This is a genomic window from Streptomyces herbicida, from assembly GCF_032656585.1.
Classification (GTDB): Bacteria; Actinomycetota; Actinomycetes; order Streptomycetales; family Streptomycetaceae; genus Streptomyces; species Streptomyces herbicida.
Genome location: NZ_JAUYWJ010000022.1, coordinates 56,392 through 166,892, shown reverse-complemented (window position 1 = coordinate 166,892; position 110,501 = coordinate 56,392). Strand labels below are relative to the sequence as shown.

General features: G+C 69.3%; 109 protein-coding genes and 13 pseudogenes (2 of these 122 only partly in view). 46 read left to right on the top strand and 76 right to left on the bottom strand.

Annotation, left to right across the window (positions count from 1 at the left end):
• The 3 genes from Q8A52_RS37000 to Q8A52_RS36990 all read left to right on the top strand — a co-directional run.
• Positions 1-837 carry the end of a PEP/pyruvate-binding domain-containing protein gene (locus tag Q8A52_RS37000; RefSeq protein WP_316759726.1) on the top strand. 1,176 nt of this gene lie to the left of the window's left edge, so the window shows 837 of its 2,013 coding nt (coding positions 1,177-2,013); its start codon lies off the left edge, out of view; its stop codon occupies positions 835-837.
• Between the two features lie 8 nt (positions 838-845).
• Positions 846-2,207 (top strand): MFS transporter, encoded by a 1,362-nt coding sequence (locus Q8A52_RS36995; protein ID WP_316759724.1) that lies wholly within the window; start codon positions 846-848, stop codon positions 2,205-2,207.
• Between the two features lie 634 nt (positions 2,208-2,841).
• Positions 2,842-3,081: an SMI1/KNR4 family protein gene (locus Q8A52_RS36990; RefSeq protein WP_316759721.1), complete on the top strand. Its 240-nt coding sequence runs from the start codon at positions 2,842-2,844 to the stop codon at positions 3,079-3,081.
• A 267-nt stretch (positions 3,082-3,348) separates the two neighbouring features.
• Here Q8A52_RS36990 and Q8A52_RS36985 read toward each other — a convergent pair whose 3' ends face one another.
• Positions 3,349-3,603 (bottom strand): hypothetical protein, encoded by a 255-nt coding sequence (locus Q8A52_RS36985; RefSeq protein ID WP_316759718.1) that lies wholly within the window; start codon positions 3,601-3,603, stop codon positions 3,349-3,351.
• Positions 3,604-3,688: 85 nt separating this feature from the next.
• On the opposite strand from Q8A52_RS36985, the gene Q8A52_RS36980 reads away from it, so the two are divergent.
• Positions 3,689-4,000, top strand: a complete 312-nt coding sequence (locus tag Q8A52_RS36980; RefSeq protein WP_316759802.1) for an undecaprenyl-diphosphate phosphatase — start codon at positions 3,689-3,691, stop codon at positions 3,998-4,000.
• A gap of 20 nt (positions 4,001-4,020) precedes the next feature.
• On the opposite strand, the gene Q8A52_RS36975 is transcribed toward Q8A52_RS36980, so the two are convergent.
• From Q8A52_RS36975 to Q8A52_RS36940, 8 genes are all read right to left on the bottom strand, one after another.
• The gene (locus tag Q8A52_RS36975) at positions 4,021-5,427 is read right to left on the bottom strand and encodes a sensor histidine kinase (RefSeq protein ID WP_316759714.1); all 1,407 of its coding nucleotides are present in this window, start codon (positions 5,425-5,427) and stop codon (positions 4,021-4,023) included.
• Entirely contained in the window at positions 5,424-6,149 is a 726-nt protein-coding gene (locus Q8A52_RS36970; RefSeq protein ID WP_316759711.1) for a response regulator transcription factor, read from the bottom strand. Before Q8A52_RS36970 ends, Q8A52_RS36975 begins: the two co-directional genes overlap by 4 nt.
• A gap of 174 nt (positions 6,150-6,323) precedes the next feature.
• Positions 6,324-6,611, bottom strand: a complete 288-nt coding sequence (locus Q8A52_RS36965) for a hypothetical protein (RefSeq protein WP_316759708.1) — start codon at positions 6,609-6,611, stop codon at positions 6,324-6,326.
• 351 nt (positions 6,612-6,962) lie between these two features.
• Positions 6,963-7,382: a peptidase gene (locus Q8A52_RS36960; protein WP_316759706.1), complete on the bottom strand. Its 420-nt coding sequence runs from the start codon at positions 7,380-7,382 to the stop codon at positions 6,963-6,965.
• Positions 7,383-7,635: 253 nt separating this feature from the next.
• Positions 7,636-7,764 (bottom strand): hypothetical protein, encoded by a 129-nt coding sequence (locus Q8A52_RS49255; protein WP_408649315.1) that lies wholly within the window; start codon positions 7,762-7,764, stop codon positions 7,636-7,638.
• 478 nt (positions 7,765-8,242) lie between these two features.
• Positions 8,243-8,413 (bottom strand): hypothetical protein, encoded by a 171-nt coding sequence (locus Q8A52_RS36950; RefSeq protein ID WP_316759703.1) that lies wholly within the window; start codon positions 8,411-8,413, stop codon positions 8,243-8,245.
• A gap of 26 nt (positions 8,414-8,439) precedes the next feature.
• The gene (locus Q8A52_RS36945) at positions 8,440-8,700 is read right to left on the bottom strand and encodes a hypothetical protein (protein ID WP_316759700.1); all 261 of its coding nucleotides are present in this window, start codon (positions 8,698-8,700) and stop codon (positions 8,440-8,442) included.
• A 32-nt stretch (positions 8,701-8,732) separates the two neighbouring features.
• On the bottom strand, positions 8,733-9,251 hold the full coding sequence (locus tag Q8A52_RS36940) for a nuclear transport factor 2 family protein (RefSeq protein WP_316759697.1): 519 nt from the start codon (positions 9,249-9,251) through the stop codon (positions 8,733-8,735).
• 425 nt (positions 9,252-9,676) lie between these two features.
• On the opposite strand from Q8A52_RS36940, the pseudogene Q8A52_RS36935 reads away from it, so the two are divergent.
• Positions 9,677-9,852, top strand: a pseudogene (locus tag Q8A52_RS36935) (IS5/IS1182 family transposase); the annotation flags it as partial.
• Between the two features lie 41 nt (positions 9,853-9,893).
• A complete protein-coding gene (locus Q8A52_RS36930) occupies positions 9,894-10,487 on the top strand; it encodes a DUF4291 domain-containing protein (RefSeq protein ID WP_316759695.1) in 594 nt (197 codons plus the stop codon).
• Between the two features lie 742 nt (positions 10,488-11,229).
• Here Q8A52_RS36930 and Q8A52_RS36925 read toward each other — a convergent pair.
• From Q8A52_RS36925 to Q8A52_RS36895, 7 genes are all read right to left on the bottom strand, one after another.
• The gene (locus tag Q8A52_RS36925; protein ID WP_316759693.1) at positions 11,230-11,919 is read right to left on the bottom strand and encodes a hypothetical protein; all 690 of its coding nucleotides are present in this window, start codon (positions 11,917-11,919) and stop codon (positions 11,230-11,232) included.
• 8 nt (positions 11,920-11,927) lie between these two features.
• Positions 11,928-14,207: a fibronectin type III domain-containing protein gene (locus Q8A52_RS36920; RefSeq protein WP_316759690.1), complete on the bottom strand. Its 2,280-nt coding sequence runs from the start codon at positions 14,205-14,207 to the stop codon at positions 11,928-11,930.
• A 480-nt stretch (positions 14,208-14,687) separates the two neighbouring features.
• On the bottom strand, positions 14,688-15,014 hold the full coding sequence (locus Q8A52_RS36915) for a hypothetical protein (RefSeq protein WP_316759687.1): 327 nt from the start codon (positions 15,012-15,014) through the stop codon (positions 14,688-14,690).
• Positions 15,015-15,272: 258 nt separating this feature from the next.
• On the bottom strand, positions 15,273-15,665 hold the full coding sequence (locus Q8A52_RS36910; RefSeq protein WP_316759684.1) for a hypothetical protein: 393 nt from the start codon (positions 15,663-15,665) through the stop codon (positions 15,273-15,275).
• 59 nt (positions 15,666-15,724) lie between these two features.
• Positions 15,725-15,967 carry a hypothetical protein gene (locus Q8A52_RS36905; protein WP_316759682.1) on the bottom strand — a complete coding sequence of 81 codons (243 nt, stop codon included), beginning with the start codon at positions 15,965-15,967 and terminating at the stop codon, positions 15,725-15,727.
• A gap of 513 nt (positions 15,968-16,480) precedes the next feature.
• On the bottom strand, positions 16,481-16,768 hold the full coding sequence (locus tag Q8A52_RS36900; protein WP_408649318.1) for a helix-turn-helix transcriptional regulator: 288 nt from the start codon (positions 16,766-16,768) through the stop codon (positions 16,481-16,483).
• A gap of 211 nt (positions 16,769-16,979) precedes the next feature.
• Entirely contained in the window at positions 16,980-17,210 is a 231-nt protein-coding gene (locus tag Q8A52_RS36895; RefSeq protein WP_316759676.1) for a hypothetical protein, read from the bottom strand.
• A gap of 251 nt (positions 17,211-17,461) precedes the next feature.
• Between Q8A52_RS36895 and Q8A52_RS36890 the strand changes: the two genes are divergently transcribed.
• The 5 genes and pseudogenes from Q8A52_RS36890 to Q8A52_RS36870 all read left to right on the top strand — a co-directional run bounded on the left by Q8A52_RS36890 (position 17,462) and on the right by Q8A52_RS36870 (position 21,015).
• On the top strand, positions 17,462-18,124 hold the full coding sequence (locus tag Q8A52_RS36890; protein WP_316759675.1) for a GAF and ANTAR domain-containing protein: 663 nt from the start codon (positions 17,462-17,464) through the stop codon (positions 18,122-18,124).
• Between the two features lie 258 nt (positions 18,125-18,382).
• On the top strand, positions 18,383-18,820 hold the full coding sequence (locus Q8A52_RS36885; protein WP_316759671.1) for a hypothetical protein: 438 nt from the start codon (positions 18,383-18,385) through the stop codon (positions 18,818-18,820).
• Between the two features lie 265 nt (positions 18,821-19,085).
• A pseudogene (locus Q8A52_RS49250) lies at positions 19,086-19,190 on the top strand (DUF6766 family protein); the annotation flags it as partial.
• Between the two features lie 204 nt (positions 19,191-19,394).
• The gene (locus tag Q8A52_RS36875; RefSeq protein WP_316759666.1) at positions 19,395-20,351 is read left to right on the top strand and encodes an LLM class F420-dependent oxidoreductase; all 957 of its coding nucleotides are present in this window, start codon (positions 19,395-19,397) and stop codon (positions 20,349-20,351) included.
• A gap of 25 nt (positions 20,352-20,376) precedes the next feature.
• On the top strand, positions 20,377-21,015 hold the full coding sequence (locus Q8A52_RS36870; protein ID WP_408649314.1) for a cysteine hydrolase family protein: 639 nt from the start codon (positions 20,377-20,379) through the stop codon (positions 21,013-21,015).
• 1,063 nt (positions 21,016-22,078) lie between these two features.
• Here the strand turns inward: Q8A52_RS36870 and Q8A52_RS36865 are convergent.
• From Q8A52_RS36865 to Q8A52_RS36815, 12 genes and pseudogenes are all read right to left on the bottom strand, one after another.
• Positions 22,079-22,299 (bottom strand): annotated as a pseudogene (locus Q8A52_RS36865) (plasmid stabilization protein); the annotation flags it as partial.
• Positions 22,300-22,689: 390 nt separating this feature from the next.
• Complete coding sequence (locus Q8A52_RS36860) at positions 22,690-24,228, bottom strand: CYTH and CHAD domain-containing protein (RefSeq protein WP_316759798.1); 1,539 nt, start codon at positions 24,226-24,228, stop codon at positions 22,690-22,692.
• 226 nt (positions 24,229-24,454) lie between these two features.
• The gene (locus Q8A52_RS36855) at positions 24,455-25,138 is read right to left on the bottom strand and encodes a diguanylate cyclase (RefSeq protein ID WP_316759664.1); all 684 of its coding nucleotides are present in this window, start codon (positions 25,136-25,138) and stop codon (positions 24,455-24,457) included.
• A gap of 36 nt (positions 25,139-25,174) precedes the next feature.
• The gene (locus tag Q8A52_RS36850; protein ID WP_316759796.1) at positions 25,175-25,519 is read right to left on the bottom strand and encodes a plasmid stabilization protein; all 345 of its coding nucleotides are present in this window, start codon (positions 25,517-25,519) and stop codon (positions 25,175-25,177) included.
• A gap of 377 nt (positions 25,520-25,896) precedes the next feature.
• Positions 25,897-26,127, bottom strand: coding sequence for a hypothetical protein (locus Q8A52_RS36845; RefSeq protein WP_316759661.1), 231 nt, complete (start codon positions 26,125-26,127; stop codon positions 25,897-25,899).
• Between the two features lie 358 nt (positions 26,128-26,485).
• Positions 26,486-27,358, bottom strand: a complete 873-nt coding sequence (locus Q8A52_RS36840) for an SDR family oxidoreductase (protein WP_316759658.1) — start codon at positions 27,356-27,358, stop codon at positions 26,486-26,488.
• On the bottom strand, positions 27,355-28,359 hold the full coding sequence (locus tag Q8A52_RS36835; protein ID WP_316759655.1) for an iron-containing redox enzyme family protein: 1,005 nt from the start codon (positions 28,357-28,359) through the stop codon (positions 27,355-27,357). Before Q8A52_RS36835 ends, Q8A52_RS36840 begins: the two co-directional genes overlap by 4 nt.
• Positions 28,356-28,511, bottom strand: coding sequence for a CDGSH iron-sulfur domain-containing protein (locus Q8A52_RS36830; protein WP_408649313.1), 156 nt, complete (start codon positions 28,509-28,511; stop codon positions 28,356-28,358). Before Q8A52_RS36830 ends, Q8A52_RS36835 begins: the two co-directional genes overlap by 4 nt.
• Positions 28,512-28,554: 43 nt before the next feature.
• Positions 28,555-29,238, bottom strand: a complete 684-nt coding sequence (locus Q8A52_RS36825) for a HemK2/MTQ2 family protein methyltransferase (RefSeq protein ID WP_316759650.1) — start codon at positions 29,236-29,238, stop codon at positions 28,555-28,557.
• Between the two features lie 298 nt (positions 29,239-29,536).
• Positions 29,537-29,794: a DUF6766 family protein gene (locus Q8A52_RS49245; protein ID WP_408649312.1), complete on the bottom strand. Its 258-nt coding sequence runs from the start codon at positions 29,792-29,794 to the stop codon at positions 29,537-29,539.
• A 190-nt stretch (positions 29,795-29,984) separates the two neighbouring features.
• Positions 29,985-30,053, bottom strand: a pseudogene (locus Q8A52_RS49240) (hypothetical protein); the annotation flags it as partial.
• Positions 30,054-30,152: 99 nt separating this feature from the next.
• Positions 30,153-30,308, bottom strand: a complete 156-nt coding sequence (locus Q8A52_RS36815) for a hypothetical protein (RefSeq protein WP_316759647.1) — start codon at positions 30,306-30,308, stop codon at positions 30,153-30,155.
• Between the two features lie 872 nt (positions 30,309-31,180).
• Between Q8A52_RS36815 and Q8A52_RS36810 the strand changes: the two genes are divergently transcribed.
• Positions 31,181-31,348, top strand: coding sequence for a hypothetical protein (locus tag Q8A52_RS36810; protein WP_316759644.1), 168 nt, complete (start codon positions 31,181-31,183; stop codon positions 31,346-31,348).
• 237 nt (positions 31,349-31,585) lie between these two features.
• Here the strand turns inward: Q8A52_RS36810 and Q8A52_RS36805 are convergent.
• Positions 31,586-32,462 (bottom strand): annotated as a pseudogene (locus tag Q8A52_RS36805) (LysR family transcriptional regulator).
• A 263-nt stretch (positions 32,463-32,725) separates the two neighbouring features.
• Here Q8A52_RS36805 and Q8A52_RS36800 point away from each other — a divergent pair.
• The 3 genes from Q8A52_RS36800 (at position 32,726) to Q8A52_RS36790 (ending at position 34,854) form a co-directional block, all read left to right on the top strand.
• Positions 32,726-33,829: a M20/M25/M40 family metallo-hydrolase gene (locus Q8A52_RS36800; protein ID WP_316759793.1), complete on the top strand. Its 1,104-nt coding sequence runs from the start codon at positions 32,726-32,728 to the stop codon at positions 33,827-33,829.
• Positions 33,826-34,449 carry a hypothetical protein gene (locus Q8A52_RS36795; protein ID WP_316759641.1) on the top strand — a complete coding sequence of 208 codons (624 nt, stop codon included), beginning with the start codon at positions 33,826-33,828 and terminating at the stop codon, positions 34,447-34,449. Before Q8A52_RS36800 ends, Q8A52_RS36795 begins: the two co-directional genes overlap by 4 nt.
• 165 nt (positions 34,450-34,614) lie before the next feature.
• Positions 34,615-34,854: a hypothetical protein gene (locus Q8A52_RS36790; protein WP_316759640.1), complete on the top strand. Its 240-nt coding sequence runs from the start codon at positions 34,615-34,617 to the stop codon at positions 34,852-34,854.
• 65 nt (positions 34,855-34,919) lie between these two features.
• Here Q8A52_RS36790 and Q8A52_RS36785 read toward each other — a convergent pair whose 3' ends face one another.
• The 13 genes and pseudogenes from Q8A52_RS36785 to Q8A52_RS36725 all read right to left on the bottom strand — a co-directional run bounded on the left by Q8A52_RS36785 (position 34,920) and on the right by Q8A52_RS36725 (position 49,586).
• Positions 34,920-36,191, bottom strand: coding sequence for a PucR family transcriptional regulator (locus tag Q8A52_RS36785; RefSeq protein WP_316759638.1), 1,272 nt, complete (start codon positions 36,189-36,191; stop codon positions 34,920-34,922).
• The gene (locus Q8A52_RS36780; protein WP_316759636.1) at positions 36,188-37,603 is read right to left on the bottom strand and encodes a phytoene desaturase family protein; all 1,416 of its coding nucleotides are present in this window, start codon (positions 37,601-37,603) and stop codon (positions 36,188-36,190) included. The genes Q8A52_RS36785 and Q8A52_RS36780 overlap by 4 nt, the downstream gene beginning before the upstream one ends.
• Positions 37,596-39,347: a DUF3556 domain-containing protein gene (locus Q8A52_RS36775; RefSeq protein ID WP_316759634.1), complete on the bottom strand. Its 1,752-nt coding sequence runs from the start codon at positions 39,345-39,347 to the stop codon at positions 37,596-37,598. Before Q8A52_RS36775 ends, Q8A52_RS36780 begins: the two co-directional genes overlap by 8 nt.
• Before the next feature lie 19 nt (positions 39,348-39,366).
• Positions 39,367-40,836: a class I adenylate-forming enzyme family protein gene (locus Q8A52_RS36770; protein ID WP_316759632.1), complete on the bottom strand. Its 1,470-nt coding sequence runs from the start codon at positions 40,834-40,836 to the stop codon at positions 39,367-39,369.
• A 292-nt stretch (positions 40,837-41,128) separates the two neighbouring features.
• The gene (locus Q8A52_RS36765) at positions 41,129-42,340 is read right to left on the bottom strand and encodes an acyl-CoA dehydrogenase family protein (RefSeq protein WP_316759629.1); all 1,212 of its coding nucleotides are present in this window, start codon (positions 42,338-42,340) and stop codon (positions 41,129-41,131) included.
• The gene (locus Q8A52_RS36760) at positions 42,337-43,293 is read right to left on the bottom strand and encodes a 3-hydroxyacyl-CoA dehydrogenase NAD-binding domain-containing protein (RefSeq protein WP_316759626.1); all 957 of its coding nucleotides are present in this window, start codon (positions 43,291-43,293) and stop codon (positions 42,337-42,339) included. The genes Q8A52_RS36765 and Q8A52_RS36760 overlap by 4 nt, the downstream gene beginning before the upstream one ends.
• A 49-nt stretch (positions 43,294-43,342) precedes the next feature.
• Positions 43,343-44,098 carry an acetoacetate decarboxylase gene (locus Q8A52_RS36755; RefSeq protein WP_316759623.1) on the bottom strand — a complete coding sequence of 252 codons (756 nt, stop codon included), beginning with the start codon at positions 44,096-44,098 and terminating at the stop codon, positions 43,343-43,345.
• Between the two features lie 28 nt (positions 44,099-44,126).
• Positions 44,127-44,897 carry a crotonase/enoyl-CoA hydratase family protein gene (locus tag Q8A52_RS36750; RefSeq protein WP_316759621.1) on the bottom strand — a complete coding sequence of 257 codons (771 nt, stop codon included), beginning with the start codon at positions 44,895-44,897 and terminating at the stop codon, positions 44,127-44,129.
• A gap of 59 nt (positions 44,898-44,956) precedes the next feature.
• The gene (locus tag Q8A52_RS36745) at positions 44,957-46,126 is read right to left on the bottom strand and encodes a CaiB/BaiF CoA transferase family protein (protein WP_316759618.1); all 1,170 of its coding nucleotides are present in this window, start codon (positions 46,124-46,126) and stop codon (positions 44,957-44,959) included.
• Positions 46,127-46,290: 164 nt separating this feature from the next.
• Positions 46,291-47,196, bottom strand: a complete 906-nt coding sequence (locus Q8A52_RS36740; RefSeq protein WP_316759790.1) for a LysR family transcriptional regulator — start codon at positions 47,194-47,196, stop codon at positions 46,291-46,293.
• A 126-nt stretch (positions 47,197-47,322) separates the two neighbouring features.
• Positions 47,323-47,571, bottom strand: a pseudogene (tnpA, locus tag Q8A52_RS36735) (IS200/IS605 family transposase); the annotation flags it as partial.
• A 210-nt stretch (positions 47,572-47,781) separates the two neighbouring features.
• Positions 47,782-48,429: a hypothetical protein gene (locus Q8A52_RS36730; protein WP_316759616.1), complete on the bottom strand. Its 648-nt coding sequence runs from the start codon at positions 48,427-48,429 to the stop codon at positions 47,782-47,784.
• The gene (locus tag Q8A52_RS36725) at positions 48,429-49,586 is read right to left on the bottom strand and encodes a serpin family protein (protein ID WP_316759614.1); all 1,158 of its coding nucleotides are present in this window, start codon (positions 49,584-49,586) and stop codon (positions 48,429-48,431) included. Before Q8A52_RS36725 ends, Q8A52_RS36730 begins: the two co-directional genes overlap by 1 nt.
• Positions 49,587-49,802: 216 nt before the next feature.
• Here Q8A52_RS36725 and Q8A52_RS36720 point away from each other — a divergent pair, with 216 nt between their 5' ends.
• Positions 49,803-50,117 (top strand): LGFP repeat-containing protein, encoded by a 315-nt coding sequence (locus Q8A52_RS36720; RefSeq protein WP_316759611.1) that lies wholly within the window; start codon positions 49,803-49,805, stop codon positions 50,115-50,117.
• A 603-nt stretch (positions 50,118-50,720) separates the two neighbouring features.
• Here Q8A52_RS36720 and Q8A52_RS36715 read toward each other — a convergent pair.
• The 14 genes and pseudogenes from Q8A52_RS36715 to Q8A52_RS36650 all read right to left on the bottom strand — a co-directional run bounded on the left by Q8A52_RS36715 (position 50,721) and on the right by Q8A52_RS36650 (position 65,956).
• On the bottom strand, positions 50,721-52,241 hold the full coding sequence (locus Q8A52_RS36715; RefSeq protein ID WP_316759610.1) for a long-chain-fatty-acid--CoA ligase: 1,521 nt from the start codon (positions 52,239-52,241) through the stop codon (positions 50,721-50,723).
• Between the two features lie 209 nt (positions 52,242-52,450).
• Positions 52,451-52,732 (bottom strand): annotated as a pseudogene (locus Q8A52_RS36710) (acyl-CoA dehydrogenase family protein); the annotation flags it as partial.
• Between the two features lie 112 nt (positions 52,733-52,844).
• Complete coding sequence (locus tag Q8A52_RS36705; RefSeq protein ID WP_316759607.1) at positions 52,845-53,297, bottom strand: MaoC family dehydratase; 453 nt, start codon at positions 53,295-53,297, stop codon at positions 52,845-52,847.
• 26 nt (positions 53,298-53,323) lie between these two features.
• Entirely contained in the window at positions 53,324-54,082 is a 759-nt protein-coding gene (locus Q8A52_RS36700; protein WP_316759605.1) for an SDR family oxidoreductase, read from the bottom strand.
• A 28-nt stretch (positions 54,083-54,110) separates the two neighbouring features.
• Positions 54,111-54,785 (bottom strand): HAD family hydrolase, encoded by a 675-nt coding sequence (locus Q8A52_RS36695; RefSeq protein WP_316759600.1) that lies wholly within the window; start codon positions 54,783-54,785, stop codon positions 54,111-54,113.
• Positions 54,782-55,777, bottom strand: a complete 996-nt coding sequence (locus tag Q8A52_RS36690) for an NADPH:quinone oxidoreductase family protein (RefSeq protein ID WP_316759597.1) — start codon at positions 55,775-55,777, stop codon at positions 54,782-54,784. The genes Q8A52_RS36695 and Q8A52_RS36690 overlap by 4 nt, the downstream gene beginning before the upstream one ends.
• The gene (locus Q8A52_RS36685; protein ID WP_316759595.1) at positions 55,774-56,037 is read right to left on the bottom strand and encodes an SDR family NAD(P)-dependent oxidoreductase; all 264 of its coding nucleotides are present in this window, start codon (positions 56,035-56,037) and stop codon (positions 55,774-55,776) included. Before Q8A52_RS36685 ends, Q8A52_RS36690 begins: the two co-directional genes overlap by 4 nt.
• 13 nt (positions 56,038-56,050) lie before the next feature.
• Positions 56,051-57,268, bottom strand: a complete 1,218-nt coding sequence (locus Q8A52_RS36680) for an acetyl-CoA C-acetyltransferase (RefSeq protein ID WP_316759593.1) — start codon at positions 57,266-57,268, stop codon at positions 56,051-56,053.
• A gap of 652 nt (positions 57,269-57,920) precedes the next feature.
• The gene (locus Q8A52_RS36675; protein ID WP_316759590.1) at positions 57,921-60,341 is read right to left on the bottom strand and encodes a SpoIIE family protein phosphatase; all 2,421 of its coding nucleotides are present in this window, start codon (positions 60,339-60,341) and stop codon (positions 57,921-57,923) included.
• A 738-nt stretch (positions 60,342-61,079) separates the two neighbouring features.
• Positions 61,080-62,357 (bottom strand): ABC transporter substrate-binding protein, encoded by a 1,278-nt coding sequence (locus Q8A52_RS36670; protein ID WP_316759588.1) that lies wholly within the window; start codon positions 62,355-62,357, stop codon positions 61,080-61,082.
• A gap of 5 nt (positions 62,358-62,362) precedes the next feature.
• Positions 62,363-63,511, bottom strand: a complete 1,149-nt coding sequence (locus Q8A52_RS36665) for a branched-chain amino acid ABC transporter permease (protein ID WP_316759586.1) — start codon at positions 63,509-63,511, stop codon at positions 62,363-62,365.
• Positions 63,508-64,389, bottom strand: coding sequence for a branched-chain amino acid ABC transporter permease (locus Q8A52_RS36660; protein WP_316759584.1), 882 nt, complete (start codon positions 64,387-64,389; stop codon positions 63,508-63,510). The genes Q8A52_RS36665 and Q8A52_RS36660 overlap by 4 nt, the downstream gene beginning before the upstream one ends.
• A 5-nt stretch (positions 64,390-64,394) precedes the next feature.
• On the bottom strand, positions 64,395-65,201 hold the full coding sequence (locus Q8A52_RS36655; protein ID WP_316759582.1) for an ABC transporter ATP-binding protein: 807 nt from the start codon (positions 65,199-65,201) through the stop codon (positions 64,395-64,397).
• Positions 65,198-65,956: an ABC transporter ATP-binding protein gene (locus Q8A52_RS36650; RefSeq protein ID WP_316759579.1), complete on the bottom strand. Its 759-nt coding sequence runs from the start codon at positions 65,954-65,956 to the stop codon at positions 65,198-65,200. Before Q8A52_RS36650 ends, Q8A52_RS36655 begins: the two co-directional genes overlap by 4 nt.
• Before the next feature lie 188 nt (positions 65,957-66,144).
• On the opposite strand from Q8A52_RS36650, the gene Q8A52_RS36645 reads away from it, so the two are divergent.
• Both Q8A52_RS36645 and Q8A52_RS36640 read left to right on the top strand, forming a co-directional pair.
• A complete protein-coding gene (locus tag Q8A52_RS36645) occupies positions 66,145-67,440 on the top strand; it encodes a PucR family transcriptional regulator (RefSeq protein WP_316759577.1) in 1,296 nt (431 codons plus the stop codon).
• Between the two features lie 86 nt (positions 67,441-67,526).
• Entirely contained in the window at positions 67,527-68,102 is a 576-nt protein-coding gene (locus Q8A52_RS36640; protein ID WP_316759576.1) for a TetR/AcrR family transcriptional regulator, read from the top strand.
• Between the two features lie 167 nt (positions 68,103-68,269).
• Here Q8A52_RS36640 and Q8A52_RS36635 read toward each other — a convergent pair whose 3' ends face one another.
• Positions 68,270-68,809 carry a hypothetical protein gene (locus Q8A52_RS36635; protein ID WP_316759574.1) on the bottom strand — a complete coding sequence of 180 codons (540 nt, stop codon included), beginning with the start codon at positions 68,807-68,809 and terminating at the stop codon, positions 68,270-68,272.
• Between the two features lie 120 nt (positions 68,810-68,929).
• On the opposite strand from Q8A52_RS36635, the gene Q8A52_RS36630 reads away from it, so the two are divergent.
• Complete coding sequence (locus Q8A52_RS36630; protein ID WP_316759570.1) at positions 68,930-69,397, top strand: MarR family winged helix-turn-helix transcriptional regulator; 468 nt, start codon at positions 68,930-68,932, stop codon at positions 69,395-69,397.
• Positions 69,398-69,634: 237 nt separating this feature from the next.
• On the opposite strand, the gene Q8A52_RS36625 is transcribed toward Q8A52_RS36630, so the two are convergent.
• The gene (locus tag Q8A52_RS36625; protein ID WP_316759568.1) at positions 69,635-71,419 is read right to left on the bottom strand and encodes a sigma-54-dependent Fis family transcriptional regulator; all 1,785 of its coding nucleotides are present in this window, start codon (positions 71,417-71,419) and stop codon (positions 69,635-69,637) included.
• 182 nt (positions 71,420-71,601) lie between these two features.
• On the opposite strand from Q8A52_RS36625, the gene Q8A52_RS36620 reads away from it, so the two are divergent.
• The 8 genes and pseudogenes from Q8A52_RS36620 to Q8A52_RS49480 form a co-directional block, all read left to right on the top strand.
• On the top strand, positions 71,602-72,627 hold the full coding sequence (locus Q8A52_RS36620; RefSeq protein WP_316759565.1) for an NAD(P)-dependent alcohol dehydrogenase: 1,026 nt from the start codon (positions 71,602-71,604) through the stop codon (positions 72,625-72,627).
• An 18-nt stretch (positions 72,628-72,645) separates the two neighbouring features.
• Positions 72,646-74,247: an extracellular solute-binding protein gene (locus tag Q8A52_RS36615; protein ID WP_316759562.1), complete on the top strand. Its 1,602-nt coding sequence runs from the start codon at positions 72,646-72,648 to the stop codon at positions 74,245-74,247.
• A gap of 81 nt (positions 74,248-74,328) precedes the next feature.
• On the top strand, positions 74,329-75,207 hold the full coding sequence (locus Q8A52_RS36610) for a carbohydrate ABC transporter permease (RefSeq protein WP_316759559.1): 879 nt from the start codon (positions 74,329-74,331) through the stop codon (positions 75,205-75,207).
• A 32-nt stretch (positions 75,208-75,239) separates the two neighbouring features.
• The gene (locus Q8A52_RS36605; RefSeq protein ID WP_316759557.1) at positions 75,240-76,049 is read left to right on the top strand and encodes a carbohydrate ABC transporter permease; all 810 of its coding nucleotides are present in this window, start codon (positions 75,240-75,242) and stop codon (positions 76,047-76,049) included.
• A complete protein-coding gene (locus Q8A52_RS36600; RefSeq protein WP_316759555.1) occupies positions 76,046-77,134 on the top strand; it encodes an ABC transporter ATP-binding protein in 1,089 nt (362 codons plus the stop codon). Before Q8A52_RS36605 ends, Q8A52_RS36600 begins: the two co-directional genes overlap by 4 nt.
• A gap of 1 nt (position 77,135) precedes the next feature.
• The gene (locus Q8A52_RS36595; protein ID WP_316759553.1) at positions 77,136-78,215 is read left to right on the top strand and encodes an ABC transporter ATP-binding protein; all 1,080 of its coding nucleotides are present in this window, start codon (positions 77,136-77,138) and stop codon (positions 78,213-78,215) included.
• Between the two features lie 319 nt (positions 78,216-78,534).
• Entirely contained in the window at positions 78,535-78,867 is a 333-nt protein-coding gene (locus Q8A52_RS36590) for a putative quinol monooxygenase (RefSeq protein ID WP_316759550.1), read from the top strand.
• 379 nt (positions 78,868-79,246) lie between these two features.
• A pseudogene (locus tag Q8A52_RS49480) lies at positions 79,247-79,413 on the top strand (ATP-binding protein); the annotation flags it as partial.
• Positions 79,414-79,513: 100 nt separating this feature from the next.
• Here Q8A52_RS49480 and Q8A52_RS36585 read toward each other — a convergent pair.
• Together Q8A52_RS36585 and Q8A52_RS36580 are read right to left on the bottom strand one after the other, a co-directional pair.
• Positions 79,514-80,149, bottom strand: a pseudogene (locus Q8A52_RS36585) (LLM class flavin-dependent oxidoreductase); the annotation flags it as partial.
• Positions 80,150-80,234: 85 nt separating this feature from the next.
• Positions 80,235-81,050 carry a class I SAM-dependent methyltransferase gene (locus tag Q8A52_RS36580; RefSeq protein WP_316759788.1) on the bottom strand — a complete coding sequence of 272 codons (816 nt, stop codon included), beginning with the start codon at positions 81,048-81,050 and terminating at the stop codon, positions 80,235-80,237.
• 326 nt (positions 81,051-81,376) lie between these two features.
• Between Q8A52_RS36580 and Q8A52_RS36575 the strand changes: the two genes are divergently transcribed.
• Positions 81,377-81,664 (top strand): transposase family protein, encoded by a 288-nt coding sequence (locus tag Q8A52_RS36575; protein ID WP_316759548.1) that lies wholly within the window; start codon positions 81,377-81,379, stop codon positions 81,662-81,664.
• Positions 81,665-81,886: 222 nt separating this feature from the next.
• Here the strand turns inward: Q8A52_RS36575 and Q8A52_RS36570 are convergent, their stop codons facing one another.
• A complete protein-coding gene (locus Q8A52_RS36570) occupies positions 81,887-82,456 on the bottom strand; it encodes a carbonic anhydrase (RefSeq protein WP_316759545.1) in 570 nt (189 codons plus the stop codon).
• Between the two features lie 349 nt (positions 82,457-82,805).
• Here Q8A52_RS36570 and Q8A52_RS36565 point away from each other — a divergent pair, with 349 nt between their 5' ends.
• Entirely contained in the window at positions 82,806-82,955 is a 150-nt protein-coding gene (locus Q8A52_RS36565; RefSeq protein WP_316759543.1) for a hypothetical protein, read from the top strand.
• A 375-nt stretch (positions 82,956-83,330) separates the two neighbouring features.
• On the opposite strand, the gene Q8A52_RS36560 is transcribed toward Q8A52_RS36565, so the two are convergent.
• The 5 genes and pseudogenes from Q8A52_RS36560 to Q8A52_RS36540 all read right to left on the bottom strand — a co-directional run bounded on the left by Q8A52_RS36560 (position 83,331) and on the right by Q8A52_RS36540 (position 86,773).
• Positions 83,331-84,368, bottom strand: a complete 1,038-nt coding sequence (locus Q8A52_RS36560; RefSeq protein WP_316759540.1) for a glycoside hydrolase family 18 protein — start codon at positions 84,366-84,368, stop codon at positions 83,331-83,333.
• Between the two features lie 90 nt (positions 84,369-84,458).
• Positions 84,459-84,686: pseudogene (locus Q8A52_RS36555) on the bottom strand (M4 family metallopeptidase); the annotation flags it as partial.
• A 97-nt stretch (positions 84,687-84,783) separates the two neighbouring features.
• Positions 84,784-84,864 (bottom strand): annotated as a pseudogene (locus Q8A52_RS36550) (hypothetical protein); the annotation flags it as partial.
• 663 nt (positions 84,865-85,527) lie between these two features.
• Positions 85,528-85,746, bottom strand: a complete 219-nt coding sequence (locus Q8A52_RS36545) for a hypothetical protein (RefSeq protein WP_316759535.1) — start codon at positions 85,744-85,746, stop codon at positions 85,528-85,530.
• A 619-nt stretch (positions 85,747-86,365) separates the two neighbouring features.
• A complete protein-coding gene (locus tag Q8A52_RS36540; RefSeq protein ID WP_316759533.1) occupies positions 86,366-86,773 on the bottom strand; it encodes a hypothetical protein in 408 nt (135 codons plus the stop codon).
• A 216-nt stretch (positions 86,774-86,989) separates the two neighbouring features.
• Between Q8A52_RS36540 and Q8A52_RS36535 the strand changes: the two genes are divergently transcribed.
• The 4 genes from Q8A52_RS36535 (at position 86,990) to Q8A52_RS36520 (ending at position 88,573) form a co-directional block, all read left to right on the top strand.
• Positions 86,990-87,277 carry a hypothetical protein gene (locus Q8A52_RS36535; RefSeq protein WP_316759530.1) on the top strand — a complete coding sequence of 96 codons (288 nt, stop codon included), beginning with the start codon at positions 86,990-86,992 and terminating at the stop codon, positions 87,275-87,277.
• A gap of 52 nt (positions 87,278-87,329) precedes the next feature.
• Entirely contained in the window at positions 87,330-87,689 is a 360-nt protein-coding gene (locus Q8A52_RS36530; RefSeq protein WP_316759527.1) for a hypothetical protein, read from the top strand.
• 357 nt (positions 87,690-88,046) lie between these two features.
• On the top strand, positions 88,047-88,286 hold the full coding sequence (locus Q8A52_RS36525) for a hypothetical protein (RefSeq protein ID WP_316759525.1): 240 nt from the start codon (positions 88,047-88,049) through the stop codon (positions 88,284-88,286).
• Positions 88,287-88,339: 53 nt separating this feature from the next.
• Positions 88,340-88,573, top strand: coding sequence for a lysoplasmalogenase family protein (locus Q8A52_RS36520; RefSeq protein ID WP_316759522.1), 234 nt, complete (start codon positions 88,340-88,342; stop codon positions 88,571-88,573).
• Between the two features lie 23 nt (positions 88,574-88,596).
• Here the strand turns inward: Q8A52_RS36520 and Q8A52_RS36515 are convergent, their stop codons facing one another.
• Both Q8A52_RS36515 and Q8A52_RS36510 read right to left on the bottom strand, forming a co-directional pair.
• Positions 88,597-89,334: an amidase domain-containing protein gene (locus Q8A52_RS36515; protein ID WP_316759520.1), complete on the bottom strand. Its 738-nt coding sequence runs from the start codon at positions 89,332-89,334 to the stop codon at positions 88,597-88,599.
• Positions 89,335-89,511: 177 nt separating this feature from the next.
• Positions 89,512-89,655, bottom strand: a pseudogene (locus tag Q8A52_RS36510) (ATP-binding protein); the annotation flags it as partial.
• 93 nt (positions 89,656-89,748) lie between these two features.
• Between Q8A52_RS36510 and Q8A52_RS36505 the strand changes: the two are divergent.
• From Q8A52_RS36505 to Q8A52_RS36475, 7 genes are all read left to right on the top strand, one after another.
• Entirely contained in the window at positions 89,749-90,189 is a 441-nt protein-coding gene (locus tag Q8A52_RS36505) for a VOC family protein (RefSeq protein WP_316759518.1), read from the top strand.
• 18 nt (positions 90,190-90,207) lie between these two features.
• Positions 90,208-90,336, top strand: coding sequence for a hypothetical protein (locus Q8A52_RS36500; protein ID WP_316759515.1), 129 nt, complete (start codon positions 90,208-90,210; stop codon positions 90,334-90,336).
• 1,507 nt (positions 90,337-91,843) lie between these two features.
• Positions 91,844-92,029: a hypothetical protein gene (locus Q8A52_RS36495; protein WP_316759512.1), complete on the top strand. Its 186-nt coding sequence runs from the start codon at positions 91,844-91,846 to the stop codon at positions 92,027-92,029.
• 140 nt (positions 92,030-92,169) lie between these two features.
• Positions 92,170-92,751, top strand: a complete 582-nt coding sequence (locus Q8A52_RS36490) for a MauE/DoxX family redox-associated membrane protein (RefSeq protein WP_316759509.1) — start codon at positions 92,170-92,172, stop codon at positions 92,749-92,751.
• Between the two features lie 77 nt (positions 92,752-92,828).
• Entirely contained in the window at positions 92,829-93,383 is a 555-nt protein-coding gene (locus Q8A52_RS36485) for a thioredoxin domain-containing protein (RefSeq protein ID WP_316759507.1), read from the top strand.
• 109 nt (positions 93,384-93,492) lie between these two features.
• Positions 93,493-95,400, top strand: a complete 1,908-nt coding sequence (locus tag Q8A52_RS36480) for an ABC transporter ATP-binding protein (RefSeq protein WP_316759506.1) — start codon at positions 93,493-93,495, stop codon at positions 95,398-95,400.
• Positions 95,397-96,098: a S26 family signal peptidase gene (locus Q8A52_RS36475; protein WP_316759504.1), complete on the top strand. Its 702-nt coding sequence runs from the start codon at positions 95,397-95,399 to the stop codon at positions 96,096-96,098. The genes Q8A52_RS36480 and Q8A52_RS36475 overlap by 4 nt, the downstream gene beginning before the upstream one ends.
• Here Q8A52_RS36475 and Q8A52_RS36470 read toward each other — a convergent pair.
• The gene (locus Q8A52_RS36470) at positions 95,984-97,054 is read right to left on the bottom strand and encodes an RICIN domain-containing protein (RefSeq protein ID WP_316759501.1); all 1,071 of its coding nucleotides are present in this window, start codon (positions 97,052-97,054) and stop codon (positions 95,984-95,986) included. The two genes, Q8A52_RS36475 and Q8A52_RS36470, sit on opposite strands and share 115 nt — an antisense overlap.
• Before the next feature lie 995 nt (positions 97,055-98,049).
• Here Q8A52_RS36470 and Q8A52_RS49235 point away from each other — a divergent pair.
• Positions 98,050-98,171 (top strand): annotated as a pseudogene (locus tag Q8A52_RS49235) (IS701 family transposase); the annotation flags it as partial.
• Positions 98,172-98,221: 50 nt separating this feature from the next.
• Here Q8A52_RS49235 and Q8A52_RS36465 read toward each other — a convergent pair.
• Positions 98,222-98,878, bottom strand: coding sequence for an O-methyltransferase (locus Q8A52_RS36465; RefSeq protein WP_316759498.1), 657 nt, complete (start codon positions 98,876-98,878; stop codon positions 98,222-98,224).
• Positions 98,879-98,962: 84 nt separating this feature from the next.
• On the opposite strand from Q8A52_RS36465, the gene Q8A52_RS36460 reads away from it, so the two are divergent.
• The 3 genes from Q8A52_RS36460 (at position 98,963) to Q8A52_RS36450 (ending at position 102,052) form a co-directional block, all read left to right on the top strand.
• Positions 98,963-99,562: a TetR/AcrR family transcriptional regulator gene (locus tag Q8A52_RS36460; RefSeq protein WP_316759495.1), complete on the top strand. Its 600-nt coding sequence runs from the start codon at positions 98,963-98,965 to the stop codon at positions 99,560-99,562.
• A 608-nt stretch (positions 99,563-100,170) separates the two neighbouring features.
• Complete coding sequence (locus Q8A52_RS36455) at positions 100,171-100,902, top strand: dienelactone hydrolase family protein (protein ID WP_316759493.1); 732 nt, start codon at positions 100,171-100,173, stop codon at positions 100,900-100,902.
• Between the two features lie 613 nt (positions 100,903-101,515).
• Positions 101,516-102,052 carry a phosphate-starvation-inducible PsiE family protein gene (locus Q8A52_RS36450; protein WP_316759491.1) on the top strand — a complete coding sequence of 179 codons (537 nt, stop codon included), beginning with the start codon at positions 101,516-101,518 and terminating at the stop codon, positions 102,050-102,052.
• Here Q8A52_RS36450 and Q8A52_RS36445 read toward each other — a convergent pair.
• A complete protein-coding gene (locus Q8A52_RS36445; RefSeq protein ID WP_316759489.1) occupies positions 102,026-104,200 on the bottom strand; it encodes an FUSC family protein in 2,175 nt (724 codons plus the stop codon). The two genes, Q8A52_RS36450 and Q8A52_RS36445, sit on opposite strands and share 27 nt — an antisense overlap.
• Positions 104,201-104,981: 781 nt before the next feature.
• Here Q8A52_RS36445 and Q8A52_RS36440 point away from each other — a divergent pair.
• Both Q8A52_RS36440 and Q8A52_RS36435 read left to right on the top strand, forming a co-directional pair.
• Positions 104,982-105,431, top strand: coding sequence for a DUF1931 family protein (locus tag Q8A52_RS36440; RefSeq protein ID WP_316759486.1), 450 nt, complete (start codon positions 104,982-104,984; stop codon positions 105,429-105,431).
• 358 nt (positions 105,432-105,789) lie between these two features.
• Positions 105,790-106,983: a PP2C family protein-serine/threonine phosphatase gene (locus Q8A52_RS36435; protein ID WP_316759485.1), complete on the top strand. Its 1,194-nt coding sequence runs from the start codon at positions 105,790-105,792 to the stop codon at positions 106,981-106,983.
• 30 nt (positions 106,984-107,013) lie between these two features.
• On the opposite strand, the gene Q8A52_RS36430 is transcribed toward Q8A52_RS36435, so the two are convergent.
• The 5 genes in view from Q8A52_RS36430 to clpB are tightly spaced (at most 47 nt apart) and all read right to left on the bottom strand, a layout consistent with a single transcriptional unit that may run on beyond the window.
• On the bottom strand, positions 107,014-107,511 hold the full coding sequence (locus Q8A52_RS36430) for an Hsp20/alpha crystallin family protein (protein ID WP_316759785.1): 498 nt from the start codon (positions 107,509-107,511) through the stop codon (positions 107,014-107,016).
• A 47-nt stretch (positions 107,512-107,558) separates the two neighbouring features.
• Complete coding sequence (locus tag Q8A52_RS36425; RefSeq protein WP_316759483.1) at positions 107,559-109,340, bottom strand: FAD-dependent oxidoreductase; 1,782 nt, start codon at positions 109,338-109,340, stop codon at positions 107,559-107,561.
• Positions 109,340-109,603, bottom strand: a complete 264-nt coding sequence (locus Q8A52_RS36420; protein WP_313745997.1) for a UBP-type zinc finger domain-containing protein — start codon at positions 109,601-109,603, stop codon at positions 109,340-109,342. Before Q8A52_RS36420 ends, Q8A52_RS36425 begins: the two co-directional genes overlap by 1 nt.
• A gap of 5 nt (positions 109,604-109,608) precedes the next feature.
• Positions 109,609-110,055: a thioredoxin gene (gene trxA, locus Q8A52_RS36415; RefSeq protein ID WP_316759473.1), complete on the bottom strand. Its 447-nt coding sequence runs from the start codon at positions 110,053-110,055 to the stop codon at positions 109,609-109,611.
• Positions 110,052-110,501: the 3' end of an ATP-dependent chaperone ClpB gene (clpB, locus tag Q8A52_RS36410; RefSeq protein ID WP_316759470.1), read on the bottom strand. It continues 2,190 nt past the right edge of the window; 450 of the gene's 2,640 nt are visible here — the last part of the coding sequence; the start codon falls outside the window, past its right edge; its stop codon occupies positions 110,052-110,054. The genes trxA and clpB overlap by 4 nt, the downstream gene beginning before the upstream one ends.

Below are 110,501 nucleotides of genomic sequence, written 5' to 3'. Positions count from 1 at the left end.
GCCGAACGCGTCGCGGAGACGGTCCGGGCACCTGAGGGCGTAGCGCTGCCGTTCCGCCTGCACGATCTGTTCCTGACCTCGTCGCCGGCGCTGCAACAAGGCATCGGCAAGTTGAAAATGGCGCTCGAACTCGACGCACTCGACGTGATCGACTCGCTGTCCCTGGACCTCCAGCACCTGATGCACAGCACGCCGATGCCCGACGAGGTGGCCCGGGCCGTCACCGGCTCGGTGCCGGGACTGCTGGCCGACGCATCTCGACTGGTGGTGCGCTCCTCCTCCAACGCCGAGGATCTGCCGGGGTTCTCCGCGGCCGGGATCTACGACTCGGTGACGACTGTGCGTGGCCCGGAACAGCTGATGGACGCCGTACGGCAGGTGTGGGCATCGTTGCTGTCACCGCGGAGCGTGCGCCTGCGGCACCAGGTCGGCATTTCCCTGGACGACACCTACATGGGAGTGATCATCCAGAAGTATGTGCCGGCCGACCTCGGGGGTGTGCTGGTGACCTGCAATCCGACCCGTCGCGAGGACTTCCGCAACGTGTACCTCAACTGCTCGTCCGGCTCACCCGAGCACGTGGTCGACGGCACGGTGCTGCCGCACCAATACCTGTACAACACGGTCGAGGGCGGCGGGCGCACGGTGGCCGTCGGCTCGACGGGCGCGGACCTCCCGGCGGACACGCGCACGTCACTGGCGCGGCTGGCGCTGGTGGGGCGCCTGTTGCAGTCCCACTTCAGCGAGCGCGACCCCGATGACGCCCTGGACATCGAGTGGCTCATGACCGCGGGCGGGACGTTCCAGCTGGTCCAGGTCCGCCCCTACGCCCGGTGAGGCGCCGTATGCCCGTCCCGTGGCACCGCGCTCCCCGACCCGATCTGACCCCGACCGCACACCGCGTCATCCGCCTCAACAACGGGTTCCAGCTGTTGTTCAACCTGCTGTGGTGGATGCCGGTGTTCTACGCCTACCAGCGCGACGCGGGCCTGTCGGACGGCCAGATCTTCGGCATCCAGAGCATCTACTACATCGCCTTCTGTCTGTTCGAGATACCCACCGGCGTCGTCGCCGACCGCATCGGTGCCCGTAACTGCCTGCGCGCGGGCGCGATGGTCATGACAGCGGCGAACATGATGCCGGTGCTGGCCCCGTCGTACACGGGCTTCCTCGTCCACTTCCTCGCCATCGCCGCCGGACGCTCCCTCACGTCGGGCGCGGCGAGCGCCTGCCTGTACGACGGGCTGCACGCCGAAGGAGCAGACGACCACTACCTCAGGGCGGAGGGGACGGCGCGTGCCCTCGGGCTCGCCGCCAAGGTCGTGTGCTGGCCGCTCGTCGGACCGCTGATGTCCCTGGCCCCGCAGACCCCGTACGTGCTCAGCGCGGCCAGCGCGGCCGGCTCCCTCGGCTGCGCCCTCGCCCTACCGCGGCTCGCCACGCTCGACACGGACTCCGGGCCGCGCGCCCACGGCCGGCGCAGCGGCACTCCGCTGCGCGACACGGGCGCCGCGCTGCGCACCCTGCGCTCCTCACCGTGGCTGGTCCTGCTCATGGTGCAGGGCGTGGCGGTCTTCACTCTGTCGCGGATCTGCCAGGTCAACCTTTTCCAGCCGGTACTGCTGGAGCACGGCATAGGACAGAGCACCCACGGCGGCGTCCTCGCGGCGATGACGGTGGCCGAGGCGGTGGCCTCCGCGCGCCCGCAGTGGCTGAGCCCTCGGCTGTCGCCCACGGCATGGGTGTCCGCGCTGAGCCTCGCGCTCGCCGTCGCCCTCGCGGGCACCACCGTCGGCGGTCCCTGGGCCGTGGTCGGTTTGTTGTGCGCGTTCGCCTCGATCACCGGGTTCGCCTATCCCGTGCAGCGCAAGCTCATCAACGACGCCATCCCCAAATCCGCGCCCCGTGCCACTCTGCTGTCGGTGGAGAGCATCGTGGACCGCGCCGTGTGTGCGCTGGCCGCGGTGGCCGCAGGCGCGTATCTGGCTGCCGGCCGACTGGACGTACTGCTGTGGCAGTCCGCCGCGGTCACCTGCGTGCTGATACCGGTACTGCATCTGGTGCTGCACCGCATGAGCCGGGCGAGGGCCGCGCGCGGGGGACGTGGAACGCGTGGGCCCGACTCCGTCGCTCAGGAGGCAGGCGCACGACCGCAGGAGGAGCCCGTTGCGCTGCCCGTGGACGAGGGCGCGGCCCTCCGCCCCTGAGCCGCGGCGGGATCGATGGACCCGCATGCCTCGTTGCCACTGCTCTGACCGCACAGACACGTCACGTCGCTGTGCGGTCAAGCCGGTCGGCCTTGGTGAGCCGGGTCTTCGAACACTCTTCGCCAGGCAGGGAGAGAATCCCGGCACGGTGATGGCACGGCACTGTACTCCTCGTCGCCCATCGTGGACGGGCAACCGCTCCTTGCTGAGCCCAGCTTCTGGCCCGCGCACTTGGCCGACCTGTCAGAGGGCTTGCCGCCAGGGGCCTTCGGCTCGGACCCGGACGACGCGGACGCCATGCCGGACAAGCTCCAAAGCCCAGCGACATGGCCAGTGTTCACACTCTTCCACCACGGCCGTGGCCAGATGCTCGACCACATGCTCATCACACGCACTCTCCTGGCTCACCAGCGCGGCTCAGAAATCCACAACAACTCCTTCACGACGAATCCGTCGCCTTCGCCACGGACATCAAGTACCCCGAGTCCGACCACGCCCCCGTCGTCGCCACCTTCGACTTCGACCGACCCCACCGGCGATGAATGAGCTATAGCGAGCCCGGCATCTTCAGCCTCGGTCAGCACGCAGGCGGAGAGCTGGGCGACGGAACAGTCTGTCTCGCTACGCTGCCGCCATGACCGAGGAGATAGCGGCACGGCAAGTCACGGACGCATGGGGGCGGATCGAGGCGTGGCTTCGTGACCATGCGCCCGTGACGCATGCGGCTCTGGGTCCGGGCGCGAGCGCGGAGGAGATTGCTGCTGTGGAGGCGGCGTTGGGGCTCGCCGTTCCGGTGGAGCTGCGGACGCTGTGGGGGCTCGTCTCGGGCGACAACGTCAACGGCGGCGGTTCTGGCTCGCCAATCGCTCCCTGATGCGTCTGGGTGACGTTAGCACTGCCGCCGCACGGCAGCGAACCTAGCGATGCGTGACCCGCCCCACCAAGAGCCTCAGGAGAAGAACCGAAATAGGTCCGAATTCCCTTGCTGAGAACGGGAACTAGAGCATCACCGGGCCCGAAAGGCGGCAGTCACGGCGCCTCGGGGTCCGCAACAGCGCATCACAGCCAAACTCTCCACCCACGCGGACGAGGTGCGCTCCGGCGGACACCGGAACGCACCTCGGAGTGGACCGTAAAGAGATCAGTGCGGGATCGGCAGGGGCTTGGTGATGTGCGGTGCGGGGACGGTGGCCCCGCCGCGGGTGCGGGAGGCGGCGCTGCCGCCGGCGACGGCGAGGGGCCCGGCGGTGTAGAGGGCCTCGTCGAAGGCTTGCCCGTTGGCCGGAGTCCTGCCTACGGCGAACACGGAGACCGCCTTACCGCCGATGACGGAGGTGGACAGGTGGTCGCCGACCATACGGCCCTGCGTGGAGTCGGCGACCTGGGACAGGGACATGGGCCCGGAGACAGTGGTCGGCGTGCGTGCGTGACGTGATCAATTGCTGTTCATAGTCGGCTGGCGCGAGGTAGCCGAGGGCGGAGTGGCGGCGGCGCCGGATCATGATGCTTCAGGCCGGCCCCGGCCGGCGTTCCTCGCCATCCCTGCCGTGCTGGCCTCCGGTGGGCTGGAGCTGCTCAAGATCGGCGAAGGACCGGCACCCGCCGGGGGACCGACACTGCTGGCTACCGGCATCGCGTGCATGGTCGGGTACACGGCGGCGGCGTGGTTCCTCAGGTATATCTCCCGCAACAGCTTCATGCCGTTCGTCATCTACCGGGGGTTGCTGGGGATCGCCATCAACGGCCTGGTCACCATGGGCGCCCGCGCCCCGAGGGCGGGCGCCGTCGACTGACAGGCGCAGTTAGGGGCCGTTCATGGCGCCGGTGCAGTTACCGGTGTCGGTCGAGGCGACCCGCTTCCGCCGCGTGACCGTGCGCCAGTCACCGGTCGCAGGCGAACGGCGGCGTCCAGGCCGGTGTCTGGCCCCGGGTGCAGGGTGATCTCGCCGCCGGAGGCGTGGACGAGGTGCCGGACGATGGGCAGGCCGAGGCCGGTGCCGTCGTGGTGGGAGTCGGAGGCGCGCCAGAAGCGGTCGAAGGCGCGGGCGCGGTCGGTCTCGGACATACCGGGGCCCTGGTCGATGACGTGGAGTTCGGCGCCGGGTGCGCGGTGGAGCGTGATGGTCGTGCCGGGCGGGGAGACGCGCAGGGCGTTGGCGACCAGGTTGTCGATGACCTGTTCCAGCGCCCCGGGGATCGCCCACACTCGGCCGGCGGGGCGGCCGGTGACGGCGAGGACTACGCACTGTTCGGCGGCCAGCGACTCCCACATCGTGACGCGGTCGGTGATGACGGTGTCCAGGTCGACCGGTTCCGGCGTGGTGGCGGAGTTCTCGAGGCGGGCCAGGGCAAGCAGGCCCTGCACCATGCGGCTGAGGCGTTCGACCTCGCCGACGGATTCCTCGAGGCTGCCGTGGGCGCGTGGGTCGAGGTAGGGCTCGAAGTTCTCCAGGCGCAGGCGCAGTGCGGTCAGCGGGGTTTTCAGCTGGTGCGAGGCTTCGGAGGCGAACGCCTGCTGGGCCTTGAGGAGTTGTTGCAGCCGGGTCGCCGTGTGGGTGAAGGAGGCGGCGAGGCTGCGGAGTTCGGGCGGGCCGGTGGTGGCGTCCGGCGGGTTGGTGAGCCGGCCGTCGGCCAGCTGGGCAGTGGCGGCCTCCAGGGTGCGCAGGGGGCGGGTGATCCAGCGGGCGAGGGTGAAGGCGACGATGGCCACGGCGGCCAGGATGCAGACTCCGGCCAGGGCCAGGGCACCCCAGATGCGGTGCACGCGGGCGTTGACCTCGGCCATGGGATAGGTCAGGCGCAAGGTGCCCCGGACGGTGGTGCCGGAGGAGCCCGGCATGGTGGCCGACAACAGGTCGCCTCCGGTGGCCACGGTCGGCTGATTCCGCAAGGCGCGGGCGATGTCAGGCTGGGCGGCGATGTTGATGTTCGTGCGGCCGGACGGGTCGGAGTCGGCCAGGACGAGGCCTCGCCGGTCGGTAACGACGACGTGGCCGCCGGTGCGGGTGGCGTAGTCGCCGACGACATCGGGCAGTTCGTCGAGGTTGCCCTTCTCGATGTTCTCCTCGGTGACCTCGGCGAGCATCGAGGCGTCGCGTTCGACGCTCTGGGAGGCGCGGGAGATCTCTCCTCGGGCGTAGATCCAGCCGAGTGGTATCTCCAGCCCGGCCAGCACGAGGAGGGCCAGACCGAGGTAGCTGAGCAGCAGGCGGCGGGTCATCCGGCCACCTCGGATTCCGCGTCGTCGCCGGGGACGGTGAGGCGAAAGCCGACTCCGCGAGCCGTGGTGATCCAGGCCGGGTCGCCGAGCTTGCGGCGCAGCGCGGCGACGTGGGCGTCGAGGGTCTTGGTTGGGCCGAAGAAGTGCGGGTCCCACACCGAGTCCATGATCTGCTGTCGCGAGTGGACCGTGCCGGGGTCCTCGGCGAGATAGGTGAGCAGGTCGAACTCACGCGGCGTAAGGGGTACTTCGGCTCCGCCGAGGCGCACCTGGCGGGTGCGGCGGTTGATCTCCAGCGAGCCGAGCAGCTGCGGTCCGGGGGTGTCGGGCGCCGCCGGATGCGTCGGCGCAGGAAAGGGCAGCGCGCCGGTGGTGCGGCGGGTGACCGCGCGGATCCGGGCCACCAACTCCCGTACGCCGAAAGGCTTGGCGAGGTAGTCGTCGGCACCCAGCTCCAGGCCGACGATGCGGTCGGCCTCCTCTCCCCTCGCGGTGATCATGATGATCGGGACGGCGGAGCGGGCACGCAGGCTGCGGCAGACGTCGAGGCCGTCCATGTCGGGCAGGCCGAGGTCGAGCAGGACCAGGTCCGGGGATCCGTCGGTACCGGCGAGTCCGGCGGCGCCGGTACGGACGTGGTCAACGGTGAAGCCGTACCGCCCGAGCCCTTCGGTGAGCGGGCCGGCGATTCGGTCGTCGTCTTCGATGAGCAGGAGCCGCATGGCGCAAGGCTCGCACAGCTGTGCCACGAGAGTTGGGCTGTTCATGGGAAGCCGCCTGGACCTGGGAGTCGTACGGACGGTGAGCCGGCGCAGGTGCCGCCCGGCCGGTCGACACGCGGAGTGCGAGCGGCCGGGCAGCGGGAGCGGGGCGGTGACGACGCCGACCGTCGGGAGTCAGTCGTCGACGTGGTCGCCGTCCTCGCGTCCCTGCTCCTCCTCCCTGCGGTTGTCATCACCGCGGTCACCGGCGACGGGCGGCACGGCGGCAGGCGTCGGCGGGGTGGCCGCGCTCACGGCGCCACCGGGCGGTTCGGCGGAGACCGTCGCGTCCGGCGGGAGGGACTGGGCACCCGGCGACCTGGGAGGCGAGACCTGAGCGGTGCCGCCGGGGTTCCGGTGGGAGGTGACCGTGTAGCTGACCGTAGACAGCGCGAGGCCGAAGCCGCCGAGGAGGACGAGCATGGCGACGGCTGTCAGGGCCGACCGGTGCCGTACCGCCGTTTGCCGCCACCCGTTCTCGTCCCGAGCCCGGCTCCGTCGGCTCCCGCCGGCCTCGGCCCCCCGGCGCCGACTCGGCAACCGTAGCTTCGGCGGAGCCGGCCACGCTGTCATCGCAGGACCAGGCGTGGGACAGGGAAGGCGAGGCGTAGTCGAAGGCATCCTCTTCGAAGCGATTCCCATAGACTCCCCGCGCAGAGTCGGGGACCGGAGGCCCCAGGATCGCCGTCACCTCGGCGTCCGACAGTGGCGCGGTGGCGTTCTCGTACTCGCTCGGCACCTGTTTCTCCCTTCCGGCCGGTCGATCCGTGCGTCTCAGCCGTCGTTCTCGGTTTCCTCGGTGCCTTCCTGCTTGGTGCCGGTCACCTTGAAGGACTTGTCCAGGTACACCTCGACCGAGGTACCGTCCGCCTTCTTCACCTCCACCGCGTACATGCCGGGCTTCTCCGCGTCCTCCTCGGACTTGATCACCGTGCCTGGGTAGGCGGCGATCGCCGCCGCCTCGGCCTTCTGCTTGATGTCGCCGGTCAGCGGCGGTTCCTTCTTGTCGTCGGTGTCACCGGCGACGTCGCCCGCCGCGTCGGCACCGCCCGTGCCCTGGGCGGCCTGCTGGGTGTCCGACTTCGAACTGCCGGAGCCGGAGCCGGAGTCGGAACCGCCACCGCAGGCGGCGAGGGCGAACATCAGCACGGCGGCGGGAGCGGCAAGGAGGGCACGGCGGGGCAAGGCACGCATGAACTGTCTCCAGATTTCGGGGATGCAGTGATCCAGGAGCCGGACCACCGGGGGACCGCAACGACCCTAGGAAGACGCTGTCGAGAGCCGGCCCAGCAAACGGAGAGCGGAAGCCCAGCAAATGTCCAATGTTTCGCCATCGACGCCAGAAGACGGTGAACCACCTTGGCAGCTCACGGCGTTGACCACCCCACCGCTCCGCGCGCGCGAGGCAGCCTTACCTGGAAGACCGCGCCACCGCCTGGGGCATCGGTCAGGACAGGGTCCCGCCATAGTGCCGGACGACATCGCGGGCGATGGCCAGGCCCAGGCCCGCCCCACCCTCGTCGCGACTGCGGGCCTCGTCCAGCCGGACGAAACGCTTTTTTGGAGATGCGCTCACAGTGGGCCGGATCCACGCCCTGACCGTCGTCGGCCACAGCGCGAGAGCCAGCCGCCGCGCGATGCAGTGCGCTTGCGGTGCCTGTCGGTGCACACCGCCGCATCGGGTGCGCGGCATCGGATGCACTCAGTGGCCGACTTCTCGTCCGCGGTGCGGTCCGGGCTGCTGCGGGCGGCGCACCTGCTGGTCGCCCTCGCGCAGCGGGTGCGAGCCGCCGGTATCGTCCCGGTCGGCGTAGCGGTCCATAGTGGCGCGGGCCCGGTCGGCCGCCGCGGTGAAGGCACCCTGGAGGCGAAGCAGCCGCTCGGCAGCGAGATCGAGGGCTTACACGTCCGTGCGGGACTCCTTCAAGGCCCGCAGCACCGTCAGGTCGAGCGCCCACCCGGGGCTCGGTGCCCGGATCCAGGCGGTCGGGCTCGGAGTTGGCGCCGGTGTCCGGGAACGGGATGAGGAGTTGCAGCGCGTTGAGGATGGCGCGTCAGCTCGCCCCCGTGTTGTCGCAGAGCACCGAGGACAGCTTCATCCCGGTGTCCTCCAGTCCCTTCTCCAACCGCTGGGCCTCCTGCCCCCGCGCGGTGATTAGCTGGGTGCGGCGCCGAGTCAGGTCCCGCAACTCACGGATCTCCCGCTCGGGCACGAAGGAGCCCATCACCATTCCCGAGGCACCGGCCCGGGTCAGCAACGCTGCGTCGCTGGGGCGCTCTTGCGCCCCCGGGTGCCCTTGAAGTGGGCCGGGTTGACCAGCATCAGGTTCAGATACGGCTGCAGCGTGTAGTAGAGATGGCGCCAGTCGTCCGAGGTGGCCTCGGGCACCACCACCTCGACCCGGCGTTCAAGCAGCCAGGCCATCAGGCGCCGGATCTCGGCCGCGGTCGTCTCGACCCGCTCGGTCTCCAGAGTCCAAGTCCCCGGCCACTTCGCGCACGGGGTCCGCACACAGGCCTGCAGCTGCTGGTGTGCGCTACCCGTCAGAGGGCGGGCGGGGTCCAGTCGGCGGGCAGGCCGGACTGGGCAAGGACGCTGGCAAGGCTGTAAAGGTCCTGGTCGGAGGCGATCCGGCAGCGGTTCCCGTCGAGATCGAGGAGGGTGGTCATGGGCACGGCGAAGGGCTGAGGTGCGCCTTTGATGTGGCCGGAGTAGACGGCCACGACGATGATGCGACCGCCGTCGCGGTGGGCGGCGCCTACGGTGACGTGGACGTTGTCGATGGTGCTGTCGGCGCGAGCCTTCCACCCGGCGATCTCCTGGCGGCCGTGGAAGGTGATGCCCACGGCCTCGTCGGTGTAGGTGCCGTCGGCGGTGAACAGCGCGCCGAGCGCCCCAGGGTCGGTGCCGTTCCAGGCGCGGGCCCAGTCGGTGACGATCCTCGGCGGAAGCCACCCGGCGTCCTGTGCGGCGTAGGCAGTGGTGGCCGTGGTGGCGGTGGTGGCACAAAGGGCGGCGGCTGCGATCAGCACTGTCTTGGCACGGGGCGGGCGGGAGGTCATGGTGATGCTCCTTCGGGTGCGTGTACGGGTACCTGTTGCGGTACGGGTGCGGGACTTGTCCCGGCACGGGTACAGGTACGGGCGCGAGTGCGGCCGTGGCTGGCCGGCTCCGAGCTGCCCGCGGCAGGTGGCCCGGGGATGGTGTGGGTGTCAGGGTGTCAGGACGGCCTTGCCGACGACGGTGCCGGATTCGGCCGGAGGCGGGGCTCCGGTGGCCTGGTGAGCGGCAGGGCCACTCCCGACCGAGGGGATCGATGCGCTGCCTGGTTTGTCTGCGTGCGGGCAACGTTCATGGCGCACAGACTCCCGTCAGCCGGTGTCCATTTTCCAGGTCCGCCGGGGGCGGCGGCTGTCCAGTGCTGTCCGCACGTGTCCACCCGGTTCGGTCGATGCGCAATCGACTCGTTGAGCCTGCGAGCGATGAGTCCTCCGAGCGGCTGGGCCGTCTTCGATGGACCGTCAAGCGAACCGTGGACTGGTCTGCCCGTTGCCGCCGCTTGCACCGCCGCTACGAGCGCAAGGCCGCGCATTTCCTCGCCTTCGTCGGCATCGCCGCCGCCTCATCTGCCGCCGCAGGCTCGAGGGCCTCGCGCCGCGGTAATTCGATGGCGCCGGCGAAACGATGTGCGCACCCTGGTCCCCGTGGCAGAACCCAAATACCAGATTCGAGCCCAGCACACGGACTCCACAGTCACCGTCTACCAGGCGTACGCCCCGGAGATCGGCCTGCCGGCCGCCCGGGAGGGCCGCTTCCCGACGGTGTGGAAGCGGGACCGGATGACATGGATCAAGCCGTCGTTCCTATGGATGATGTACCGCTGCGGGTGGGGCACCAAGGAGGGACAGGAGACAGTCCTCGCCGTCGAGATTTCCCGTGAAGGCTTCGAGTGGGCCCTGGAGTACGCCTGCCTGTCCCACTACGAGCCTGGGCTCCACGCTGACCGCGCCACGTGGAAGCGCCAATTGAAGCAAGCTCCGGCCCGGGTGCAATGGGACCCCGAACGCGACCTGCACCTTCAGCCGCTTGCCCACCGGTCGCTCCAGGTCGGCCTGGCTGGTGAAGCCGCACGTCGCTACGCCGATGAGTGGACCGTCTCCATCACTGACATCACATCGCTCGCCCACACCATCCACGCGCACGCCCGGGACGGCGACCTGGACGCCGCACGGCAACTCCTGCCCCTTGAACGCCACTACCCCGTGAACGAAGGGGTCATGGCTCACCTGCACCAATGAGCCTGTCTGCCAATTGAGACGGTCTCTTTAAGTGAGGTGTGGGGACGGTTCGCCACCGTGGATGGAAGCCGTCCGGGCCGGCCGCCCGGATGCTCTTGAGTGCGGCGAGGCTGTCGCCGGTGCCTTTGCGGCGCCGGTTGACGTCCCAGACGCTGGCCGACGGCCTCGCCCGGCACACCTGCACACCTGCACACCTGCTGCTCCTGGACAACTGCCTGCCATCGGAACCCGAGACCAACCATCCGGTTACGCAGTGATGCACTCGGACCAGTCCCCCTTCGCGCAAAGCACCAGGCTGCGGGGGGTACCCCTTTAGGCCGCAGCCAGCCGATCTCCGGGAACGCGACATCGTCACTGGGAAGTCGACGGCGAAGCCACGGTCAAGTGAATCGCCATCGCGGACGCCGCGGCGGCCGGCACCGCCGTGTTGTGAGGAGCCGACCCGCGTTGCGCAGGCCGGGGGCGCCTCTGCGATCAGGCAGGGCGCGGAGCTCGCCGGTCCTTGCGCTGCGCCAGCTCCTCGCCCTCGCCAGAGACGTCAAGTACCCCGAGTCCAACCACGCCCCCGTCGTCGCCCCCTTCGACTTCGGCTGCCCCACCGGTGCCGGTGGCGACGTCGACGCCGCCAGGCCGACGTCGACCACCGCAGCAACCCAGGCCTGGATCCGCGGTCAGGTCGGGGTGTCTGTCCCCGGAAGAGTGTCGGGCTCGGCGCGGACATCGTCGGCATGCCTTCGACCCGTCACATGCCAAGCCTCGCGCGCGTGGCGGAGATGGCGTCGAGCAGTTCCTCGTGACTGTCGAAGCCTCGCCCGATGCAGGCCATGTCGACCCCGCACGCGCGCTGCCGCTCCCTGAGCAGTGGGTCCCCCACCAGGGATACGGGGAAGGCCGGGGAGTCGGGGGCGTCCTCGCCGACGCAGAGCCATCCGTTGCGGTCGTCGTGGCGGATCACGCCGGCCGCGATCCCGTTGGTCCACTCGGTGAACAGCGCGGCCAGACTGGTGGCCGCGCGGACCGCGTCCCAGGCGTCCGGGGCGATCTCGTAGCGCCAGATCTCCCCCTCGTGCTCACCGGCGAGGACGAAGGTGTAGATGAGGAACTCGAAGTGGAACAGCGGCATTTGATGCCGCCATGGAAACGGAGTGCCGATCGAGAGCGCCAGCGGGTCGAGCGCCTCGTCGCCGTCTTTCGGCCAGTCCAGAACCCAGCCGCCGTCGGGCAGGGGCCGTCCCGCGTGCCAGCCCTGGGACTGGAACCAGGTCAGTTGCTCGGCGACGTGGTTCACGCCGAACAACTGGTGCACCACCTCGGGCACTCGACCGCCGGGCGGCACGGCGATCGCCGCGGGCCAGGAAAGGCCCGCGGCGATCGCCGCCGCGCGGTAGTCGTTCACCGCGGTGCGCAGAGTGCGCAAGTCGTCCAGGGTCACAGAACCACCTAGGGAGTTGGCGTCATGCACATGCTCGCCCCGCCGGGGCTGACGTGGAACCCGAAGCTCGGCCCGTTCGCCTCCACCCAGGGTTTGATCGGCAGCACGATGAACCGGTCCGTGTCCTTGACTTTGCACTTGCTGTAGAAGGCGGATATGTCGCTGCCCTGCGGCAGCGACTCCGTGTTCGGTACCGGCTTGAGGTCCGCGACCAGGCCAGACAGGTCGACCGCCTGGTTCGTCGACCAGAAGGGGAACTCGTCGCAGGTCTTGCCGCGCTGGCGCCCCTGGCAGCTGTTCGGCTGGAACCGTACGTCCGTGTCGAACCAGTTGCGCCGGTAGCCCTTGCTCTGCGCGGCCTGGCCGCCCTGGCTGCGGGCAGGGTAGAACCACCGGGAGCGCGCCGGGGGCTGCGGATAGCTGCCGTTGCCCATGGCGGCCACGATATGGGTCCCGGTCTCCGGCATGGGCTTGAACTTGTAGTTCTGGCCTCCGGGGACGTAGACGGTGACGTTCTCGTCACACCCGGCGATGCCCTGGCTACCCCGCTGGGCCGTGCACGCCTGGTCGATGAGGCGCTTGAGCCTCGCGTCCTCGGTGTCGTCCCAGGCGAAGGGCAGGCCGTCCCGGCCGGCCACCTGCTGCGTCACTCGGATCACTTCGGCGTAGACCTTAAGGCTGTTGTACCAATCGCCGTCGTCGGCGCCCCAGTTGTCGAAGGTGTCGAAGTCGTCGTTGTAGTGGATCGGGTATTCCAGCAGACCCCCGATGGCTATCTCCCCGGGAAAGAGGATCTCCAGGAGTGCCCACAGCGCGATGCCGAGGCCGATGCCCTCGGCCGCGACGACGACCCATGCGGTGGTGGCGGTCGCGAGCTCGGCCGTCGCCACGACCTCCACTGTCTCCTCGACGGGTGCCAGCAGCGTCGTGCAGCCTCCCTCGATGCACCAGGCGACAGGTTCGATCACGGGGCTCGGCGCGAACGCTGCGCCGGTGCCGTCCTTCAGCCCGGAGATCACCGGCCCGCGGCCGGGCGGTGCCACGTCGTAGAGGAGCTTGGTGACGTCGTCCGCGCACTTGAGGATCTTCTCGCCGGACGGCGGCAGGAACGCGTCGATGCAACTGCTGTCCGGGGTGCGGTAGCAGCCCGGAAACAGCTGGGTGCTGCCGCCGGGGATCTTCACGACGGCCCGCGCGTCCGCCGCGACGTAGAAGTCGCCGCCTTGCACGGCGCATTGCGAGGCCTCGCTGGCCGACAGCTGCGTGGTCGCGGGATCCACCTCGGGATTGGCGACCGTCGTGGTGAAGTCGCCGGAGAAGCCGCGCGCCTGTTTCCCGTCGGCCCCCACCGCAACGACCTGGAAGGTGTACGGCGTGCCCTGTTCGAGCGGTTCGATCGGGTAGCTGATGACGCTCTTGGCGGTGCACGGGTCGGCCGGTTTGCCGTCGGCGTCCTGGCAGTACCGGTCCAGGTCGAACGAGTCGAGCTCGGTCCCGTCCAGGGTCACCTTGTATGTCACGTCCTGGGAGGGATCCGGATGCCAGGTGGCCGTGGCGCCGCCCTCCTCGGGCACGAAGGCCAGCTCAGCGTCCGGGTTGGGTGGCGGCGGCGGCGCCTTCGTACGGAACGACGCCGTGGCGGGCGACTTCGACGTGTTGCCCGCGAGGTCGACGGCGACCACGGAGACGGTGTGGTCGGTGGCGGGCTTGAGCCCGGTGATGGTGTACGTACGAGTTCCTGCGGTGGTCCGGTGCGGGGCACCTCCGTCGACGCGGACCTCATATCCGGCGAGACCGTAGTTGTCGGTCGCCGCGCCCCAGGTCACCTTGGCCGTGCTGTCCGTGACGGCGCCGACGGCCAAGCCCGAGACATCGCTCGGCGGGAGCAGATCGACGATGTCGACGGAGCGCAGCACCCTCGCAGTCCTCTTGGGGTCGCGCTCGGCCCGGGCGCACACCAGGTTCGGGCCGAGCTGCGCCGGACGCAGGCTCGCCTGCCACGACGACGCCCACGCCGCCACATCGTCCGGGGGCGGGCCGATGGTGAAGTCCTTCGTTGTCACGTGGCCGACCGAGACGTCGACCATCGTCGCCTTCTTGTGCAGGACGCCGCTGAGCGGGATCTTGCCGTGTTGGTCGACGGCGAGCTTCGCGTCGGTCGTCGACAGGTCGAGGCGGATGGAGGCGTGGTTCTCCTCCGCCGGCGCGGTCATGCCCGCGCAGGCTTCGGGCGGCAGCTGCATCTCGTCGGCAGCCGCGTGAGTGGCTGTCAGGCTGACCAGCCCCATGGGAAGAACGAACGAGACGACGAGTGCCGTCGTCCGTAAGGATCTGCCGAAGTACCGATGGCTCATGCGTTCCCACCCCCGGATGAGCGTTCGAGTCCTACGACTATACGGATGCCACAGGGGACCGTCAGCACCTCGGTTCCATCCTCCTGACCCGGCGGCCGAAGAACGCCACGTACGCCAACTGCCTTACTGATCAGAATTGTTGAAGGTCACAAGAGCTCTGCGGCGGCCAGGACGCTCCCGACCGAGCGTCACTTGCGTCTCGACTGGAAGGCCCTTGTGCAGCCCGCCCTGTGTCGTGTCGCCCGACCAGCCGAAGAGCCGTCCCGGAGCTGATCCGGCGTCATGCGTGACGAACTCTTCGAGCATCTCGTGCTGGTCGGCCAACGTGTCGGCGAGCGGCGTTCCGGAGCGCGCCTGCCGGATGGTGATAGCGGATGGTGATACACGTGGCAGTGAAGTCAGCGAGTTCGAGGATCAGGTCGAAGAACTCGCCCTCGGCCGAGGACCTCGCCAGGCGTGACAGCGCAGCACGTTCCGCTGCGGGTGCCACCGCGGCTGAAGCGCAAGCATCGTCGGCTCTTCATCCTGGATCTGCTGCTCTGCGGCGAACTCTGTGACGTCGGCGTGGCCTCCCGGGCTCTGCTGCTCTTGCGCGTCGAGCCACATCAGCATGCCGGACAGGGAAGCGCCGCTCTCGATCGCCTCCTCACCAGGCAACACACCACCAGTGGTGGAGGCTTCGACCTGGACCGGCACACGAGAGGGGCAATGCCGTGCGGTCCGTTCCAGACTCTTGTTCATGCCCTGGACCAGGTGCTCCGCCCACTTGTCAAGCTCACGCTGATTGATTCCGCCGTCGGTCCACGCTACCCCTCCTGTCACAAGCGCCTCAGCGCCGAAGGTACGGACGGAGTCTGACAACGGACCGTCCGTTTGCACGTGTGTGTGGTGGGCAGCGTCGGCCTGGACGAGGTGGACCCGGGGGCCCTTTGGAGCGGTCAGGCCGGGTCTGTGGTGCCGGACGCGGCGCGGGGCCGGTTGCGGACCCATTTCTTGAGGTCACCGACGCGATAGGAGTTCGGTACCGCGCTTGTCGACCGAGCCGGGGAAGTCCGGGTCGTTGGCGCATGCCCAGCGCAAGGCTGCGAGTGTGATGTCCGGCAGGTGGTCCCACTGTGCTCTGCGCAGTCCGGCCGCGGCATCGTCCGGATCGGCGGGCGCCGGTGCGGTGGCCGACGGCAGCTCGGGGACTTCGGTTGCGGCCGGGGGCGTTGCGCGCCAGGCATCGGCGAGGAAGTCGCCGGCGGCCGGAGTCGACTCGGGCGCGGCGTCGGGAAAGGCCGGCGGGCTGCTCCAGGCGTCGGTGCCGAAGGTAAACGACCCGACCGGCTCTGGTGCCACTGCAGGCACCCAGTTGATGCCGTCGAGGCGGTCTCCCAGCGGGACCGCCATCGAGCCGACCGGCTTGGTCAGGGTGTCGATCCGGCAGACCCGCCAGGGACCCCTCGGCCCTACCGCCCTCGGGCCTGCTCCAGGTTCGACCGGTGGAGGCCGAAGAGCCAGTCCGCATGCGGCCCCAGACGCGCGTCGACCGGTTCCCCTCCTCGCCGGAGCGCGTCGATGTACGCATGATCGGCGGCGAGGCGGGCCGCCACCTCGGGACCTTCGGCAACGGCGCCGTGGCCGGGGACCACGACATCGACGTGCCCGGCGGCCTCACCCAGCCGGTCGAGCGCGGCCTCGTAGGCTCCCACCTGATCGTCTTGACGAAAGTCGAAGAGCGGGGTCACCTGCGCGCGCCGAAGGCGGCCTGGTCCGTGGCACCGCATGGGGCACGCAGCATCGTCGGCAGCGCCCGCCGCCATGGCGCCGACGCCATCGTGAGGGTTGCCGCCATGACGATGGCGGTCGGTCGACTGGCCGCGCCCGCCGGCCAGCAGCTGCCTGTCGCCGAGTTCGCGCCGTCCAGGGCCCTTGCGCGGTTTGCTCGCGGTGATCGGTGGCCGCGGGCGAAGCGGCATCAGCTTTCAGGCTGTGCCTGTGCCGGCTGGGTCGTCACGGAAGAAGTGGGTTCCGCCCAGGCATCTCCCCGGCCCCCTCAACCCCGATGTCGCCGACACGCTCACGCTGCCTTGCTGAAGCACTCACCCAGGGCCGGCCCGGCGCCTCGTCGGACGTCTTGGCCCCGTGTGATCGCGCACCTCAACGCCGACATGCAATCGGGGGCCGAAGCGGACCCGCTCGACGATGCCGCCTCGGCGCTCGGCTTAGTCCTCGACCAGCATCGACAGGAGCGAGGCCACCGTCAGTCCGGCCTCCGCGGGGTGACGCAGGACCTTGCCCGGGTCGATCTCGTAGCTGTTGCCACGTCCGTGGCGGGTGTGGGAGAGATAGCCGTCCCGCTCCAAGTCCGAAATGATCTTCTGGACGGCGCGTTCGGTGAGCCGGCAGCGGGCCGCGACGTCGCGGATCCGCGCGCGGTGGTTGTCGGCGATGGTCGCCAGTACACGAGCGTGGCTGGTCAGGAAGGTCCACCCGGTGGGTGGCTGCGGCACTTCATCCGATCCAGGCACGCCCGAATCGTACGTCAGCTCATTCACGCCCACACAAGCACGAAAAAAGATTCGTGTACAAGTTGACGCATGATATCTGAGGGGCGACCCTGGAGAGGGATGCACGAGCACCCGACGAGAGGCAGTCATGTCCAAGCCTCTGTACCGAGCACCGTTCGCGACCAGGGACACACCCTGCCCGCCAACCTTCTCGTCACCGGAGGTCACGGCGGAGCCGGACGGCGACCGTTTCGGCGAGCGCCTCGCGGCGGACACACAGCAGCTCATTGAGCGTGGAGCAGTCCCAGAACGCCAGGCCGCTCAGCTCCAGGTCGACGCCCCTGGTCGCTTTGCCGAGGGCATCATGCAGCCAGTGCAGAAGACCGTCGCCGTCATCGCCGCCAGTCCCGTGCCGGAACGGCTGCTGGCCCTCACCGACACCCACGCTCTCTTCTCCCCCTCGCGGGGGGACACCGGAGTTTCCGTCACGGACCCGCTGTCGCCGCGCGAGGACCGTGAGGGCGGCCTGCGGTCCGAGGTCGTCCGGCTTCGACGGGCCCTGCGGACCCGTCCTGCATCCATCACCCCAATGCCCCTGCCGCCGGAGTTCTCCAAAACGCTGGGCATGAGGCGTGTGTCCAGAGCGGAATGAGAGGGCGGAGGTCGGTTGTGGACTGGGCTCGGTTCGCTGAGCAGATGGCGTCGATGGCGCGGGATCTCCTGGCGCAGGAATCGGTCACTGCCACGCTGGAGCGCATCACCGGCTCGGCCACCGAGCTGGTCGACGGCTGCGACGCGGCCGGCATCCTGGTGCTGCACGACCGGGCGGTGGAAACGCTCGCCCCCACCCACCAGCTGGTCACCGACAGCGACCAGCTGCAACAGCAGCTGGGCGAAGGGCCGTGCTTCGACGCCGCCCGCAGCTCGCAAGGAGAGCGGGTGTTCCGCATCGCCGACCTCACCGGCGAGCACCAGCGCTGGCCCTCCTACGCCCCCAAGGCCCGCGAACTCGGCATCGGCAGCGTGATGGGCTTCCTGCTGTTCACCGACCACGAAGACCTCGGCGCACTGAACCTCTACTCGCCAAAGCCCGGCGCGTTCACCGACGTCAGCGAGCTGGCCGGCTGGCTCCTGGCCTCCCACGCCGCCGTCGCCTTCTCCAGCGCACGCACCCACTCCCAGATGGAACAGGCCGTCGCCACCCGCCACACCATCGGCGAGGCCATGGGCATCCTCATGGGCAACCGCCACCTCACCCAACACGAGGCATTCGACGTCCTGCGCCGCTACTCACAGGAAAACAACATCAAACTCCGTGACGTCGCCCGCCTCCTCTGCAAACACGGCAGCCTCCCGTGACCCCGGGCGGGCGGCTCCCCCAGCACCTCGTCTGAACCAGAGAAGCCTAAGCCGGGCCAGCCCCATGGCCACTGAACCCCGGCCTACACACCAAGTCCCCTCCCCCACTGCCCCCACACCCCACAGGCGCCGAAAAAGCCGATCAGCGCCAGGTGCCTCCGAGCGGGCAAAGAACAGGTCACAGCCGTGCCTCGACCCACCTTTCCCAGGACGATCCATGGTCGCTTGGCGCACAGGCTCCTGGCCGAGCAGGGGCCCGTGACCGGACGCATAGCCCGAACGTTCCGCACTCGCCGGGCACACGGCGCGGCTGCGCCTGACGGCGCTCGTCTGTGCTGTCTGCCTGACCGGCTGCAGCACGCTCGGCGCACGGGAAGCGGCCGCGTCCCGGGCAGCCCTGCGAGGCGAGCATCCGGCAGAAAGACGCTGCACGCCGCCTGTGCAGCGCTGGCCCCGGACACCCGGCAGGAACTCGAACAGTCCGCCAAGGACCGGTGCGCCGAGGCCTTCCTCGAGGAGCAGCTGCCCCACGCGAGGGCAGTTCTCCGGGTCCAGGTCTACGGGCGGCAGGCACAGGCGGTCCTCACCACCGACACCCTGTTCCTGTCGGTCTTTCCCGCCGGGTGGAAGGTCACCGCGGCAGGCTGTGTGCCGTGCTCGCAGCAGCCCTACCAGTACTTGATCAAAGGGGGGTGAGCCAAGGATGCGCACCCCCTTCACGCTCCTGCTGCTGACGGTCGGCGCCGATCTCAGTTTCTTCACCGTGATCGGGCTGATGCACCGATGAGCAGCCGCCTGATGCGGTTCGTGAAGCACAACAGCCTGAACCCTGGCCTTCGGCACCGGCTTCCTGCTCACCCTCGCCGGCCTTCTCCGGCCACGCCGACTTCAACAACCAGCCCCTCACCGACGGGATCCAGCCGATCGGCTTCCTGGCGTACCCGACGACCTCGACTTCGCCGTGGACGTCACCGAGAACTGGCAGTCGGAATACCTCCAGTTCTTCCTCTACATCTTCGGCACCGTCTGGCTGCTGCGACGCGGCTCGCCCGAGTCCAAGGAACTCCACAAGGCAGGCGTGGAAAGCGACGCCGAGCAGAGGTCGACGACCACGCCGGCCCTGCCTCACCCCACTGGGCAATCCGCCTCCCCGAACCCTCCCTCACTCCCAGGAACTCCGTCCTTGTTAGCCCTTCCGGTCCACCGGGTACTCGGCAGCGCGTTCCCGGGAACGGAACCGCCACCACACGCTCCACCTGGGGGAGAGACGATGCCCGACTTCGGATACTTCCTGTCATGCGAGGAGCACAGCCCGGCAGAACTCGTCGATCAGGCCCGGATGGCCGAGCAGGCCGGGTTCGACTGTCTGTGGATCTCGGATCACTACCACCCGTGGAACGACCGCCAGGGCCAGAGTCCGTTTGTATGGACGGTGATCGGCGCCCTGTCGCAGGCCGTCTCGCTGCCCATCGAAACGGCGGTGACCTGCCCCCTCGTGCGCACTCATCCCGCCGTGATCGCCCAGGCGGCCGCCACCAGCGCCGCCCAACTGGGCGGCCGTTTCCGACTGGGGGTCGGCACCGGCGAGGCGCTCAACGAGCACATTCTGGGCACCGGCTGGCCTGAGGCATCGGTACGCCTGGAAATGCTGGAAGAGGCGCTCCAGATCATCCGGCAGTTGTTCACCGGCGAGCAGACGAGCCACCGCGGCAAGCACTACACAGTCGAGAACGCGCGCCTGTACACCCTGCCCGACGAGCCGGTTCCCATCGATGTCTCCGCCTTCGGCCCGTCGGCCGCGGAAGTCGCGGCACGCATCGGCGACGGTCTGATTACGATGATGGCCGACGCCGCCCTCGTCGAGCGTTTCCGCCGCAGCGGCGGCGGCAGCAAGCCGGTGTACGGCGGACTGAAGGTGTGCTGGGGCACAGACCGGCGGCAGGCGCTCCGCACCGCACACCACCTGTGGGCCAATGAGCAACTGCCAGGAGAGCTCCCGCAGATCCTGCCGACCCCACCCCATTTCGAACAGGCATCCGAGTTGGTCACCGAGGACCAGATAGCGGCCGCCGTACCGTGCGGTGACGATCCGGACGCGCACCTCAAGGCCTTGACCGCGTTCGTCGACGCGGGATTCGACAGCGTGTACGTCAACCAGATCGGCAAGGAACAGCAGGGCTTCTTCGACTTCTACCGAACGAAGATCCTGCCGCGACTGCGCGAGTGACAGCACCGGATGGGCGGCGGAAGCCGTGGACCAGCCCGTAGGCACGACGGGGCTCGCTCTCGTCGTGATCGACATGATCAACACTTACGACCACGAGGACGCCGAGCTGCTCGTGCCGTCCGTCCGACGTGTCGTGCCCGTCCTGGCGGAGCTGATCGGCCGAGCCCGCAGGGCGGGCGTGCCGGTGATCTACGCGAACGACAACTTCGGATCGTGGCGCTCCCACCACGGAGAACTCCTCGACACCGCACTGGCCCGACCGCACGCCGACCTGATCGAGCCCATAAGGCCCGACGACGAGTCGCTCTTCGTGGTGAAGGCCCGCCATTCCGCCTTCTACGAGACGCCTCTGTCCTACCTCCTGTGGCGATTGGGCGTCGGACATGTGGTGCTGAGCGGTCAGGTCACCGAGCAGTGCGTCCTCTACTCCGCTCTGGATGCACACATCCGCCACCTGGGGGTCACGGTGCCCAAGGACGCAGTCGCCTCCATCCACCCCCATCTGGAATCCGCCGCCCTGGAGATGATGGAGCGCAACATGGGCGCCCGGATCACCACCGCGAAGGAGATCGACTTCGCCCGCCCCTGCGCCGACACGGCCGATCCTCAGCCGCGGGACAAACAGTCCACAACCTCGCCCGCGCCTGCTCCGGCACACCCTTGAGCGCCGCACACCGCCCGCCGCCGCCTCGGCGCTCGCAATCGGCGGGGCTGAGGTTCCGCCGCCCCTGGCTGCGAGCCGGTCCGGACAACCGTCCGTTACGAACGACCACCACGTTCACCCGGTAAGCCACTCTGCGGTCCATACTTCGCCGTGCCGTGAGACTCCGGTACAGGCCCTGCATCTGCCGTAACGTTTCGTTCGGGCGCCCGCGGGGACTCGACGAGCAGATATCCCCGGATGGACGTAATGAACCGTCAAATACGGGTGCGCGTCAACCGTCGGCCCACCCCTTCCCGCGACCAGGACGTCGACCGCAGGACGCCCTCAGGACGGGTGCTGCCGTACTAAACACGTATGCGTGGGGGCGAGGCCTCCTCGCATCCTGCACAGCGTCAGCGACCAACTGATGCTGGAGACATGACCCCGACGGCCGACACCCGCCCTCGTCGGGTTATTGGCGCTTCGCGGATGTTTCCTGCCGTGGCGAGCAAGACGGTGGAGGATGTGCCGTTCTCCGGGCCCGATGCGCGAGTGGACACGTCAGCGGTGCCTCGGCGAAGTGGTGAGAGGCTGTTTCACCGGTCGACCGGGGGGGCGCCCGGACTGCCGCAAGCGGGCCAGTCGCATGCACAGCAACGCACCAACGCACCCTGGATACACGGCCGTTGAGCTCCACCAAGATGGCTGAGCAGGCACCTTGGTCCGACCGGGGATGTCCAGCTTGGTCGCTTGCTCGTACAGCTCGCCCTGCCGCTTCTCACCGACACTCAGGCCAGGGATGCCGCCGCCATGCCCGGAAGCTCCCGCACGGCAAGACGACTTCGGTGTGGTGGACGAGGCGGTCGCCGTCGGATGTGGGCCAAGATTCACGCGTCTCCGACGGCGGACGCGGACGGACGGGTGTCAGATCGTCGGGCTCGGTCCCTCGTGAGCGCGCTCGCCTGTGTCCGGCTGATCGGTCCCGCGAGCTGTCTTCACGGAGCCACGCTGCCCCGCTCGTGGCGCAACAGCGTAGGCAGCTGATCTGGAAGACGGAATGATCGGCGTCACAGCGTGCGCGTCCAGCGCCACTGTGCGAGCGCTGACCGCCGCTGGGACGCCGCCTTGAGCTCACGCGTGGAGGCCCTGCCGGCGCTCTTCGACTCGCCCGACCTGGCCCGCTCCTTGTTGACCGTCCGTGCGGCGATCTCCTTGGCCCGCTTGGTCGACTCGACCGCGGTCCTCGGCGCTCTTCTTGATGTGCTCGTACTGCCGCTCCCGCTTGGAGCTCGCTCCGGCCGGCATGGTGTCTCTCCTTTGCTGAGACCTGAGATCCCGCGTCCCGGTACCGCGACGACCGTTCAAATCCGGCTTCACGGATGGTCGGCCTGCTGACCCGGCGGCACGCCGCTACCCTCTCCCCCGCCCTTGCGGCCCTTGTCCGTGCCGTGAGGGTGCCCGTCCTCCCCTTCGGTGTGCCGCGCCTGGAGCTCGGCGCTCAGCTGGGGTGCGGCGCCGCCTTTGCGGGCGCCGCTGTTCGGGTTGGTGCGGGTTGGACATCTGCAGGCACTCCGGTCGTGTCGGCGTTCGTCCGAGACACACGAGTCCCCCACGCCGTCATCCCACGCACGCGGCAGGCACTCCAGGAGCCCGCCGACCACGAGCATCCAGGCATCAAGCCGGAGAACTCGATCTTCAGTGGACCAGCGCCTTGCGCAGCCTGGGTTTCGATGCATCGGCCCATGCGGCTGGCAGTTCACGTTCGCATTCTTGTGCCACGGATTGCTCCTGGCCGTACAACAGTCCCCAGGTGAAGCCGGCCTCTCCGGCCGCATGCGCCGCCCGGGCCAGGTTCTGCAGGACGTCGCGCGCAACCACGCTGTCCTGGTGTTCCCCGAGCACCTTCTGTACGGCCTTGATGCGCTTGCCGAGCCGCCTGGCGGGTTTGCCGAGCGAGGCGCGCGCCGGTTCGGTGGCGTACCGCGTCTTCTTGGCCGCCTTGCGGGTCTGGTGGAGGGCTGCGTCGCGTTCCGTCCCCGGCAGGAGCTCCAGCGCGTGTGCTGCCCGGTCAGCCAGCCGGGCGTACTCCTTGAGGATCGCCTTGGCCATCACTTTCTCCGGTTTGCGAGCGGCTTTGCGGCGCAGTGGCGGCTGCTCCGTGAGCGTGGCCAGGGAATTCAGCAGAGCCAGGTAACGGGGTGAGAGCAGGGCGTCGAGGGTGCGCTGCCGCGCCTTGGAGGCGCAGGCGACGTTCCACACCTGCAACCGGGCGTCGACGGGCCCGAGGATCAGCTCACGGGGCGCGGCCCCGACGCGCGAGCCGAGGCGTTCCATGAAGACCTCCTGGTCGCGTTCCGCGCCCAGTTCCCCGCCCAGCCACTTGAGCTCCGCGCGGATCGGATCGGTGACCTCGCGGTCCAGCACCGCCCGGTAGGAACGCAGGGTGCTGCGCAGTCGACGCGAGGCTACGCGCATCCTGTGTACCGAGTCGGGCAGGCCGCGGCGTACCGCTGGATCGAGGTCCACAAAGGTGTGTACCTGGTCGTCCACGTACCTGAGGACCTCTTCGCCCGCTGAGCCGGGTACGACGACCTCGGCACGCCCGTCCGGCAGGCGCGGCGCTGCTCTTCCTGTTTCTTCCAGTGCCCGGGTCAGCTTGGACGAATGACCGGCACGGTCGATGCCGTTCTTGCGCAGCGTCTTGTCGAGGACATCAAGCAGCAGGGGATCGGCATCCTCGGCGAGCTCGACCTCCATCTCGGTCCATGAGGCCCGTGTGGTCGTGGCGCCGAGGGACTCGGCGCGGACCCTGTCGAGGCTCAGATCTGCGAGGACCGCGCCTTCGGAATCGACGAGGTGCCGCGTGCTGCGGGTGGACCAGATACGGACTACTGGCCTCAGTTCTACCCCCCGGGTGCGGGAAAGGGCCAGGTCACGCAGGGTATCCGGAACCGTGTCGGACAACGGGGCCCGCACCTCGTCCCGACTGTCCCCGGACGCGGGCAGTTTCAGGTGCCAGCCCGCATCAGCCCCGCCGGTCCTCCGGCGGAGCGATGCCGAGCCGCCGACCAGGCGCAGGTCGACTGTGTCGTAGTACACGGCGTCCAGTTCGTCGAGGCCGTTCCCCACAACCGACACGATGCCGTCCACACCGGTGAGATCCGGCAGCCACGAGGCGTCCTCGGCCGACGGGGCTTCATACTTTCGCTCTGTCTCTCGCTTCAAAGGGGTCATACCAGGCGCGTGCACGCCGCAGCGCGGTTCAAACACAGATTGCAGCAGCAGCCGCACCGCTGCCGCAGGACACGGGGCTCGGTGGTGACCACGATCTTGGCGCGCGCCGACCACTGCTCTTCGGACAGGCCGACGCCTCCGGCCCCATCGCCCTCATCACTCAACTTCGCAGGCGTCATCTGTTGAAGGTCTGGCGGTCCCCCAGGTGTCGGGTACCGTCAGCAGATCAGTCCGACGCGCGAGACGGCAGTTGGTCATCCGACGGCCCTTCCGGGGCACGGCGGCGCGCCCGCATGCAGCGCAGCATCTCCTCGGCGTACGGCAGGATCACACCGGTACCGATCACAGCGCCGAGACCGATGAGGTAGCGCGCGGACAGCGGGTGCTGCTTGGGCAGGAGCTTCCATGCGCCGGGTTCTGGGCCGCCACGTAGCAAGGAGCGCACCTGATCGGGGTGCAGGCACGAGGTGAACGCCAGCGCCGACAGCGGCAGCACCTCCAGGAAACTGTGGATGTGCTGCTCGAGGGGCCTCACTTCCCGTTCCTGCACCGCCAGGCTCACGTCGTAGAGTGCGGTGGCGCCATGCACGGCCGCCGCAGCACCCATGACCGATAGCACCAGCGGATTGATCCGCGCCAGGATCCCCATGGCAACGGGAACGCCTGCCTCGGTCATCATCAGCGCGTGCACGGCGGACTCGCGCACGCCGCTCGTTTCCTCGATGCGGGTACGTTTGTGCATCCACCAGTCCGCGACCGCCGGCGCCACCCACAGTGGCAACAGGCCGAACAGCACGAACCGCCGGTTGGCAGCCTCGACGCTGGTGTCCTCCAGCGGGACACGCAGGTCCGCACCCCTACGCCAACGGCGCCACGAGGCGGCCGTACGCTGCAGCGCTCCCAGAGCCACGGACAGAACCTCCGATCATCAGCGGGCGCGGACCGGTCAACGGCCCAACGCCCTATACAGCTGCTGCTTGTTCATAAAGGAGCGCCCCTTGATGGCGAACTCCTTGACCTCTCCGTACATCTGGTCCTTGGTGGGACCCTCGGCACCCTGGTGGGGTCGTCGCTCAACGCCACGCTGGGACGCGGACTTTGAATCACAAGTCGAGGTGTTGCGTGAGGTGCGCGACTCAGCGGAGCGTGCCCGCTCCTTGTTCACCGCCCGTGCAGCGATCTTGGCCCCTGCCGCAGGATTCACCCGCTCCTCAGGGTTCCTATTGATGTGCACGTACTGCCTCTCCCGCTTGCGACTCCTGCCGTCTGCGTCGAATGGCGCCCCTCTCATGAGGCACCGCGGGCGTAGCAAGGTGATCATTCCCCCGGCGCGGACGGCCGTCCCTGCGCGGTCTTCTCGTTGGCCCGAGGGCTCGGGGTGATCGGGTCGCCGGAGCCCTGACGCGAGGGCGTACTCGTGTCGGTATCCTCCTTCCGGCCCTGTTCCTCGAGCTCCTTCAACGCCTCGTCGACTGCGGACGAAGCGGCCTCCTCATTCGGAAAACGCTCAGATGTCTTTCGCACGGCGGGCGAGTACCCGGTCCTGCTGTGATCACCCGGCACAGTCGGCGGACCTTCAGGAGCCCCGGCCGGTCACCCTCCGAGATCGTCCAGACTCTGCACGATGCCGACGGCGAAGTCCTGCTCCCACCGTCCACCCCCCGAGCGCTAATGCGGCACCCGCGCGGTCAGAGTGTCCACACCTCGGCCGCCTTCATGCCATTCGATGAGATCCGACTCGACGACATCCAGCTCGTCCCAGCCGGTCAGCCCGGCGTTCTGCAGGAACACAGTGAGGTCGTGGAGGCTGTAGGCAACCCCGAGGAGACGGTCATCGATGCCCACCCTGCGGCCACCGGCTTCGGACGGCGGGTAGACGATCACACGGCGCTCGGACACGCCACCAGCCTCACCGATGGGGAGCCGCCGCCGCACCCGGCCCGGGCTCACAGAACTCAGCCGGTCGGGTACGGATGGGTCATGACCGGAGTGCCGCCACGCCTCAGCACAGGCCGTGCAGGCCCGCCATTCCATGTCGGAGCGTCCCTGCTGTGCCCGCCCCAGTCGAGCCACGCCTCGCCCACGCACCTCCCGCTGCCCGGGTCACGCCTGCCGTCGCACACCCGGCTCGGCGTCGCGGCAGCCGCGCTGCGCGGACCGTGCTTCCCGTGGCGCCGGGAGGTCATTCGGGGACAGAAAGCAAGCACAACGGGGTGAAGGCACGAGGCAGCCCGTCCGGCACAAGAGCGTCTTCGCGTCAGGGCAAGGGGGTGCCGCCGGTGGCGTTGAGGATCTCGGCCGTGATGAAGCTGGCCTGGGGTGAGGCGAGGAAGACATAGGCCGGTGCCATCTCGGCGGGCTGGGCGGGCCTGCCGATCGGGGCCTGCTTGCCGAATTCGACCGTGTCGGGCAGCGTCGCCGGGATCAGCGGTGTCCACACCGGCCCCGGAGCCACGGCGTTGACGCGGATCCCGTCACCGATCACCATCTGCGCGAGCCCTTGCGTGAAGGTCACGATGGCTCCTTTGGTCATCGCGTAGTCCAGCAGGTGCGGGCTGGGCTTGTACGCCTGCACCGATGTGGAGTTGATGATGGAGCCGCCGGCGGGGATGTGCGGCAGGGACATCTTGCACAGCCAGAACATGCCGTAAAGATTCGTCCGTACGACACGGTCGAACTGCTCCGTCGAGATGGCTTCGATACCGTCCGGCTGCGACATCTGGTAGGCGGCGTTGTTGACCAGGATGTCGATGCGCCCGAACTCGTCGACGGCACGCTCCACCAGCCGTCGGCACTCGTCTTCCTCTCGGATGTCGCACGCCACAGCCACGGCCTTGCGCCCGGCGTCCTCGACAAGGCGTGCGGTCTCCCTGGCGTCCTGTTCCTCTTCCGGCAGGTGGGTGAAAATCACGTCGGCGCCTTCGCGGGCGTAGGCGAGCGCGACGGCCCGGCCGATCCCGGAGTCACCGCCGGTGATCACCGCCTTGCGGTCGCGGAGGAGTCCGCTGCCCCTGTAGGAGTCCTCGCCATGGTCGGGCGGCGGGTCCATGGGGCCGGTCCATCCCGGGTGCTCTTGTTCCTGGCCGGGAAAGTCGGGGCGGGGGTGTTTGCGCGTCGGGTCCTCGGTCATGGTTGCTTCCTTTCTGCGATGTCGGCCAGCGGAAGGCGCAGGGCGCTGTGCCGCTGCCGCCAGGCCTTCAGCAGGTGGGCACCGAGCCGGTCCTCGAGGAATCCCGTGGCCTGGACGCCGAAGCAGATGTCGGATTCCAGCTGGGGCTCCACCTCCAGGAGCCCGCCGACCACGTCGCGGCGCACGACCTGCTCGTGGACGGCATCCGCCTCGACGTGTTCGTCGTAGAACCGCTGCGCGGCCGCGCCCGCGCCGAGGCGGCGCAGTGCCGCCGCCAGTCTGCGGGAGCCCGGTGACGAGGTGGTCTCGACCGCCGCGAAGTGCCCGACGAGCGCGCCGCGCAAGGCCCGGTGCAGTCCGAACAGGGACATGAGGTTCACGGTGGCGAGTGCCTCGGCGGGTGCGGCTTCCAGGTAGTGGCCGTACGTCGTCTCCAGGCCCAGATCCCGCATCAGCTCGGCGAACAGCTGCGCGTGGATCTCGTCGGCGCGCCCGGCGCCGAACTCGTCGAACTCGATGGCCACCATCGCCGCTTTCGCCCGCCCGCGCAGTCGGGGGATGACCCAGGCATGCGGGTCGGCCTCCTTGAGGTGATACAGGGAGCGCACCGCCGCGTACTCCCGCAGCTGCCACAGTTCGCTGTCGCACTCCAGATGGCGGCTGACGCTGGATTCGCCGGGGTTGGCGGGCTCCACCAGCAGCGCTGCCAGAGTTTGATCGGCATCCGTGTCCGCCGGGACATCGAGGCGCAGTTCTTGGAGGAAACACTGCTCCAGAGCGCGGCGATGGGCCAGCAGTTCGGGATCCCATTCGCGCTCATCGGCCACGCCTTCAAAGCCCCGATAGTGGAGTTCGTAGAGGAGATAGAGGGCGAGCTGCAGGTCGTCCCCATACGGGTCATGTCCGTCCAGCGGCAGGGGCTCCGCCTCGCTGCCCAGGAGCGTGCCGAGCACGGCAGCCGACAACGCCCCGCGCGCGGTGGGCAGTTGCGGGCCGGTCACGTCGCCTCCTGGTCTCGTTTGGTGCGGCGGCGGTGGCTGGTGTCGCACCACGGATAGATACGGCTGCGTCGGCAGGTGCAGATCGCGACCTGGAAGCGCCGGGAACGAACGACCCTGCCGTCGGCGCAGACCACCTCGATGGGTCCTTCCACCAGCAGCGGTCCTCCGGGAACGACGGTGACACGGCGTGGGCGCTCAGGAGTGTTCGGCACGGATGACCACCAGTTCCTCTCGGCTCTCGCCCTCATGCACGAGGCCTTGCCGGACCAGCCACGGCCGCCGGGAGCGCAACACCGGGCCGTATGGCACCAAGGCGCGATCCGCAATGGAGACCCGCAGACCGGCGCGCCCGAGACGGCGCAGCGTGGCCCGGATTCCGCAGAGGCCGGAATGGACGATCAGAAGGACGCCGCCGGGGCGCAGGGCCGCAGGCGCGGCGTCGCAGATGCGGTCCACGAACACCCGTCCGTCCCGGCCCGCGTCCCAGGCCCGGGCCTGGCCACGACGTGGAAGCCGAGGCCCGGGCGAGGGCACGTAGGGCGGGTTGCTGACGACCAGGTCATAGGAGCGGCCCACGACCGCATCGGTGAGGTCGCCTCGGCGAACGCGGATGCGTTGCCCCGCCAGCAGGGCATTGACCCGCGCGGTCAGCACGGCCAGCCAGGAGATGTCCACGGCCGTCACCCGCCCACCCAGGCGCGCGGCCAGCACGGCGACGGCACCAGTGCCAGTCCCGAGATCCAGGACCTCGGTCCCCGGACCGATCTCCTCCCTGCACACGGCTCGCGTCAATAGCCCGGTGTCCCCCTGCGGGGCATACACGCCCGGCAGTATCAGCAGGTGCCCGGGCAGGAGGTGCTCCGGTGTCTGCAGCGTCATCGCGCACCTCCAGCCGGCGGACTCCCGCACGAAGGGGCGCCGCGCTTCCGTACTCCGCCTGCCCGATCTCGGTCAGCGGCCACGAGCCACGATGACGGTTTACGCCAGACAGTACGAAGACGCACCTTTCTCTATCGCAACACTGGGTGCCCCACGGGGCGGGGCCCACACATGTGCTTTCACAGAACACAGCTGGCCGGGTGCAACTGCACCGCGTCCTGACGCGGAGCAGGTCAGGCCCACCGGCGCATGGGCGCGAGCTCGGTGCGAGCATGCGGGCATGGACGGTGGAGCCACTTCACCCCTCGACTCCGGTGGAGGTGTGGGCGGCGCCGACGGGCTTGGATTCGGGGGATCCGCGCCGGCGCAGGTAGACCGAGAGGATGGCCGTCGAGGCGACGGCCAAAAGTTCGGACTGCCAGTTCTGCAGCGTGCGGTTCCAGAAGTCCGCGGATTCCAGGTACTGCGGCCAGGAGACGGGTGCCTGGAGCTGGCGCAGGTGTTGCTCGTTGTAGGCGGCGGCGCCGGTGATGGAGTGGGCCAGCCACGACCACACGAAGATGGCGGCCCACGGTGCCCAGGGAGCGCGAGTACAGCTTCTGCCGCCATCCTGTGTCGGCTGCCCAGCGGGGTGAGGCGGGGCCGGCGTGGTCGCCGACCTTCTGCTCGGCGTCGCTTTCCACGCCTGCCTTGTGCCCGTCGGTGACGAGCTGATTGTTGAAATCGGCGTGGCCGGAGACGGCCTGGCCGGCGAGAGTGAGCAGGAAGCCGGTACCGAAGGCCAGGGTCAGGCTGTCGTGCTTCACGAACCGCATCAAGCGGCTCATCGTTGCATCAGCCCGATCGCGGTGAAGTAGCTCAGACCGGCGCCGACCGTCAGCAGCAGGAGCGTGAAAAGGGTCCGTATCCTTTGGTCACCCGCCTTTGATCTGGCATTGATACGGCTGCTGCGAGCGCGGCACGCAGCCTGATGCGGTGACCTTCCACCCGGCGGGAAAGACCGACAGGAACAGGGTGTCGGCGTTGAGGACCACCCGCGCCCGCCGCCCGTAGACCTGGACCTCGCGCACCGAGCCCCCGTAGGGCAGTTGCTCCCCGGGGAGAGCTTGAGCGCACGGGCTGCTCCGAGCGCCAGGGCGGTGCGGGCTCCCGGCGGGGCGGGGCACCCGGATACCGAGGAGTACGCCCCCACCAGCGCAGCCGGGACGAGCAGACCGCAGACGACGATGACGACCATCCCCGCCACCGAGCCGACGGCAGCGTGGCGTGTTCATCGGCCCCTAGTAGCCGCCGCCGGGCATCGAATGCCAGGGGCGCAAAGGCGTGCCGCACGGGGTAGAGGCTGGGTCCCCCGCAAGCGTCACCACGAAGGAAACAGAGAGCTTCTTGTTGGTCATGCCGCTGAGCGCCGTGAGCGCCGTCCGGCTGCGGGCACCGAGCGACGCCCCGGCTGACCGCACCCTTGCATCAGGCCGCGTGAGCTACGGCAGGTGCGTTAGCTGTCGGGCCACCAAGTACGTGCGATGTCCTTGCGCACCTCGGGCCGTCCGGCAGGACGTTCATCGGTTTTCTCGCGGATCCGGCGGCTTTCCGTCTTCAGGGTCCTCTGCACGGTTGTGTGGCGCATGGCTGCCTCCTTCAGTGCCAACCGAGTTCCGCGGTCTCGCGGAGATAGACGCTTTCCGGCGAGAGTTCCTCATCAGTCCCGTATGTCAGCGGAGGGACGGCTGCCGACAAGTTGCCCTACCCGCTCACCATCAACCTCGCCGAGCAAACCGCCCCACCATCCTCCGCCAACCACACACCAGCCGGCCCGCCACCCCGGGGAAGAGGCAGCGGACCGGATGCGAGCAGACGGCACCGCCATGGTGAGCCTGGGTGCACCCCTAGCAGCAGAGCAGGGGCGCGCCACCTGTGCGGGTGCCGACCGGCGGCCAGGCCGGTGTCACCGGCCGATGGCACCCGCAATCTCGTCGGCGGCGGGCGTCGCGTGACGGTCGTCTCCACCGCCGTGACGGTCAACGCCGTCACGGCGATAGCCCCAGGACTCGTCGTCGACGAACCGGCCCCGCTCGTCGCGCAGCGTCGCGGTGTCGTGGTTGCTCTCTGATCACAGGCTGTCATGGTCTGGTCGCTGCGGAGTGTGTTTCCCTGTAACCGGGTCGCGTGCGCCTATGCTGCTCGATGCTCGCCTCCCAGGCGCTGCGGCGGTACTTCTCGTCCGTCGTAGCCGGTGAGGCGGTCCAGGTCGCCCATGGCGGCGCCGCCGCCCGCATCTCGCGGATGGACATCTCACGGAGCGGTGGCGAGAGTCGTTCTCAAGGCGAAGTTCGCCATGCGGAGGGGTTCAGCCGACGCCGTCGCGCAGCAGGTCCCGCAGTTTCAGTGCCGCCGGCAGTGGGGTGGCGGGCAGGGCCGCGTGGAGGGTGCGGCGCAGGGCGGGGTCGGCGAGGCGGCACAGGACGACTTCGTCGGGGACGGCCCAGGCGGCCAGGGAGGGAACCAGTGCCACGCCGAGTCCGGCGGCGACGTAGCCGAATTTCCCGGCCCACTCCGCGATCCGGATGATCTTCTTGGGGGTGAAGCCGGCCCGGGCGCAGGCGTCGGCGAGCATCGTCGGGCGGTCGCCATAGGCGCTCTGCACCCAGGGCTCGTCGCGTAGTTCGCACAGGTCGACCGTCTCGGCTTCGGCCAGGCGGTGCTCGCGCGGGAGGGCGACGAGCAGTTCGTCCTCGCCCAGTTCGGTCGTGGTGACACCGTCGGCCGACGGCAGCCCGGACGGGTAGTCGCTGACGACGGCGAGGTCCAGTGCCCCGTCCGTGAGGCGCCGCATCAGCGTGTCGGTCGGGCCCTCGATCGACACGACCTCGACGTCCGGCCTGGCCTCCTGGAGGGCACGCAGGGCGGTGGGCACCAGCTGGATGTTGGCGGTGGCGAACGCGCCCACGTGCAGCAGCCCGCCGTGGCCCGCGTGCCAGTTCCCGCTGCGCCCGCGCCAGCCGGTCGAGCACCTCCACCGCGTGCCGGTGCAGCGCCCGCCCGGCGGGATTGAGCCGTACGCCCCTCGGCAGCCGTTCGAACAGGGGCCCGCCCGCCTGCTGTTCCAGCGTGGCGATACGCCGGGACACCGCGGACTGCGTGTAGTTGAGCCGGATGGCGGCATGCGTGAACGAACCGGTCTCGGCCACCGTCACGAGCAGCCGCAGCGCATCGATCTCGTACACGTTCCTCCCGCCGCCAAGACCCTCGTCCGGCCATCGGCCATCTTGCCCGAACACATTCTTCTGGCGCATAGATCCCATGCAATCCAGTCGCTGGTGTCCTGCCTTGCCCGGTCCTAACGTCGGTCACGCGGCGGCGCACCGGAAGGGGAGTGCGCCGCTGCCCCAATCGCCCGTGAGATGTGAGGGGGAAGTGTGTTGTTGCGACGGGGTGTTGAGCAGGGGTGGGGTCGGTGAGCCGGGGGTCCGCGCTCGCCCTGCCGGCGATGCTGGCCGATCTGGAGGAGCTCGTCACGTGCGAGTCCTTCTCGGCCGACCACCCTTCGGTGACGCGCAGCGCCGAGGTGGTCGGCGCCCTCGGCGCGAGGCTGCTGGGGGCCGAGCCGGAGAGCATCGTCATCGATGGGGTGACCCATCTGCGGTGGGCCTTCGGCAGCCCGCGGGTGCTGCTGTTGGGGCACCACGACACGGTCTGGCCCATCGGCTCGCTCCGGACACATCCCTGGTCGGTGGCCGACGGGATCGCCCGGGGGCCCGGGGTCCTGGACATGAAGGCCGGCCTGGTGCAGATGTTCCACGCGCTGGCCTCGCTGCACTCCTTGGCCGGGGTGTGCGTACTGGTCACCGGGGACGAGGAGGTCGGCTCGCCGACCTCACGGAAGCTGATCGAGGAGGCGGCGCAGGCGTGCGCGGCCGCCCTCGTACTGGAGGCAGCCGCGGACGAGAAGGGCGCGCTCAAGACCGCCCGCAAGGGCACCTCGCGGTACGAGGTCGTGGTGCACGGCCACGCCGCGCACGCGGGTCAGGAACCGCACCGAGGGGTCAACGCCGCCGTCGAGGCCGCCCACCAGGTGCTGGCCGTCGCCGGCATCGGGGCCGCGATGGGCGCCGTCGGGGTCACCCATCCCGCCCTGGGCGTCTCCACCGTCACGCCTACCCTGCTGTCGGCCGGCAGCACGCGCAACACGGTGCCCGCGCGGGCCCGAGTGGCCGTGGACGTACGCGTTCCGACCGTGGACGCGCAGGAATGGATCGACGAGCTCATGCACGAACTCACGGCCCGCACACCCGGCGCCCGGCTGGAGATCCTGGGCGGCGCGCAGCGGCCGCCCATGGAACCGGTGTCCTCCGCCGACCTGTTCGCCCTCGCCTCCCGCATCGCCGCGGAACTGGGCCAGGAGCCCCTGCGGGCGGCCGCCGTCGGCGGCGCCTCGGACGGCAACTACACCGCGGCGGCGCGCTGTCCGACGCTGGACGGCCTGGGCGCGGTGGGCGGCGGCGCCCACGCGGACACCGAGTACGTGCTGATCGACCGCGTGATACCCCGCACCCTCCTGCTCGCCCGCCTCATCAGCAGGGCCCAGCGATGAGCCGGCCCGCGCGTCATCTCCCGTGCGTCCGCGCCCTGTTCCTCACCGCGTTCACCGCCTCGGCGCTGGCCGCCTGCTCGGGCGGCCCGCAGACCACACCGGCCGGCGGGCCGACACCGGCGCAGACGCCGACGCCCGCTCTGACACCGGCGGACACCGCCACGCCGACCACCCATTCGGCGCTGACCGCCGACCCCTCGTACATCGCCAACAACGTCATCTACTGGTGGGAATCAGGCGGCGAGCGCGAGCTCGTCAGCTTGATCAGCACTGCCGTCGACGTCCAGGACCTCCAGACCAGCAATGACTGGGTCTACGACTTCGGACCGTTCTTCGACACCCTCGACCGGGTCCGCGAATACGGCCCCATCCCCGACGTCAAGACCCAGGCCACCTGGTCAGCCGCCCTCAAGCATCTCCACGACGGCGCAGGCGACGTCCTCAACTCGACCCGGCTGGACGGCATGCACAGCCAGAGCCCCAGCGAAGCCGCGCAGGAGACCCGGGGCTGGAAAGAGTTCGACGAAGGCATCAGGCGTCTCAAGGCGACCCAGACGCGACTCCACCGCACCTTCGGACTCACTCCGCTGAACGACCCCTGGGAGGAGAACCTGCCGTGAAACGCCGCGTCCAGCAGATCACCGACAGATGCTCTGCCCCTGGGGGCAGGGCAGGCAGCCCGAGAGGGGCGGAACCTCAGCTGCGGGCGCGGCAGGCGGTGGTACGCCCACGCAGGGGCGTACCACCTGTGCGGGTACCGAAGGGGCCGCCGGTTTCACCGGCTGATGGCACCCGCAGCCTCGTCAGCGTCGGACGTCGCCGTGACGCTCGCCGTCGCCGTCCCGGTCGTCCCCGCCGTGGCGGTGGCCGCCGTCACGGTCGTGGTGACCCCAACACTCGTCGTCGACGAACCGGCCCCGCGGCACCACAGCACCATGCCACCGGGCCCACCCGATCAGGTGTCGGCGGGCCGGTTGAACGTGCAACCTGCGCAACAGGGAGCATCGCCCACGACGGCCGGGTGAGCACACCCCGGAGCACATCCGGAGCCACATCAGCCCCCCATTGGTGAACAGCCGGCCGCGCCCGGTCATCCTCGCTTGCGGCGCAGGACCTTCGCCCCGTGCCAGCGGCAGAGGTTGAGCGCGAAGTGGAGGTCGAAGGCGTTGGCGTCGAGGTCGAGGTCGTAGTGGTCGACGGCCCGCTGGACGCGGTAGTGGACGGTGTTGCGGTGGACCATCAGCTGATCCGCGGTGGCGGCGTAGCTGCGATTTGTGGCGAGGAAGACGCGGAGCGTCTCGCGGAGGAGTTCGCGGCGGGGATCATCGACGGCAAGGTCGCCGAGGGTGTCGGAGACGAAGTCGGCCAGTTCGCGGGGCTCGTCGACCAGGAGGGCGATGGGGGCGACGCGGGCGAAGGCGACCGCGCGCGGCGTGTTGGGTCCCGCGGAGTGGGCCAGGGCCTTGGCGCGGGCGGCGGCGCGGGTGCTGCGGCGGAAGCCGTCGAGTCCCGGACGGACGATGCCGAGGGCGACCCGCACCGGTAGCGCGGCGTCGGCCAGTGCCGCGCCCACCGCGTCGGGATCCACGGGGCACTCGCGTCTGACGGCAAGCCAGATCCGGGCATCGGCCTCGTCGGTGTGGACGAGCAGCGGGCGGCCGTGGGCGCGCAGCACGACGTACAGCAGTGAGGTCAGCCGGCCGAAGACGGCGGTGGGGTCGGTGGCCGCCGCGGTGCCGTGGAGCCAGCCCTCGACGGCCAGATGGCTGCCGGACAACCGGTAGTCGAGGGCTGCCTCGGCCTGACGCGCATCGACGCTGGGGTTGTCGAGGAGCTGGTTGACCCAGTGCTGGCGCAGCATGCCGCGGGTGCCCACCCAGCGTTCGCGCTCCTGCTCGTAGGCACGGCCGATCTGGTCGCAGACCCGGTCCAGGTAGGCCGAGGTGAGGCTGACCAGGGTGATGACGGTGCCGGCCGGATCCGGCAGCCCCAGTCGGACCGCCTCACCAAGGACCAGGTCCAGGCTCTGCGCATGGCCGAGACGGTAGGCGCGCAGCAGCGCCGAGAGCGGAACGTCGCGCTGGGCGAGGCGGCGCGCGTAGGAGACGGCCGAGGCGGGCGCGTCCACGGTCTGCGGGTCGATGCGATTGATGATGACGTGCAGGGCGGTGACGATGTTCTCGGTGATGCTGGCTTCCAGGAGCCCCCGCAGCGCGTCGTCGTGTTCCAGCTGGGCGATCTCCGCCTCGGTGGCGGCGACCAGCTTGGCGATGACCTCGTCCCGGCGCTGCTGCATCACCCGGGCCACGAGGACGACCGGGTCGGGTGCTCCGTCCCCCGGCCGTTCCTCCGGTGCCTTCACCGGGCCAGGTACCGCAGCGCGGAGCGGGCGGCGTTCGCACCGCACATACCGTGCACCCCGGCACCGGGCGGGGTGGCCGCCGAGCACAGGTAGACGCCGGGGATGCCGGTGCTGTACGGGTCGAGGGCCGCCCGGGGCCGCAGCGCGACCTGCCGTGCGGTGTTGGCACCGGCGACGATGTCGCCACCGACGAAGTTCGCGTTGTAGCGGGCCAGTTCGGCGGTCGAGCGCACGGAGAAACCCACGATCCGCTCCCGGAGGCCCGGCGCGAACCGCTCGATCTGGCGCAGCACCGCCTCTGTGGCGTCACCGGGATGGCCGTGCGGGACGTGTGCGTACGCCCAGACCGGGTGGATGTCGCCACGGGACCGGCCCGGGTCGGCGAGGTACTGCTGGCCGATCAGGACGAACGGGCGCTCGGGCATCCGCCCGTCGGCGGTCTGCGCCTCCGTGCGGACGACCTCCTCCAGGGTGCCCCCCAGGTGTACGGTGCCCGCGCGGCGGCAGGCCTCGTGAGTCCAGGGGATGCCGCCCTGGACGGCGAGATCCACCTTGAAGGCCGCCGGGCCGTGCCGCCAACGGCGGTAGGCGCGGCCCACCCGGCCGGGCAGCCGGTCACCGCAGATCCGCGCCGCCGCGTCGGGCGCGGTGTCGAGCATGACGATCCGGGTGGGGGCGAGTTCGGCGAGGGTCTGCACCCGTACCCCCGTCTCGATGGTCCCGCCGAGCTGGGCGAGCAGCGCGGCCAGCGCATCGGTGATGGTCCGCGACCCGCCGCGGGCGACCGGCCAGCCAAAGCGGTGGGCGGCCCCGATGAGCATCAGTCCCACCGCGGAACCGGCCGGCCCGGTCAGCCGATGCATCAGGTGTGCCGCTGCCCCCGCGAACAGTGCCCTCGCTTCCTCGGTGCGCCAGCGTCGGGCCACCGTCGTGGCCGGCTGGAGTGCCCGGAGTCCGAAGCGGGCCAGCGTCACCGGGTGAACGGGCAGATGAGGAACTGGGCGCAGCACATCTTCGGTGAGCGCATCGAAGTCGTCGGCCAGCGGCGCGAACAGCCGCTCCCAGGCCGGGCCGTCCGCGCCCAGCCCGCGCGCGGTCCGCTCCACGGAGCGGACCAGCACCCCCGCCCGTCCGCGGTCCAGTGGGTGGGCCAGATCGACCTCGGGCCACGCCCACTCGACGCCGTAGCGCTCCAGGCCGAGGGTCCGCAGGAACGGCGAGCCGACGCCCAGCGGATGTACCGCGGAGCAGTGGTCGTGCAGCAGTCCGGGTACGGTCAGTTCACTGCTCCGGGTGCCACCGCCGATCTCCTCCGCGGCCTCCAGGACGGTCACCTTCAGCCCGCGCTGGGCCAGGGCGACGGCGGCGGCCAGCCCGTTCGGGCCGGCCCCCACCACAATCGCGTCACTCATGCGCGGCCGCCACCTCGGTCGCCGGTCGCGGTGCCGCGACGGGCTCGACGGGGATCACGGGCGCCTCGTCGTCGAGCCAGGGCTGCCGGGTCACCATGTCCCGTACGTTCACAAACCCCTCCTCGATCAGGCCGCTTGCCGCGTCCACGATGCGGTAGTGCTGGCGCGAGCGGTGCGTCGGCTGTGATTCGAGCACAACGACGCGCAGATCGCCCGGCGCGAAGCCGCACCGCTGCTGGACAGCGGCCAGCAGCTGCTCGTTGTGCAGATGGCCGTCGCCGAAGTTCCAGCCGAGGACCGCTCCCGCCACCATCTCGCCCTCCCGCACATCGTAGGACTCCGCGTCGTCCACGGCTCGCGGCAGCAGCCCGATCAGCGCCCGGCCGTGGGTGTGCATCGCCCTCCAGGCCAGCCCTTGGTGCAGCACCAGTTCGGCGGCCTCGGCACCGTACAGGCGGGTGAGCTGGTCGACGGGCAGACCGGACGCTTTGACGATGTGCTCGTTGAGCCGGTGCTCGGTGCCCTTGCGGAAGCACCAGAGGCTGGTTGCCCAGTTGCCCGCGTAGTAGCGCATCGAGGGAAGGAACGACACCAGGTCCGGGCGGACATGACCGAGCACCGGGACCACCACCAGGCTCAGCACCAGCACCGCGACCAGCAGCGGGGAGTGCAGGGCGAAGGCGTCGACGGCGGCGTCGTGCCCGAAGAGGACGAGCGCCGAGTAGATGAAGAAGGCGTTCCACTCCAGCGGTACGCCCATCGGGAAGGTCGACATGATGTGCAGATGGAAGACGACCATCACGGCCAGGGCGACGGTGGTGACGATCCCGCTGTGCGAGAGCACCAGGACCAGCGGCACCACGTACTCGGTGACCGTGCCGCCGTGCGCGGCCGCGGCGGCGAGGCCGGACGGCCTGAGATCGTCGGGATGGTTCCGGTACAGCCGCCGCTTGAGCCAGGCGGGGCGCAGCGGACTGTTGCTGATCATCACCGCCACCACGAACGGGAAGTGGCGGTTGAGCTTGGAGGAGGCGGCGCCCCACCACAGGGCGAGCATGACCAGTTTCAGCGCGGCGGGCATGTCGGTCACCGGGAAGAGGAAGACCACCAGCGTCAGGCCGTAGTGCTCGGCGCGGGCGGCGAGGAAGACGGTCTTGTCGCGTAGCCCTAGCAGGGCGAGCAGCGTCGCGGGCACGGCGACGCGCCACGGAGCCAGCACGCCGGGCGCGCCCGGGTTGCCTGCCTCGCCCGGTGAGCACAGCAGCCACGCCGCCGCCCCCAGTAGCACCGCGTACAGCACCACGTCGGCCACCGTCCGCCGGGTCCCCCCGGTGAACGGGATCCGGCCGGGCCACGGGGGCAGCCGTACGGTGCCGGGGCGCAGCCAGTGCAGGAAGGCGCCGACCGGCGGCAGGAAGTGAGAGCTGAGCGGGCCGGAGCCGCAGCCGAGCCCCAGGATCTCGTACAGCAGCGTCCAGATCACGAGTTTCTGGTAGGCGATCGGCTCGGCCCACCACGAGCCGAAGTCCGTGATGCCGCCGATGCCAGGGGTCGCGGAGGCGACCGCGATGCCGCCGAGCGCGTACCCCGCGATCTTCACCAGGTACAGCAGGTGCACGATGCCGGGGGTGCCGAAGCCGTGCCGGGCCCAGTGCTGGGCCAGCGGCCTGATGCGTTGCAGGTAGGGGCGGGTACGCCACTGCTGCAGGTCGACGTCCGCAGTGTTCGGTGCGAGGAATCCCATGGCTGCCTCCCGTTTCCGTTCAGCCGGCCGGGGTGACGGCGCTGGTCCTGGCCCGTAGCGCCGGCTTGTCCGTCTTGCCGACGGGATTCCGCGGCAGCCCGTCGACGAGGACGATCTCGGCCGGCATCTTGTACCTGGCCAGCCGGGCCCGGCAGTGGTCGAGCAGATCGGCCGCGGTGGCCGACGCGCCCGCGCGCAATGCCACGAAGGCCACCGGGACCTCACCCAGCCGCGGTTCGGCGGCGCCCACCACGGCGGCTTCCCGCACATCGGGGTGGTCGCCGAGGATGGTCTCGATCTCCTTGGGGTAGATGTTCTCGCCACCGCGAATGATCATGTCCTTGATGCGGTCGACCAGGACCAGATAGCCGTCCTCGTCGAAGCCGCCGACATCGCCCGTGTGCAGCCAGCCGTCAACGACGGTGCGGGCGGTTTCCTCCGGGCGGCCCAGATAGCCGCGCATGACGTTGGGCCCGCGCACCACCACCTCACCGGTCTCCCCCGCGGCCACGATTCGGCCCTGTGGGTCCATCACGGCGACTTGCTGGCCGGGCAGCGGCAGTCCGACCGTGCCGGGCTTGCGCAGGCCGTCCAGCGGGTTGGTGGTGGAGGCACAGGTACCTTCGGACAGGCCGTAGCCCTCCACGACGGGGATGCCGTAGCGGCGCTCGAAACGCTCGATGAGCGCGGGCGGCATCGGAGCCGCCCCGCAGGCTGCGAACCGCACCGACGAGGTGTCGGGCACGCCCTGGTCCGGCAGTTCGGCGAGCATCGAGTAGATCGACGGGACCGCGGAGAAGCAGGTTGGGCGGACCTCGCTGACGAGGCCGAAGAAGGTTTCCGCCCGGAATCGTCCGGCCACGGTGACCCGCCCGCCGGCCAGCAGCGGGGACAGCACGCCGACCACGATCCCGTTGACGTGGAAGAGCGGCAGGATGAGCAGGCTGTGGTCGGTCTCGGACAGGCGTACGGTCTCGATCATCATCCCCGTCATGGCGGCGAGGTTGGCGTGGTCGAGCATCACGCCCTTGGGGCGCCCGGTGCTTCCGCTGGTGTAGATCAGCAGGGCGAGCGCGCCGGGGTCCGTCTGCGGTGGGGCCGTGTCTTCGGGCCCGGTGCACAACTCGGCGGCCGGAAGCGCCTCGATGCCCGACTCGACGAGCGGAGACGGCCCGGTGGTGACGACCACCGCGGCGCCCGCGTCGCCGAGCTGGTAGCGCGCCTCCCCATCGGTGAGCGCCGGGTTGACCGGGGTCACGGCCGCGCCGAGCCGCCAGGCGGCGAAGAGCGCGACGACGAAGTCCGCCGTGTTGGGCAGCAGCAGCGCCACCACGACCCCACGCGCGACGCCTCGCGCCCGCAGGGTCGCCGCGGCCCGGCGCACCCGGCGGGCGAAGGCCGCGTTGTCCAGGACTGACACGTCATCAGCGAGGCAGGGACCGTCCGCGTCCCGCCGGGCCCGCAGATCTGGCAGTTCCGCGATATGCATGTCGGCTCCTCGAAGTACGTCGTTGGACGTCGGGCGGCCATGGTGTGCGTCCCGACGCGGGACGGATGCCCGGTACGTGAGGAGAGACGGTACGAATCGGCGGCGCTCCCGGCCCATGGGCGCGGGCGACGACGCTCGGCGCGGGACTTGTGCGCGGCGCACGAAGCGGGGCGGCACGCCCGCACATGGTCCGCGCCGGCGCCGGGGCATGGTGCACTCGGGGCCGGCGCGGGGTGGGTGGGAGCCGGGCGGTGGAAGCCCGTCGGCGGACGCCGGCCGACGGAAACTGCGGTCAGACGAAGGCGCTCTCGCCCGTGACCGCCTTGCCGACGATGAGCGTGTTCATCTCGCGGGTGCCCTCGAACGAATAGATCGCCTCGGCGTCGGCGAAGAACCGGGCGATGTCGTAGTCGAGGACGATGCCGTTACCACCGAAGATCTCCCGGCACCAGCCCACCACCTCGCGCATTCGCGAGGTGACGAACGCCTTCGCCAGCGAGGAGTGTTCGTCACGGAATACGCCGGCGTCCTGCAGCCGCGCGAGCTGGACCAGCATGCCCCAGCAGGCGGTGATGTTGCCGAGGCTCTTGACCAACAGGTCCTGCACCATCTGGAACCGCGCGATCGGGCGGCCGAACTGCCGGCGTTCCTTGGCGTAGTCCAGCGCCAGCTCATAGGCGCCGATCATCACGCCGAGGGCCTGCCAGGCGACCCCGCTGCGGGTGGCGCGGAGGATCTCCGCCACATCGCGGAAGGAGTCGATCCGCTGCAGCCTGTTGGCCTCGGGCACCTTGACGTCGGTCAGGGTGATCTCGGCGTTCTCCACGATCCTGAACGCGATCTTGTTCTCGATCTTCACCGGGGAGAAACCGGGGGTGCCCTTCTCCACCACGAAGCCCTTGACCCTGTCGTCCGCCTCGTCGCGGGCCCAGACCACCACCAGGTCGGCGAACGTCGCGTTGCCTATCCACCGCTTGGCGCCGTTGAGCACCCAGTGCTCCCCGTCCCAGCGGGCCGTGGTGCGCATGCCTCCGGCCACGTCGGAGCCGCCGAGCGGTTCGGTCATCGCGAAGGCGCCGATGGTCTCCAGCGCAGCCATCGAGGGCAGCCAGCGGTCCCGCTGCTCCTGGTCGCCACCCCGGTAGATGCTGTACATCGCCAGGCCGCTGTGCACGCCGAAGAAGGTGGCGCTGGAGGCGTCGGTGCGGGTGTACTCCATCGACAGCATGCCGACGAGCAGATTGCTCCCGGCCGGCAGAGGGGCGCCGTATCCCTCGTAGGGGACGCCGGCGAGGCCCAGTTGGCGGAACCTGCCGATCAACTCGCGGGGGAACTCCCCCTTGGCCCAGTATTCGTTGACGAGCGGCTTGATCTCGCTGCGCATGAACGCCCGGGCGCGCAGAAGCAGTTCGCGCTCGTGCGGCGGCAGCAGCGACTCGACCTCGTAGAAGTCGGCGGCCAACCGCTCGTCGACGGACGCCTTCTCGGGCAGCAGGGCGGTCATGAACGGGTCTCCTTCTCCACGCTGGTGGCACTGTCCCGGGCGGACAGTACGGCGATCTGCTTCGCGTCGCGCTCCTGAGTGAGGTCGGCGTAGGAGCGGGAGCCGTAGGCGTCCTCGACGGCCGCGACGAGCCTTTCGGTCTGTTCGGGGCTCTGCTCGGGGCGGCCGAGCGAGTCCCACATCTTCTGCATCGACACGCCGATGTGCTCGGCCATGTGCCGGTAGCCGCCGGGGCCGCCGCCGAGGTGCGCCCCGAGGAACGGCCCCACCGTCACCCAGCGCAGACCGAGCGAGTTCACCATCACGGTGTCCAGCTCGACCGGGCTGACGACGCCCTGCTCGACCAGGTAGATCGCCTCCCGGCTGAGGGCGTTCTGCAGGCGGTTGCCGACGAAGCCGGGGATCTCCTTGCGCTCCACGACCGGCACGCGGCCGACGAATCGGTAGAACTCCACGGCGCGCGCCACGCTCTCCTCCGAGGTGCGTTCCCCGGGCACGACCTCCACCAGCGGCACCAGGTGCGGCGGGTTGAAGGGGTGGCCGATCAGGATGCGGCCGGCGTCCTCGATGGTGTCGGTGAACGCCGACGCGGGGATGGCCGAGGAGGAGCTGAGCAGCAGCGCGTGCGCGGGGGCGGCGCCGACCAGGTCGGTGAACAACTCCCGTTTGAAGGTGAGGTTCTCCGGACCGTTCTCCTGTACGACATCGGCGTCGCGCACCGCATCGGCGAGGTTGTCGGCCACGACTACCCGCTCGGCGAGGCCGTCCACGTCCAGGCCCTGCGCGGCCAGTTGCCCGGCCGCTCGGCCGAGCGCCTCGGCGACCGCCTCCGCCAGGCCCGGCCGCGGGTCGGTGATCCCTACCCGCATGCCGTGGCCGGCGAACAGCGCGGCCCAGGACAGTCCGATCGTCCCGGCGCCGACCACCGCGGCGCTGGTGAATGGCTTGGTCATCAGGTGTCTTCCCCCTGCTTTCCTTGTGCGTGCGTGGTCATGGCCGCGCTCATCGCGCGGGCCGGGCGGGGTAGGCCAGGTAGTCGTGGACGGGCTTGACCGGTGCCAGGGTCAGATCGGTCAGGATGTGGCTGGCGGAGACGATCTCGCGTACCGGCAGATCGGCCAGCGGTGCCAGCGCGTGGGCGAAAAGCTGCAGCCGGGCGGGTCCGGTCCAGGCGCCCTTCACCGTGATGTCCGTGGTCTCGGTGCGCACCAACTGCGCAACTTGCGGCGCCCCGTCGAAACCGGGGACCAGCTTCAGCATGTACGTCGGCACACCGATCTGGCCCACGGCCTCCTCGACCGACAACTCGTAGTGCTTGTAACCCATCGTGGCGGTGGCCACCCGGAGCGTGCCGACGTCGAGGACCCCGACGAGCGCGCCGTGGTCGGCGTAAAGGGCGGGCGACCCGGCGGTCTTGGGGTAGGCGGCGGCCTCCCGGCCCGAGGTGATGGCCGGAAGGTTGTCCAGGTACATCGCGTGCAGGTACTCGCCCTGCTCGCCCTCGTAGCGGACCGGGATCGCCTGGCCTGACTCGGTGTACGGCCCGTAGCCGCTGACGTCGCCCATCCGCATGACTTCGAAGCGCACCAGCGGCTCGTCGATCTCCAGCGGCTCCGGCACCACCGCGCGCAGCGCCGCGTAGTCGGTGCGGTAGACGATGTTGAGGTACTCGCGGTTGGTGAAGCGCGGCACGACCGGCGGATAGGCCGGGTTGCCCAGCGGCGTCGCGATGTGCCGGGGCACGTCCTGCACATTCATGGTGTGTTCTCCCTCTGATCCTGTGGTCCTACCGGCCCTGCCAGACCGGGGAGCGGCGCTCGGTGAAGGCGGTCATGCCCTCGCGCACATCGGCGGAGGCCGTGAGACGTGCCGTCCACTCCCCCTGCATGGCGAACGCTTCTGCCTCCGGCGCACCGTCGGCGGCCCGGACGAGTTCCTTGACGGCTGCCAGGGCCAGCGGGGCGTTCTGGGCGATCCGCTCGGCCAGACGAAGTGCGGTGGCGACGGTCTCCCCGGCCGGAACCACGCGGTTGGCGATGCCGAGCTGTCCGGCCCGTTCGCCGGAGACCGGCTCGCCGGTCAGCAGCAGTTCCATCGCCAGGTGGTACGGGATGCGCTTGGGCAGCCGGATAACCCCGCCGCCCGCCGCGATCAGCCCGCGGCCGACCTCCGGGAGACCGAAGCGGGCGTCGTCCGCGGCGACGACCAGATCGCATCCCAGGGCTAGTTCGAAACCGCCCCCCATCACCCAGCCCTCGACGGCGGCGATCAGCGGCTTGGTGGTCGGGGCCTGGGTCAGGCCGCCGAAGCCGCGTCCCGGTATCTCGGGCGATTCACCGGCCAGCGCGGCCTTGAGGTCCATCCCGGCACTGAACGTGCCGTGGGCGCCGGTGAGCACGCCGACCCGCAGGTCGGGGTCTGCCTCCAACTGGTCGAGGGCCGCGGCCAGTCGGGCGGCGACGGCGGCGTTGACCGCGTTGCGTGCCTTCGGCCGGTCGATGGTGATGAGCAGGGACGAACCGATGGTCTCGGTCCGCACCTCCGTGGTGGTGTGCATGGTGTGAGTCCTTGATTGACGGTTGATCAGTGGCCTGGTCACGCGGAGTTGACGGCCGGTCAGCGGCCGACGGTGAGTTCCCGGAAGACCTCTTCGGTGTGCTGGCCGGGCAGCGGGGCGAGTCGGCGGACCGACCCCGGGGTGGCGGAGAACCGCACCGGGATGCCGACCGAGCGGATGGCGCCCTCGCTTGGGTGGTCCACCACATCGAGCAGCCCGCCGCCGCGGACATACGGGTCATCGGCGGCCCGGTCGAGTTCAAGCACGGGCGCCATCGGGATGCTGTGCTTGGCGCAGATCCGGGCCCACTCCTCGGTGGTCAGGCTCGGCGAGCACTCCCCCACCAGCTCCATCAGCGCGTCGACGTCGTCGTCGGCGATGGACTCGCTGCTGACGCGTTGGTCCGCGGCGAGGTCGGCACGGCCGGCGGCGAGGAAGAAGTCCCGGAAGTTCTGCGGGTTGTACGGGATGACACAGGCGAGGCCGTCCTTGGTGGGCACCGCGCGGTGGCCCTTCTTCATCGACAGCGGGAAACCGGTGGGGCCCTCGGACGGTTCGAAGACGTGACCCGCCAGGTGCTCCACGAGGTTGAAGGCAATGAGCGTGTCGGTCATCGGGATCTCGATGTACTGGCCGGTGCCGGTGCCGGCGCGGTGGACCAGCGCGGCGAGCACCGAGTAGACGATGGTCAGCGCGCAGACCTTGTCGCCGATGATCGTCGGCAGGTACGCCGGGGTGCCCAGCGCCCGGTTGGCGACGTCCACCAGGCCGGAGGCGGCCTGCACGGTCTCGTCGTAGGCCGCATTGCCGGCCCGGTCGGAGTCGCTGCGGAAGCCCTGGGCATGGGCGTAGACCAAGCCGGGGTTGCGGGAAGCGAGGTCGGCGCGGCCGAGGCCGAGGCGGGCGAGCGCGCCCGGGCGCATGTTGGTGACGAGCACGTCGGCGCTGCCGATCAGTTCCAGGGCCCGTGCGCGGTCGGCGTCGTCCTTGAGGTTCAACGTCACGCTGCGCTTGTTGCGGTTGACGTTGAGGTTGAGCGGGGTCATGCCGGGTGTGGTGCGGTAGGGACCCACCCGTACGGTGTCGGACGGTGACTCGATCTTGATGACGTCGGCGCCGAGGTCGCCCAGGATCTGCGCCGCGTAGGGCCCCATCACCACCGTGGACAGATCGATCACCCGTACACCGTCCAGCGGACCGGTGGTGCCGGCGGCCGTGATGTCCATCATCACTCCTGTTCACGCAATAATTCGTGCGAATGTTTCCGCCGAAGACGTTATGCGTGAACGGGTCGAGAGGGAACGATCAACTGGCGAACACGGGCATGACCGCAGCGGTCACACCCATTTCACGAATCCATGCAAATTCCCGCCGAGGAGGTGGTCCAAAATTGTCAGACGGAGGTGACCTCGTTGAATATCTGCCGCACCCGCGCGGTGACGCCACTCAGGTCGCCGCCGTCGCCCGCCCGATCCCTTCGGAACAACAGCCCTGTCGTCAGGATGGGTTGGAAGTCCTCGACGGGCAGCACGGCCACGTTGTCCAGCCTGTACAGATGCATGGGGCTTTCCGGTGAGAGCATGGTCATCGAAAACGCGATGCCGGAGGAAATCAATTCCGAGCTTCCGGAATAGTCCGCCGTATTGATGCGGATTCTTTTCTTCACACCGGCCGAATTCAGGCGTGCGTCGATTTCCTCGAAATAGGCCGGGGTGGCGTCGTTCGGCGTCGCCACATAGGCGAGTTCCGCCAGCTCGTCGAGCGTGACCGACGCCCGCCCCGTGAACCGGTCGGCCGGCACCGCGGCACCCAGCCTCTCGTGCATGACCTCGATGATCTCCAGCGCCGGATCGGAGACCGGCAGCCGGACCAGCGCCATCGCCAGCCTTCCGTCGTGCACCGCGTCCGTCAGGTCCGCCGACGTGCCGGGCCAGCGCTTGATTTCGCACACCCCTCGGCAGGCGTCCTCCAGCAGCCGGACGCGCTCCCTGAGCTGCGGATGCACCCCGGCGGGCATCCCGACGAACAGCCGGTCCAGGCGCGGGCGCACCGCCTCGCTCAGCCGCCACGGAATCGAGTTGACGCGCTCCAGGATGTCGCGCGCCATCGGCAGCAGGGCGGCGCCCGCCGGGGTCAGGTCGACCCGGTGGGTGGTGCGCTCGAAGAGCGCGTGACCGAGTTCGCGTTCGAAATCCTTGATCCGCTGGCTCAGTGGAGAGGCCGCCATGTGCAATCTGCGCGCCGCCTGCGAGAAGTTGAGCTCCTCGGCCACGGCGACGAAGTAACGCAGGTGCAACATGTCCACGCCCGTCACCCTACCCATCCCCTGTTCCCGCAGGGACTCCCGGCCTTCAGGCCGGGCGGGAATGCGTTCTTCGGCCCGGAGGCGTGAAGCGCCGGAGTTCTCTGCGCCTGTGTGGTGACGTCAGGCTGGGCGCTTCTGGTTCCCGATGTACTCCTTGACGATGCTCAGCGGTGCGCCACCGCAGGACCCCACGAAGTAGGACGAGGACCAGAGCATCGAGCCCGTGCCGGTCCGGTTGATGCGGCCGGTGTACTCGGCGCGCAGGTACCGGGAGCTGACACCTTTGAGGCTGTTGACGAGTTTGGACAAGGCGACCTTCAGCGGGTAGTGCACGAGAAGGTGGACGTGATCGTCTTCGCCGTTGAACTCCCGCGTCCTCGGGCGACGTGGCCCGGTGCTGGCCGTGGCCGGCACCCGCGCAGCCGGCCGCATCCGCATGGTCCTGGAGACCGCCATCACGTTGTTGGAGGCCATCTCCTCCTGCGATACAGCGGTTACGAGCCTGCTCCAGGTTCGACTCCTGCTGCCTCGCCGAACGCAGCCTCGACTGCGCCCAGCAGTCGGGGCGAATGAGCGATCTCACCTTGCGTGGACCGTGCATCCCGCTCCCGCTGCGGGCGGCGGGCGGTTGGCGTCCCAGACCTGCATGTGAAGGGCGCTCGGGGAGCGGCTGTAATAAATGTCTATGGCACGACCCTCGCCGCTGGAGATTCCGGTGCGGTACTCCGCGAACACCTCGACGGGCTCCTCTGAGGCCAGTCCGCCGACCAGCGATTCCAGCAAGCAGTGCGGGCACGCCTCCAGCGCCGTGTAGCGGCGGCGCCCCCATCGACCGTTCAGCTTCACCGCGACCAGCAGGTCACCGCTCAGATCGAGCTTCAGGGTCATCCCAGGATGACTCAAACGGGGATCGAGCAGCCAGCCGAGCAGGTCCTGCCCGATCCCGTTCGGGTCGGCCTCGACGCGCGGTATCCGGTTCCACAGCTTGGCCTCGTAGTACGGCGCCAGTGCGGGGCTGTGCGCAGCCTGAACGATCGACAGGACCAGGAGCCAGTCGGCCACGTACCACACCAGCCGCCAGCCGTGCATGTCGCCGACGGCGTAGAGCAGGACACCGAAAAGGACGAACAGCACGGGTACCAAGACCCGTCCCCGCCACGCCTGCGTCACGGCGAAGTAGGTGACCACCGGCATGCCGATCAGGCCCAGCAGTTCCAGTACCAGCATCACGCGCCTCCCCGATCTGCGCCCGCGGGCGCAGTTGATTGCCATGCGGTGAACAGGGGGATCCCGCCGCCGTCGAAGACCACGATGCCGAACGGCCGGTCGAAGGCGAAGTGCCGGATCACGGCGGGAGGGACGGAGACGGAGAGCACGTGGGTGTAGCCCGTCACCGCTGATGCCTCCAGCCCACGCTCGTTCACCTTCAGCAACGACTCCTGCACTATCTGGCTGATCATCAGAGATTCGGGTGACATCCCGGAGAAATCCGCGAGCTCCGACACGGCCCGCTTCACCTCGAGCGCCCCAAGGTTTCGCGCCACATCAAGTCCCGTACGCAGGCACAGCCGTGGCAGCGTGAAGGTTACCGCGTCGGCCTCGAGGGGCCGCCGCAACTCGTGCGGCGCCCACGCGGCCGGCAGTACCTCGGCAGCAGGCCGGCCGGGCTCACCGAGAACGAAGCTCACCTGCACGGGCTCCTGGCCATACCCCGCCGCAGAGCGCAGCGCCACAACATCCACGGGGCTCCCGGACCTGCCGGGGGCTGTCCACGCGTGGGTCGGCCGGGGCAGCTTCTTGAACATGGTCGGCACCCGGTGCTCGACGCCCTGCCAGTCGGTGAAGGGCAGGTCCGCTGTGTCCTGGGGCCGGAATGGGGTCGCCCAATCCGCCTTCAGGGAAAGCGCGTTGACCAGGATGAGCAGCGCTTCCCGGTTCGCCGAAATCGGCAGCGTGCTGATCAGCCCGCGCGTCGCCTTGCGCACCCAGGCGTCGACGGCCGCCAGGGCGTCCGAGTTGTTCGGGTCCAGGTGCCCGAAGCGGATGTGGGGCAGCGACTCACGGTAATTCCGGTACACCGGAATCCGCGCCCACATCCCGGTGGCCACCAACAGGCCGCCCGTCTCAGCCAGCGCATCCGCAGCGGCGGTGGCCGTCGCGGCGGCGTCCGGCCCGGCGAACCCCAGCAACGACTGAAGTTCCTCGGCCGTCCCCGCCCGTGCGCCCGCCGCAGCAGCCGAGAGGGCGAGCCACAACCCGGCCGGTGAACACACGAAATCCCCGTCCGCAGCCCCCACGGCCGGATCATCGGCAACCTCCGCCAGCCAGCGCTCGGCGAGCTTGCGGATCGCCGGAACGTGCTGAGTCAGCCCCGTCTTTGTCACGCGTTCGCCCTCCAGCCTCCAGCCGTCACACGGCACCGATTCGCGCAAACGTAGCAGTCCGCTCTGACAGCGTGCTCATGACTACGGATCAGGCCGACACCGGCCCGGAAGCGGAGGTAGCCACGCGGGCCAGAGACGAGCCGCCCACCGTCCCCGACGCACATGGCCCATACCGTCAATGACGGACGATGATCGTCTCAATGCGGATGGAGTGACATGTCGGAGCAGAGGCTGTGGCCAGGGGAAGCGGCGAAGGAGTGCGGTCAGGCCGATGCCTCACGCGCGCCGGACGGGGCCCGGGGGCGCTACCAGTTCTTCGAGCGGGGGCTGTTGCTGTGGTCCCCGACCACCGGCACGCATGTCGTGCATGACGCGATCTACGACGCCTTCCACGCGGCGGGCCACGAGAGCGTCCTGGGCTACCCGACCACCGACGAGGTGGACGAGGCCGACGGCGGCAAAACGCAGCACTTCCAGAAGGCCACCATCCACTGGCGCCCGAACAGGGGCACCTGGGTCACCAACAACTGACGCAAACCATCGGCACATATCTTCCCGACCGCGAGGTCATGGCTGCTGCCCGCCGCCGGTCAACCGGCGGGGGGCAGCGGCCTGCTGCGGCGGATGCCGTGCCGGCGACAGAGAGCCAGGCGGAGCCGACATCCTTGCGGTTGATCTTCCGCCCGCGTGACCAGAGTTCGGTACGCACACGCGGGGCGCCGTACGCGCCGTGATGTCCCAAAGGCCCGTGTACAACGCCACGGTATCCCTCCGAAACTCCTCCGGGTACGGAGACTGGCGTCCCACCTGGACGTCCCTTCCCGGGCCTTCAAGATCTAGTGCCAGGGTGTCCACTCCAAAGGATCAGCTCCACTTGCGGCCCTTGCCGTGGCAGAGGAAGTGTGGGCCGCGTCCCAGGTAGATGTCCTGGAGCTGGACGCAGGTGAGTTCGGAAACGCGCAGTCCGGTCTGGACGGCCCGGTGCAGGAAGAGCGTGGTCGCGTGCGGCCCCCACCAGGTGTTGGGGGTGGAGAAACAGCGAGTGGATCGCGGCCAGGCGCGTATTTGCGGGTGGCGGCGCCGTTGCCCCGGCCGTTCTCCAGCTCGTCGATTCGGCGACGTGCTCGAGCCGGTTCAGCCACGAAGCTCTCTTTTGAGGATCTTCCCGGTGGGGCCTTTGGGCAGTTCGCTGAGGAGCCGGACCTCGCGGGGGTATTTGTAGGCGGCGAGCCGGTTCTTGCAGTAGGTGATCAGCTCGTCGGATTCAGCGGTCTGGCCTGGCTTGAGGACCACGTAGGCGAGGACTTCCTCGCCGAGCCGGTCGTCCGATCGGCCGACGACCGCTGCCTCCGCTACCGCCGGATGGGCGTAGAGAACTTCCTCGATCTCACGGGGGTACACGTTGTAGCCGCCTCGGATGATCATGTCCTTCAACCGGTCGACGATGAACAGGTAACCGTCCTCGTCCCGATAGGCGAGGTCGCCGGTGTGGAACCAGTCGTTGCGCAGGGCCTTCGCCGTGGCTTCGGGCTGCTTGTAGTAGCCCTTCATGACGTTGTGGCCGCGGATGACGATCTCCCCGACGTGCTTCTCCCCCGGTGGCAGCTCGTTGTCGTCCTTGTCCACGATCCGGACCTCCACCCCCCAGATGGGCCTGCCGATCGAGAGGACCTTGCGCTGCTCGGCATCGATGTTGAACGTCGCGGTGCTCGCCGTTTCCGACAGGCCGTAACCCTCCAGGACCACCAGGCCCGGGAACTTGTCCTCGAATGCCTGGATCACCTCACCGGGCATCGATGCCCCGCCCGAGATGGCGGCCCGCAGGCTCGACAGGTCGCGGCCGGTGGTGTTCAGCTGCAGCAGGGCGATGTACATCGTCGGAACGCCGGAGAACACTGTGCAGCGGTGCCTTTCGATGGCCTCCGCCACGGCTTCGGCCTCGAAGCGCGGGATGAGCACCAGGCTGCCTCCGTACCGCACGGTGGTGTTGAGCACGCTGGACAGTCCGAAGACGTGGAACAGCGGCAGTACCGCCACCGCGACGTCATCGTGGGAAAGGCCGAACCGCTCGCCGGAGACCGTGGCGTTCATGTAGAGCTGGAAGTGCGTCAGCTCGGCGCCTTTCGGCTTGCCGGTGGTGCCGCTGGTGTAGAGCAGTACCGCGGTGTCGTCGGCCGCCGTCGGGTGCGTCTCCCGCGAGTTCTCGGCCGCGCAGAGCTCATCGAAGCACCGCGTGCCCTCGGGGCGCACGTCCCTGCCCGCGGAGTTCACCACGTAGGTCGGTACACCACCTGCCTCCCGGGTGCCTTGGAACGCCGTCTGGGCACATTGTTCGAAGGTGACCAGCAGCTTCGCTTCACTGTCCGCCAGGTGATGGGCGACCTCGGGGGCGGTGAGCAGCGGGTTCAGCGGCACCATGACCAGTCCCGCCTTGAGGATGCCGAAGTAGGCGAACAGGAACTGCGGGATGTTCGGCAGCTGCACCGCCACTTTGTCGCCTGGTTCCAGGCCTTGTGCGAGCAGTCCGGCGGCGACCTGCCCCGCGATCTCATGGACCTGCGCATAGCTGAAGGTCTTGTCGCCGAAATGGATGAGGGGCTTGTCCGGGCTGGCCGCGGTGGACTCGCGGAGCGTGGTGGCGAGGTTGAAGGACATGCGGGGTTCACTTTCGACGGTCGATCGGTCGCGGAGGGCTCAGCTGCCCTCGATGAACCGGCTCCAGGGCGCCGGATGGTTCCGCCTGCGTATGCCGTGCGGGCACACGGGTGTACTGAGGCTTCAGCGTGGCTATGAGGGTGACCTGTCAGCGGGCGGACGCTTCCGGACTGTGTCACGGTGGCTCCCGCCCATCACGGCGTCGGCCTTCACCACCGCGTCGGCTGGTGGGCTCCGGACGCGGGGAGGTCGATGAGGCCGGCCAGGTGGGCGCCGGGGGTGCCGAAGGCGATCTGGTCGGCCTTGGCACGCTTGAGGTACGAGTGGGCGGGGTGCTCCCAGGTCATGCCGATGCCGCCGTGCAGTTGGACCGCTTCCTCAGCCGCGGTGACGGCGAGGTCGCCGCAGTAGGCCTGCGCGACCGCGGTCGCCACCGGAAGGTCCTGGTCCCAGGCCGCCAGGGCTGCGGCCGCGTGAGGTTGGACTTGCCGCCGGAGACCAGGCAGGCGGAGAGCTCCCCGCCGGCCCCGGGCACCGACGCGGAGAACCTGTCGGACAGCCGGGCCAGGTCGAGGCCGGGCGGCCCCTGCCGAGTCATGGCCATCACGCCACCAGCACACTGACGACCTCGGCCACGCAGGCCGGCTTGTCCGCGCCCTCACGCTCGATCGTGACCTGGGTAGTGAGCTGGTACCCGCCGCCGGCCGGTACCAGCGAGACCAGCTCGACACCGGCCCGTACCCTGGATCCGGCCGGCACCGGCGAGGGGAAGCGGACCTTGTTGGCCCCGTAGTTGACCCCCATCGTCACGCCTTGGACCGTGTAGACCTGCCAGAGAAGCATCGGAACCAGCGACAAGGTCAGGTATCCGTGCGCGATGGTGCAGCCGAACGGGCCGTTCGCCGCCCGCTCGGAGTCGACGTGGATCCACTGATAGTCGCCGGTCGCCTCGGCGAACCTGTCGATCTGCTGCTGCGTGATGGTGTGCCAGTCGGAGTGCCCCAGGTGGGTTCCGACCGCCTTGCCCAGCTCCTCGATGCCCTGGAAGACCTTCATCGTCTGCTCCTTGTCGTGCACCCCGGTCAGGCCTTCGGCCCGCCGGCGACGTACAGCACCTGGCCGGAGACGAAACCGGCGCCCTCGCTGACGAAGAACGACACTGCGTGGGCGATATCGGCGGGGGTTCCGGTGCGGGCGACCGGGATCTGCCCCGCCAGCGAGGCCTTCAGCTCCTCGAACGGCACGCCCATGCGCTCGGCGGTGGCCGCGGTCATCTCTGTCTCGATGAAACCCGGGGCGATCGCGTTCGCGGTCACGCCGAACTTGCCCAGCTCGAGGGCGAGCGTCTTGGTGAAGCCCTGCAGACCGGCCTTGGCTGCGGAGTAGTTGGCCTGGCCGCGGTTGCCCAGCGCGGAGGTGCTGGACAGGTTCACGATGCGGCCCCAGCCGGCCTTCGTCATGAAGCCCTGGACGGCACGGGACATCAGGAACGAGCCGCGCAGGTGAACCGCCATGACCGAGTCCCATTCGTCGGCGCTCATCTTGAACAGCAGGTTGTCGCGGATGATGCCGGCGTTGTTGACCAGCACGGTCGGCTCACCCAGCGCGTTGGCGATCCGTTCCACCGCGGCGATCACGTCCGCTTCGTCCGTGACGTCGGCACCAACGGCCAGGGACCGGCCGCCCGCTGCCTCGATCTCCTCGACGACCGGCTTGCAGGACGCCTCGTTCAGGTCGATGACGGCGACAGCCAGCCCGTCGGCCGCGAGCCGCTTGGCGACACCGGCGCCGATGCCGCGGGCCGCGCCCGTGACAACAGCAGTGCGCGCAATGGTGGTCATGTCGGTGTGCTCCTATCAGTTGGTGCGGTCAGTGCTGGGTTCTGGCGGACAGCGGCAGCTGGGCCAGGTCGGGGATCAGGTCGGCCAGAGCGGTGCGGGTGCCTGCCGCGTCGGTGTGCAGCAGGGCCCGCATGCCGACCGCGCGGGCGCCGAGCACGTTGGGTGCGGCGTCATCGACGAACACCGCCCGCTCGGCGGGCAGGTCAAGCCGGTCCAAGGTGAGTTCGTAGATCGGGGCGAGTGGCTTGCGCAGGCCGACCTCACCGGAGATGACAACCGGGTCGAACAATGCGTCGATCCGCTCCCGCGGGTAGGTGTTTCCCCAGCTGTTGGACAGCAGCGCCACCTTCACGCCGAGGCGGCGCAAGTCCTCGGCGAGGGCAAACATCGCCATATCCGGGCGCATCCCGGCGAACAGCCGCCCGAGCAGGCCAGCCGGGTTGACCACTCCCCCGTCGACGGTGGCGAGCTCCGCGGCCAGTAGGTCCTCGAACTCCTCGGCGGACAGCTTTCCGGTCTCCAGCCGGTGGATCGGGGTACCGTCCGGCGCGTCACGCGACAGCCATGCCTTCAGGGTGCGGGAGAACGAAGCCGGCTCGATGCCGTCGGCCTTCAGCCAGGCGCCGATCGAGTCGCGCACCGGGCCGGTGAGAACGCCGCCGTAGTCGAACACGACGGCCTCGACCCGGCGCTCGCCGGTCACCGGGCCGCTCCCCGCTCGTAGACCACCCGGCCGACGGTGACGCCGTCGGCGAGCCGCTGCACTCCGTCCGCCACCGCATCCAACGGGAGCCGCTCGCTGACCAGTGGCCGCACCGCACCGCGCGCGGCCAGCGCGGCCAGTTCCCGGTGGCACTCGGTGACGGCTGCCCGGTCGTAGCGGTGGTACAGCCCCCAGTGCAGCCCGACGATCGAATAGTTCTTCACCAGCGCGTGGTTGAGCGCGGCCTGCTGGATCTGGCCGCCGGCGAAGCCGACGACGAGGATCCGGCCCTCGAAGGCGATGCACTTGGTCGAGCGCTGGTAGGTCTGGCCGCCGACCGGGTCGTAGACGACGTCAGCGCCCCGGCCGCCCGTGGCGGCCTTGACGACCTCGACGAAGTCCTCCTCGCGGCGGTCCACCACCACGTCGGCGCCGAGCTCGCGGGCCACCACGGCCTTGTCCGGGCCGCCGACCACGCCGATCACCCGTGCGCCTGCGGCCTTTCCGAGCTGGATCGCGGCGCTGCCGACGCCGCCGGCCGCCGCGTGCACGAGCAGCGTCTCGCCCGCACGCAGACCCGCCCGCCGGTGCAGACCGAACCAGCCGGTCTGGTAACCGATGTAGAGCGAGGCCGCCTCGGCATCGTCAAGTTCCGCGGGGGCCGGGAAGGTCGTGGCGGCATCCATCAGCGCGAGCTCCGCGAAGCCGCCGTACGGCAACACAGCGCCACCCAGCACCCGCTCGCCGACTGCGAACCCGGTGACGCCCTCACCGAGCGCGACCACCTCTCCGCACAGCTCCACACCCGGGGTGAACGGCAGCTCCGGCCTCACCTGGTACTCCCCACGGCACATCAGCACGTCAGGGAAGTTGGCCGGCGCGGCCAGCACCCTCACCACCAACTGCCCCGGCCCCGGCTCCGGATCGGCCACCTCCAGCAGCCGCAGTACATCGCGGGGCTCGCCCAGCTCGCACACTCGCCAGGACCTCATGCCGGCACCTCGCTGCTCAACGTGTCGATCGCGCCCCTGACCACGTCGGCCTGGTGGTCGACGTCATCCGCGTGGCCGGCCACGCAGAGCGCGTGATCCGGACCGCCGAGCCGGGCGACCGCCGCGTCGAGGGCGTCCTGGTTACCGGTGGTCACGACAACCTCGGCGCCGTCGTCCACGAGCCGTTCGACAATGGCCAGGCCGATCCCCCGGCCGCCTCCGGTCACGTTCGCCGTGCGTAGTGAAAACCTCGTGCGCATCGTGTCGCTCCCGTCAGCTCAGCCGCTCGAGGACCATGGCCATGCCCTGGCCGCCGCCGACGCACATGGTCTCCAGGCCGAACTGCTTGTCGTGGTACTGCAGGGAGTTGATCAGCGTGCTGGCGATACGGGCGCCGGTCATGCCGAACGGGTGGCCGACCGCGATGGCGCCACCGTTCACGTTCAGCCGGTCGAAGTCGATGCCCAGCTCCCGAGCCGACGGGATCACCTGGGCGGCGAACGCCTCGTTGATCTCGACCAGGTCGATGTCGTCGATCGTCAGGCCGGCGCGGGCGAGCGCCTGCCGCGACGCCTCGACCGGGCCAAGCCCCATGATCTCCGGGGAGAGTCCCGTGACACCCGTGCTGACGATACGGGCCAGCGGCGTGATGCCCAGTTGCTTCGCCTTGGTGTCCGACATGATCACAAGCGCGGCAGCGCCGTCGTTGAGCGGGCAGCAGTTCGCGGCCGTCACGGTTCCGTCGGGCCGGAAGACAGGCTTCAGGGCGGCGACCGTCTCCATCGTCACTCCGGGGCGCGGGCCGTCGTCGCGGGTGACCTGGCTGCCGTCCGGCAGCCTCACGGGGGTGATGTCCCGCTCCCAGAAGCCATCGGCGATCGCCTGCTCGGCGAGGTTCTGGCTGCGCACGGCGAATGCGTCCTGCTCCTCGCGGCTGATCCCCATGAGCTGGGCGACGTTCTCGGCGGTCTGCCCCATCGCGATGTACGCATCGGGCAATGAGCCGTAGGTGCGCGGGTCGACCCAGGTCTGACGGCCGGAGGCGAACTTCTCGGTGCGCCCCCGCGCCTCGGCGAAGACGGGGTTCTCGGTGTCGGGCAGCCCGTCGGCGTTGCCCTTGACGTACCGGCTCACCGTCTCGACCCCCACGGAGAGGAAGACATCTCCCTCCCCGGCCTTGATCGCGTGCAGCGCCATCCGGGTGCTCTGCAGGCTGGAGGAGCAGTAGCGGTTCACCGTGGTGCCGGGCAGGTGGTCCATCCCGGCCAGGACCGCCACGATCCTGGCCATATTGAAGCCGGACTCGCCGCCAGGCTGGCCGCACCCCAGGACCAGATCGTCGATCTCGGTCGGGTCGAGCTGGGGCAACTTGGCCAGCGCCGCCCGCACCATCTGGACGGCGAGGTCATCGGGGCGCAGGTCCTTCAGCGAACCCTTGTGCGCACGTCCTATCGGCGAGCGTGCGACGGCAACGATCACGGCTTCCGGCATGGGGGCTCCTTGCAGGCATACTAAGCAGTTGCTTAGATCGCGGTACACCTTGTCCCAGGAGGAGCGGGGCGTCAACGGCAGCCGCATGTGACTGCGAGCACACGGCTCAGGGGCACCGATGCCCTCGCGCAGGTCCATACGGCGGTCGCAGAGGGATCTCGCGAGGAGCACCAATCGAAGCTACGGACACTCCGAATTCGAGGTGTGGGATGGAGTACCGGAGCTGCAGTTCAGTGAGAGACCGGAGGATCCGCCGGCAAGTCCGCGGCTGTGACAGCACGCGCGGGCCGTAACGCCGATAGCAAGGCACGACTGCTCGCCGCAGCCGAATGAGCCAGCGGCGGGGCAGGCTACGCGAGCGGTCTCGGTGCCACCGCTGGAGTCCGCCCAGGGGCCCAAACCGCGTCGCGCGGACTCCACGTGGGAGCCGTATGTCGACGTCACTTGCGTGTCCCGGCCGATACCCCGAACGGTCCCCGCCTCGAGGGAGCGGCTGTCGTTCGGGGCGTGAGGACGCACCGCGCAAAGCCGTCACAGAGGCCTTAGCCTCCCACTGGCCCGCGGGGGAGCTCGCTCCCCCTCCTGCCGGGCGCCCCCGCATCGGCGTTCCAAGCACTACGCCCACCAGAACCCCGGCCCGGCCTGAGAACGGTCAGGTGAGTGTGCCGGCCAGCGATTGTTCGGTCCACACGGTCTTGCCCTCGCGGGTGTAGCGGGTGCCCCAGCGTTCGGCCATCTGGGCCACCAGGAACAGGCCGCGCCCGCCCTCGTCGGTGGTGCGGGCGCGGCGCAGGTGGGGTGAGGTGTGGCTGGTGTCGCTCACCTCGCACACCAGGCGCCGTTCACGGATCAGCCGCAAGGTCGCAGGGCCGCTGGCGTAACGGTAGACATTGGTGACCAGCTCGCTGGCGATCAACTCGGTCGTGAACACCAAGTGCTCCAGACCCCATTCGCTCAGCCTGGCCGCGATCAGTGCCCGAGCCCGGGCGGCGCTGGCCGGCTCCAGGGGCAGCCGCCAGGAGGCGACATTGTCCGGTGGCAGCATGCGGGTGCGGGCGATCAGCAACGCGACGTCGTCGGTGGGGCGCGCGGGCACGAGTGAGTCGACCACCGCTTGGCATGTGCGTTCCAATGCGTCCGCGGGTCGGGTGAGCCCTGCGCACAGCTTGGCAAGGCCGAGGTCGGCATCGCTGTGGCGTTCGCCGATGAGTCCGTTGGTATACAGGCACAGCAGGCTTCCCTCAGCCAGTTCGATCTCCCGGGCCTCGAACGGCAGACCGCCCAGGCCCAGCGGTGGGCCGGCGGGCAGGTCGAGCGGGCCCACCTGTCCGTCCTGAGCAGTCACTACCGGCGGCGGGTGGCCGGCGCGGGCCACGGAGCACCGCCCGGAGACCGGGTCGTACACGGCGTACAGGCAGGTGGCGCCGACGACCTGCTCGCCCACGGGCCGTTCGCCGGCTGCTTCCTGTTCGGCCGCCAGCAGGTTGACCAGGTCGTCCAGGCGTGAGAGGACCTCGTCCGGTTCCAGGTCGAGACTGGCGAGCGTATGTACGGCGGTGCGCAGCCGCCCCATGGTGGCGGCGGCATGGATGCCGCGTCCCACCACGTCGCCGACCACGAGCGCGACCCTTGCCCCGGACAGGGGAATGATGTCGAACCAATCGCCGCCCACGCCCGGGGCCCCGCTGGCAGGCAGGTACCGCAGGGCCACCTCGACTGCAGACTGGTCCGGAATCGCCCGGGCCAGAAGGCTGCTCTGCAAGGTGAAGGCGGTCTGCTGCTGCTGGGTGAAGCGCCGGGCGTTGTCGATGGCGACTGCGGCACGCGAGGCGAGTTCATGGGCGAGGGTGAGATCGTCCGCCTCGAAGGGATCGGGGCGGCTCGAACGGAACAGGGTCATCACGCCCAGCACCAGGCCACGTGCGGCAAGAGGTACCACGATCAGGGAGTGGACGCCCAGGTCCGGAGCGTGGGCTCCCTGGCGGCCTTCCGCCGAGAACCAGTCGGGCGGGAGAACCGCTTCGAGGACAGGCCGTCCTTCGGCCAGGCATCTGGCCTGGGGTGTGTCGGACCCGAACTCCACCGCCTCGCCCCGGGAGTGGGATGGGCTGGGTTGCTGGGTACCGACGTTGCAGGCCCCCACTCGTACTACGGGCCCTGCCAGGGCCTGCGCCAGTTCCTCACCGCGCGTCACGGGCTGAAGCAGGTCCACCGACGCATGGTCGGCGAGGTGAGGCACCATCACCTCGGCGAGTTCACGGGCGGTCCCTGCCACGTCGAGGGTGGTTCCGATACGGCTGCCGGCCTGGTCTAGGAGCGCGAGCCGACGCTGGGCCCGATGGCGTTCGGTGATGTCCTCGATCATCTCGGCCACACCCAGGATGCGACCGGAGGCATCCTCCATACGGAAGGCCGAGACCATTGCGACCCGCTCTCGTGCCGGATCCCGCTCCATGCGAGCGAACTGCTCGGAGTAGACCAACGGTCTTCCTGTCTCCATCACCTGGCGCACACGGTCCACGGCCTTGCGTGCGTCATCAGGGAGGAGCATATGGCCGGTGGGCAGACCCTTGAAGTCTGCTGCCGGGACGCCGCTGAAGCGTTCGACTGCCCGGTTGACCCGGAGAACCCTCAGATCGGGGCCGTGGACGACCAGGCCGATCGGGCACCGGCGGTACAACCCGTCGAGCACCGCGCGGTCCCTTTGCCACTCCAGGACGTCAACCGCGAGCGCCCCGGCAAGAAACCACTCGCGGATCCGGTCATCGCGTGAGAGCGCGTGAGCCCTCAGTCCCATCTCCATGAGCGGCCCGTCGCGGTGCCGCACCTTCAGCATCCCGAACCAGCCGCCGGCTCTCCTGCAGTTCTCCGCGGCCTCCCTGACAGCCGGCAGATCGCGAGGATCGACAAGGACCTCGAATGCCGGGCGACCGATCACGGCTGTGTCCGGATAGCCGAGTAGTTCCTCGGCCCGCCGGTTCCATCCGACCACGGCTCCCCGGTCGTCGAGCACCGCCAAGGCGGCGAGGTGCGGGGCGAACGGATCGTCGTGGCTTTCGCTGAGCTCCGTCATCCGCTTCTCCACCGCTACTCCACCTTGTAGTCGGTCAGTCATGTTCTGCCGCGGGTCCCTACCGTGGCTGGTGACCGGCGTGACGGTGTCCCGGGCGGTGTGGCTCGGCGTTCTCCAATACCCGCTGACCTGCTGACCTGCTGACCCGCTGATGCAATGTAAGCCTAGTGAACCCGATGGGACGTCGGCGGCCCTCGCCCACCGCGTGGCGCGGCGTGGCGGGCACGAGGGGTTACGGCAGGCACGATGGCCCGCTCACCAGCGGCTGGTGCCCGGGCCCTACCGCGGCCAGCGTCTGCAGATCTCCCCCGCGGCCGGCTCCCATCGCGTCCCGTCGGCGGGGCGGGCAGGCGCCCTCGTCTCGTGATCACGACGAGCGGACGGACCGTCACGCCGCCGGATGCCGGCTCGCGCCACCGGCGTACTCCTCACGAAAGCGACCACTGTGAACAGCGCATCATCGACGGCGGGTCGGACCTCTGGCAGGGCTCTGCGGGCGGCCGCGGCCGCCACCGCCGACCGGTGCCTGGTCACCTCCAGCAGCCCGGCGGCTGACGCCACCACGGGCACCTGACACCCGCGACGGCACCGACCATTCGTCCATCGCACTCATGTCCACGTCGGGGGCATGCCGTCGGACGCGGGCGGCGACGGGTCCCGTCACCCGCCGCCCCCACGTCGATGAGGGCGGGGGCGGTCCCATGGGTCAGGGCATCGACCGGGACCACCCCCGCCGGTTCACTTCGCCAGCGGACCGAACTCCTTGCGAGTGTCCACCGGCTTGCCGAACAGCTGCCACCGTTCGCCCTTGAACCGCATCAGCTGCATCGTTTCGATCGGGAAGGCGTCGCCGTGGCCCGTGGACATGGCCACCCCGGGCAGCAGCAGGCCGACCTTCACGTTCTTCAGGTTGCGCACCGCGTCCCGCAGCCCTTCGCGGGTCGGGCACTTCATCGCGTCCAGGGCCTTGTGCAGGCTGGAGGCGACGGCCCAGCCATAGGCGTTGAACTGGTTGGCCGGGTCGGCGTCGGGGGCGTACTCGTGCATGGCGCTTGTGTAATTCTTCATCTCGGGGTCGTTCGCCCACTGCGGGTCGGCAGGGTCCTTGAAGTACGTGGCGGATACCACCCCTTGGACGTTCTTGAAGCCGACCGGCTTGAGCACCGCGGCGGACGAGGACACGTTGTTCACAATGTGCAGCGGATTCCACCGGGTGTTCTTGGCATCGGCGGCAAGGGCCTGGCTGCCGAACTTGGGCGTGGTGACGTCCAGCAGCACGTCCGCCTTGGCGCGGGCGAGACTCGTCATCTGCGCCGAGACCGACGGGTCCGTGACCTCGTAGCTCTCCTCCGCGACCACCTTGACGCCACTGCCGGCGACGGCCTGCTTGAACCCGCCGAGCAGGTCCTTGCCGAAGTCGTCGTTCTGGTAGAGAACCGCGACCTTCGCCTTCGGCTTCTCGTCCTTGAGGTACTTCGCGTACACCCGTGCCTCGGCGACGTAGTTGGGCTGCCAGCCGATGGTCCAGGGGTGCTTGGTGTCCGTGCCCCAGGCGGAGGCGCCGGTGGCGACGAAGGGCTGCGGCACCTTCTGCTGGTTGAGGTAGTCCCACACGGCCGCCGTGGACGGGGTGCCCAGGGTCTGGAAGACGGCGAAGACCTTCTCCTGCTCGACCAGTCTGCGGGCCTCCTCCACCGCCTTGGGCGGCTGGTAGCCGTCGTCGCGGACGACGAACTGCACCTTGCGGCCGTCGATGCCGCCGTGGTCGTTGACGTACTTGAAGTAGGCGGCGACACCCTTGCTGATCGTGCCGTACGCGGAGGCCGGCCCGGACAGCGGGTAGATCCCGCCGAGCTTGATGGTCTTGTCGGTGATGCCGGTGGTCTGCTGGCCCTTGCACGCGCCGCCGGCGGCGGTGTCCTGGGCGTCCTGCCCTCGCTGGGTGCTGCAGGCGGTCGCGGTGAGCAGGGCGGCGGTGGCGGCCGCGGCCGCCCGCAGAGCGGTGGTCTTTCGCATGTGATTCATTCCTTTTCCGTGCGGGGCGGTGCGCCCACGGGTTCGGCGTCGGCAACTGCAGGGTCCGCGGGGCTGGGGATTGCGGAGGGGCCGGATGCGGCCTGGGACTTCGGCTGCGCATCCGGCGCGGATCGGGCCCCGGGCGGCCGGTCGAGGGCGGCGGCGTGGCGGGGCAGGCGACGGGCGACAGCGGCCCGGACACGGTCCGGCAGACCGGCGAGTCCGGTCGGAGCCACGAACATCACCGCGATGATCAGCAGGCCGAACACCACACCGGGTGCCGCCTCGCTGAGGTCCTGGGACACGTTCGGCACGTACATCACGAACGCCGCACCGAGCAGCGGTCCGTACAGCGACGCGAGCCCTCCGACCACCAGGCCGGCCAGCAGCGTGATGGACAGCACGAAGGTGAACGAGTCCGGCGAGACGAAGCCGATCACCCAGGTGTACAGGCACCCGGCGACGCCCGCGAACATCGCGCTCCAGGCGAAGGCGAAGGTCTTGTGCAGCGACAGCCGCACGCCCATGACCTCGGCGGCGCTCTCGTTGTCCCGCACCGCAAGCAGTGCCCGGCCGACCCGGGACCGCAGCAGGTTGCGGGCGAGCAGCAGGGCCACCGCGGTGACGGCGAGGACAACGAAGTAGATCCACTGGTCCTCGGCCAGCCCGCTCCATGCGGGCGGCTGCAACTTGTCCACGGTCAGGCCCATGGAGCCGCCCGTCACCGGTCCAAGCCGCTTCAGCAGCGGCGGCAGGAACACCGCGAACGAGAGGGTGACCAGGGCCAGGTACAGCCCGCGCAGCCGCAGCGCGGGCACTCCGAAGGCCAGGCCCAGAAGGAAGCATGCTGCGGCCGCGACCGGCAGGGTGGCCGGGTGGCCGGTGTCGTACCGGTCGAGCATGATCGCCGCGGTGTAGGCGCCGGCCGCGAAGAACGCGCCGTGGCCGAGCGAGATCTGTCCGCCGAATCCGACGAGCAGGTTCAGTCCGGCCAGCGCCACGGCGTACAGGAGCACCATGGTCAACTGGAAGACCTGGAAGGGGGCGAAGTAGAACGGTGCGCCGACGACGACTGCCGTCACGGGCAGCACGGTCAGCGCGGCCCGCAGACGCCGGGCGCGGTCTGTGCCGAGTGTTGCGACGATCGTGCTCATGCGCGCTCCACCGCCGCTCGTCCGAACAGACCCTGGGGGCGTAGGAGCAGAACCGCAAGGATGATCACCAGGGGGACGCCCACCTTCAGATCGGCACCGATCACGTCGACGTACGCTCCGGTCAGCGTCTCGGCGACGCCCACGAACAGGCCGCCGACGACCGCACCGACCGGGCTGTCGAAGCCCCCGAGGGTGGCCGCGGCGAACGCGTAGATGAGCACCCCGCCCATCATGTTGGGCTCCAGGAACAGCAGCGGAGCGACCAGCACGCCCGACACCGCGCCGACCATGGCGGCCAGCCCCCAGCCGAGCATCAGCACGCGGCTCACGCGGATGCCCGACAGCCGCGCGGAGGCGGGGTTGCAGGCGACCGCCCGCATCACCAGGCCGATCGAAGTGTGCTGGAAGAGCAGATACAGCAGGCCCATCACTGCGGCCACCACGCCGATGATTCCGAGGGTGGACCAGTCCACGCGCACCCCTGCCAGGTCGATCCCGCCGTCGGGGAACGGCTGCGGGAAGTCCTTGACGGTGAACGACCAGATCAGTCCGGCCATCGCGTTGACGAAGATGAACAGGCCGACCGTGACGATGACGACCGTCAGTTCGGGGGCACCCTGCACGGGGCGGATGATGATCCGCTCGACCAGCATGCCGCCGGCGAAGGAGACCGCCAGGGTGACCGGCAGTGCCAGCCAGAAGGGCATTCCGGACGCCACCAGTTGCCAGGCGACGTACGTGGAGAGCATCGCGAGTTCGCCCTGTGCGAAGTTGACGATCCCCGTGAACCGGTGGATCAGTACCAGGGCCAGTGCCAGGCTGGCGTACACCGCGCCGGAGCCGACCCCTTCCACCACTTGCTGCAGCAATTCGGTCACAGTGCTCACCCGCCCTGCCCGGAGCGGGCCGGGACTCCGAGATAGACCTCGGCGACCTGCCCGTCCTCGCGGATCTGCGCGGCCGGTCCCGACAGCACCAGGCGGCCGGCCTCCAGCACGTGCGCCCGGTGCGCGATGTCCAGCGCGAGCTGCGCGTTCTGCTCGACGACGACCACGGTGGTGCGCTCCTCCTCGTTGACGGTGCGGACGATCTCGAACAGTTCCCGTGTGACCAGGGGCGCGAGCCCCAGGGACGGCTCGTCCAGCAGCAGCAGCGCGGGCCGCAGCATCAGCGCCCTGCCGATGGCGAGCATCTGCTGCTCGCCGCCGCTGAGACTGCCCGCGGCCTGCCGGGACCGCTGGCGCAGCTTGGGGAAGTAGTCGTAGATCCGTTCCAGGTCGGCCGCCACGGCCGCACGCTCGGCACGGCCCCGCCGCCGGAGACCGGTGCGCAGGTGGGCGCCGATGCGCAGGTTTTCCTCGACGGTCAGGTCGTTGAAGGTGCCACGGCCCTCGGGCACGTGCGCCACACCGAGCCGGGCGGCCTGCTCGGGCGGGCGGCCCAGCAGTTCCTTACCGTTCATGGACACCGATCCGCGGCCGCGGATCATGCCGCACAGGGCCCGCAGCGTCGTGGTCTTGCCCGCGCCGTTGGGCCCGAGGATGGCGCACACCTCGCCGCGGGCGACACGGAAGTCGAGGCCCTGCAGCACACGAGCCTGGCCGTATCCGGCGTGCAGGCCGGACACGGTCAGGAAGTCCGGCTCCGCTGTCACCCCGGTCCCGGGGCGGTCGGTGGTGGGCTCGCTCACGCGGCCACCCCCAGGTACGCCTCTATGACGGCCGGATCGCGCTGGATCTGCTCCGGCGGGCCCTCAGCGATCTTGCGCCCGAAGTCGAGGCACACCACCCTGTCGCACAGACCCATCACGAACCCCATGTGGTGCTCGACCACCACGAGCGTGACGTCGAAGTCCCGGCGCACCGACCGGACCAGATCCGCGAATTCGCCGACCTCGCCGTGACTGAGACCGTTGACGGGTTCGTCGAGCAGCAGCAGCCGGGGCCGAACCGCCAGCGCCCGGGCGAGTTCGACGCGTTTGAGCGTGCCGAACGGCAGCCCGGATGCGGGATGGTCTGCGACGTCCGCCAGGCCGAGCCGCCGCAGCAGATCGTCCGCCTGGTCACGCAGTTCCCCCTCCTCCTGCCGGACGCGGGGCAGCCGGAGCGCCGCGGCGAGGTGTCCGGTGCGCCCCCGGCTGTGGGCGCCGACCATGACGTTCTCCCGGACCGTCAGCCGCGGGAACAGGCCCAGGTTCTGGAAGGTGCGGGCGATGCCGCGTCCGGCCACGGCGTGCGGCGGCAGGGTGAGCAGGTCCTCACCGTCGAACTGCACCGTTCCCGCATCGGGGGTACAGCGCCTGGTGAGGCAGTTGAACAAAGTGGTCTTGCCGGCTCCGTTCGGTCCGATGAGCCCTACGGCGGTGCCGGGCTCGACGGTGAACGCGACACCGTCCAAGGCCGTGATCCCGCCGAAATGCACGGTGATACCGTCGACCGTGAGCATGAGTGACGCCCCTTCCGAGGTGCTGGGATGTGGGCGAGCGTCACACTAGGTGGGGGCCTTCCCGGCGCACATTGGGTGCGAGCACCCAACTTCCAGGTCGCCGAACTGTGCGCCGCGAACAGGTGCCCGGAGATGTCTCACCCCGCGCCTGTTGACGGAGCACGAGGCGGACGGCGACGATCGGCGCCATGCCGCGTGGTCCCGCCCTGGGCACCCCCCAACTCTCCGAACCGCTCCGCCGGGAACGGTGGCGGATCCTGCACGCCGTCCACGACCGGGTCGAGGAGGTGGCGGAGACCGCCGTCGAGGCGATGCGCGCGGAGATCCCGTCGTACGCACTACAGGACGAGCGGTTCTTCGACGAGGTACGGGAGCAGGTGCTCGAGCACTACCGGATGCAGCTGGCGGCGCTCGCCGGCGACCGCGACATCGCCCCGGAAGACCTCGTCTTCAGCCGCGTGGCAGCCATGCGCCGAGCGCGCGCGGGGTTCGCCCTGGAGGACTGGATCAGTGCCTTCCGGGTCGGCCGGCAGGTGATGTGGGACGCGCTGCTGGAGTGCGCGGGCACATCCGCCGAGGCCCAGCAGGCCGCGCTGTCCCTCGTCACGCCGCTGATGCGGTACGTCGACTACGCCAGCACCCATGCCGCACAGGCATACGTCGAGTACCAGCAGCATGTGGTGGCGGACGCCGACCGGGAGCGGCGGGATCTCCTCGACCAACTACTGGCCGGCGTGGCACCGACACGCGGTCCACTGTCCGCCGCGGCGCAAGCGTACGGCATCGGGCCGCGCTCGCCGATGATGGTGGTCGTGGCGGTGTGCGTGGCCGACACGCGCACCGGGGACCTCGCCTCGGCCGAGAACGGGTACGCCACCAGCGCGTCGATCAGCGTCGCCGGGCCCTGGGCCGGCAGGACCCTGGTCGTCGTGCGCCATGGCGAGGTGGTGGCCGTGCCCGTGGTCCGGGCCGGCATGAACGCAGAGGACATATGCACCCACTTCGAGACCGTGCAGCGGCGGCTCGCGCGGGAAGGAACCATGCTCTCCATGGGCATCAGCACAGTCGCACAGGGCGCGTCGGAACTGCCGCGCGCATACGAGGAGGCGCGGGCCGCTCTCGACCTGGCGCCGAGCGGGGGCGGGGTGGCGGCGCTGCCCCGGCTGTCCCCCTTCGACTACCTGGCGCTGCGCGCCGACGACCTCGCCCGCCAGCTGGTCGATCCCCGCGTGCGTGTCCTGCTCGAGGAGGACCGCAGGCGCGGCGACACGCTGGCCGCCACCATACGGGCCTTCGCGGAGGCGGACCTCAATCTGCGGCTGGCCGCCGACCGGCTGCGGGTGCACCACAACACGGCGCACTACCGCTTGCGCCGCATCGAGGAACGCACCGGCCGCAACCCGCGCCGGATCGCCGACCTCCTGGAACTGCTGGTCGCCCTCGCCATCCGCGACGAGGCCGGGGAAAGAGGGGATTGCCAGTGAACAGCATCATGGAACCTGCCGGGACCGGGGCGGCACGTCAGCTGCCGGGTGGGCAGGGGGGCGTAGGCCTGCCGGAAGGGCACGCCGTGCAGAACCGAACGATCCGGCGCACGCTGCTGGACGCCGCGCTGGAGGTGTTCACCGAGCGCGGCTACACGGACGCCGGCCTGGCCGAGATCGCGGCGCGCTCCGGCATCCCCGCAGGCACCCTCTTCCAGCACTACGGCGGAAAGCGTGGGCTCTACCTCGCCCTTTGGGAGGAATTCCGGGAGGAGCAGGAGCACCGGACCGCGGCCACGCTGACCGCCGAACGCAGCCGTGGTGTGGACGACCCCATCGCCCTCTTCGTGGCGGGAGCCAGGGCGTATCTGGGGGGCGCCTGGGACAACCGGAGGCTCGCCAGGCTCCTCGCGGAGGACGACGGCCCGGCCGGCTTCGACGCGCTGCGCCGCCAGTGGGACCGCGCATGGGTACGGCGCAACGCCCGGCTCCTGAAGGTGGACGAGCGGCGACGCGCCGGCCGGGTCCGGGTGAGCGTGCTGACCACGGTCATCGGAGGGGCGGCGCGCCAGCTGGGCGACTGTGAGGACGAGACGGAGGCCCGGGAGATCGTGGACGAGGTGTGCGGCATCCTGATCCATCTGTCGGCGTCGCCCGGCTGAAGCATCCGGCCTTTCAGGAGGCTGTTGATCCACATGGTCGCTGTGCGGAGATGGAGTCCGGCGAGGTAGCTCTCGGGCGTCTTGTCGCAGCGGGTCGTGCGATGCTTTCGCTCATCTGCTGGTGGGGATGTGCGCCGTGGGGCATACCCGGTGCCGTGGCGCGGTGTTCAGCGGGTGAGGCGGCGCACGAGGCGCGATCCGCTGAGGTTGATGGTGGCGCCTGCGTTGCGGGCGCGGACAAGGACTCCGGCGGTCCGGACAGTGATCATGGAGAGCACCATCAGGACGAACGCGGCGCCGTAGGTGGCCGGGGGTACGTGGTGCTGGATGGAGAAGGTCACCAGGACATGCGTGAACCAGTGGGTCGAGCCATAGGCGAAGCCGAGGCGTAGTGCCATCGCGACCGTCCACAGTGCGGCGTACGGCCAGCCGGCGACGGTGACGAGGCGGGAGTCGGCCGGATCCCGGTGGATCTTGATCAGCGCGATCGAAACGAGGCCGAACAGCAGGCCGGCCACGAACCCGGCCGCTTCGATCAGACGGGCCGTGTCCCCGGATGGCATGGTCCGCAGGTATTTGAAGCCGACGCCCGCGACGATCGCGACCGGCAGCAGCAGCCGCCTGGCGTCGGGACGCCGGGTACCTAGCTGGGTGACAAGGATGGCGACGAACAGACCGGTGTAGAGCAGGTAGTCGCTGGGGCTCATGGTGTCCTTCCAGTGGGGTCGGGCTGGCCGCCCATCTACATCTCCAAAGATGCATTCCGAAAGATTCATCTGTCAAGATGCATCTTGAGAGATGAATATGGGGAGATGTATCTTGGGGGGATGGAGATGAGCGACGTGTACCAGCTCGGCCGCCGACTGGCCGAGATCGCCCTTGAGGACATGGGCGCCGACGAACTCGGCCTGGCGCCAGGCGAGTTCTTGGTCCTGCAAGACCTCTTCCTCAACGGTCGCAGTGCCGTCGGGGACATCGCCAAGCGCACCGGCCTGGCCCAAAGCCGCGTCTCCACCAGCGTGCGCGCCCTGGCCAAGCGCGGCTGGGCGACCACTGCGGCCGACCCCAGCGACGGTCGCAAGACACTGGTCGACCTCACCGAGGCCGTACGCGCGGACGGCGAACAGCGCCGCACCGGACGGGCCGACAAAACCCTGACCGCCGCCCTGGCCGGCGCGGACGACGACGAACGGAACGCCCTGATCGCCGCGCTTGCCCGCCTGCACCAGCTCCTCGTCGCAGACCAGGCCCCCCGCCGCTTCCCGGACACCCCCGCACGCCGCGCGGCCCAGTAGCCCATAGCCACCGTGCTCGCTTCCGGAACGCGCGGCTGGGGTCCGACAACTTGTCAGCATCCCACGACATCACGCCAGCAAGGTCAGTAACTTCGTGGCCGGGCCGTGCCTGGCCGACTTCCCGCCGTGGGACCGGCCCGCCCCGTCAGACGATCAAGACCCCGGACTCCCGCCCATGACCAGCACGAGCACCCCGAAGAACCGGCACGCCAGCCCCTCGCAGGCCAAGGCGGTCCGTCAGGTCAGGCTCGACGGGACGATCCCGTAGCGGCGCATCTTGCGGTACATCGTGGCGCGGGAGATCCCGAGGTCCTGCGCGGTGCGCTGGACATTGGAGTTGCGGTCCATCAACCCACGCAGAATGGCGTCGCGTTCCAGCGCCTCGATGGTGGTGAGGACCTTGTTCGACGACACTCTGCATTCCGGCGGTAGGTCCTCCACGTGGATCATCCGGCTCGAAGGCCGCCGCGCCAAGCCCCGGATCACCGACTCCAGTTGCCGGACGTTCTCCGGCCAGGGGCATCGCTGCAGCATGGACAGCGCGTCCGGGGAGAACCTGCTCTCGCCGCTCGGCCGGTACTTACGCAGGAAGAACCGCGCCAGGTGCTCGACGTCCCCATAGCGATGACGTAGGGGAGGCACCTCCACCGAGGCGCCGCAGAGCTGGTCGAGCCGGTAGTCGGCGCTGACCATCGACGGCTGGCTGGTCATGACCAGTTGCCCGGTCGCGCCTCCGTCCAGCTGCACCAGCAGGTTCGTCAGCCGCTGCCGCAGCTGGTCGTCCAACAGGTGGACATCACTCAGGACGAGCACGTTGGACGGCACGACAAGCAGCTCTCGGATGTCGTGCAGCCAGCGCTCAGTGACGGCCGGTGAATCCGACAGCGGCGCTTCCGTCACCTCCAGCCGGCGTCCGGCGCCGTGGGCCCGGTGCAGGGCCTCGACCAGCGTCGTCTTGCCGACGCCGGCTTCGCCCAGGAGATGAAGCCATGTCCGGGCGACGAACGCTGTTTCGCTGTCGGCGACCGCGCGCAGCCAGTGCGGGGACGAGCCCACCAGTCCCAGGTTGGAGCGGGCGGGCGCGGCGGAAACCGCAGGAGTGGGCTGGGGCCGTCCGATCAGCCGGACTCGGAAGACGACGCCGACGTCGCTGTCCTCGCGCCGACAACGACTGACCCTGAGCTCTGCGACCCGTCCCGAGGGCAGTGCGATGCTGCGGGTCCCCTCCAGCCGGGTATGGTCGGCGATCTCACGGGCGTGGTCGAGCAGCGCATAGTGATCCGGCCCGGTCACGGTGGCGCTGAGCTGCTCGTTCATCATGACGACATCGCGGTTGAGGGCCAGCACGGCTCCCGGGCGCACCGAGGAGCACGCCTCCATGTAGTCATGGAAAAGAGCCCGCTCACGCCGCGACGCGATCGCCGCGATTTCGGCCTCGATCTGGGCGGCGACCGAGCGGGCGAAGGCCATCAGCATGCCGTCGGAGCCCTGACGGATGGTGGTGAGGTTGAACGCTCCCAGCAGGGTGCGCCGGGTGGGATGCAGGATCGGTACGGCCGCGCAGTGGAAGTCCCGCAACTCCTCGACGTAGTGCTCTCTTCCGGCGATCACGACCGGGCGTCCGCTGGCCAGCGCGGTCCCGATGCCGTTGGTGCCCACGTAGCGCTCGGCGAACACATGGCCCGGGGCCAGACGCACGCGGTTGAGGTGGGTCGTCAGACCCTCGTTGGACACCTTCCGGGAGAGCACCACACCGTTCCGGTCTGTGATCATCGTGGACACCGGGTCGTCGGCGAGCTGCTCGTGCAGCCTGTCCAGGATGGGCAGCGCCGCCCTGGCCAGGGGGCAGTCCAGATTGGGGTTGTCCAGGTAGGGAGCGTCAAGGCTGCCCGACTTCACCTCGTACTCGATCGAGCGTTGCCATGAGGCGACCACGAGCGGCCGGGCCCTCGGATCCTTGGTGACTTCCAGATAGAGCTCTCTGGCTGCTCTCAGTGAGCTCCCAGGTTGGTATCGGGGCATTTAACACTCCCGTACGGCGCGCGTCACATACGTCGGTGAACTGATTGGAACAGCTCGACGGCGTCGCCCCTACGTTCTGTATCACATTGAGACATACGCGGACGGCTTCTGAGACATCGACCCGTGAACGGCGGCCTGTGTAATCGGCGCACCATCCATCCGCCGACTCGCAGGGAGCCGCCATGAAAGCCGTGCAGGTCATCGAATACGACGAGCCACCCGTGCTCGTGGACGTCCCGGACCCGCAGATCACCGGTCCGCTGGATGTGATCGTGAAGATCGGGGGCGCCGGAGTCTGCCGGACCGATCTGCACATCCTCGAAGGACAGTGGAAGGACAAGAGCGGGGTCGCCCTCCCGTACACGATCGGTCACGAGAACGCCGGCTGGGTTGCGGAGGTCGGCCAGTCCGTCACCCACGTCAAGGTCGGAGACCCGGTCATCCTTCATCCGCTGGTGACCTGCGGTCTGTGCCGCGCCTGCCGGGCCGGCGACGACGTGCACTGCATGAACTCGGCCTTTCCCGGCATCGACGCCGACGGAGGCTACGCCGAGTACCTGAAGACCACCGCCCGGTCCGTGGTGCCCCTCGCCCCGTCGCTCGAGCCGGCCTCGGTGGCGGCCCTGGCCGACGCCGGGCTCACGGCGTACCACGCCGTCGCCAAGGCGGCCCGGGTGCTGCGGCCCGGCGACAAGGCGGTGGTCATCGGTGCCGGCGGGCTCGGACATATCGGAATTCAGGTGCTGCGGGCCCTGTCTCCGGTGGAGATGATCGTCATTGACCGCAGCCCGGAGGCCCTGGCTCTGGCCAAGGAACTGGGCGCCGACCACACCCTCGTCGCGGACGGAAGCGAAGCCGACCGTGTACGGGACCTCACCTCGGGGCACGGGGCGGAGGCCGTCCTGGACTTCGTCGGTGAGGGGGGCGCCGTCGAGACGGGCGTGGCCTGTCTGCGCCGCAACGGCAATTACTACGTCATCGGCTACGGCGGTCGCCTCCACGTTCCGACGATCGACGTCATCTCCACGGAGATCAACTTCATCGGGAACCTCGTGGGGTCCTACAACGACCTCTCGGAGCTGATGGTCCTGGCCGCCCTCGGCAAGGTCACCCTGCACACCCAGCGCTACCCCCTCGCCTCCTTCCAGCAGGCCCTCGACGACCTGGACGCCGGGGCCGTACGCGGCCGAGCGATCTTGATCCCCTGACACCGCAGGAGAATCCCCATGCGCAGCAGACCGTACCGGGCCCTGGTCGCCGTCGCCGCCGTCGCGGCCCTGACCGCCACCGCGTGCACCGCCCAGGACCAGGCACAGCAAAAGCCCAAGGAAAAGGCCGGGCTCTTCAAGCCCGGCTCGGAGATCAGCTACCAGAAGTACGGCAAGGACTACCCGGCCACGAAGGTCAAGGACGTTCCCGGACCCTGCAGCTATGACGAGATCAGCCGCAAGGACTACTCCGGCCAGACACTGAAGATCATCAGTCACGCCGTTCCTGTTATCGGCGAGCCGACCCAGCTGCACGCCAAGCAGTTCGAGGACATCACCGGCGGGAAGGTCGAGGTCGTCAACGTCCCCTTCGGTGAGCTGCACCAGAAGATCCTCACGCCTCTTCAGGCGGGCCAGCCGGCGTACGACGTCATGTTCTACCCGTCCCTGTGGATCGGCGACATGGCCCCGTACCTGCAACCGGTGCCACAGGAGTACCTCGATACCCCCGGTATGAAAGACGTCACCAAGTCCTACATGGACGTGGCGACCTGGAACGGGAAGGTCGTGCAGTACCCGGTGGACGGTGACCGGCATTACCTCAAGGTCCGCACCGATGTGCTGAAGGACCCGAAGTGGAAGGCGGCGTACAAGCAGACCACGGGCAAGGAGCTGCAAGTCCCCAAGACCTGGGACGAGTACCAGAAGGTAGCCGGGTTCTTCAGCGGCAAGGACTTCGACGGCGACGGCAAGCGCAACTACGGCAGCGCCGAGGTGACCAAGCGCGACGACCTGACGTTCTCCGCGTTCATCAGCCGGGCGGCGCCTTACGTGAAGAACCCGGCCGTCAAGGGCGGTGTCTTCTTCGACGTCAAGACCATGAAGCCGCTGATCAACACGCCCGGCTTCGTCCGCGCCCTCCAGGACATGGTGAAGGCCAAGTCCACTTGGGCACCCGGCGGGGCCAACTTCGGTCTGGGAGACGAGATCTTCTCCTTCGGAGGCGGCCAGACGCTGATGTCGTACTCGTGGGACGACGCCTTCATCCAGGCCCAGCAGCCGGACAGCAGGATCCGTAACAAGGTTCAGGCGGCGCCGCTGCCGGGTTCCTCGGAGGTCTACAACCGCGCCACGAAGTCGTGGGACAAGAAGGCGAACCAGGCACCCTACTTCACCTGGGGATGGACCTCGGCGGTGGCCAAGGCCTCACGCCACCAGCAGATGGCATTCGACTACCTGTGCTTCTTCAGCAACGAGGCCAACACAGCCCTCGACCTGACCATCGGCCGATTCGGTGTCAACCCGTACCGCTACTCCCACTTCGACCCGGCGTTCTGGGAGAAGCAGGGCTGGAAGAAGGACGTCGCCGAGTCATACGTACTGACGCTCTCCGGCATGGAGAAGAGCCGCAACCGCGTCTTTGACCTGCGCGTTCCCGGTGTCAACCAGTACATGTCCGCCCTGGCCAACGGCATCGCGTCGGCCGTGGCGGGCCAGGAGTCGCCGCAGCAGGCACTGGACGGCGTGGCCCGGGAATGGTCCAGGATCACCGACCAGATCGGCAAGGACAAGGTCCAGAGCGCCTATCGCCATGTGGTCGCGCTCGAGGACAACTCCTGATCCGACCGCAGGACGCCCCGGGTGGCCGGACCGGACCGGCCGGCCACCCGGGGACGCCCGCCCCCTTCCGCTAGGAGAACCATGGACGGCCTGCGCCGGTACAAGAGCATGTTCCTGCTGCCAGGACTGCTCACGCTCTTTCTGATCATCATCTTCCCGCTTCTGTTCACCATCCGCGTCAGCTTCTCCGGCTGGAACGTGAGCAACCCTCAGATGGACTTCATCGGAGGGGCCAACTACACCACGATGCTGCACGACAGCCGTTTCTGGTCCTCCATCACCCGGCTGATCCTGCTGGCGGGCGGCACGGTCCTGATCCAGTACGTCCTTGGGTTCGGCATGGCCCTGCTGGTCTGGCGCGAGGTACGAGGCCGCAGATTCTGGCGGGTGCTGTTCCTCGTCCCCATGATGACCACACCCGTGGTGATGGCCGCCATCTGGCAGACGATCTTCCATGAGTCGCTGGGGCCGGCGAACGATCTATTGGGGATGCTGGGCCTGACCCGGATCCCCTGGCTCACCGAGTCCGGGCCCGCACTGGTCGCGCTGATGACCGTCGAGGTCTGGCAGTGGACGCCCTTCATGTTCCTGCTGCTGCTGGCCGGGCTGCTGAGCCTGCCGAAGGAACCGTTCATGGCCGCCGCGATCGACGGCGCCGGCACCTGGCGCACCTTCTGGAAGGTGACCTTCCCGCTGATGGCGCCGGTGTCGGTCGCGGCGATCATCATCCGGCTGATCGAGGCGTCCAAACTCTCCGACAGCGTCTACGTACTGACTTCCGGCGGGCCGGGCTCCTCCACGGAGACCCCGGGTTACTACCTCTACATCCAAGGCCTCAGGGATCAGCAGACCGGGTACAGCGGCGCGATGTCGCTGACCTATCTCGTCCTGATGATCGTCACACTCACGGTCGTCGCTGCCCTGCTCACCAGGGCCTTCAAGCTGAAGGGGGCCTCATGAGGTCGCGCCTTTATCCCGTATTCAAATACACCGTGATCGCACTGTGGGCCTGCTTCGTCGCGGGACCGTTCTTCTGGGCGATGACGACCAGTTTCAAGAACGCCAACGCGGTCCAGGGCGGTCCCACCTACATTCCCTGGGTGCAGTACAAGCCCACCCTCACCGGCTGGCGCAATATCTTCGGCGGAGCCGGTGGTGTCGATGTGATCGATCCCTTCATAAACAGCGCGATCATCACCATCGCCGCGTCCGCCATCAGCCTGGCCCTGGGTTCCCTGGCCGCTTACGCCCTGTCCCGCTACCGGTTCAGGCTGGGTTTCATCAAAAACAGCGACATCGTCTTCTTCTTCGTCTCCCAACGGATCATGCCGCCTGTCGTCCTGGTGATCCCCTTCTTCTACCTCCTGCAGTGGGGCGGCCTCCTGGACACCATCCCGGGCCTGGTCATCGTCACGGTTGCCCTGCTGCTGCCGATCGCGGTCTGGGTGATGGTGGACTTCTTCAACGGCATCCCTCGGGAGATCGACGAAATGGCGATGCTGGACGGCTGCCCCCCGTTCCAGACCTTCGTACGAGCGATCCTGCCCAACTCCCTGCCCGGGCTGACCGTGGCAGCGATGTTCTGCGCCGTGTTCGGCTGGAACGACTTCTTCTTCGCCTTCCGGCTGACCTTCACCGAGGTCCAGACCCTGCCTCAGACGGTCGTCGCCCTCAACTCCTCCATTCCGCCCTGGTGGACGCTGTCCGCCGCCGCGCTGTTCGGCGTGGCACCGCTGATCCTGCTCGCCCTCTGGGTCGAGCGCCTACTGTCCAAGGGGAACCTGTCGGGAGCTGTCCGATGAACCTGAGTGCCACTGATCTGTGCCTGACCGTCGACGGCGTCAACCACCTCAAGAACGTGACCGCGGCCTTCCAGCCGGGACAGCTCCATACCGTCATCGGCCGGACGATGGCCGGCAAAACGACGCTGCTACGGGTGCTGGCCGGACTGCAGGAGGTGGACTCCGGGTCCCTGACCCGGGCGGGAACGGACTTCCTGAAGACATCGGTGTGGCGGCGCGACACCGCCATGGTCTACCAGCAGTTCATCAACTACCCGCATCTCAATGTGTTCCAGAACGTGGCCTTCCCGCTGAAGCGGGCCGGGCTGTCACGGGACGAGATCCAGCGGCGGGTCCGGCAGAGCCTGGCCCGTGTGGGGCTCGCGGACTTCGAGAAGCGCAAGCCCTCCCAGCTCTCGGGCGGCCAGCAGCAGCGCGTCGCGATGGCTCGCGCCCTGGCACGCGGTACCGGCATCCTCCTGCTCGACGAGCCGCTGGCGAACCTGGACTACAAATTGCGCGAACAACTGCGCGACGAATTCAAGACCCTTTTCTCGGACCAGGGCGACACAATCGTCATCTACACGACGACCGAACCCGCCGAGGCAATGATGCTCGGAGACGTGGTGCTGGTCATGCATGAGGGGCAGATCCTCCAGACCGGCACCCCGCAGGAGGTCTTCGAACGCCCAGCAACCACCACCGTGGCGTCCATCATCAACGACCCGCCCATGAACATCTTCGCGGGCCGGATCGAGGGCGGCCAGGTCACGGTGGCCGACTTCCAGGCCACGCACATCTCCGCGCACCTGGCCGACCTGCCGGACGGGGCCTACCAGTTCGGTCTGCGTGCCACGGACGTCAGCCTGGCCTCCAGCGGGGTCGAGGGCGAGGTCACCTTCGTAGAGATCTCCGGTTCCGAGACCTTCGTCCACCTGGTCGTCGGGGAAACCCCCTTCGTCGTCCAGATCGAGGGCATCCACGACGTCGCCCTCGGCGACCTGGTCAGACTGCGACTTCGCCCCGACCGGCTGTTCGCCTTCGATGACACGGGGACGCTCATGCGGACGCCTTCATACGATCTCGCTTCAATGGAAAGGCGTTGATATGGCGCAGTTGGACATCGTCGACGTCGGGCACGCGTACGCCCCGGGTGGCGAGGAAGAGCGGTGGGCCCTCAAGCCGCTGAACCTGACCTTCGAGTCGGGCAAGACCTATGCGCTGGTCGGACCCTCGGGCTGCGGCAAGACGACGCTGCTGAACATCCTGTCCGGCCTGGTCAGACCATCCCAGGGACGGGTGCTGTTCGACGGCGTCGACGTCACCACCCTTCCCACGAAGGCCCGCAACATTGCCCAGGTCTTTCAGTTCCCCGTCATCTACAAGTCGATGACGGTCTACGAGAACCTCGCCTTCCCGTTGCAGTGTCGGCGCTGGGACAGGGCGAGGATCGACGCCAAGGTCCAGCAGGTCGCCGAGGCCCTGGACCTGCACGACCGGCTGGGACACCCCGCCCGCGGGCTCACCGCCGACGACAAGCAGCTGATCTCGCTCGGCCGTGGCCTGGTCCGCGACGATGTGGCGGCCGTGCTGATGGACGAGCCGCTCACAGTCATCGACCCGCAGATGAAGCACTCGCTGCGGCGCAAGATCCGTGAGATCACCGAGCAGTTCAGGCCCACGGTGATCTACGTGACGCACGACCAGTACGAGGCGATGAGCTTCGCCCAGGAAGTGCTGGTCATGAAGAATGGCCGTGCCGTGCAGCAAGGCACCCCGGAGCAGCTCTTCGAGGCTCCCTCGTCCACTTACGTCGGCTACTTCATCGGCTCACCGGCGATGAACTTCCTGACCGTGACCCGCGACGACGGGCCCCTCACGCTGGATGGCCGGGCGTTGTCCGTCGCCTGGGACATCCCGGGTAGTGCGACCGACGTTCAGGTGGGGGTCCGGCCCGAGTACGTCAAGGTCGTCACGGACCCCGGTCCCAACACCTTCCCCGCCAGACTGCGGGGTGTCAGGGACCACGGCGCGCAGCGCGTGCTTGAGGTCGAAGTGGCCGGTCAGCTCGTGAGGGCCAAAACGCCGCGGGAGGAGGGCGTCCCGGCCGGCGAGGAGATCTTGGTGCATCTGCCGCGCGCCAAGGTCCTTCCGTACGTGGACGGTCAGTTGGTACTCCAGTCCTGACAACCCATCGGACGGCCGCGCCACCTGACCATACGCCACTGCGGCTCACCGAGGCCGTGTGGCGAAGTGCCGCGACACGGCCGCTCTCCTGAGCCCGCGGGCCGGCGACGACAGGTCGAGATTGTACGATCTTGTCGCCATGAGTCCTGGTGACACCACCGGGAAGCGGGTACAGCCGCGCCCGCCCGCGGACCGGCAAGTCGCCCCGGCCCGCCACGTACACAACGCCTGCTGGACGCGCCACCGCCACCGGAGCGGCCGTTTCCCCGCCACGCCACACACAGCGAAAACCAAGTACAGACATCAGCGAAGGAATCACATGATCTTCATCACCGCCAAGTTCCGGGTCCGCCTCGAGGATGCCGACCGCTGGCCCGAGATCACCGCTGACTTCACCCGGGCCACGCGCGCCGAGCCCGGATGCCTCTGGTTCGACTGGTCGCGCAACGTAGAGGACCCGACCCAGTACGTCCTGGTCGAGGCCTTCCGCGACGATGCGGCCGGAGCCGCGCATGTGCAGTCCGCCCACTTCAAAGCTGCGCAGCAGACGCTGCCGCCCCATTTGCTCGAGACGCCGCGCATCGTGAACGTGACCGTTCCGCAAGACGACTGGTCGCTGCTGGGAGAGATGGCAGCCCCCAACCATGAGTAGTCGCCAGCGAGCCATCCACCCGCGGGATGGCCGCTGCGCCTCCCCGTTGCGCCCGCTGCAACCGTGAAGGCACGGCGGGGCGAGGCCGGTCACTCGGACACCGAGGCCGACCGGACTGCCAGCGGCGCACAGCGGCCCCGTTCACGACGTCACGGTGATCGCGGCTGAGCTGCCGTAGGTTCTCCTGCCCCTGAGTGCGCAACTGCTGAGGTGAGGCCAGTGCCAACCAGACACCGGGCGATCCCGGCGCGGCCCACCTCAGCGGCTCGGCGCAGCCGTGTCACTGCCGGATCCTGGGTACGCCGGACGCCGGACATCGAGGCCCGGCAGGTCCACGGAGCCGTACCCCAGCCGGCTGACCGTGACATCGCCGGGCGTCCCCCCGCACATCCGGCGGGCGTTGACCCGTCTGATCCCCCCGCCAAGGCACAACGCTGGGACTCGGCCGAAGTCGTGAGGGTTCTCCTCGCCGAGGAGGCCGCCCGGCGGGACGCGGCAAATCTCCGTACTCGCCGCGAGCGGGCCAGCTTCCCTGCCAGCAAGACGACTGCACGTCTCGCACCTCACCTCTTGCGCCACTCCCCGGCCAGCAACTCGTAAGACCGCACCCGGTCCGCGTGGCCGTGGGTGATCGTGGTGATCAGCAGCTCGTCGGCGCCGGTGAGATCACCGGTCGGCCCTGCGGGCTGCGCGGGACGTTGAACTGTCCCTGGATGTCGAAGTGCCGGCCCTGGTGCACGAAGGCTCCGGCCTGCGCGTCCCGCAGGAAGGTGCCGGTCCCCCGGTCGGCGACGATCTCGTCCCCGTGCCAGGAGTCGAAGAGCTCGATCGCGGTGGTGAGGAACTCCTTCGCGCGGGAGTAGCGCTCCTCCTGCGGGAGGAAACCGCCGCGGCGGAAGTTCTCGCCGGTGAAGGCGTCCCAGGACGTCACGACGTTCCAAGCGGCGCGTCCGCCTGAGAGGTGGTCGAGGCTGGCGAACTGGCGGGCCACCTTGTAGGGCTCGTTGAAGGTGGAGTTGATGGTGCCGGTCAGGCCCAGCCGTTCGGTGACGGCAGCCAGCGCCAACAGGACGGTGAAGGTGTCGGGGCGCCCCACCACGTCCAAGTCATAGATCTGGCCCCCCTGTTCGCGCAGCCGCAGCCCCTCCGTGAGGAACAGGAAGTCGAACTTGGCGCGTTCGGCGGTCCGGGCGAAGTGCGCGAACGAGCTGAACTCGATGTGGCTGCCTGCCCCGGGGTCGCTCCACCTGGTCGGTGCGGCCCAGGATCGGCGGCTCAACATCGCCGCGGGTACGTCCGTGCGCTTCGAACCTGGTCCACTCATCAGGCCCCCTTGGAATCGATCATCTAGGGAACCGGGAGGCGCTCTACCGGCGGACCGCCGAGATCAGTCCGCCGGGCCGCTCCTCGCGCTGCGGCGGGGTGCTGATCGGGCGGCCGTAGGCGGCAGCGCGCTCGCGCAGGGTGTGGCTGTGGGCCTCCCAGCCGTGCCCGGCCAGCCAGCCCACCGGGTCGTCGGGCATCTCCGAGACCCAGATGGACGCCGCCGATCCCGGCACGGCATCCGCGCCGAAACGCTCGATCAGGCCGCGCGAGCCCAACGTCAGCCCCATCCGACTGCCTGCCGCCGACTGCGCGCTGATCCGGGCCAGCAGTAGCTCCACCGCGTCCTCGGGCAGATAGATCAGTAGTCCTTCGGCGATCCACACGGTCGGCACGGCCGGGTCGTGCCCTGCGGCGGCCAGCGCGCCTGGCCAGTCCTCACGCAGATCCACCGCGACGGTGATCCGCTCGCAGCGTGCGACGGCCCGCTCCTGGCGCAGCACCGAAGCCTTGAAGTCCAGTGGCGCAGCGGTGTCGACCTCGAACAGCCGGGTGCCTTCGGGCCAGTCCATCCGGAAGGCACGGCTGTCCATGCCGGCGCCGAGCAGCACGACCTGCCGGACCCCGGACGCGGAGGCCTGCTGCAACAGGTCGTCGAGGAACTTCGTCCTGATGACGATGGAGAACGACACGGCCAGCCGGCGGCGTCGCGCGGCCTCGTCATCGGGCAGCGGCGGCGAGGAGGGCCACAGGCCGCCGGCGGTGGCGAAGGCCTGTGCCAGGGGGTCGCGGAACAGCGCGTTCTCCCGCTCGGTCTCCAGCGCCCGCACCCTGGCCACCCCCACCGCCGTGGCCCACACTCCCGACGGCTGCACCCGCTCCTGCTCATCAGTCACCGTTCCAGCCTAGAGGGCTTGATGAGTGGAGCCAGGTTCATGCGCGGCCGGCCAGTCATGCGCGCACTGACCGCCTACGACCACTAAAACCACCATGAGGCGAAGATCAACAGTCACCCTGTGTACGCGACCACACGAAGAGGACCAGAGCCCGAGAAGGTTCTGGCACAACTTCTGTGCAACGACCACTGTGAGCCACGGCTGGGTACCTTCAGGCGCCTTTGAAGTCGCCCGAAAATGATCCGTGGTCAAAGTGGTTGGTCTGACGGTTCGGGGCCCTGGAAGAGTTCGTGATCCGGCTGGAGGAGCTGTTGTTCCCCTCGCCGGGGGACGTCGCGGTGCTGTCGGTGGACGTGGATATTGAGATCGTGCGCGTCGACCCGCAGTGCACCGCGGCTGGCGCCACCTGCCCGGGATGCGGGGCCTGGTCGATCCGGGTGCACTGCTCCTACCTGCGGTTCCCAGGGGATGTTCCGAGCGCCGGCCGGAGCGTCGTACTCCGGCTCCGGGGCCGGCGGTTCCGCTGCGAAATCGGCGTGTGTCCGCGGCGCACCTTCGTGGGCAAGTCCCCGGCCTGACCCGCAGAAATGGCCGGCGCACCGAGCGGCTGCGTTCGACCCTGGCCGCAGTCGGCCTCGCCCCGCCGCCACCTTCCATCGCCCTCTTTGATGCACCGCCATGACTGAGCGTCACTCGGCACGGAAGTTGAGCCAGACCCCGTATTTCGACAGCACGCCTCGGGAAGGCGGTCCGGTCGCCCGTCACCGGCCTGTCAAAGCCATCCGTCTCGTGCGACCGGTTCAGGAAGGCGCGCCGGACAGGACTTCCACCTTGCCGGTGTCGAGCGAGTAATAGGCGCCGACCACGGCTAGGGCGCGCTTTGCGACGAGGGGGGCGAGGTCCTGGTTGGAACGCAGCTTGGTGGCGGTCAACGTGACCTGGGCACGGGCCATGGTCTCGACCGGGTCGGTGCCGCCTTCCCGGGCTGCCTGATCGTATGCCGGCTGCAGAGCCTTGACGATCGCCTGCAGGTTGCCGGGCAGCGGTTTGCCGTCATGAAGGGACTTGTACGCCGCCTTGACGGCGCCGCAGCGCTGATGCCCGAGGACCACGATGAGCGGGGTGCCACTGGTCATAGGCCCGTACTCGACGGAACCAGTGACCACCGGGTCGGCCGTCTCCCCGGCCGTGCGCATCACGTAAAGATCACCCAGCCCCGTGTCGAAGAGGAGTTCAGGCGGGACTCGGGAGTCGATGCACGAGAGGATCGCCCCAAAGGGCTGTTGCTCCTGGGCGACGAACTGACGCCTGTTCGGGTCCCGGTCGGGGTGTTGAAGGTCTCCGCTCACCCAGCGCTCGTTGCCTTCCATCAGTCTCGCCAATGCCGCGGAGGGTGTGGTCGGGCGCGGGCTCGGCGAAGCGCTGGCCGCCGCCGGGAAGGCCCTCGTCGACGAGCACCCTGAGAGCGCTGCGGTGGCGCCCACAAGTCCGCCGGCGAGCAGTGCTCTACGGTCCAGACGTCCTGCTCTGTCCATCGGTCGTTCCCCTCGATGCCGCTCAGACACGCCCCTGCGCCGTGACCAGGGCAATTGTTCAGCGTGGTATGGGTGGCATGAAGCAGGCGCAAGCGGGCGGGCGTCACGTTGCCACAGACAGCCCACAGACCGGCTCGGGCGGCGGCGTGAGCGTCTGTGCCGGGACTCCGCCCAGCAGTCGCGGGTGGCCGCGCTGCGGGACCGGGAGCAGGGCCTGGCGGTCACGATCGTCATCCACGTCTACTGCGCCACGCTCGGGCCCAGCGAGCGGCCGGGGGCGAGGGACGCGCTCAAGCACGCTCCGAAGCAGGAGCCGGAGGAGCAGGGCAGCTGAACTGGCTGGGGCCGCTGTCAGGGGCTGCGCCCCCTGACCTGAAGCCGGACGCTGTCGGCGCATCAGCAGCCGGGGCTCCGTCCCAGCGACCTCACGCTCGGGATGGAGCCCCTACGCATACCCTGGCAGTGTTACGTCTGCCGAAGAACGTTTTCCGCCTGCGGTTCCTTCGGCCCCTGCGTCACCGTCGGCAGACAGCAGTTCTCCAACAGCATCCCGAAGCCGGTCGGGGCTGCACGAGCGCCCAGGGTGGACATCGCTGCCCAGGCGCGCCCATCGCGCCCAGTTCGCCCGTTGCCAGGCCAGGAGCGAAGGCGGTGCGGCGCCTACGAGCGCTGGGCTGTCGGTTCCTGGCGGCACCTGCCCTCAATCCTGCTAACCCCGGTAGGTTTCCAGGGCCTTACTGAAGGCGAACGGCTTCTGCTGCACGCCGCTGCACGGGGGCTTGGCTCCGTCGGCCGACTCGGCGCCGTCCTGACACTGTTTGTCGCGGTTGATCGAATCCATGGACAGCCGGCCCAGATGCTTGGAGTTGGCGAAGGCGACCAGCGCCTTCGCGTCCTCCAGCGTGAACGTCCGCCTGCCGAAGTCGTTCACGCCGATGCTCGGAGTGACGGCGAGTGCCTTCCATGCCTGCGCCTGCGACAGTCCCAAGGTGGAGGTGAGCTGCCCCTGGGCGGCAGTGGCAGCGGTGGTCGTGTACTTCAGCAGGTCGCCGTCGGTGGCGGTGTCGCCCGGGTTGCCGGTCACGGCGTTCACCGAGGAGATTTTCACGCTCTTGGCCTTGGCGTCGGCCAGCACCTTGAGGCCGTTCGGAGTGAAGCCGCCCGGCAACGCGGGCAGGCTGATCGACACATCCAGGCCCGGGTGACTCTTCTGCAGCCGTGCAATGGCCTGTGCGCGTAGGGAGTTGAGCGTCGGCATGTTCAGGACGTATCCCTGAACGTCGAAGTCGACCTTCGTGATCTTGTACTTGTCGATGATCTTCGCGTAGGCGGCCGCCAGTTGCGCCGCGGAAGAACAGTTGGGCGTCAGGTCGCCACCGTCCCCTCCGAAGGAAACCCGCACGTCGCCACCCGCCTGGCGCAGCTGCTCCAGCTTCGCGAGGACGTCGTCTCCGCCCTCGGCGGCGCAGCCGGTCCCGCGTTTGAGATGACCGACCGTGAAGTGTTTGACTCCGCTCTCCTTCGCCGTGGCGACGAGGTCGAGCGGAGAGCCGTCGGCGATGTCGACGAAGGGCGAGAATGCTTCGGTCTGCGAGTCGGCCGGCCGGGCGCTGTCGTCCTTTGCCATGTCGCGGGCGGCCTGTGCGCTGTTCGGCAGGACCGCGGCAGCGCCCGCGGCGATGGCGCCGCCGACGAGGAGACCGAGGACTACCTTCTTCTTGTGGTGTGCACTGCGATGCTGGTTCATCTCAAATCCCTTCCATGCGCCAATGCGGTGACTGCGATGTAGGGTTGCTCCGCCGGGAGCGGGGCAACCTGTCGGCATCTGACGGCCTCGTCAGTGACGGCCCTCCGGGGTGTTGGCGGCGGTCACGTTGACCGCGGCCCAGGCCCGGTCCACCGTCCTGTACTCGGTGCTGCTCGCGCCGTACAGGTCCTTGACCGCCTTCAGTGTCGCGACGCGTGCGCCGTGGAAGTCGGTCGTGGAGACCATGTAGCGGGTCGGCGCCCGGTAGAAGATCGCCGTGGGCTTGGTCCGGCCGATGCCCTTCACCGGCAGGCCGTCGTTGCGTCGGCGTCAGCTTCGCCTTGGTGGTGGGCTTGACCTCGGGGCCGGCGGCACGGGTGACGCCCGTGTACGCCAGCGCGTGGTCGAGGTGCACGACGAGGTCACCGCCGAGGACCGGCATGCCCTGGTGGGTGAGTGCGAACCGGACGTGGCGCGAGCCCTCGGGGTCGAGCATCACGTCCTGGGCCCGCAGTACCTCACCCTTGGTGAGGCCGGTCGCCGCGGCATGGGCCATGGCGGCCGTGCGCGCGGCCTCCGCCACAGCAGCGTCAGAGGTGCCGGTCGACGACACGGCGTGATCCGTGGTCGGAGTGGGAGAGCCGAGCGCCGTGGCACCCAGGCCCGTAACAGCCGTCGTGACCCCGAGGGCGACCGCCAGGCTGCGTATCTTGGTTCTGCGCACTCTTGGGTTCCTTTCGTACGGATGGGTGTCGGATCACCCACCGCGCTGAGGCATGGCGCGCACCTGAGGTTGGTAGGGCCCGGAGCCGGAGCATGAGGCAGCGACTCCGGGTGTTGCTGTGAAAGCGCCGGTGACGCCGCGATTGACCGACGCGGGTCGCGCGACGGACGAACGCGGCCGGCCTGGTCGCCCGTGTTGGTCCGCCCTGCCACGCGTAAGCACTTCGCAGTGCCGGCAGGTGCGGTCGGATCTAAGTGACGCCGTTCCAGGGGCCCTTCGCTGGGACCGGTCACTTGGCCGGGTCACTCGATCGAAGCAGCAACGAATGTCTACCCGGAACCGACCTGAGGATGAGATGGACGCCGACGATCGTCACGATCAAACCCCGCTCCGGAACTGGGCGGCCGGCCCAACCGACCGCTCAGGAAAACGGAGTCATGGGCCGGCCCAGCCCGGACGGACCACCACCGCCGGGAATTTGACCGCCCCGCCACGGTCGAAGTGCAAGGCGAACATGACGAGGTCACCGGCCTGCCAGGCTGCGTTCGCCGGTACCGTCACATCAAGGCTGTACGGCGGCATGGCGAGGCTGCTTCCGACCGGGACGGAGACCAAGGCCACCGTCCGCGCGGAGGCCGTCCGAGCACCGGTCATGCGGTGGCAGCTCAGGGACGCCGTCGACAGCGGCGGATGTCACATCAACCAGCCGGTCCGCCGAGCCGCCGCTGTTGGTGATCCGGAAGAACGCCGCCGTGTCCAGGGTGTTTCCCGACCAGCAGGAAAACACGTCCCTTGGGTGACCGAAATCCGCACCGGGCTGCCCGCGTTGCCCTCAGCGACCCATGTGCTGGGCCCTCCGAGAGCCACGACGCAGGCCCCGACCGGGGCAATCGCGCCGAGCGGGGCATCGATCACACAGCGGTGGGTCGGCCGCCAGGAACTCTCCTCGGCCATCGCGTGCGGCTCCGGAAGGGCGAGGGCTGCCAGGTGCGTAGCCGCAGGCCGTTGGCGACGACCAGGACAGAGCTGGCGGACATGGCGGCCGCGACGAGCCCGCGACGAGCATCGCGTTGAGGAGGCCGACCACGGCTGGCGGTGTCGGCGCGGCCCCACCACCCGTATGTCGCCGTTGCTGACCACCGCGCGGAGCTCGAGCACGGCCTAGGCGCCGGACAGGCTCCGAAAGGCGCCGGTGATGTCCATCCGGTCCTTCGCCGAAGGGGCCTGCAGGGCGCTGAGGGCGCCCCCTGTAGCAGGAGGCGCCCTCAGCGTGTCATCCGATGCTGCCGTACTCCACGGGGAAGTCCGGGGGCCAGGGCTGACTGAAGTCGAACAGGGATGGGTCCTCGAACTCGCGGGCCGCCTCGCGCCACGCGGGTCCGCCGGAGATGACGAAGCTGTCCCCGTCCGGTTCGATCATCCAGGTGAAGCCCGCATCGTCCGCGACGAGGTCATGACGCTCCTTCAGCACCGCGAACTCCGCCCCCGACGCCCGGCGGACGTGGATCCCCTTCTCGTAGATGGGCTTGAGCAGCATGAGCTCCACATGCCCGAAGTACACCTCGACCCGGGTGTCCGTTTCGTCGATCGCGGTGGGCTCGCTGCGCAGCAGCAGCTGCCGGTGCGACGCCGCGAAGCTGACCACCCGGAACAGACGTCCCTCTCGTACGAAATCCGGCATTCTTTGTGCTCTTCCTGTCCTCGGGGTCTTCGGGTCGCTGGGCCCAGTCCGGCTTCCGCATGTCTTCGACGAGGCTCGGTAGCTTGTCACCCGGCTTTGTGAAGTTCCAGTCGACGGCGTCGAAGTCCCGACGTCCAAGCATCACCTTGAGACGCGGCGTCGCCACTTCTCACGCGGTGCCGCACAGCCTCTCGTACGTTAGCGGTGGCTGCCGTCATGCTCGTCCCGCTGTCCCTGGTTTCGCCTGCTGCGCAAGCGAATCCCGTCAAGCCCGCGGTTCTCAAGCCGGACGCGCTCGACGGCAAGACCAAAGGGCACATCGTCAAGTGGTGCGCCCCGCACGTACCCTTCGCCAACATCCCGTTGCGCTGCGGCAACGCCACCGGCTTCGGCTTCGGCTTCGGCTTCGGCTTCGGCTTCAATCCACGCGAAGCACTGGACCCCTACGGGGGCATCATCACCGCCTACCACGAAAAGCTCCCGGCCGGCGCCCGACGCTGCTGACCGGACGCGGGGACGGAGCACACACCGCCCGTCCCCGCACTAACCTCCCGGTATGACCGCCACGTCCTTCTCGTCCGCCCGCGCCGCACAGATGACCGCTGATGCGCTGCGCGGGCGCTCCATCGACAGCCCGCAGGCTGGCACTATCCACGTCGTCGACGTCACCGCAGACGGGAACAGCTGGCCGATCCGCATCCGGTTCACCACCCGTGCCGACCAATGGCCGGCCCACCGGACGCGGGAGACCACCTTCGAGCCGGCCGACGTCACCGACGAAGGCGAGCCCTGCACCGGCGAGTTCAGCGACGCCCCCGCACAGGAACTGGCCGCGAACGCCCTCATCCTGCTCCTGGAGTACCTTGCCACCGGCCCCGGAGGGGGCATCCGCGAAGTCGACAACCCCTCAACCTGAACCCGCCTCGCGACACCCCGCAGCCGCTGTATGGACCGTCCCGGACACCGAAGCGGAGACATCGTCGTCGGCCAATGCGCCGCCACCAAGTGGTGCTCCTAGGCACGGCGGGGCACGTGTGCGGGAGGAGGCCGTCGCCGGGCACAGGGCCCGCTCGCCCACGAGGGAGGGCACTTCACCCGCACCGTCAAGGACGGAGCACCCGGGTGGGCTCCTGCGTCCCGTTCCTGACCGGCCGTGGAGGCCCTGCGGCCGCCACGACGGCGTCCGGTCCCCTCCTCTCCCTTTTCACGGGACGGGGTGCCCGGGCTGGCGGTGGCGGCAGTGTGGGCGCCGGCCGAAGCGGTGGTGCGCCGTATGGCGGTCAAGGCATCGGCCCAGCGGATGGCCCTCGAGCTCGTCCCGACCCGGCACTTCGACCCCAGCCTGGAGGAGACATTCCGCCGCGGAATGCAGCTCGCCCGGGCCTCCACCAGCATGCCGTGGCGGGTGCCACGCCGGGCGACGACGGTGCAGATCCGGCTGCGGGCGGGGCACCGCGGTGCTCGCGTGCCCGCGGCCCTGGTCACCTACGCCACGATCTCGCGGTCACCCTGACGCTCGCCCAGGACCCGCGGCCCGTCGGGCCCTCGGACGCTGTCGCCCCTCTGATGCGCCCGACTCATGACCGGCGGACCTGGCTCCCGGCCGGCGCCCTGCTGTTCGCGGCCTCCGACACGGCGGTCCTGCTCCGCCGCACACTGCTGACGGACCCGAGGACGCGGGCGGCCGCCCAGTTGTTCGTCCTCGCCTCCTGCAACGCAGCACAGTGGCTGATCGTGGAGGGCCTCCTAGCGCAGGCCGCGGCGGCTACACCGCCCGGGCACCGGCGCCTGCCGGCGTGAACACGCCGCACGACGAAGGACTGCTAGGAGGGGCGGGCGTGACTGGCGTGGGATCGGATGAGGTCCGGGTCGGAGGGCGACTGAACGGCGGGCTTCTGTGATTTGATCACACCCGGATCGATATGGATGACGTGGGCGTATCCGTCCGCGTTGAATTTCGTGTACGTGCGTCGGTAGTGCGCCTTGTTGTGGGCGTCGACGGTCGAATCCGCGTCGCCCTTCATCTCTTGCGCCACCAGACCCGTGTGCAGCTTGTCCGAGTAGTCCGAGTTGAAGATGACCACCACGTCGCCGGGCTGAGCCTTGGCGGGATCGTCGCCGACATCCGCGCCGAGGTGGTAGTCCATGATGAAGTCGTAGAGGCTTCGGTAGCCGATGACGTCCGAGATCAGCAGGAGGTCGTATTCCTTGCCGTTCGGTGCCTTGTAGTGGTAGTAGGAGTCCTGAGGATCATCCGGCTTCAGTCCGGGGACGAGGCCGCCCGCGGCAAGGGCGCGAGCGACGAACTCGGCGCACTCGAAATAGGGCTGTGTCTGGCCGTCCTTCGCCCGGGGCGTGCTGTCGTCCCATGTGGTCCAGTTCCAGTGGGCGTCCGCGTACTGGACGGCCGTCTCGCGCCATTTGTCGGAAGCCCGGGCGGTTTTCTGTGTTTTCTGGTGCCCGACTGGAACCGCTTGCACGGGACCGGCGCTCATCCCCAGAAGTGCAACCCCCAGGGTGACGGTCGGAAAAGTGCGAAGGGATTTCCCCAGGAAGGACATGGCGGTCACCTCTCGGCAGTTCCAGGTATCGCGCGCGGTCGTGCACTCGTGTGGCGACACGCTGCCGCGCCTCAGGACGATCTTGTCCTCGGAGCAACCTTTTGCCAGGGGTCCGGATCGAAAACTCACCCGGTAGGCCGAAGGAAATCCCCTCCGCGTACTCTTAATTTTCCGCCCCAGCCCTTGGCGGAAGCGGGGGTCGTCGCGAACGGCCAGTTCTCCGGACAGGACCCGGTCGATGAAGTCGAGGCAGCCCGTCTTGGCCTCGTCGGCCCGCTGTGCGTACTGGGTCAGGGCCTCGGCCAGGTGAGGCAGGCCCAGCTTGACGGCGGTGTTGCGGACGGGGCTGCGAGGCCGTCGTCATGTCATGACCGACCCCGCGCCACCGCGTATCGAGTCGTTAGGCTCAGAGACATGACTATTCAGCGGATGGACAACGTCGCCATCGTCGTCGACGATCTGGACGCGGCTGTCGTCTTTTTCACCGAGCTCGGCATGGAGCTGGAAGGCAAGGCGCAGATCGAAGGCCTTTATGCGGACCGCACCGTCGGACTCGACGGCGTACGGAGCGACATCGCGGTAATGCGGACCCCGGACGGCCACAGCAAGCTGGAGCTGACCAAATACCACGCCCCCGCGGTATCCGACGCCGGGCCGCGGAACCCTCCGCCCAACACGCTGGGCCTGCATCGCGTCATGTTCGCCGTCGACGACATCGACGACACCATCGCCCGCCTGCGCGGCCACGGCGCCGAACTCCTCGGCGAGGTAGCGCAGTACGAGAACATCTTCCGGCTCTGCTACCTCCGTGGCCCCGCAGGGATCATCGTCGCCCTAGCCGAACAGATTGGCTGACGCGGGGGCGACGAACCCGTGGCCGGCATCGCCGCCGGGCTCAGCTTCCTCGACTCCAGCAACTTCGTCAAGTACTTCACCCAGCGCACCGACACCACACCGGCGGCATTCCGCACCCGGTTCCGCCATGGCCGGCGCACCCGCTGAAGCAGCCACCAGACGGTCCCTTCAGCACCGCGACGATCTCGTGACCCGCCGCGCGGCAAACTGCGGACCGAGGGAGGCAAAGGGGAAGAGGCTCGACGCGCCATTGCAGGTGGCATGGGACCACCGTCGACTTCACGGCCCGCCTGCCGGGACGCCGCTGGAAAGGGCGTCGGCGCAAGCTGGTCGGCGTACGCAGCGGAAAGCGCCCGCTCTACGGGACGGCGAACGCATTGTGGGCTCCGGCCAGCAGTTCGCAGTGCGCACCTCCAGGGCCGTCTACAACGCCACGGCGCCGGCGCTGCCCTTGCTCGCCGAGCAATGGCCTGTTCCCATACCAGTTCGCCCAGACGGTTACGAAAGGACCGCGGCGCCTCATCCAAGGGCTGTCCCGCACTGATCAAGGAACCTCGTGGCTCTGTCGTCCTGCAGGTTGGCGCCGGGGGCTCTGGAGACGCTTGAATGCCCAGGTGGCGGACTGGTCGATGCCCACGGGTTGACTGGGAAAGTGCCGGCGCTCTTGGATCAGGTCGAGCGAGAGGAAGCTCCGGAGGCTTGGGAGGAGCTCTGGGACCGTCTGTGCCTGCAGCACGGTGCGACGGTCTCCCCGGCGAGCTTCACCGCACTTCCGCGCCTGGCGATCCTGGCTCCCACGAGGGCCCCGGCGCTAGAACTGGCCGGCGCCATCGTGCGTGGCACCTTGCAGCAGCCTGACGGCGAACTCTGCTCGCAAGCTGCTGGATGTGGTGGACCGCCAAATCCCGCTCGGCGCTGGGGTAGTCGTTCGCGACGGGGACGGCAACCCTCCGCCCATCCCCGCCGTGCCGGGCAGCTCGTAGGCGCTCTGGATGTCCCGTGGCAAGACACCGTCCGACTGCCGGCCCGGCCCGAGGACCTGGATCGCCGGCACATCGGTCCGGATCATCACCAGGCAGAACGCCCGGCCGGGATCATGCGTGTCCGGACAGACCCGCCGAGCCGTCGGAACCCGACCACTGCCCGCCCCGACGGTGTAGGCCAACCGGGGCCCGTCGCCAGCCGGAGAGGTCCGCAGCCGAGCCGTCGCCGCATCAGCGGCCAGACTCGCGAAAACCACCGGCAGGCCACACGGCCGTGATCAGGCACCTGACACCGCTCAGACGCTGAGCCCACGCTTCCAAGCAGAGCGCGACCTTCTGCATCCTGACGGCGGCTGTGTCTTCCGGGCTGCCGGCACTGATCGTCGAGAACGTGGCGGACGGCGGCGGCTCGGTGGTGGTCGTCCGGGACAGCGGTCGCACGACGTCTCGGGACACGGCCCGGACGCCGTCCCGGACAGGCACGTCATCCGGGACGGTGTCCTGGACGGCCAGACGCTGGAACCTCCGCACCCGACGTCCCTAGGCTCCGGGGTGGGCGCCATGGAGCAACTGCCCCGAATGGCAGGGCCGTTCACGCGTCGGGCACAAGGCGTGTGCCCGGTTCGCGGCTTCCTGACGTCCTCCCAACCGCCTTCCAGAAGGAGGACTTCATGTCCAAGGCACTGGAATCCCTCAGCAGCAGGCTTCTCGGCCTGTTCGTCCCCAAAGTGGAGGCTGCCGCCTCGATCCAGGCCTGTCAGTGCTTCAACTCGTGCTGGCAGTGCGCGCGCAGTGCGTGCTGCGTCAACACCTACTGCGGCTCCATCAACTGCTGGCGCAGCTGCCCGGGCTGCTGACGCAGTGACATGACCTGAAGTGCTGCTGGGGACACCGGTGTCGCGTCGGCGTGACGACCACACGCGTCGGCCGTCTGGTGACCGTTCGGTGTCCCCGGCCTCTTCTCCGGCCTTCGGCCCGACTGCAGGAGGTGTCACCCGTGCCCTACGCGGAATCCGCCGTGCGCGTGCTCATCGCCACCGTCTTTCTGGCCGCTGCTGTCGGCAAGGTGAGAAGCAGACGATCGTTCGCCGCTTTCACCGCGTCCTTGGGCCGGTTGGACGTCCTGCCCGGTGCGGTGACCCGGGCGACGGCGGTCGCCGTAGTGGTGGCGGAGTGGCTGGTCTGTTCGCTGGTCCTGATGCCGTGGACCCGCCTCGCCGGCGTTGGGCTGGCACTCGCCGCCGCGCTGCTCGTCGTTTTCTCGATCACCATCACCTGTGTCGTCGCCCGGGGTACTCGCGCGGTCTGCCGATGCTTCGGCAGCGGATCGAGGGACCCGCTCGGCGTCCGGCACATCGTGCGCAACGTGCTGCTCGCCGGGGTCGCGGCGTGCGCGGCGGGGATGTCGCTGCTGCGGGAGGCCGCCCCCGTCGAGCCCTGGGCGCTTGCACTGTCCGCGCTGGCGGGGCTGCTCGTCGGCGGCTGTGTGGCCGCGTTCGACGTGATCGTGGAGTTGTTCCGTCCTGTCCGGCCGGCGCCCTCGCCGCCTTCCGGCAGTCCCCCGCAACCGGGCCGCTGAGGCCGCTTGTACCGCGCACCGCGCACCGTCCGTCGCCTCGATCCGTCCCGTTCCGTCCTGTCTGAAGGGAGACGTCCGTGCCCGTCCTCGCTGCCGCCGTCGTACTCGTCGGCCTGCTGTGTACCCTCGACCTGATTCTCACCGTGGGCGTCATCAAACGTCTGCGGGAGCACACCGAGTTGCTCTCCGAGCGGGGTGGCGGCCGACTGTCGCTCGGCCCCGGCGACGAGGTCGGGGTCTTCTCCGTCGCTTCGGTGGACGGCGAGCCCGTGCACGATGCGATGATCGAGAGCGAGACGGTGGTCGCGTTCTTCTCCCCGACCTGCGGGCCGTGCAAGGAGAAGCTGCCGAAGTTCGTGGAGTACGCTCGCGGTGTCCCGCGGGGTCGTGAGCAGGTGCTCGCCGTGGTGACGGCCGACGGCCCGCGCGATGCGGAGGCCGCCGCCCCCATGGTGACGGCGTTGACACCCGTGGCCCGGGTGCTGACCGGGCAAGACGCCGAGGCCGTCGCGGGAGCGTGCAAGGTCCGGGCGTTTCCCGTGGTGCTCAAGGTCAACCGCAGCACGGACGGTCGTCTCCTCGTCATGACTGACGACGTCGACGTGGAGCGTCCGGCCGTCGCCTCGTACTGACGCCGGCCCGCTCCTTGTCCCTGTCTCCTGCCGGTCCTCCGTACGGGGAAGGAAACATATGCCGCTTGAGTCGAGTTCGGGCCGGGGTCCGGGGAGTGGGTCCCGCCGGATGTTCTCCGCACGGGGGCAGGAGCAGTCCGGCGACCGCTCCCACCGCTCCGGGGTGCTCGACGCCCTGCGACTGGTGGCCCGTGCAGCGACCGGGACTTTCCTGCTCTACACCACGCCCGCCCTCGTCACCGGGTTCTTCCCGGTCGTCACCGCCTGGTCGGTGAAGCTCATCGTGGACCGGCTCGCCGCCGGGGCGACCGTGCGGGAACTCCTCGCCCCGGCACTGGTGCTGGTGGCCACCGGCATCGCCACCGGGGCCGTGCCGCACCTGGCGCGGTATCTGCGAACCGAGCTCGATCGCCGTGTCGGTCTGTTCGCGCAGGACCGGCTCTTCGCCTCCGTGGAGGGCTTCCCCGGACTGGAGCGGTTCGAGAACCCCGGCTTCCTTGACCGGCTGCGTCTCGCCCAGCAGACGGTCGTCGGCCCGCCCGTCGCCGTGCAGGCCGTCGACGGGGTCCTCGGAGCCGTACGAGCCACGTTCACGGTCGTCGGATTCGTCGGCTCCCTGCTGGTCATCAGCCCGCCGACCATGGCACTGGTGCTGCTCGCCGCCGTGCCGACCCTGGTTGCCGAAATGCTGCTGTCCCGCCGACGGGCCGCCACGGCGTGGTCCATCGGATCCGACGAACGACGTCAGTTCTTCTACATGGGACTGCTGGCCAACGTCGAGGCGGCGAAGGAGATACGCCTCTTCGGCACCGGCGCCTTCCTGCGCGGCCGCATGATCGGCAGCAGGCGCAACGCGGACGCAGCCCGCCGGGCCGTCGACCGCCGGGAGGCCGGCCTGCGCTGCGGGCTCGGCCTGCTCGCAGCCGGGGTGGCAGGCGCCGGCCTGCTGTGGACGGTCGGCACGGCCCAGGGCGGGAGTCTGACCCCGGGTGACGTGGCAGTGTTCCTGGCGGCCGTGGCCGGGGTCCAGTCGGCCCTGACCACGCTCACCGGTGACATCGCCGCAACCCACCATGCCCTGCTGCTTCTCGATCACTACCAGGCCGTCGTCCAGGCCGGCCCCGACCTGTACCGGGCCGCCGAGCCGCGCGAACTGCCGCCGCTGCGCGGCTGCGTAGAACTGCGCGACGTGTGGTTCCGCTACTCCCCCGACCACCCCTGGGCGCTGCGCGGGGTCAACCTCCGCCTGTCGGCCGGGGCGTCGATCGCCCTCGTGGGTCTCAACGGCTCCGGGAAGTCCACGCTGGTCAAGCTGCTGTGCCGGTTCTACGACCCGACGCGCGGCCGGATCCTGTGGGACGGCGTCGACCTTCGGGACGTCAGTCCCGCCGAGCTGCGGGACCGTATCAGCGCCGTGTTCCAGGACTACATGGAGTACGACATGAAGGCCGCGGAGAGCATCGCGCAGGGGGACCTCGGCGCGCTCGACGCGCCCGAGCGCATCAGGACCGCGGCGCAGCGCGCCGGGGTGCACGCCACACTGAGCGCGTTGCCGCAGGGTTACGACACGCTGCTGTCCCGCATGTTCTTCACCGAGTCGGACAAGGAGGATCCGGCGACCGGCGTCATGCTGTCCGGAGGGCAGAGCCAACGGCTCGCCCTGGCAAGGGCGTTCGTCCGCGACCGGCGGGACCTGATGATCCTCGACGAACCGTCGGCGGGACTCGACGCGGCAGCCGAGCATGAGATCCACACCTCGCTGCGCGCCCACCGCAAGGGCGGTACCAGCCTGCTCATCTCGCACCGTCTGGGTGCCGTGCGCGACGCCGACGTGATCGTCGTGCTGGAGCGGGGGCGGGTGGTCGAGCAGGGCACCCACGACGAACTCGTGGCGCGGCGCGGCCAGTACGCCCGCCTGTACGCACTTCAGGCCGCCGGCTACGGCTCGCCCGCGGCCCCGCGCGCCGCCACCCCACCGCAGGCCCTCACCCGTACCAATGGAGGAGAAGGCACATGAGCGCAGTCAGCCGAGCCAGCGCCTCGTCCGCAGCCGAGCGGCGCGCCCGGGCCGAGACGGCAGTCGCCCGGGCGCACACCCGCGCGATCCGGGCGCAGACGGTCAGGATCGCCTTGTACGCGGCCGCCGCCCTGCTCTGGGTGAACGCCGTCGTGGTGGCCGTGATGGCCAGCAGCCCCGTCTGGGCGGCGGTGAGCGGCCTGCCCGCTCTCCTCGTCTCCGCCGGGCTGGCGCTCGCCCGGGCCGCCGAACTGCGGTGGGTGGCGGTGAGCGTGTCCGGCAACAGCATGGAACCGGCCTACCGGGAGGGGGACCGCGTCGTGGTGCGGCGCCGGCCGGTTCCCGTACGGGGCGCGGTGGTCGTCGTGGAACGGCCGCCCTACCGGGCGCCCTGGCCGGACGCCCCCGTGGCCCGTGACGCGCCCGCTCACGTGATCTACGCACGGCACTGGTTCATCAAGCGGGTGGCGGCAGTCGCCGGCGACCCCGTGCCGCGTGCGGAGGTACCGGCCCTGGCCGAGGTCGCGGAGGACACGGTGCCCGAGGGCATGCTCGTACTGCTCGGTGACAACCACGGCAACAGCTACGATTCGCGCTCCGTCGGGTACTTCCCGGCGGACCGGGTCCTGGGCTCGGTCGAGGAGTCAGGCCAGCCTGTACCGCCGCTCCCGCCCACGGCGCGGATGAGGAACACCTGACGGGCTTTGCCGTCGCAGCGCTGCATGACGGCCTCCGTACCCGGATCGGCCCCGGAATGCGCGATGCCCACGCAGCCCTCCCCCTCGACACGCAGCACGAACGCGCCGCGGCCGAGTTGTCCCGAGGGTTCGATGGAGAACGCACTGCCCTGCGTGCAGTCGTCCATGGGCTCCAGCAGACCCTTGCCGCTGCCACTGGTCAGCGCTTTGAGGCAGCCCTTCCCATAGTCGGGGTGGTGCCACTGGATGCGGTAGAGCCCCTGGCCGAGAGGCTCCAGGAGGGTGCTCTGCGGCGAGGCCTCGTCGCAGGGCCGCTGCACGGCGACCAGGGGTGTGTAGCGCCAGTCCGCTACGCGCCCGTCGGTCAGGCACAAGTCGGGGTCGTCCGCGACGCGGATGGTCACCCAACCGTTGGGCGGGGCGGTCCCGGCAACGGGCGGGACGCTCGTACCGGCGGAACCCTCCTGGCCCTCCCCCCTGTCGGACAAGGTCCACACCGCTGCCGTGACAACGAGGACGGCCACGGCCACCCCGGCGGCGGCGACGGCGGCCGACCGCGCACGCCGCCGCCCCGGAGGGGAGTGCACTGCGTCCGGGCTCGTCGGCTCGGGCTGCGGCACGGCTGTCGTGACGGCTGTGCCGGGCGTGGCCAGGTCCTGCGACGGCCCCTTCCCGTACACACGCGCGACCCGTTCCCTGGCCTCGGCCCACTCAGCGGCCCGGTCCTCTTCGCCGCACGCCTTCACGAACGCCATCAAAAGCTCGGGCCGGGGAAGCATGTCCCTGCTCAGCATGCTGGAAACTGAACTGCGTGGGAGGACGTCCCCGGCGGCTGCCGCTCGCTCCTCGAGCTGCCGGTACGACAGTCCCGAGCACCTCTTGAGGTCACGCAGCCCCTGCATCAAGGTGGACAGGTCCTGGATCTTCCCAGGCGGACAGCTTCCCGGATAGTCCATGCGCCACATCCTGTAGGCCCGTCCGGCCCGTCGACAACGGCGCTATTCGCCATTTCGTGACGAACCCGGCACCACCGAAGCGGGTCACAGGCGCGAGCGCCGCCCGGTGGCGAGCGGCGCAGGCATCGGGCGACGCGGCGCCAGGCCGCCGTGGGCGGCCAGACGCGCACCGCGGGACGTGTCAGGGCTTTTCACCCATGCCTCCAGCCGGTCACCCGCCTCTCCTGCAACCACGTCTGGACGGCCTATCGGACAAGGCGGTCGCCGACTGCGCCTACGCTGCCCCCTGGTGAACGTACTGCCGCGGCTGCACTCCATCGATCCCCCTCTCCCCCAACGACCCGTCGCAGATTCGCGTGCTGGTCGACTGGGAGATGGACACACCCGGCGATCCACTCGCCGACCCCGACCTGCACCTGGTCTACGCCGACCCGGTCTTTGCGGTGATGTCCGGTTCGGCTGCCTCGAACAGCCCGCGCCTGCCCACCCCGCCGACCTGGCCCAGAGCTACGCCACGGCCAGCGGCCGCGATCTGGACAGGCTCGGCTTCTACATCGCCTTCTACATCGCCCTCGGCTACTTCAAGATCGCGGTGATCGCCGAGGGCATCCACGCCCGCCACAGCCAAGGCCTGGCCCTCGATTCCGGCTCCGAGACCGTGGGCGCGGCGCCCGAGCTCTTGGCCGCGGCCGGACTGGACGCACTGAAGAGGAACGCATGCCCTCACGCTGGGCTGCTGCCAAGGAATTCACTCGTGATCAGGTCCTTCGTGTCGACTCCTCCCGGGGCGAGATGACGCCGGGCTTGCGGGTGAGGGTCGCCCTGCCTGGCGCCAGGGGCAGGAGCAGGTCTGCAGGTGGTAGAGGACGCCGCCGGGGCACCCTGCAAGTGATCTGGGTACGGGCGGTGCAGGCGCGGGTGTGTGTCGCCGTGGCAGGTACCGAACCGTCAAGGGTGCCGCGATCACAACACCCGAGCCTGGCTGGTGTTTGTGCGAGAGCAGCAAATCGGCTCTGGTCTGTATGCAGGCGCTGATCGCTCCGCTGGAACGGAAGAATGGCTGGACGCCGGCGGAAGATCCGGGCGCGCGGGCCCGGACCGCCTGCACCGGCTGGTGTTGTCGTCCTCGGCGCGAGGCCGACCAGTGCAGGATGTGGGCGGCAGCCGTCACAGGCGGCAACTGATCTCCATGCCGTCCTCGACGGGGAAGCCGACGCTGCGGTAGCCGTTCGCCGGGTCGCGGACATAGTCGAGGTACGGCTGCATGCTCGCGAAAGAGGAATCGTCGGCCACGACGAGCGTGCCGGGCGCCAGGCGCGGTTCGAGCAGCCGCAGCACGGGCAGGCAGAGGTCCTTCCAGCCATCGAGGAGCACGAAGTCGGCCGGGGCCTCGAGACCGCCGAGGCTGTCGCGGGCATCTCCCTCCAGCACGGTGATCAGATCGTCGAGGCCGGTCTCGGCGAAGGTGCGCCGCGCGGCGGCGATCTTCACCTTGCTGAGCTCCGTGGTGACGACCCGCCCCGCGCCGTTGTCCCGTACCGCGGCCGCCAGATACAGCGTGGAGATCCCGAACGACATCCCGAACTCGACCACCGTGGCCGGGCGGACAGCGCGGACCAGGTTGTAGAGGAGCTCTCCGCCCGCGGCCGAGATCGGCATGTAGACCTCTGCGGCCGCATCGGCGTGTTCCTGGGGCGACATGGGCGCCGACCCGGATCCCCAGTTGACCCGGGCCGCGACGGCGTCGTCCTGCTCGGCCTGCTCGAACATCCGGCGGAGAGCGGCCTCGACCCGAGGGTCGGCGAGTGTGTGCGTATGAGTCATAGGCGCTAGAGTAGACGCAACGTTGCGTCAATTCTAGGGTTATCGGGCGCACCCTGAGGCGAACCTCCTTGCAGAAGGGACGACATGACACCCGGTTCGGAACGACGGCATCACGGCAACCGGCACGGCCGCAGCGAACAAGCCCGGCTGGCCGTGCTCGAGGCAGCCGACGACCTGCTCGTCGAGAACGGCTTCGCCGGCGTCACCATGGAGGGCATCGCCGCGCGGGCGGGGGTGGCCAAGCAGACCATCTACCGCTGGTGGAGCACGAAGACCGACGTCCTGATGGACGCCTTCCTCCAGGACGCGGACGAGGACCTGACCCCGCCCGACTCCGGGGACCTCGCCGCCGATCTGCGCGCCTATCTGCGCCGGCTGGCCAGGTTCCTCGGCGAGTCCGACCCCGGCGCCGTCTTCCGGGCGCTACTCGCCCAGGCACAGCACGATCCGGCGTTCGCCCGGGAGTTCCGGTCCCGATGCCTGGACCCCCAGCGCCACCGCGACCGCCTCCTGCTGGATCGCGCTGTGGCCGCGGGCCGGCTGCCCGCCGGGCTCGATCTGAACACCGAGACGGACCAGCTGGTGGGCCCGCTCTACTACCGCGTGCTGATGTCGGCCGGGCCAATCGGCGAGGAGTTCACCGACGCGCTCGTCGACGCGTTCCTGCTCCGGCACGACGGTTAGCACAACTCGCCTGCCTGCTACGGGACACAACGGCCAAGGCCCGTCCAACAGATCTTGTGGACCGCGGCCGAGCGAACGGCGAGCGCTCTGCAGACCGTGGCTGCGGTCTGAGGATGCCGCAGGTCACACCCGCACGACGGGTGGTTCCGGCAGGCCGACCGGATTGAGCGCACGATCCCCTCCCGCGCCGCTGAACCGCGGCGCGTCACGTGAGGTCGGGGGGCCGTGCCGTGCAGGAAGCCGCAATGGCATCCGAAACGGACGCACTGACCATTCGCAAACCAGTGCAACCAGACCGAGCGGTGGTGGCGGATTCAGGACGCCCTCTACGGCCAGACATGCCGTGCCCTGCACAAGATGAGGTCACCAAGAACTTCCACTACGACCGGGCCAAGGCGGAGACACTCCTGGCAATGACCGCTGCCTTGTTGAGGAACGTGCCCGGCAATCTCCTGGAAGCCCCGGCAGGGGCCCCGCCCCCGTGATCCGGGACCACAACCGGCTCAAGGGTGCCGTCCAGCCCGAGACCTGACCCATGCCGAGGATGAACGCCGTTGTCACACACTAGAGTTGAGTCGAAATTCAACGCTTGGCACACGGGGGTAGTGATGACTGGTCAGTGGGAGACACTCGGCGAGACAGGCGGCATCGAAGCATACGTGCACCGCCCAGCAAATGAGGTGCGCGGCGCCGTCGTGGTCTGCTCCGAGCTGTACGGCGTCAACGCCTACGTCCGCGGGACCTGCGCGGAGTTGGCGGCGGCCGGGTACGTTGCACTGGCGCCCGACTACTACTGGCGCAGTGCTCGCCGTACCACACTCGGGTATTCCGAGGAGGAGCGCGAGGAGGGCCTGGTGCTGATGCGCGCGCTGGACCGGGACGAGCTGGTGGCTGACGCTTCCGCAGCACTGGCGGCGGCGCGCGCCGAAGCCGGGGAGCGGGGCGTGGCGTTCCTAGGCCTGAGCATGGGCGGCCACATAGCGATGCGGGCAGCGACCGAGCTGAGCTTCGAGTTGGCTGCGGTCTTCTACCCCGGGTGGCTGCTGAACAGCGGTTTCCCGTTGGTCGGTCCCGTACCCCCGCTGGAGACCAGTGAGCGGATCGGCGCGGGCGGCGCCTTCGTGCTGGGATTTCGCGGCGAGCTGGACCACATCATTGGGGCCGAGGAGTGGGAGCAGGCCGAGCAGCGACTCACCAAGGCCGAGGTACCGCACGAGCTGCTGACCTATCCGGGTGCCCGTCACGGCTTCGCCTGTGCCGACCGCCCGGCCGACTACGACTCGAAGGCCGGCGCCGACGCCTGGCAGAAGGTGTACGCCGCCTTGGCCTCGCACCTGTAGCCACGCACTGGCACGAGGTGGACTGACCGGCCGGTAACCACATAGAGGTCCAGTGCCTCGGACGCGGCTGTGACACGCGGCTTCCGTCCTCCGAATGATGCGCGCGGCCATCGCTCAGCACTGCCGAACACGTCAGCCTGTTGGTCGGCGACCCTGTGCTCAGGGTCGGCCTCGGTGCGGACCGGGTTGTGCTCCGCCCGGCTCGGCAGGTCGGTGAAGAAGACGCAGATGTCCCAGTCGCCGTCCTCCAGGCGGGGTGCCGACGTTTCGGCCACGTCGGACACGTCGACCTGCTCGTTCGCCGCAAGGGGCGCCGTCGGTGTCCGTCTGCCGGCGGATGCCCCTGGCGGTGTGGTGGCGCGGTTCCTCCCGCAGGCCGGAGGCAAGGTCCCGGGCCGAATCGGAGGGCAGACCCCGGGTCGGCGCCAGGACGGGCCGCAGGTTCCTGCCGTTCGTGTCCGCGTCGGGCTGCCTCATAACCCTTGTCCTGCCGCCTGGTAGGCCTCGGTGATGTCGCGCCTCGCCGCTTCCCCCAGGCTGCCGCCACAGGGAGGGATCCGCTCGTCCACCCGTTCGGCGACACGCCGCGCCTGCGGGACGGGGCACCCCTAGCATGCTGGATGTGCGACCCATTCTCCCGAAGATCGAGGGCGGCCGGGTACAGGGCCTCCTACAGCTCATCGAGGACGGCATCCACCTCGTCGTCGCGGCGCTCCTCGTACTGCTCGCGGGGATCCTGACCGTCGGGGTCGTCCACGACGTCATCAGGTCGATCCAGGGGCCGTACCGCGAGGAGACGGTCGTTCTCTCCGCCCTGGACAACGGCCTTGTGCTGTTCATCGTGGCCGAGCTCCTCCACACCGTCCGCCTCACCATCAGGAACCAGACCCTCGACGCGGAGCCTTTCCTCGTCGTCGGCCTGATTGCCGGCATCCGCAAGGTGCTCATCGTGACGGCCGAGGCGGAGAAGTCCTTCCGGTGGAACGTCGAGGGGATCGAACTGCTCATCCTGGCGGGGCTGATCCTCGTGATGGCGACAGCGGTGTACGTGTGGCGGCGCTCGACGCGGCCGGGAGACTACTTCCCGCTCCAGGAGGCGCGGCGCTCCCCGTCGCCGACTTCGTCACCCACCCCGGTGCGCGGCTCCTGATCCGTCACCTTCCGCCGCCGCGGCCGCCTGCACTCGCTTCTCCTCGCGAGCAGAGCCGACGTCCCGTTCCAGGGGTGTGCGGCTCACGGCCGTCGCGAGGTCCTCCAAGGCTTGCATCTGCAGTTCCGCCTCGCGCCGCACGACCGGGCTTCCATTGTCGGCGACGTCCTCCCACGCGTGGAGTGCCTCCTCCACGCGCCCCCAGTCCGGATTCCTGTGCTCGCGCACGTCGACCGCCGCCTGCGCGGTGTCCGCCTCCAGGGCCTCGGCGAACCGCTCCGCCTCGGGGACGACACGGCTGTCGGCCCGCGGGACGTGGCTCTCCATGAGCATCGCCGCGCGGCCGAACCCCTTGAGCGCCTCTTGCGCCTCCTGCGCCTCGCGCGACGTCAGCCCCCTGGGGCGGACTGGTTCCTGCCTTGCCCGGTCGTATGCCTCCTGCCAGGCGGCACGTGCCTCCCTGCTCGCCAGCAGTGCCCTGCGCATGTCGGCGTGATGCTCCCGGGTCGGTTCGGCGTAGTTGCGGAGCACCGCGGCCGCATAACGGCCGTTGGCTGCGAGCCAGTCCGCAAGCCGGCCCGGCAGACGGGGTGTCTCCCATGCGGGGAACACCACGTACGCCAGCATTGCCAGGGCCCCGCCGAGCAGGGTGAGCACCACCCGCTCCGGGACCGTCTGCTGCCACGCCTGGCCGCCCATGCCGAGCAGGAAGACGACGTACGCGGCGGTGAAGCACTGGGAGTAGGCGTAGCCGGTACGGATCAGCGTGTACGACAGGCCCGCCGAGACCACCGCCAGCGCGCCGAACACATGGGCGTCCGGGCCCAGGGCCCGCACCATCCCGGTGGCGAGCGCGACCCCCGCCAGGGTCCCGGCGAGACGGGCCACGGCACGCGCGTACGTCCGGTGGAAGTCCGGCCGCATCACCATCACCGAGGCGATGGGCGCCCAGTAGCCGTGGCCCAGGGGGAGCCGGGCGGCGATCAGATAGCCGAGCGTGGCCACCGCCGCCAGGCGGACGGCGTGCCGGAACACGGGCGAGTCCCGGCGAAGCTCACGGCGGACCGCCCGGACGACGACCGGGACCAGCCGGAACATTGTCGGGCGCACCAGGAACTGGGCGCCCGCGGGGCCGGGCAGTGTGGGCGCCCTCCCGCGCGCGCCACCACTCCCAGCGACCTCCAACGCCTCGCCGAGCAGTTCCACGAGCCGCTCGGCGGCCTGCCGCGCGGGGCCCTCCAACACCTCGTGCTCCTCGTCGACGCGCAGGACGTCCATGCTCCCGGGCCGCACCTCGGCGGGAATGCCGCGGCGGATCGAACGGGCGACCGCATCCAGAACGTCGCCGGCCGCGTCGAGCAACTCCCGCGCGCGGTCCCGCCCGGGTCCCTCCGCCGGAGCGCCCACGTCCGGGTCGGCGAGCGCGGCGACGACCGGCCGAATGCGCTCGGCGAGTCCCCGGGGGCCGTGCAGGGTGGGGGGACGGGTTCGGGCCTGTGACGGCGTCACGGCGGCCGCATCCCGGGCCGTCATCAACGGCTCCGGGTCGAACGGGGCGGTCGGATCGTGCCGCAGCCGGCGGGCGTAGTCCGCCACGGCGGCCAGGGCGTCGGCAAGCGCGTCACGATGCGCCCCCCAACGGCGGATCGGGAACAGCAGGATCAGCACGGCCTGCGTCACGCCCCCGAGCGCGATGACCCCGGCGTGCTCCAGGGCGCGCCCGACGCTCGTGGGCAGGGTGATGGTCACCAGCATGCTGCCGACCGTCGTCGCTGCGACGATCCCAGCGGTCGATCCGACGGCCCACGCCATCCCCGCGACAAAGGCCCATGCGGCCAGCAGCGGGAGGAACGTCACGAGTCGTCCCGCCGCCAGGTAGCCCACGAAGGTGCTGAGCGCCAGACCCGCGCCAGCGCCGAGCGCGATCACCTTGCGTGGACGCCAGGTGCGCTGGAAGGTGGCCCCACCCGCGGAGTAGGCACCGAGGGCGGCGGACGCGGCATACGCAGGGGAGACCAGCCACAGCGCCGGCCCGATGACGATGGCCACCCCAGCGGCCGTGCGCAGCGCGAGCAGGGGCTCCAGCCGCGTCTCCTCGATCGTGAGCCCGGATCGCACGACCTCCCCGAAGGCCCGCAGCCACGTCACGGATGTGAGCCTAGCCGGAACGCCCTGCCGGGTCGCGTCTGCCGCGCGCCCCCGGGCCGACCTACACCCACAAACCGGCACCCTCGCGTACAGGGCAATCGGTGACCACACCCCCAGCGCCGCCTGTTCACCACCAGCGGCCGCGGCTCAACGTCGTCCTCGTGGCCGATGCGGGATGGCCAACGGAGGACGCGAAGCGACTGAAGAACGGACCTGCCCTACCAGGACAACACCCGCCCCGTCATCGCGATGATCAGCCCGGCGGAGCACATCTCGCTGCTTCGCTGCCCATGCTCAGCCTGATGCGCGCCGCCCACCGGCTGAGGGGAGCGGCCCTCGGCGTGATCGGAGCGCTGATCCCGGAGTCCGGCAACACCCTGCCACCCGGGAGATCCAATACACCAGCGAGGCACCGCACGTCCGCGGGCGGTTGCGGCTGCTAGGCGGGATGGTCCGCGTCAACCGGCCCTGGCTGTGCTGTTCACCGGCCTCTTCCGAGCGCTCGCTGGCGTGTTCGCCACCGCGGCGTTCGGCCTCATGATCAGCGACATCTGGGGTCACCCTTTACGTGGGGCCGCTCCGCGACACGGTGTTCGCCCTGCTGTCGATCCACTCGCCCGTCCGACACCCCGGGCAGTCGGACGCCTGGGCCTGGCAGGGCAATACAGGGAGGCTAATTGGGCCCGACATGCGCATGCGTTCGCGCGCCCCGTCGGCCAGGCTGAATGGGAAGCCCAGGGGCCGGGAGCCACCCCGGCGCCCACAGCCGGAGGTTGCCGTCATGACCGTGATGTCCATCGCCAAGTTCGAAAGGTTCTTCCGCGCGGCCGCGGGGATGGACGTCGACAAGAACGATCTCAAGCGCTACAGCGACTTCGTCGACGCCAAGCTCTACGATCTGCTGACCGTCGCCCAGGCCACTGCCAAGGCCAACGGGCGCGACATCATCCGGACCTGTGACGTACCGATCACGAAAGGCCTGCAGGAGAGCATTCACCACTTCCAGAAGATCGACCAGGAAGTAGAACTCAAACCGATCCTGGAACAGCTCGCCACCCACCCCGCTCTGGACCGCATGCCCGACGAGGAGACCGAGGCGTCCTATCCGGACATCATCGGCGGGCTCAGCCTGGCCCTGGCCCAGTGCTTCAAGATCCTCGACCCCGACCTGAAGAACCCCCAGACCCAGCACTGGGACGAGGCCCGCGCCGTCTTCGACCTCCTGCTGTGAGCCGCGACCGGACCAGGCCGGTGCAGACCACGGCCAAACAGCGTCAGCGCGCTCTGCTTCCTCGGCTGCCGCAACGACCTGCTGGCTCGCCGCAGGCCCTCGTCCACGTCCAGGGTGCTGCCGAAAGCGGTCATGGTCGGTGAGCTGGCCGAGACCGCGGCGGCCGTCGGCCGGCTGCTGGAGCAGACATTGTGCGGCTTGCGGGCATCCGCACGATCCCCGACCGGCTGGGGTCGTCAGCTATCCCGATGCCCGGCCGATCCGCAACGGCAAGCTGCACCCAGGCTGATCGGCCCACATCTCGGATGTCGGAGAGCTCCGATTGTGGCGGCTCGATCTCGCGGGGATCATCGAAGGCATGGACAGGAACATGTCCGTCGGGTCCGGTGAGCGGCTGCTAGAAGAACTTGTCAGAGCGGCCCAGCTGGCATCACCTGCGGAACTGCCCGTGGTCCTGAACCGGTATGCCGAGGCCATGGGTATGGGCAGGGCCGTTATCTATCTGGTCGACATCCAGCAAAGACTGCTGGTGCCGCTTGTCGAAAGCGAGCCGGAACTGGAGCTCGACACTTCGCTGGCCGGATGGGCCTACCGCACCGACTCTCTCCGAGTGGAAGACGTCCCCTCCGGCGGGCTGAACGTATGGCTGCCCCTGGCCGACGGAGCGGAGCGGCTGGGCGTCGTGGAGCTGAACATGAGCACCCTGGACGGGCTCAAGTTGCGGCGCTGTCGAACGACGGCACTGCTCCTCGCACTGATCATCACATCCAAGCGCACCTACAGCGACACCATCGCGCAGCGCATGCGTACCAGGCCGATGCACCTGCCCACGGAGATGGTGAGGGCTTTTCTCCCTCCCCGGTCGATCGGCACCGGACGGGTCGTTTCGACGGCGGTTCTGGAGCCTGCGTACGAACTGGGCGGCGATGCTTTCGACCATGCGTTCACCGAGGACGTTTTGCACGCCACAATTCTTGACGGCATGGGGCACGATCTGGCGTCCGGACTTGCCACCTCTGTCGCGATGGCAGGTTGCCGTAACGCCCGGCGCAGCGGGGCAGACCTGGACGAACTCGTGGGCACCGTGGACGAGGCGCTGGCGAAGTGGCTTCCGGAGCAGTTCTGCACGGGTGTCTTCACCCAGTTGCACATGCCCACCGGTGTGCTGCGCTGGTGCAACTGCGGCCACCCACCTCCGTTGCTCATCCGTCGCCACCGCCTGCTCCACAATGCCTTGGAGCGGCCACCTGAGCCTCCTTTGGGTCTGCCCGCCAGTCTCGCCGGGATCGCCCGTCAGGTGCACGACGTCAGCCTCGAACCCGGTGACCGAATACTGCTCTACTCAGACGGCGTCGTAGAGTCACGCGATGAGGCAGGCGAAGAGTTCGGCCTGGAGCGCTTCACCGACTACCTCATCCGGTCGACCGCAGCGGGGCAGAGCGCCCCGGAAGCGCTGCGCCTGCTCATCCACGCCATCCTCGAGCATCGGCACAACAAACTCAGCGACGACGCCACGATCTTGATGTTCGAGTGGCAGCCCCCTGATCCGTGACCGCAAGAAAGGAACCGCGGCGTTCGCGTCTCAGCCGCTGCTCTCGGTGCTTTCACTCGTCTCGCTGATCTCGACGTGCCGGTGCTTTGCGACTTCGGCCTTGGGGACGGTGATGGTGAGCACCCCGTCCGACATCTGCGCATTGATCTTTTCGGTGTCGACCTCTCCGGGCAGCCGCAGCCGGTACTCGAAGGCTCCGGTGCGGCGGGTGCGCCGGCGCAGGACGCCTTTGCGTTCCTTCTCCTTGATCTCTCCGGTGACCACCAGCTCCTGGCCGTTCGCTTCGACGTCGATGTCCTTGCTCTTGACGCCGGGGAGTTCGATCTCGACGTGGAAGGCTTCGTCGGACTCCGTGACATCCGCCAGGGGTGTCCACGCGACCGCGGGCGCCGCGCCTCCCACCGTGGATTCGATCAATCCGCTCATCTCGCTGAGTAGTTGGTCGAACTCCGTCAGCGGATTGCGTGCCCAGCCAAGGGGCCTGTCCTGCATGGTGCCACCGCGGTAGCGCCGGACGGGCGTGGTCATTGCCATCGCCTCCTTCTCCTTCTCGTGATCTCGTCGCCCGCTAGGTGTCATGCGAGCCAAGCGGACTCCTTCGGACGGGTGTGCGGGGAGCTGTCGGTGCCGCCGGGCGCGGCCATGTGGCCCAGGTAGCGGTGTACGAAGTGGATGCTCATCGCGCCTTCGCCGACCGCGGAGGCCACGCGCTTCACCGAGCCGCTGCGGACGTCGCCGGCGGCGAAGACGCCAGGCATGCTGGTCTCCAACGTCAGGCAGTCGCGGCCCTGGCTCTGCCACAGCTCGGGAACGGAGCAGGCCTGCGCCTCCGCGCCGGTGAGCACGTAGCCGCGCGCGTCGAGCGCGAGCGCGCCGGACAGCCAATCGGTGTGAGGGTCTGCGCCGGTGAAGACGAAAAGGGCCCGCACCTCGAGGTGGCGGTGCTCGCCCGTACGGTGGTCGACCACGGTGACCACCTCCAGCGCCTTGTCTCCGAGTGCCTCGGTCACCTCGGTGTGCAGCAGCACGCGCACCCGCGGGTGGCGCTCGATCTGATCGATCAGGTAGCGGGACATGTGCGCCTCGAGGCTCGGCCCACGGACGAGCAGATACACCTGCGGTGCGTACCCGGCCAGGAAGAGCACGGCCTGGCCCGCGGAGTTGCCGCCGCCGACGACCGCCACCGGGTCGGTACGGCACTGCTGGGCCTCGTAGACGGTCGCCGAGTAGTGGACGCTCGCGCCCTCCAACGGCTCGATGCCGGGCACATGGAGGCGGCGGTAGCGGGCGCCGGTGGCCAGGACGACGGTACGGGCGGTGACCTCGCTGCCGTCGGCGAACCCAACGGCGTAGTGGCCGTCCCGTCGTTCGAGCCGGGCCGCCTCCGCAGGGACGCTGATCCGGGCGCCGAACTTGTCCGCCTGGAGCACAGCGCGCTCGGTGAGTTCGGCGCCGGAGATGCCGGAGGGGAAGCCGAAGCAGTTGTCGATGCGGGAGGACGTCCCGGCCTGGCCGCCGGTGGCCAGCGCCTCGACCACGGTCGTGCCGAGGCCCTCCGAGGCGGCATTCACCGCGGCGGCGAGACCTGCCGGACCGGAGCCGACGATGAGGAGATCGCCGCGGTCGTTGCCCGATTCCAGGGGCGGCAGTCCGATGAACCGGGCCAGTTCGGCGTTGCTCGGATTGCGCAGCAGGGTCGTGTCCCGCCAGATCACCAGCGGCGTCTGCTCCGGACCGACCGCGAAGCGCCGCAGCAGCGCCTCGGCCTCCTCGTCCGTCTCCAGATCGATCCAGCGGTGCGGCAGCCGGTTGCGGGCGGCGAACTCGCGCAGCCGCCGGGTGTCGGGCGAGTAGCGCGAGCCGATGATGCGGAAACCGGCGCCCTGCCCGACGAGCAAAGCGCGACGGCCCAGGCAGGCGCGCAGCACCACATCACCAAGGGTGGGGTCCCGGGTCACCAGGTCACGCAGTTGGTCCATGGACAGGGCGAGGATCTCGCCGGGGTCCCTGACCACGGCGGTGTAGAAGGCCACCTGTCCGTTCAGGAGGCCGAGTTCGCCGATGAAGCGGCCGGGGCCGTGCACACGTAGCAGGTGTTCATCGGACGTGCCGTAGCCCTCGACGATGGCGACCGAACCACTGAGAACGACGTAAAACGTCTCGCACCGCTCCCCCTCCCGGATCAGCACGTCACCGGCGTCAACCGCGTGCCGCCGGCCGTGCTGCGCCAGGCGGGCCATCTGGTCGTCCGACAGGCGGGGATAGGCGCCGTAGATGTCGGGCGTCTCAAAGGGGACTCTCTCCTCCGCCTCGTCCGGCACAGGCGCTGCGCCGGGCCGCGTCTCGTCGCCGGGCATCACACGAACGCCTCATGGACGAAGCACCACCGCCAGTCCTCGCCGGGCTCCAGCGACGCCACGATCGGATGGCCGTCGGCGGCGGCGTGACGGCGGGCATGCCGGTTCGGCGAGGAATCGCAGCAGCCGACGTGGCCGCAGGTCAGGCAGAGCCTGAGGTGGACCCACGGGGAGCCGAGCAGCAGACACTCCTGACACCCTTCTGAGGTCTGCGGCTGGACCGGCCGGACAAGCGCGAGGTGGGGGTCTGCGTGCAGGGTCATCCGGATCACCCTTCCCGGGCAGTGATCGACTCTTCAACCCACTGGCGCAGAACGGGGGCGGGCGCCGCCCCCGCCTGCCGGGCGACCGTCTCGCCCCGGTCGAGGACCAGCAGCGTCGGTACCGCCTGGACCTCGAACCGCCGCGCCAGGCGCGGGTTCTTGTCGATGTCGACCTTGACCAGTTTGATCTTTCCCGCGAGATCGGCGGCGACCTTCTCCAGCGCGGGGCTCACCATGCGGCAGGGGCCGCACCAGGTGGCCCACAAGTCGACGACGACGGGCACGGTGGCCTGCTCGACGACCTCGGTGAAGTCGTCGTCGCCCGCGTCGGCCGTCCACGGCAGCGGCTGCTTGCAGTTGCCGCACCTGGGGCGGCCCTCGGCGGCCGCCGGCACCCGGTTGGTGCGCCCGCAGTGCGGACAGGTGACGTTGGTGGCCTGCACGGTGCTCATGCCGCCCTCGCTCCCTTCACGTCCTCTGGCTGGTCGTAGGTGACCACCAGTTCTGCGTGCTCGGCGTCGACGCGGACCGTCGCGCCGTCCTGGACGTCACCGCGCAGCAGGGCGCGCCCCACCATCGTCTCGACCTCATGGGAGATGTAACGCCGCAGCGGCCGGGCCCCGTACACCGGGTCGTAACCCTGGTGGGCAATCAACTCGCGTGCGGCATCGGTGAGTTCGACGGTGATGCGGCGTTCGGCGAGGCGGCGGCGCAGTTCGTCGAACTGCAGCTCCACGATGCGCTCGATCTGCCGCTCACCGAGCGGCTTGAACAGCACGATGTCGTCGACGCGGTTGAGGAACTCCGGGCGGAAGTGCCCGCGTAGCTCGCCCATCACCAGGGCGCGGGCGTCCGGCTTGATCTCACCCTCGGCGGTGGCGCCGTCGAGGAGGTGCTC

What these genes read in the sequence shown, in the direction of transcription:
- Q8A52_RS36700 (WP_316759605.1), bottom strand. Translation starts at nt 54,082, where the DNA reads ATGACCACCATTGCGCGCACTGCTGTTGTCACGGGCGCGGCCCGCGGC.
- Q8A52_RS36595 (WP_316759553.1), top strand. Translation starts at nt 77,136, where the DNA reads ATGGCGCAGTTGGACATCGTCGACGTCGGGCACGCGTACGCCCCGGGT.
- Q8A52_RS36915 (WP_316759687.1), bottom strand. Translation starts at nt 15,014, where the DNA reads ATGAACAAGAGTCTGGAACGGACCGCACGGCATTGCCCCTCTCGTGTG.
- Q8A52_RS36995 (WP_316759724.1), top strand. Translation starts at nt 846, where the DNA reads ATGCCCGTCCCGTGGCACCGCGCTCCCCGACCCGATCTGACCCCGACC.
- Q8A52_RS36890 (WP_316759675.1), top strand. Translation starts at nt 17,462, where the DNA reads ATGGCGTCGATGGCGCGGGATCTCCTGGCGCAGGAATCGGTCACTGCC.
- Q8A52_RS36515 (WP_316759520.1), bottom strand. Translation starts at nt 89,334, where the DNA reads ATGTCCTTCCTGGGGAAATCCCTTCGCACTTTTCCGACCGTCACCCTG.
- Q8A52_RS36960 (WP_316759706.1), bottom strand. Translation starts at nt 7,382, where the DNA reads ATGCGTGCCTTGCCCCGCCGTGCCCTCCTTGCCGCTCCCGCCGCCGTG.
- Q8A52_RS36425 (WP_316759483.1), bottom strand. Translation starts at nt 109,340, where the DNA reads ATGCCCGGCGACGAGACGCGGCCCGGCGCAGCGCCTGTGCCGGACGAG.
- trxA (WP_316759473.1), bottom strand. Translation starts at nt 110,055, where the DNA reads ATGAGCACCGTGCAGGCCACCAACGTCACCTGTCCGCACTGCGGGCGC.
- Q8A52_RS36690 (WP_316759597.1), bottom strand. Translation starts at nt 55,777, where the DNA reads ATGAGGTCCTGGCGAGTGTGCGAGCTGGGCGAGCCCCGCGATGTACTG.
- Q8A52_RS36750 (WP_316759621.1), bottom strand. Translation starts at nt 44,897, where the DNA reads ATGCACACCACCACGGAGGTGCGGACCGAGACCATCGGTTCGTCCCTG.
- Q8A52_RS36765 (WP_316759629.1), bottom strand. Translation starts at nt 42,340, where the DNA reads ATGACCGCCCTGCTGCCCGAGAAGGCGTCCGTCGACGAGCGGTTGGCC.
- Q8A52_RS36475 (WP_316759504.1), top strand. Translation starts at nt 95,397, where the DNA reads ATGAGCGCAGTCAGCCGAGCCAGCGCCTCGTCCGCAGCCGAGCGGCGC.
- Q8A52_RS36570 (WP_316759545.1), bottom strand. Translation starts at nt 82,456, where the DNA reads ATGGAAGGCAACGAGCGCTGGGTGAGCGGAGACCTTCAACACCCCGAC.
- Q8A52_RS36745 (WP_316759618.1), bottom strand. Translation starts at nt 46,126, where the DNA reads ATGATGGACATCACGGCCGCCGGCACCACCGGTCCGCTGGACGGTGTA.
- Q8A52_RS36910 (WP_316759684.1), bottom strand. Translation starts at nt 15,665, where the DNA reads ATGGCGGTCCCGCTGGGAGACCGCCTCGACGGCATCAACTGGGTGCCT.
- Q8A52_RS36630 (WP_316759570.1), top strand. Translation starts at nt 68,930, where the DNA reads ATGGAGATGAGCGACGTGTACCAGCTCGGCCGCCGACTGGCCGAGATC.
- Q8A52_RS36875 (WP_316759666.1), top strand. Translation starts at nt 19,395, where the DNA reads ATGCCCGACTTCGGATACTTCCTGTCATGCGAGGAGCACAGCCCGGCA.
- Q8A52_RS36730 (WP_316759616.1), bottom strand. Translation starts at nt 48,429, where the DNA reads ATGCTGGTACTGGAACTGCTGGGCCTGATCGGCATGCCGGTGGTCACC.
- Q8A52_RS36470 (WP_316759501.1), bottom strand. Translation starts at nt 97,054, where the DNA reads ATGGACTATCCGGGAAGCTGTCCGCCTGGGAAGATCCAGGACCTGTCC.
- Q8A52_RS36440 (WP_316759486.1), top strand. Translation starts at nt 104,982, where the DNA reads ATGACCGTGATGTCCATCGCCAAGTTCGAAAGGTTCTTCCGCGCGGCC.
- Q8A52_RS36610 (WP_316759559.1), top strand. Translation starts at nt 74,329, where the DNA reads ATGGACGGCCTGCGCCGGTACAAGAGCATGTTCCTGCTGCCAGGACTG.
- Q8A52_RS36455 (WP_316759493.1), top strand. Translation starts at nt 100,171, where the DNA reads ATGACTGGTCAGTGGGAGACACTCGGCGAGACAGGCGGCATCGAAGCA.
- Q8A52_RS36590 (WP_316759550.1), top strand. Translation starts at nt 78,535, where the DNA reads ATGATCTTCATCACCGCCAAGTTCCGGGTCCGCCTCGAGGATGCCGAC.
- Q8A52_RS36450 (WP_316759491.1), top strand. Translation starts at nt 101,516, where the DNA reads ATGCTGGATGTGCGACCCATTCTCCCGAAGATCGAGGGCGGCCGGGTA.
- Q8A52_RS36525 (WP_316759525.1), top strand. Translation starts at nt 88,047, where the DNA reads ATGGCGGTCAAGGCATCGGCCCAGCGGATGGCCCTCGAGCTCGTCCCG.
- Q8A52_RS36720 (WP_316759611.1), top strand. Translation starts at nt 49,803, where the DNA reads ATGTCGGAGCAGAGGCTGTGGCCAGGGGAAGCGGCGAAGGAGTGCGGT.
- Q8A52_RS36850 (WP_316759796.1), bottom strand. Translation starts at nt 25,519, where the DNA reads ATGAGAGGGGCGCCATTCGACGCAGACGGCAGGAGTCGCAAGCGGGAG.
- Q8A52_RS36495 (WP_316759512.1), top strand. Translation starts at nt 91,844, where the DNA reads ATGTCCAAGGCACTGGAATCCCTCAGCAGCAGGCTTCTCGGCCTGTTC.
- Q8A52_RS36535 (WP_316759530.1), top strand. Translation starts at nt 86,990, where the DNA reads ATGCTCGTCCCGCTGTCCCTGGTTTCGCCTGCTGCGCAAGCGAATCCC.
- Q8A52_RS36620 (WP_316759565.1), top strand. Translation starts at nt 71,602, where the DNA reads ATGAAAGCCGTGCAGGTCATCGAATACGACGAGCCACCCGTGCTCGTG.
- Q8A52_RS36545 (WP_316759535.1), bottom strand. Translation starts at nt 85,746, where the DNA reads ATGACCGGTGCTCGGACGGCCTCCGCGCGGACGGTGGCCTTGGTCTCC.
- Q8A52_RS36540 (WP_316759533.1), bottom strand. Translation starts at nt 86,773, where the DNA reads ATGCCGGATTTCGTACGAGAGGGACGTCTGTTCCGGGTGGTCAGCTTC.
- Q8A52_RS36940 (WP_316759697.1), bottom strand. Translation starts at nt 9,251, where the DNA reads ATGACCTCCCGCCCGCCCCGTGCCAAGACAGTGCTGATCGCAGCCGCC.
- Q8A52_RS36705 (WP_316759607.1), bottom strand. Translation starts at nt 53,297, where the DNA reads ATGAAGGTCTTCCAGGGCATCGAGGAGCTGGGCAAGGCGGTCGGAACC.
- Q8A52_RS36435 (WP_316759485.1), top strand. Translation starts at nt 105,790, where the DNA reads ATGGACAGGAACATGTCCGTCGGGTCCGGTGAGCGGCTGCTAGAAGAA.
- Q8A52_RS36970 (WP_316759711.1), bottom strand. Translation starts at nt 6,149, where the DNA reads ATGCGGCTCCTGCTCATCGAAGACGACGACCGAATCGCCGGCCCGCTC.
- Q8A52_RS36665 (WP_316759586.1), bottom strand. Translation starts at nt 63,511, where the DNA reads ATGAGCACGATCGTCGCAACACTCGGCACAGACCGCGCCCGGCGTCTG.
- Q8A52_RS36825 (WP_316759650.1), bottom strand. Translation starts at nt 29,238, where the DNA reads ATGACGCTGCAGACACCGGAGCACCTCCTGCCCGGGCACCTGCTGATA.
- Q8A52_RS36685 (WP_316759595.1), bottom strand. Translation starts at nt 56,037, where the DNA reads ATGCGCACGAGGTTTTCACTACGCACGGCGAACGTGACCGGAGGCGGC.
- Q8A52_RS36715 (WP_316759610.1), bottom strand. Translation starts at nt 52,241, where the DNA reads ATGTCCTTCAACCTCGCCACCACGCTCCGCGAGTCCACCGCGGCCAGC.
- Q8A52_RS36530 (WP_316759527.1), top strand. Translation starts at nt 87,330, where the DNA reads ATGACCGCCACGTCCTTCTCGTCCGCCCGCGCCGCACAGATGACCGCT.
- Q8A52_RS36465 (WP_316759498.1), bottom strand. Translation starts at nt 98,878, where the DNA reads ATGACTCATACGCACACACTCGCCGACCCTCGGGTCGAGGCCGCTCTC.
- Q8A52_RS36670 (WP_316759588.1), bottom strand. Translation starts at nt 62,357, where the DNA reads ATGCGAAAGACCACCGCTCTGCGGGCGGCCGCGGCCGCCACCGCCGCC.
- Q8A52_RS36645 (WP_316759577.1), top strand. Translation starts at nt 66,145, where the DNA reads ATGCCGCGTGGTCCCGCCCTGGGCACCCCCCAACTCTCCGAACCGCTC.
- Q8A52_RS36675 (WP_316759590.1), bottom strand. Translation starts at nt 60,341, where the DNA reads ATGACGGAGCTCAGCGAAAGCCACGACGATCCGTTCGCCCCGCACCTC.
- Q8A52_RS36560 (WP_316759540.1), bottom strand. Translation starts at nt 84,368, where the DNA reads ATGAACCAGCATCGCAGTGCACACCACAAGAAGAAGGTAGTCCTCGGT.
- Q8A52_RS36800 (WP_316759793.1), top strand. Translation starts at nt 32,726, where the DNA reads ATGCTGGCCGATCTGGAGGAGCTCGTCACGTGCGAGTCCTTCTCGGCC.
- Q8A52_RS36635 (WP_316759574.1), bottom strand. Translation starts at nt 68,809, where the DNA reads ATGAGCCCCAGCGACTACCTGCTCTACACCGGTCTGTTCGTCGCCATC.
- Q8A52_RS36770 (WP_316759632.1), bottom strand. Translation starts at nt 40,836, where the DNA reads ATGCATATCGCGGAACTGCCAGATCTGCGGGCCCGGCGGGACGCGGAC.
- Q8A52_RS36650 (WP_316759579.1), bottom strand. Translation starts at nt 65,956, where the DNA reads ATGCTCACGGTCGACGGTATCACCGTGCATTTCGGCGGGATCACGGCC.
- Q8A52_RS36480 (WP_316759506.1), top strand. Translation starts at nt 93,493, where the DNA reads ATGTTCTCCGCACGGGGGCAGGAGCAGTCCGGCGACCGCTCCCACCGC.
- Q8A52_RS36780 (WP_316759636.1), bottom strand. Translation starts at nt 37,603, where the DNA reads ATGAGTGACGCGATTGTGGTGGGGGCCGGCCCGAACGGGCTGGCCGCC.
- Q8A52_RS36460 (WP_316759495.1), top strand. Translation starts at nt 98,963, where the DNA reads ATGACACCCGGTTCGGAACGACGGCATCACGGCAACCGGCACGGCCGC.
- Q8A52_RS36860 (WP_316759798.1), bottom strand. Translation starts at nt 24,228, where the DNA reads ATGACCCCTTTGAAGCGAGAGACAGAGCGAAAGTATGAAGCCCCGTCG.
- Q8A52_RS36920 (WP_316759690.1), bottom strand. Translation starts at nt 14,207, where the DNA reads ATGGGGCTGGTCAGCCTGACAGCCACTCACGCGGCTGCCGACGAGATG.
- Q8A52_RS36950 (WP_316759703.1), bottom strand. Translation starts at nt 8,413, where the DNA reads ATGGGCTCCTTCGTGCCCGAGCGGGAGATCCGTGAGTTGCGGGACCTG.
- Q8A52_RS36990 (WP_316759721.1), top strand. Translation starts at nt 2,842, where the DNA reads ATGACCGAGGAGATAGCGGCACGGCAAGTCACGGACGCATGGGGGCGG.
- Q8A52_RS36615 (WP_316759562.1), top strand. Translation starts at nt 72,646, where the DNA reads ATGCGCAGCAGACCGTACCGGGCCCTGGTCGCCGTCGCCGCCGTCGCG.
- Q8A52_RS36795 (WP_316759641.1), top strand. Translation starts at nt 33,826, where the DNA reads ATGAGCCGGCCCGCGCGTCATCTCCCGTGCGTCCGCGCCCTGTTCCTC.
- Q8A52_RS36420 (WP_313745997.1), bottom strand. Translation starts at nt 109,603, where the DNA reads ATGACCCTGCACGCAGACCCCCACCTCGCGCTTGTCCGGCCGGTCCAG.
- Q8A52_RS36520 (WP_316759522.1), top strand. Translation starts at nt 88,340, where the DNA reads ATGCGCCCGACTCATGACCGGCGGACCTGGCTCCCGGCCGGCGCCCTG.
- Q8A52_RS36680 (WP_316759593.1), bottom strand. Translation starts at nt 57,268, where the DNA reads ATGCCGGAAGCCGTGATCGTTGCCGTCGCACGCTCGCCGATAGGACGT.
- Q8A52_RS36430 (WP_316759785.1), bottom strand. Translation starts at nt 107,511, where the DNA reads ATGACCACGCCCGTCCGGCGCTACCGCGGTGGCACCATGCAGGACAGG.
- Q8A52_RS36965 (WP_316759708.1), bottom strand. Translation starts at nt 6,611, where the DNA reads ATGCTCGTCCTCCTCGGCGGCTTCGGCCTCGCGCTGTCTACGGTCAGC.
- Q8A52_RS36775 (WP_316759634.1), bottom strand. Translation starts at nt 39,347, where the DNA reads ATGGGATTCCTCGCACCGAACACTGCGGACGTCGACCTGCAGCAGTGG.
- Q8A52_RS36625 (WP_316759568.1), bottom strand. Translation starts at nt 71,419, where the DNA reads ATGCCCCGATACCAACCTGGGAGCTCACTGAGAGCAGCCAGAGAGCTC.
- Q8A52_RS36760 (WP_316759626.1), bottom strand. Translation starts at nt 43,293, where the DNA reads ATGACCAAGCCATTCACCAGCGCCGCGGTGGTCGGCGCCGGGACGATC.
- Q8A52_RS36975 (WP_316759714.1), bottom strand. Translation starts at nt 5,427, where the DNA reads ATGACCCGCCGCCTGCTGCTCAGCTACCTCGGTCTGGCCCTCCTCGTG.
- Q8A52_RS36740 (WP_316759790.1), bottom strand. Translation starts at nt 47,196, where the DNA reads ATGTTGCACCTGCGTTACTTCGTCGCCGTGGCCGAGGAGCTCAACTTC.
- Q8A52_RS36985 (WP_316759718.1), bottom strand. Translation starts at nt 3,603, where the DNA reads ATGTCCCTGTCCCAGGTCGCCGACTCCACGCAGGGCCGTATGGTCGGC.
- Q8A52_RS36600 (WP_316759555.1), top strand. Translation starts at nt 76,046, where the DNA reads ATGAACCTGAGTGCCACTGATCTGTGCCTGACCGTCGACGGCGTCAAC.
- Q8A52_RS36505 (WP_316759518.1), top strand. Translation starts at nt 89,749, where the DNA reads ATGACTATTCAGCGGATGGACAACGTCGCCATCGTCGTCGACGATCTG.
- Q8A52_RS36790 (WP_316759640.1), top strand. Translation starts at nt 34,615, where the DNA reads ATGGCACCCGCAGCCTCGTCAGCGTCGGACGTCGCCGTGACGCTCGCC.
- Q8A52_RS36755 (WP_316759623.1), bottom strand. Translation starts at nt 44,098, where the DNA reads ATGAATGTGCAGGACGTGCCCCGGCACATCGCGACGCCGCTGGGCAAC.
- Q8A52_RS36840 (WP_316759658.1), bottom strand. Translation starts at nt 27,358, where the DNA reads ATGACCGAGGACCCGACGCGCAAACACCCCCGCCCCGACTTTCCCGGC.